The following is a 115,343-nucleotide window of genomic DNA, read 5'->3' as shown; positions in this document are numbered from 1 at the left end:
GATGAAGAGAAGCCCGACCAGCGGCATGCCGCGGGTCGTCTCGATCACCAGCACCGAGAGGAAACGCGGGACCGGCACCTTGGAGCGGCGGCCGAGCGCCAGCGTGACGGCGAACGGGAAACCCAACCCGAGGGACAGGATCGCCAGCAGCAGCGTCACCGGCAGGCCGCCCCAATTGGCGGTGGAGATGAAAGGCAGGCCGGCGAAGCCGCCCCACATCAGCGCCAGCATCGCGCCGACTGCCACGCCCCAGGCCGCCAGCAGGCGGCGTCCCCAGTGCCGCGGTGGCAGCGACACCAGCACCATGGCCAGCACCAGCCCGATCACCGCCAGCGGGCGCCACTGTTCGTCCGCGGGATAGACGCCGAACAGGATGAAGCGGATCTTGGCGGCGACGAAGGCCCAGCAGGCGCCGCCGACGCCGCAGCGGCCGGGATCGGCCGTGCTCCACACGGCGTCCAGCACGCCCCAGCGCAGCGCCGGCAGCAGCGACAGGACGAGAGCACCGGTGAGTACGGTCAGGCCCGCTGCGATCAGGTCGCCGAACAGGATCTGCAGGATGGGGGTGCGGCGGCGTCTAGGCGGGCCGTCCGGTGCCGCGGCGGGGATGGCAGTCGTCGTCATGGTCATGATCTGGGACTCTCCCATCGGCCGGCTCATCGCGTGACCAGGGCGGTTCTGGCGTTACACCAGTTCATCAGCAGCGACACCGCGCTACCGATGGTCAGGTAGACGGCGAGCAGGATGCCGATGCTTTCCAGCGCTTGGCCGGTCTGGTTGATGACGGTGCCGATCACCAGCCCCAGCTCTGGAAAGCCGACGGCGAGCGCCAGGGTGGAGTTCTTCACCGTCGAGAGATACTGCGTGGTCAGCGGTGGGATGATGACCCGCAATGCCTGGGGCATGACGATCCGCATGAGGGTCTGCCGCTCGCTGAGGCCGAGCGCCCGCCCGGCCTCCCACTGACCGCGGCCGACGGCGTCGATGCCGCCGCGGATGATCTCGCCGATGAAGACGGAGGTGTAGAGCACCAACCCGACCATCAGCGCCGCGAATTCCGGCGACAGCCGCATCCCGCCGGTGAAGTTGAAGCCGCGCAACTCCGGCAGGCTCACCGCCGCGCCGAGGCTGGTCGTCCAAGCCAGGAGCAGGATGGCGGCCGCAGCACCGCCGGCGGGCAGGGCGCGCGCCGTTCGGTTTTGTCGACCCTGCCGGCGCTGCCGTCGAGCCGCCAAGGCCGCTATGGCGAGACTGGCCGTCGTTCCCACCGCAAAGGCCCAGCCGTTGCCGCTCCACTCGATGCCCGGCAGATAGAGACCGCGCTGCGACAGATAGATGCCGGGCAGGGGGTGCAAGGCGTTGCGCGGCGCCGGCAGCGCCGTGGTGGCGAGCGCGTACCAGAACAGCAGTTGCACGATCAGTGGCGTGTTACGGACCACGGTGACGAAGACCCCCGCCACCCCCGACAGCATCGGGTGCGCCGCCCGCCGCGCCAGCCCGACGAACAGGCCGAGCAGGGTTGCGAAAAGGATGGCGAGAGCCGAGATCATCAGGGTGTTGCCGATCCCAACCACATAGGCCCAGGCGAAGCTGTCCGTAGGGCTGTAGGGGATCACGCTTTCCGATATCGGAAAGTTGGCCGGCCGGGCGAGGAAATCGAAGCCGACCCGGATGCTGCGGACAGCCAGATTCTCGACCGTGTTGCCGGCGAGCCAGACCAGGGTCCCGATGAAGAGGAAAAGAAGAAGTGCCTGACCGACCCAGGCCCGGAGGCGTGGGCTGTCCCAGAGGGCGGCGAGCATGGGCCGATCTCCTGGATGCTGTGTGGATGCGCAGGGTTTACTGGAAGGCGAGCGGGAACATCAGCCCGCCGTCGCGGAACAGGCGGTTGTAGCCGCGGTCGATCTTCAGCGGGCTGCCGGCACCGAGATTCCGGTCGAAAACCTCACCATAATTCCCGAGCTGCTTGACGATGTTGTAAGCGAACTTGTCGTCCAGCCCGAGCCCCGTTCCGTTGCCGGGCTCCAGCCCAAGGAAGCGGCGGATGCGGGGATCGCTTGAGGTGAGCTTCTGGTCGATGTTGGCCTGGGTGATGCCGAACATCTCCGCCGCGGTCAATGCCTGGAACGACCAGTTGACGATGTCCATCCATTGGTCGTCGCCGTGTCGCACCGCCGGGGTCAGCGCATCCATATAGGGGGTGGCCGGGAAGATGACGTAGTCGGCTGGGTTCTTCGCCTGGGTGGCACGGATAGAGGCGAGTGCCGCCGCGTCGGTGATCAGCGCGTCGCAGCGGCCAGAGAAGAAGGCTTGGCGCAGCGCCGACACGCTGTCGAAGACCACGGTCGTCAGCTCGAGCTGATGCTCGCGGGACACATCGTTCACCACCACTTCGGTGGTCGAGCCCGTCTGCACGCACACCGACGCGCCCTTCATGTCCTGAACCTTGGTGACACCTAGGTTTTTCGGCATCAGGAAGCCGGTGAACTCGTAGTAGTTGGGGGTGGTGAAGTTGATGCCGTTGCCGTCGCGCTGGATCGTCCAGGTCAAGGTGCGGGGCAGAATGTCAATCTCGCCGCTCTGCAGGGCCGGAATGCGCTGCTGGCCGCTGAGCGGCACGAATTCGGCCTTGTCCTTGTCGTTGAACACGGCGACCGCCACGGCGCGGCAAGTCTCGACGTCCAGCCCGCGCCAATAGCCCTTGTCGTCCGGCGCGCTGAAGCCGATGGTGCCGGAACTGGCGGCGCAGATCACCTTGCCACGGGCTTTCACGGCGTCGAGGGTGGGGCCGGCCATTGCCGGAAGCGTGGTCGCCGAGCCAAGCGTCAGGACTGCCACGGTTGTTGCCATGGCGAGGCGGGCGGCGCGGCGCCAGCCGGATGTCTGTTCGGTCATGCGGGAAACCCCTGTTCGTCGTCTTGCTTGTTGTTCGCCCGCCATTGTCGGCAGTGCGTGTCCGCCGCCGTCAGGCGGCCTCGGCCTTGGTCGTCCGTGCAGCGATGTCGTCGAGGAAGGCGGTGAGGTCGTCCTGGAGGTCGGACGGGTCCTCCAGCCCGACGCTGATGCGCAGGATCAGATCCTCTCCGGCCCAGGGGCGGGCGGTGCGGTTGCGCTTGACCGGCATCGGTGCCATCAGGCTGCGGGTTCCGCCCCAGGAGGCGCCGATGGCAAAGGTGCGCAGCACGTCGAGGGCATTCTGGACATGTGGCGTCGCCGCCGGCGTGAACACGACGCTGAAGACGCCGCTGGCTCCGAGGAAGTCGCGCTTCCACACCGCATGGCCGGGCGAGCCGGCAAGTGCCGGATACAGCACCTCTTCCACCAGCGGATGACCCGCCAGACGTTCGACCAGCGCCATCGCCCCGTCGGATGCCTGACGCATCCGCACGCCCAGCGTCTCCATCCCTCGCAGCACCAGAGAGGCGTCGTCAGGCGACACGCCGATCCCGTAGCGGCCGAGGGCGCTGCGGATCGGCGCGATCAGGGACTCGTCCCGCACGGTGAGGGACCCCATCAGCAGATCGGAATGGCCGCCGACGTACTTCGTCAGCGCTTCGGTCACCAGATCGGCGCCATGGTCCAGCGGCTTGAAGTTCAGCGGGGTGGCCCAGGTGTTGTCGCAGCCGACCAGGGCGCCGTGGCGATGCGCCACCGCGGCGATGGCCGGCAGGTCCTGAACCTCCATGGTGGTGGAGCCGGGGGATTCACACCAGACGACCTTGGTGCGTCCGTCGATCCGCCGTTCAAGGTCGGCGACGGAGGTCGGGTCGTAATAGTCAACGTCGATGCCGAATTTGACCAGATCGCGGTTGGCGAAGTCGCGCACCGGCGGATAGGAGGTGTCGGCGATCAGCATCCTGTCACCTGCCTGCAGGAAGGGCAGAACGGCGAAGCTGTTGGCCGCCTGCCCCGACGGCAGAAGGAAGGTCCAGGCGCCATTTTCGAGTGCCGTCAGCTTGGCTTCCAGCGTCCGGGTCGTTGGGGTGCCGTAAAGGCCATAGGTATAGCCGGTGTGCCCGCGGTCGCCGCGTGTCGCGTAGCCTTCGGCATTGGCGAACACGATTGTCGATCCACGATGAACGGGCACGCTGAGGCTGTCGAATCCTTCGGTGGCAACCGAGGGATTCACCACGCATTGGGTGAGATCTTTCATGGAGAGCGTCCTTTGACTGACGCCCCCGATTTGACGCCACCAGCCCTATTTCGTCCAATATCCATTTTCAGGTAGTTTATTCTCCCAGATTATAGGGAGACCACGATGAATTTGCGGCAGGTCGAGGTGTTCCACGCCGTCATGACCAACGGCACCGCGTCGCGCGCTGCCGAGGTGCTGCGCATTTCGCAGCCCGCCATCAGCAAGACGATCCAGGAGTTGGAGCGGGAAATCGGCTTTTCGCTGTTCCACCGCGCCAAGGGGCGCCTGATCGCGACGGAGGAGGCGCGGCTGTTCTTCCAGGAGGTGTCGTCGTCCTTTGCCGGTCTGATCCACCTGCGCGCCGCTGCCGCCCGCATCCGCGACTTCGGATCCGGCGAAATCCGGGTCGCCTGCCAGTCGGCGATCAGCACCACCATTCTTCCGAAAGCATTGCGGGCTTTCCAGCTGCGTCATCCCAATGTGTCGATCACCGTCCAGGCACGCATGTCGTCGGTGGTGAAGGACCTGATTGCCTCCGGCCAGTTCGATGTTGGGCTGGCGGCGGACGAGATCGACGTGACGGGGGTGGATGCGACGCTGTTCATGGAGCAGCGTCTGGTGATCGCGGTTCCCGCCGATCATCCGCTGGCGGAGCGCAAGGTTCTGCATCCTGCCGATCTTCACGGCACGCCCTTTATCGCCCTCGCGCCGGAGGACACTGCGCGTCGCCGGCTGGATGGGGTGCTGGCCGCCCACGGCGTGATGCCGAAGATCGTGCTGGAAACACCCTATTCGACGACGGTCTGCGCCATGGTGCAGGCCGGAATCGGCTGCGGCCTGGTCAGTCCACTGACCACAGAACCCTATCTCGGCCGGGGGTTGGTCGCCTGCGCATTCGAACCGGTGATCCGATCCCGCACCCTGCTCCTGCTACCGCCAAACCGCCGCCCGTCTCGCATTGTCGCCGACTGCATCAAAGAGCTGATGGCATTTTCATCTGCCGGAGCGGGCGCAATCGACTGATCTTCAATAGGCTTAGGCCAACAGCAGCGTTCGGGAGCACTTGCCACGAGAGCGCCGACGTCGCCCGTCCTGCATCCGCGACGCCGGCCTGTGGAAGCGCAACGTCAGCGAACTGGTGTTTGCCCCGACGTCCAAGCCGGACGAACCACCGGCCGCGGCATCCCCCGCACTCAATCGGGACCAAGAGCGTCTTTGCGATTCCTGAGCAACCGGTGTAGAGGGGGATTGGGCCCGGTTTCCGCAGCGTGGCGAAGCGACAAGACGCCAAATTGCAGATTCCGATGAAGCCGGCCGGGTATTCCGATTTGAAGGCGGCCACCGTTCCAAACTGAAGCCGGCCAGCGTTCCGAAGGAAAGCGGCCGGGGTGGCGTATCCCCGCGAGGCGTTTTTCGTGTCGCATGAGCATGGCGTTGGGTCAAGCCGCCATGATCATGTCGAGGTGGAGGGCGTCCCCGGAATCCATAGGAGGGCCCCGGGCAAGCCGGCCGCGAGCGCGCCTCATCACGCTGGAGAGCGGCCGGCTTGCCTGGGAGGTGCCTGTGGAGCTCCGGGGGCGCCCGGCGGTCTCGTCACTCTCCGTCGGCCAGGGCGGGCTGGCGTCGCGGCTTGCGCATTGAATCTCCGGTGAGATCGATGCGGTAGGCGTTGTGAAGAATGCGGTCCAAGATCGCGTCTCCGAGCGTCGGATCCCCGATGAGTTCGTGCCAGCGGTCCGTGGGGATTTGGCTGGTGATCAGCAAGGAGCCGGCGTTGTAGCGGTCCTCTACGATCTCGAGCAGGTCGCGGCGCTGCTCTGCGTTCAGCGGCTCTGGTCCCCAGTCGTCCAAGATGAGAAGTCGCACGCGGGCGAAGCCACGCATCAGGCGGGCGTAACGGCCGTCGCCATGTGCCAGAGCCAGGGTCTCGAACAGCCGGGGCATCCGCTGGTAGAGTACCGATAGGTTCTCGCGGCAGGCACGGTGGCCAAGCGCGCAGGCCAGCCAGGATTTGCCGATGCCGGTCGGCCCGGTGATGATCACGTTCTGGTGGTCGTGGATCCATCGGCAGGTCGCCAGCTTCTGAAACAGCGCGCGGTCCAACCCACGCGGCGCCCGGAAATCAACATCCTCGATCACGGCGGGATGACGTAGACGGGCGCTCTTGGCGCGTGCTTCGAAGCGTTTCTGCCGCCGCAGCGTCACCTCGTGATCGAGCAGCACACCCAGCCATTCCTCATGGCTGAGGGTGCCGGCCTCGCGGTTGGTCTGCATCTCGCGCAACGCCTTGGCCATGCCGTGCAGCCCTAGGTCGCTGAGCTGGTCGAAGGTGGGATGGGAAAGCATGGTGGGCTCCTAATGAAAGTACCGCGAGCCGCGGATGTTGGCGTGGTCCAGCGCCGGCGCCTCAGGGCGGGCGGTGGAGCGAACCCGATCCAGGTTGTTGCGCAGGATCGAGGCGATGCTGTCGGCGGTGGTGGCGCCGATCTTCAGCGCCCGGGCACTCACCGCCTCGGCGCGAGCCCGGTTGGGGCCGCGGAACAGCTTCAGCACGCCACGGCAGGTGCGGAAGCCCTGTTCCGGGTGCGGCCGGCTGGCAAGAATGGCGCGGATCAACGCCACAGTATTGGGGCCAAGGTCGCCGGCGTCCCGCTCGAAACGCTCGGGGCTCCACTCGGCATAGCGGCGGTGTGCCGCCGGCATGTGCTCGGGCACGGTGCTGTGGCGCTCGCCGCCGTGTCGGCGGGCATGGGCGGCGATCCGTTGGCCACGGTGAAAGAACTCCACCGTGGTGGCGGTGAGGCGCGCGTCGATCTGCTGGCGGATCAGCGTCGCCGGTACCGAGTAATAGAAGCCGGCGACCTCGACATGGTAGTCAGGGCCGACGCGCTCGAGCTTCCACTCCGCGTATTCGTAGGGCGTGTCGGGCAGCGGTCGCAGCGCCGGCCGATCAAGCTGTTCGAACAACTCCCTGCGGCTGAGCCCGAGGCGACGCTGGGGTCGTGTGTTGAGATCTTCCAGCACCCGGTCGATCGCGCCATTGGCTTCGGCCAGGGAGAAGAACGGCAGATTGCGCAGCCGGCCGAGGATGAAGTACTGGGCGATGCGCACACCGGCTTCCACCTTGGCCTTGTCACGTGGACGACGCGGACGCGCCGGCAGGATGCCGACGCTGTAGGCGTGCGCCATGTGGGCGTAACTGCGGTTGAGCTCCGGGTCGTAAAAGGAAGCCTTGAGGACGCCGCTTTTCAGGTTGTCCGGCTTATGTGCCTCTCGGCGATATGTGCCGGGACGCCGGTTCGGTGGGAAATTCGGCCGGGTGGCGTTGGCACCCGGCCACATAATATTCAAAGTGCGGCGAGCCATTCGAGCAGGTTTTTATCGTCCCGCCAGACTGGGCTTCGGGGGAGTGCCGCCGAAACGCCATTTGGCGGCGTGCAGACTTGGAGGGCCGCCTCCTTCATGCGGATGTTGATCTCTGCGTAACGGTTGGTGGTATCGAGGCTGACGTGGCCGAGCCAGCCCCGGATGACATTGACCTCGACGCCAGCTTCGAGCAGATGGACTGCCGTGGTGTGGCGCAGCACGTGGGGCGAAATCCGCTGCGGCTGGTTGGCGGCCGGGTCCGGCCTCAGAGCCGCAGTGTGCCGGCGGACGAGCTTGTAGATCCCGAACCGGGTGAGCGGACTGCCGTGCCGAGAAACAAAGACAGGGGCTTCCGGCGCCACCGCGCCGGGCCGCTGCTCGAGCACTGCGCGTAACAACCGGGCGGTCTCTGGCCAGAGCGGGCAGGTCCGCCACTTTCCGCCCTTGCCGTGCAGAGTGGCACGCGGCTGGGGCGCCAGCAGTAGGTTACTTACCTTCAAATCCGCGACCTCCTGCACGCGGGCGCCGGTGTTGTACAGAAACAGCAGCAACGTACGATCCCGCAATGCGGTGCTGCCGCTCTGCGGCAGGCCGGCGAAGAGGGCGTCAATCTCCTCGCGCTCGAGGAACTGTGTGCCGGGCGGGGGGACCCGCTTCCGCGGAATGGCGGCCACGCGCTCCGCCTCGGCGAGCGTTTCCGGGGCTCGCCCGGCGAGGTAACGGAAGAAGGTGTGCAGCCCGGCAAGGCGCTGGTTGCGGGTCCGAATGTGATTGCCACGCTCCGCCTCGAGGTGGCTGAGGAATTCTCGGACCCGCTCCGCGGTGAGGTCACCGGTATCGAGGCGAGTGATGGGGCGACCTTGCTGGTCGGCGACAAAGGCGAGGAACAGCCGGAGCCCATCGCGGTAACTGTGTACCGAGGCTGGGCTCACTCCCTTCTCCGCCTTCAGGTGCCGCTCGAAGAAGGTGTAAACGATCGGGCCGAGAGCGGTCATGGCGCACCTCCCGAAGACAGCGGCGCGGCGAAACGCGCAAACCGTTCGCTGGCAGCGTCCAGCAGTTCGGCCGTGATCGTCAGATAAACGGCCGTGGATGCCGGATTGACGTGCCCGAGGAAGGTCGACAGATGCAGCAGCCGGGCTGCCGGATCAGTCCCTTCGCGATACCAGCGCAGCAGGGTGCCCACCGCGAAGCTGTGGCGCAGATCATGGACGCGCGGCGTCGCGACGCCCGCAGGCAGCGTCAGCCCGAGGCGGGGAAGCAACGCGTGGAACGTCTGGCTGATCGTGCCCGGATGGAGTGCCCGGCCGGCCGTGAAGGAGAAGACCGGACTCTCGGGGGCCATAGGTCCCGAGCCACCCTCCCGGAGCTCGAGATAGCGCCTCAATCGCGCCGCCATGCTCGGACCGAACGGGACGAAGCGGGATTTGGCGAACTTGGTGTCGCGGATGACGAGTACATTGTATTGTAGATCGACATCCGCCCGCGTGAGCCGCGCGACTTCGCCGACCCGCAACCCGAGCCCGTAGAGGAGCGCGAAGATGGTGGCGTAGGTCGGGCCGCGCTGGGGCGCCTTGTTGCGGTCCGGTAGCGCCGCCGCCACCTCGATAAGGCGGCCGGCCTGCGGCAGGTCGAACAGGTACGGAATGCGTTGGGCCGTCGTGCGGCGCGGCCGTTGCCGGACCGGCGAGGTTGCGAGCATCTCCTGCTGCACCATCCAATCGAATAGCCCCCGGACCACGCCGAGAAGGTGATTGTAGCTGCGCGGTTGGTGCCGTGGCCGGCTTATCAGGAAGGCGTCGAGTACGGCCGGGGTCACGCCGGCAAGTTCGCCAATGCCCTGCTCGACAAGATAGCGATCGAGCAGAACGAGGGTCCGCTCCTCGGTCGCGAAGCGTCGGTTCAAGGCCCGTTTGTAGGCAACAAAGCGCCGGATCGGCTCGGCCAGGGGGCTGGACAGGGTAAGGTTGACGGACCTCATGGCAGAGCCTCCCCATCGCCCAGAGCGATGTCGCGGAGTGTTTCGAGCGCCACTTTGGTGTAGATCTCGGTCGACGAGGCCGAACGGTGGCCGACGTAATCGCCGATGGTCTTTAGCGGGAAACCGGCGTCCACGAGGCGCTGCACGCAGGTGTGGCGCAGCGTATGCGATCCGGCGCGGCGCACCGGGATACCCGCCTTGTGCAGGTAATGGCTGGCCACGCTGGAGACCGCAGCGTGGGTCAAGGGCCGCTGTGGCGCGAGATGGCGCAAGAACAGATGGCGGTCGGCGATTGCCGGGCGGGTAACGTCCATGGGCGTGGTGGAAAAACGCCCATGAAGGATCGGGCTGGGGCCGGGCGAAGCTCCCACACAGCGTAGCCCGGCCCCAGCCCGATCCTCCGCCTCGCAGGCGGTGTGTTCGGCGGCAGGAGGTGGTCATCGCGCATCTTCGGTAAGGTCAAGTTGCAACACGCGACCACGACCAAGGACACGACGATGACCGACGACAGAATGGCACTGATCGAGCAAATCCAGAAGAGCACGGACGGCGACTTCCTGCGCTCAGTCGCCGAGTACACGTTGCACCGGCTGATGGACTTCGAGGTCGAGGCGTTGATCGGCGCCGCTCGCCATGAACGCACCGACACGCGCACCACTTACCGCAACGGCTCGCGCCCGCGCCAGCTCGACACCCGACTCGGCACGCTGGACCTGAAGATCCCCAAGCTGCGCCAGGGCTCCTACTTCCCGGCTTTCCTGGAGCCGCGCAAAACCGCCGAGAAGGCGCTCACCGCCGTCATCCAGGAAGCGTGGATTCAGGGCGTCTCGACCCGCAAGGTCGATGATCTCGTCCAGGCGCTCGGCATGACCGGCATCTCCAAGTCCCAGGTCTCAGCGCTGTGCCAGGAAATTGACGAGCGTGTGCAGTCCTTCCTGGAGCGTCCGCTGGAGGGGGACTGGCCGTACCTTTGGCTGGATGCCACCTACCTGAAGGTCCGCCAGGGCGGCCGCATCGTGTCGATCGCCGCGATAATCGCCACCGGCGTCAATCAGGATGGGCGGCGCGAGATCCTCGGCCTCGGGCTCGGGCAATCGGAAGCGGCGATCTTCTGGATTGAGTTCCTGCGCGGCCTCGTGCGCCGCGGCCTGAAAGGCGTCAAGCTGGTGATCTCCGATGCCCATGAGGGGCTGAAGGCGGCGATCAGCCAGGTGCTGAGCGCGACATGGCAACGGTGCCGTGTTCATTTCCTCCGCTCGCTGCTCTGCCACGTGCCCAAGGGCCAGCAAACCGTGGTATCGGCCGCCGTGCGCCAAGTCTTCGTGCAGCCCGACCGCAAGACCGCCGGTGAGGTCTGGCGCCATGTCGCCGATCAGCTGCGGGCGCGCTTTCCCAAGGTCGCAGCACTGCTCGACGACGCCGAGCATGACGTGCTCGCCTACATGGACTATCCCGAGGCACACCGCACCAAATTACACTCGACGAATCCTCTTGAACGTCTCAACAAGGAGGTCAAACGCCGCACTGATGTTGTTGGTATATTCCCGAACGAGGAAAGTGTTCGAAGGCTCGTCGGCGCGATCTTGCTGGAGCAAAATGATGACTGGCAGCTCCAGCATCGTTACCTGACGCTCGAGACCATGGCCGGTATCGCCGCCCCCGACGAGCCCGCCATCACGCCACTTCCCTCAGCAAAGGCGGCCTGACCGACGACGCTCCTGACCACCCTCCAATTTCCACCACCTTGACGGACGTGACCGAGATCTCCGCGACAGCCGATGCGCTCGAGATATCCCTCGAAGCCACGCAGGTAATGGCCGTAATGGTGGATCGATGCATCGCGCAGGCCGCGTTCCTCGCGCAGATAGGGGAAGAAGCCGGGGGCCTGTCGGGTGAACGGATCGGGCGCATGGGGGCGACGGCTTGCCGCGGCGTGGTTCGGCAAAGCGACCCTCAGCATCTGCTCAACGACGTTGCGGACACCGAACGCGGTCTTACGTTGGGCCGCGTCACCCGCGTGTTCGCCGCGCGCCTGCAGCTGGTCGGCTACGAAAGCATCAACATGTGCCGGCAGCTCGTCCCAGCGGGTCGCGCCCCGGCTCGCCGCAAAGGTGCCGAACCGGACCAGGATCGGCACACGCCGAAGCACGTTGCGCGCTGCATACCCCTGCTCGGCGAGCCAGCCGACGTATCGTTCGATGGGCTCGCCGATCCAACACGCCCGAATGCGGTCGACCGTATCGGGACGGATAAAGTACCGCTCCAGCATGACAACCTCCATTCCGTATCGAACCGGCGAAGGTTGCGCTCCTGCAGGAGTGTGACGTTATGTTCCCTTCGACGAACAGGCCATCGTTGCCGTTCAGGCTCTTTCAAAGCCCACGCCACATATCGCCGAGAGGCACATAAGCCGGAATATGTGTCCGGGCACATATTCCGGCACGATCAGGCGCGGGCAACCGCCGAGGTCCTCGAACATGCGGACATGCGCCCCAATCCAGTCGGGCAGTGTCTGGGTCCAGGTCGCCTCAGCGTAGGTGTAGTTGGAGGCGCCCAGCACGGCGATGAAGAGCTGGGCGGGCCGCACGGCGCCGGTGGCGGGGTCGCGGATGGGGAGCGTCTTGCCGGAGTAGTCGACGAAGACCTTGTCGCCGGCCAGGTGGGGCTGGCGCATGCTGGGGGCGAGCCGCGCCTCGAACTCCCGGTACAACTCGCAGAAGCGGCTGTAGCCGTAGCCGTCGGAATGGGTAGCACGGTACTCCTCCCATAGGATCATCAGCGTGACGCCCGGACGTTTGAGTTCGCGGTGCATGGCCGCCCAGTCGGGTTCCGGGCGCCGGCGGACGCCGGGGCGAATGTTCGGACGGGCGAACAGCCGCTCTTCCAACTCGGCATCGCTGAGGTCGGGGGGCAGTGGCCAGGCCAGGACAGGCCAGCGGCATGGGCGCGATCCAGGTACTCCGCCACGGTGCTACGCGCGACACCGAGCTGGGCTGCGATCTGGCGATCGCTGGTCGGCAGCAGGCTGCCGAACTTCAGGCGAAACAATTCACGGATCTGCCGCATGGAAAGCCTCAAGGCTGGCATCCGCTCCTCCTGTCGGTTGGATCAGGAGGCGGTGCTTGATGGAAGCTCTCCTCGCGGGGAAGACGCCATCATCATGCCGACGATGGTGCCGGCCGCCTTCAGCGGAAGGGTGGCCGGTTTCATGTCGGAATGGTGGCCGCCTTCAAATCGGAATGCCGGCCGGCTTGCGATCGGAACACTGGCCGCTTTCGCGTCGGAAACCGTGGCCGCTTTCAGTCGGAATCTGCAGCCAAATGCTTCGTTCATTCTGGCACTGGTGATCAAATCAGCAAATCAGCCCGTTTCTTGATGGGTGCCCTTGTGCTTTCAGCGTTTCCAGTTGATTATTCGCCTCTTTGACCAAGCGGAACCACGCTTGGCGTCGCTGTTGGCTGGTTGACCGTTTGAATTGGGTTCCGGCCTCCGATGACAATGCCGTACGGGCCGCTGACAGGCAGGGGTCACTACACGAAAGTGCGCTTCGACTTTGCGCATTTTGGGACGCTTGTCCTGTTATGTGCGGGCGTCGCAATTCCGTCGGCGAAAGGTTGTTGGCAGGTCAACGTCCGACAATACCCCAGGTGCCTTATGGCACACCTCGCCGTCCCCCTTCCTCCGACTTTCGTCGCTTGGCTGTGGCCCTATCTGGTCGCCTTCTCAGGGCGTACCCGATCTACGGTGGCCGCGCTCGCGGTCGGTGCGGTGCTGGCGGTTGGTCCCCGCACCGTCGCCAACCTGCTGCGCACTCTCGGCTTGGCCGACGACCCCGGCTTCGCCGCTTTTCACCGCGTGCTCAACCGGAACCGCTGGTCGGGGCCGAAGCTCGCGCGCACCCTGCTGAACGCCGTGGTCAGCGCCTTCGTCCCGGACGGCCCGATCGTCATCGGTGTCGACCATACTCTTGAACGGCGCCGGGGAGCCCATGTTCGCCCAGCCAGCCATTGCTTCGACTCCGTCCGGTCCTCGACGGAGCAGACGGTCACCAGCCGTGGATTGCGCTGGATGACCGCCATGCTGCTGGTCGAGGTTCCGTTCGCCGGCCGTATCTGGGGACTGCCGGTGCTGAGCGCGCTGGTGCCGAGCCGCGCCTGGTGTGAGGCACAGGGCCGGCATTACCGGCCGACCACCACCTGGGCCCGAGCCATCCTGCTGCGCCTGCACCGCTGGCTGCCAGACCGGCCACTGGTCGCCGTCATGGATGGCGAATTCGCCGTGCTGACGCTACTCGACGCCGTCAGCCCACACATGGTCGCGATCACCTGGCTGCGCCTGGATGCGCGCCTGTTCGATCCGCCACCAGACCCGCCCTTGACCTTGCGGCAGGTAATGAAGGGCGCCCGCCAGCCCAGCTTGCGGTCCCGTCTGACGGACAAGGCAACGATCTGGCGCCGGGCCGTCCAACCAAGCCGAACCCGGTGGCGCTCCGGCGACTGGATCGACTATGCCTCCGGAACGGCGCTGTGGCACCACCAGGGCAAGCCGATCGTGCCCATCCTCTGGGTGATGGTGCGCTATCCCGATGGCCGGCGCGATCCGGAAGCCTTTCTGTGCACTGACCTGTCGGTGCCACCACGCACCGTCCTGGAATGGTTCAACCGCCGCTGGGCAATGGAGACGACATACGAGGAGAGCCGGGCTCATCTCGGCATTCGAAAGGTCACGTCCGTCAAGGTGGTGGAAATTGGAGGGTGGTCAGGAGCGTCGTCGGTCAGGCCGCCTTTGCTGAGGGAAGTGGCGTGATGGCGGGCTCGTCGGGGGCGGCGATACCGGCCATGGTCTCGAGCGTCAGGTAACGATGCTGGAGCTGCCAGTCATCATTTTGCTCCAGCAAGATCGCGCCGACGAGCCTTCGAACACTTTCCTCGTTCGGGAATATACCAACAACATCAGTGCGGCGTTTGACCTCCTTGTTGAGACGTTCAAGAGGATTCGTCGAGTGTAATTTGGTGCGGTGTGCCTCGGGATAGTCCATGTAGGCGAGCACGTCATGCTCGGCGTCGTCGAGCAGTGCTGCGACCTTGGGAAAGCGCGCCCGCAGCTGATCGGCGACATGGCGCCAGACCTCACCGGCGGTCTTGCGGTCGGGCTGCACGAAGACTTGGCGCACGGCGGCCGATACCACGGTTTGCTGGCCCTTGGGCACGTGGCAGAGCAGCGAGCGGAGGAAATGAACACGGCACCGTTGCCATGTCGCGCTCAGCACCTGGCTGATCGCCGCCTTCAGCCCCTCATGGGCATCGGAGATCACCAGCTTGACGCCTTTCAGGCCGCGGCGCACGAGGCCGCGCAGGAACTCAATCCAGAAGATCGCCGCTTCCGATTGCCCGAGCCCGAGGCCGAGGATCTCGCGCCGCCCATCCTGATTGACGCCGGTGGCGATTATCGCGGCGATCGACACGATGCGGCCGCCCTGGCGGACCTTCAGGTAGGTGGCATCCAGCCAAAGGTACGGCCAGTCCCCCTCCAGCGGACGCTCCAGGAAGGACTGCACACGCTCGTCAATTTCCTGGCACAGCGCTGAGACCTGGGACTTGGAGATGCCGGTCATGCCGAGCGCCTGGACGAGATCATCGACCTTGCGGGTCGAGACGCCCTGAATCCACGCTTCCTGGATGACGGCGGTGAGCGCCTTCTCGGCGGTTTTGCGCGGCTCCAGGAAAGCCGGGAAGTAGGAGCCCTGGCGCAGCTTGGGGATCTTCAGGTCCAGCGTGCCGAGTCGGGTGTCGAGCTGGCGCGGGCGCGAGCCGTTGCGGTAAGTGGTGCGCGTGTCGGTGCGTTCATGGCGAGCGGCGCCGATCAACGCCTCGACCTCGAAGTCCATCAGCCGGTGCAACGTGTACTCGGCGACTGAGCGCAGGAAGTCGCCGTCCGTGCTCTTCTGGATTTGCTCGATCAGTGCCATTCTGTCGTCGGTCATCGTCGTGTCCTTGGTCGTGGTCGCGTGTTGCAACTTGACCTTACCGAAGATGCGCGATGACCACCTCCTGCCGCCGAACACACCGCCTGCGAGGCGGAGGATCGGGCTGGGGCCGGGCTACGCTGTGTGGGAGCTTCGCCCGGCCCCAGCCCGATCCTTCATGGGCGTTTTTCCACCACGCCCATGGACGTTACCCATCGAAACCCATCGAAACCCGGCGGCAGTGGGCGGACCTGGCCGTCTTCCGCACCGCCCCACTGCTGTTCGGGCTTTACTCGTTGATCACGCTGTACGTCCATCAGAATGCCGGCCGCCTCGCTCTGTCGCCCCGGCGCGCCATCTGGTATCCGAAACCAGCGCCCACATTCGCCGATGCCTTGGCCCGTCTGCGCCAGCACCTGTGGTTCGAACAGGCCGCCATGTCGCCCGCTGAAGGCGACATGCTCAGAACACCGCCACCGCTCCTTCGACGGCTCGTCGACGTCGCCTGCTACGCGCCGTAACCCCCATCACCCCGCACCGCTGCTGGACTTGTCAACCGGCTCCCAACAGAGACGGCAGTCCTGAAATGCGCAAAGTCGAAATCACTTTCGTGTAGTGACCCCTTGAACGCGGAGACTAGGTGCCGCAGCACGGCGAGCGGAATCGGGCGCGACCCAACCACCCAATCGGCGATCTTGCAGCGGTCGCAGGTGGTGCCGACGTCGGCTTTCAAGCCGGTCGGTAACGCCGCCATGGCCATGTTGTTGACCTCGCGGACGACGCCAAGAGCAGCGCCATCACACCGGCGCTGCTCCGTGACCTGCTCGGGCGTCAGCCACATCTCTCTGGTGAGCGTGACGATTGACTGTCTGCCTTACGGCTGCGGCCGGATGTCCTCCAGCCGCAGGTTACGGTCCACCGGGTTGCCGTCGCGGTCGAGCAGGGTGCAGCGCAGGTCGCCGGCAACGTCCTCTTCAACAACCAAGCCGGTCTCGCCATCGGCCGTCCAGTAGCGGTCTTCAGCACCGTCGGTGACGTCGAATTCGAAGCCGCGGTCGGCCAAGTACTTGGGGAGGTCGGTGCCGTTCTTGTGGGTCTGGTACAGCATCGCGTGATCTTCCTTCATCCGGTTGGCGGTCGATGGCCGCGTTGTTCATGCGTTGATCATAGATGTCCCCTTGAAGGGGACAAAGGCGTCAGCGGCACTGTTCAACAAACATATTCGGCTGCGCCACATCCGCTTCGTCGACCGCTGGCGCGACAACTCCACGGAGTGCGTCTTCCGCAAGCCGGACGCGGATTGGCCGCGCCCGGCACCAGGGACGTGGCCCCGCTCAGGAGCGAGCGGGGCCTGCCTTGGTGTCACGCCATCTCGTAGGCGCCCACATACAGGTAGCCGCCCTGGGCCCTGGCCATCGCGCGCAGACGCGGGTTGACCGGGTGCTCCAAGGTGTACCGCTGGCCGCCGTTGGGGTTGATCCAGCTCTGGCCGCACAGGGTCTTCAGCCAAGCGGTCACCTCGTTGTCCAGGAACGCCTGGAAGTCGGGGCTGAACGGGGCGTCGGCCGGGAAGAACGACTTGCGGTCGGGAAAGAACTCCAGCGCCTGGCGGCCGTAGCGGCTCTCCAGGATGGCGCGCGCGCCAAAGGCGCTGCGGATCGGCGTGTTGTCTGGCGGGGGCTCGCCGAACCAGTGGTCCTTCGGGGCAAAGTTCATGGCGTCTCCTGTGGTCTGCCGGGGGTTGGGGCCGGCGTCGCGCTGGGATATGAATCGGTTTGGAGCCGGCAAGGGGCTGATCCGAAAATTTTGGGTAAATCGGTTCGGTCTGGTGCGCCGGGCGGGTTGGCGGGCTCAAACCCGGGCATCGAAGGCACTGTTGGCGGTCGCGATGGTATGCCACCGGTCCGCGTCGTCGCTGCCGGTGCCGCCAATCAGAAGGACCTGTCAGCGGGAGCGGTATGCGGCGCCGACACCGAGGACGCCAGGGCGAAGACCGAGACCGCCGACGCGCCTGGGCCCCCCCACGCGGAGGCACGCCTTGGGGTGCGTCGGTCCGCGCACGGGTCGTTCAACGGCGTCGCCATCGGTGGCGCTGAGGCCAAGGCGCCGCTCAAGACGAACTGGGAGCCGACCGAGCACCCGAAGCACCGACCTCGCGTCGGGCGACATCCGCCATACCGACCACTGGAAGGGCGTAAGCGGTGTTCTGGTCCCACCTTTCGGCGGGATCAGGGCGGAGCGAATCTCCCGGATCGCATGATCGGGAGAACGGTTTGTGTCTACGCTCGACCTTACGCTTGACCAGGAGCCCATGCGGGTGCGCCGCATGGAGGTGATCACGGGCGATGTAGGGCGCCGGACCTGGTCGCCAGAGGAGAAGGCGCGGATCCTGGGCGAGGCGGCGGTGCCCGGGGTCGTGGTCTCCAAAGTGGCCCGGCGTCACGGATTGCGGCCCCAGCAGGTGTTCGGCTGGCGCCGGGAAGCACATGCCGCCAACCGTTTCCAGGAAGAGGGGTTGGTGTTCGCGCCGGTGGTGCTGGACACCACGCCGCCCCCAGCCGCACCGAAGGAACTCCCGGCCATCGAGGTGCAGATCGGTGATGCGGTGGTGCGCGTGCCGGCCGGCATGGACAGCGCCACCGTCAAGGCGGTGCTGCGCGCGGTAAGGGCGTCGCGGTGATCGGCATCGAGGGCGCGGTACGGGTCCTGGTCGCTGCCAAGCCGGTCGATTTCCGCAAGGGCATGGATGGGCTGCCATCCGCGACAACACCTCGCGCAGACGAATGCGGACGGTCTCTGGGCTTTCCGGCCCGACGGCAAGCACGATGCGGTCGCGTGCCGCATCGAGAGGACTGTGTGGATCGGTGGCCCCGGCGGCGTGCTGGCGCAGGAACTGCCGCCAGGTCTTGCCCATTTCCGAGGCCGGACGCGCGGAGTGTTCGATCCGTCGCTTGGCTTGGATATAGATGCGCCCGCCCGGGGATGTGATCGCCAGCCAATCGTCGGTGTCCTGGCCGGTTTCGCTGGCCACATGCTCGAGCGAGGTCGAGCTTGGTAGCCCGAAAGGTGTTGCTCCAGCGAGCAGGTGGACGAAAAGATAGGCGCCCACCTCATCCTGGAAGCGACCGCCCCCGGACATGGCGGCGCCACCGGCACTCTGCCGGTCGGCCTTGCCGCCGACGTTGCTCCCGCTGGACTTTGGTGCTTTTGCCATGATCACTGGACTACTGCAGGGTGGTTATGGGTTTCCCCTGCGGTATGCCCTATTGTGCTGGCTGACGGAACCCGTCGCCGATGTTGTTCACAACTCAAGTCGCGCCAGTCCGTCGACCGTCCGCCCCATGTCGCGCAAATGGGCGTGATGGGTGAAGAACAGCACCTGCGTCGAGGCGGCAAGCCCGGCAAGGACGTTCAAGCCGGCTTCGGCGCGGTCGTCGTCGAAATTGACGAACAGGTCGTCGGCGATGAAGGGCACCCGCACCCCCGCGGCAATCGACTGTTCGACCGCCGCCAGTCGCAGGGCGAGGAACAGCTGATCCCGCGTCCCCTCGCTCATGCCTTCGATGGGGACAAGGGTCTCTCCATCCTGCCGCAGTCCCAGCAGGCGCGGTGTCGATGGATCGTGATCGATCCGGAAGTCGATGAAGCGTCCGAGGGTCAATGTGCGGAAAAGCGTGCCGGCGCGTGTCAGCAGCGGCGCCTGCCGGCGCGCGCGGTACTGCTCGACGGCGCGGCTCAACAGAAGCTGCTGCGCCCGTTTGAGCACATAGAGGTCCGCCTCGGCCTTCATGTCCGCCTTTGCCGCCTCCGCGTCGGCTGCGGCATCGGCCGCGCCGTGGGAGGACTGGTCCAGGCTCTGGAACGTTATCCGGGCCTCGCCAAGCGCATTGGCCGCTTCGGCCACCTCCTTGTTCAATGCCTCCAGCGCTTGGCCCAATGTGGCGGACTGGGAGGCCACCATGTCGGGATCGCAGGCTTCCCAGGCGGCGACGAGATCGGCAAGCGGCAGAGCATCGCCATCCGCGACGATCTGCCGTTCGGCCTCGGCCAGCCGGGCAAGGCGGTCCTGATAGGTTTTCGACCGGTCGAGGAACGGAGGCAGCAGCGCGGCCTCGGCAACATCGGCGCGGTTCATGAAGGAGCCCAGGCGATCGAGTGCGATGGTTCGATCGACGGCGGCGCGATCCATGTCCGCTTGGTGTTTCTTCTGTTCCGCCTCCAGCGTCCCGATCTCCTGTGCGACCGAACGTGCCTTGGCCAAGCGCTCCCGAAGAGCGTCGAGCGTCCGCATCGGGTCCGCCTGGACGTCCATTTGCGCGTCGGCTGCCAGCGCCTCCACCTCCGCATCGAAGGACTTGCGGTCTTTGCCGATGATGTCGAGCCGGCGGTCGTGTGCGGTGATGCCGTCAAGGATGCCCCGCAGTTCTTCGACCAGTTCGAGCCAATGGTCGATACCTGCGATGTCCGCGGCGATTCCCAGCCGCGCCGATGCGTCGGTCCATTCGGTGACAGTGGCCTGCAAGGCCCGGCGATCCTGGATGTCCTGCCGTTCGCGGCGGGAGATATCCTCCTCCAGGGCGGCGAGCTTGGCGTTTTTCTCGCGGAACGCCTGCTCCAGGGTCTCGCCTTTCAGCCGCTCACGGTCGGCTGCCGCCAGCAGCGGCGACAGCCGGTCGTTCTCTGGCGAAACCGTCAATGCCCTTGCAAGGATGCCGACCGCTTCGGCCCTGCGCTCCATCAGGCGCGCCGCCTGCCGCCGGGCCTCGGCCGCCTGCTGATGAAGATCCAGCGCGGCGCGGCGCTGGGCAAACCAGGCGCGCAGCCTCAGCGGCGTGAGGGGCGGCAGTCCTTGCGCGCGAAGGCGCTCTTCCCAGGAGATCGTTTGTGCGGATAGGGCGCTCTCCGCCTCCTGTACGGCCTTTTCCGCCTGCTGCCGCGTCAAATTCAGGATGGCCTGCTGGTGCTCCAGGGCCGTCAGGCGCGCGGACTCCTCGGCGGTCGCGTAACGGCGGTCGGCGATGGCGTCGGCGTCCTGAAGCGCTGCCGTGAAATCGTCGCCGAGTGCCTCGGCCGCCGCGGCGCGGCCCTCCCGCAAATGGATGCCGATGGCCTTCCACAGATCATCCCGTGCCTGCCGCGCGCGAAGAACCTCATCCGCCGACACCGCTTGCCCAGTTTGAGCCAGCAAGCCGCGTTGGGTTCCGAGTTGTTCGATCTCGTTCGTCAGTCGGCGGAGTTCGGCCCGCTCGCTTTCCAGTTTGGTGGTGAGCTTGAGTTCCGCATCGGAGGCGGCCTGGAGTTCTCCGTCATCGAATTCGCAGAGCATGGCCAGCCGGTCGGCGTCCCCTTGCCAAGGGGCAAGGGCCGCCAGCGCCAGCCGCGTCTCGGCGTCCGCGCGCTCGATGTCGGCCTGGGCCTCGGTGCAACGTTGGTCGATGTCGTCGCCCAGCCCACGGGCATGACCGATCGCGGTCCGGATATCGTCCAGCCCCTCGGCGACGACCGCGTCGGCCAGGTCCTCGCGCAGTTTCCGGGCATCGGTCCGCAGGTTTTCCAGTTCCCCATCCCGCGTCCCCATCCCGGCAGCCAGGCTGAGGTGACGTTTGGCGATGTCGCGCAGCGTCCTGACCTCAAGACTGGATGGCAGGGCGCCGGGCAATGCCAGTTCCGTGCGCAGGGATGCCGCGCGGTCCAGCAGCCCTTGCCGCTCGACCGTCAGCCGGTCCAGGTCGGCAACGTCCTTGGTGACCCCACCCCGCTTTTCGATCAGACGCTCGATGTGCTCGCCCAGCGCAACGATGGAATCGGGTTGGAGCCGGTTCAACTTTCCCGCGACGTCGTCGCGGTGCCGCTTGGCAGCGTCATGCGCTTCGGCCGCCTTGGCCAGGGCTGCCAGGGAGGTCCGCGCCGCGGTGTCCTCCGCAGGAGAAAAGACGATCACCTCTCGCTCCGCGGCGATCTCGGCCAGCAGGGCGGCCCGCGCCCGCATCGCAGCGCCGATGCGGCGCAGCCGTTCGGCGGCGTCACGCTGGGCGGTCAGGGCGGTCTGCCGGTCCTGCAGGTCGCGAAGGGCTTTTTGGCAGGATTCCACCTCCGCCTGCGCATCGGACCATTCCTTGGGTTTGAGTTGCGCGTCGCGGAGGGCTTTGACGCAGGCGTCGAGTTGCCTTTCCGCGGCCACGAAGGTCCGGCGGGCGGCAGCGCGCTTGCCCCAGATCGCATCCAGTTCGTTTTCGAGCGCCTCGCGAACCTTGTTGATCTCCGTCAGTCCGGATCCGGCGGCGAACAGGGCCTGCCCCAGATCGTCCGAAGCCTGGAGCATCGCTTCGCCGCCGTCGCGCAGTCCGGCTTGGTCCAGGCTGAAACCGGCGCCGAAGGTCTCGCGGTTCAGGCCATGCAGCAGAGCCGACAGCTGACCTTCATCAAGGGGGCGGTCCGTCGCATCGATCAGGCTCTGGTCACGGGACTTGCGGCGCCTGCAGGCCAGATGCCGTCCATCCTCCTCAAGTACCGCGCCGACGCGCAGCAGTGCGTAATCGAAGCGGAAGTTGAAGGGGCTGCGCATCGGAAATCCGAACAGCAGGTCGGAAACGGCCGACAGGGTGGTCGATTTCCCCGCCTCATTGGCGCCGTAGACCATATGGAAATCGGGCGCTCCCGCCTGGAAGGGCAGGCGGCAATCCTCGAAATGGCCATAACGTTCCAGATGGAGTTCGGCGAACCGCATCACTCTGTCTCCTTACCGGTGAGGCGAGCTTCCAGCGCGCTTCCCGCAATCGCCAACAGGGCCGGCCAGTCGTCCCGTGCCGCCATGGCGGCGAGGCTGTCCTCGTCGAAATCCCCGGCTTTGGCTGCCGCGGTCAGGAAGGGGAGGAGATCCGCCTTCAGGTCCTGGGCCAGTTCCGGCGATTGGCGGACCTCGGCCAGCAGAGCCATGATGTCCTCCGCGGCACCGTCGGCAACGGCCGCCGGACCGGGCATGGTGACCTCCAACTGGACCTTTTCGATCCACAGGTCCGGCGCGACCGCGGCGGCCAGGGCGCGCACGGCGTCGCGCTGGGTTGCCCGCCCGTCCTGCAGTTTGCCGGCCAGGGACGTCGAGCCGGTCAGCACCACGCGGGCGACGGTCGGACGCCCGTCGGACAGATCGGCATGCCGGTTGGCGAGGGCGGTGCGGGTTGCGGCGTGGACCTCGTCCATCGTGCCCGCTCCGGTGCAATTCACCTCCACCCGAAGCCAGCGCACGGTGTCCAGCGGCACATGGGTCAAACGAGCGACCGCGCCGTCCTCCACCTCCACATGGACCGCACCTTTCGGTCCGGTCTCGCGGATGTTCCGGCCCTGGAGATTGCCGGGGAACACGATGTAGGGCGATTCGGCGACGACCGTGAAATCATGCACGTGCCCCAGCGCCCAATAATCGTAATGGCTGGCCCGCAGATCGTCGATTGTGCAGGGCGCATAGGTCGTGTGGTCCGGATGGCCGGTCAGCGCGGTGTGAAGAAGGCCGATGTTGAAATGATGCTCCACCCGGTCGGGATAACCGGCGGCGAGATTGTCGGTGACATGGGCGTTCGGAAAGCTCTGCCCATGAATCGCGACGCCCAGATGGTCGATGACATGGGTATGCGAGCGGCGCGGCTTGAACTGCTTGACAGTGTCCGGCCAAGGCAGCGACCGGGTGAGGGCGGAGGCCGCGTCGTGATTTCCGGACAACCAGAAAACAGGGATGTCCGCCGCCGCCAGCTTTCCCATCGCGCGGGCGAAGTAGAGACCGGTGCCCATGTCTTTCCAGTCGCCGTCGAACAGGTCGCCGGCGATCAGCACGAAATCCACCGCCTGATCGCAGGCATAGGCGACGAGGTTGTCGAAGGCCGCGCGGGTGGCCCCACGCACCTCCTCCGCCGGCACCCCGTCGTAACGCGACAAGCCGTGCAAGGGGCTGTCGAGGTGGATGTCGGCCGCGTGGAGGAAGTGGAAACTGCCCATAGCCAACCCCGGATTTTCGAATATAGTGCGAAAGCACTCTACTTCAGGCGGTGAGCATCATCATGGAATCGACTGTAGGCGTCAACGCTCTGGATCCTTCTGCCGAAACAGCGAGTTCCGCGCTGGCGATCGACGCCGTGATCGCTCCCAAAATCAGCTTCGCCACCCATCAGAGCGCCGTTCCCGTCCTTCGTGATCTCCGCCTGATCAACCTCGGTGGAGAGCCGCTGCAAAACATCGTGGCCGAGATCGTGGCCGACCCGCCGGTCTTCGAGCCGATGCAATGGCGCATCGACCGCATCGCTGCCGGTGGCGAGGCGCACATCACCAAGCGCGACCTGCGGCTGAACGCCGGATTGTTGTTGCAGTTGAACGAAGCGATCCGCGCGACGGTGACGCTGCGGGCCACGGCGGAGGGCATGGACGGCGGCGATGCCGCCGAGCGCGTGCTGCCGGTCGAGCTTTTGGCCCGAAACGAATGGGGCGGCGCCGCGGCCATGCCGGAACTGCTGGCCGCCTTCACTTTGCCGAACGACCCGGCCGTCAGCAGGCTGATCAAGGCGTCCAGCGACGTGCTCCGGCGCGGCGGACGCCCCGACGGCATCGAGGGATACCAGTCGAAGAGCCGCACGCGGGTGCACGAGCTGGCCTCCGCCATCTGGTCGGCCGTGGCGTCTCTGCGCCTGACCTATGCCGAACCGCCGACCAGCTTCGAATGGCAAGGGCAAAAGGTGCGTTCGCCCTCCCAGATCCTGGAGACCGGACTGGGGACCTGTCTCGACACGGCGCTGCTGTTCGCCGCGGTGCTGGAGCAGGCCGGCCTCTATCCGGTGATCGTCGTCACGCGCGGCCATGCCTTCGCGGGCGTGTGGCTGCAACCGCAGGAGTTCGCCACCCTCCTGGTCGACGACGCCGCCAGCCTGCGCAAGCGCGTGGCGCTCCAGGAACTGGTGCTGTTCGAAACCACGCTGGCCACCGGCGGGCACCCGTCGCCCTTCTCGCGCGCCATCGCCCAGGCCAACCGCCAGATCGACGAGGAGCGCGAGGGCGAGTTCGTCATGGCGCTCGACATCCGCCGCGCCCGGATGCAGCGCCTGCGCCCGTTGGCTCTCGCGGATGCCGCATCGTCGGGGGCGGCGGCGGGGGCGGGGGCGGGGCTGGCGGGGGTGGAAGCCGACATCGTCCCGGTGGGGGATGTGCTCGAAGCGGCTCCGGCCCTTCCCGATTTCGATCTCACCGATTCCAGCGAGCCGCCGGACGGGGTCGCCACGGCGGAAGGGCGGCTGGACCGTTGGCAGCGCAAGCTTCTGGACCTGACCACGCGCAACCGGCTGCTCAACGTCAAGCCGGGTGCGACCACCATCCGCCTGATCTGTCCCGATCCGGCCACGCTGGAGGACAGGCTTGCCGACGGAGCCAGCTTCCGCATCGTGGCGGCCCCGGCGATGGACGGCGGTGCCGGCCGCGATACGACGTTGCACCTCCAGCGCACGGGAGAGGAACTGGAGGCTGCCTATGCCCGCGACGCCATGGAGCGCGGCGAGATCCTGTCGCCCATGCCGACCGACAAGCTCGATGCGCAACTGGTCGACCTCTACCGCAAGACACAGCTCGATCTGGCGGAGGGCGGCGCCAACACGCTGTTCCTCGCGGTGGGCTTCCTAATCTGGAAGAAATCCGGCAGCGACACGCGCCACTACCGCGCCCCGCTCATCCTGTTGCCGGTGAAGCTGCAAAGGCGCAGCGCACGGTCGGGTGTGCGCCTGTCCAGCCACGAGGACGAACCGCGCTTCAACCTGACCCTGCTGCAGATGCTGCGCCAGGATTTCGAACTCGACATTCCGGAACTGGCCGGGCCGTTGCCGGTCGACGAATCCGGGATCGACGTTCCGCGCATCTGGACCATGGTCCGCCGGGCGGTGCGCGACATGCCGGGCTTCGAAGTGGTCGAGGATGTGGTGCTGGGAGCCTTTTCCTTCGCCAAATACCTGATGTGGAAGGATCTGGTCGACCGCACCGACGCCTTGAAGCACAATCCGGTGGTGCGGCACCTGCTGGAAACGCCGCGGGACGCCTATGCCGGCCAAGGGGAGCCGCCGCACCCTTCGACGCTGGACCAGCTTGTTACCCCGGAGGAGCTGTTCGCGCCGCTCGCCGCCGACTCCTCTCAGCTGGCGGCGGTTGTCGGCTCGGCGCAGGGATGCGACTTCGTGCTGGACGGCCCGCCGGGCACCGGCAAGTCGCAGACCATCGCCAACATGATCGCGCACAATCTGGCGCTCGGCCGGACCGTGCTGTTCGTTGCGGAGAAGCGGGCGGCTCTGGACGTGGTCCATCGCCGGCTGGTCGCCCATGGCCTCGGCCCGTTCTGCCTTGAGCTGCACAGCAACAAGGCATCCAAGCAGGATGTGCTGCGCCAGCTCGACGCCGCATGGACCACGACGGAAGAGCCGCCGACCGAGCTGTGGAGCCGCCGCGCGGCCGAACTCAAGACCAGTCGCGACCGGCTGAACGACTTCGTCCGGGCGCTGCACCGGCGGCATGCCAACGGCCTGACCCTCTACGCCGCCATCGGGCGGGTTGCTCGCGACGGCGACGGCGTCACTTTGCGCCTGACATGGCCAAGAGGGGTGGAGCACGCAGAAACGGACCTGGAAAGCCTGCGCGAGACCGCCCACAAGCTCGACCTGCACCGCGCGACGGCGTCGCCGGAGAACCGAGCCGCCTTCGGGCATGTCGGGCGGACCGAATGGTCGAACGCCTGGCAGGCCGACCTGCTGGCCGCCGCCGCCACGCTGGCCGCTGCCTCCAAGACGTTGGAATCGGCCCGCATCCGGCTCGCCGACGGGCTCGGCACCGCGGTGGGTGGAGACCGGCGCAGTCTGGCCGCCGCCGCTGCCCTGGCCCGGGCTCTGGGAGAGGTCGGCGAGTTGAACCTGGGTTTCGCCTTCACACCCGATGCGGCCAGGATGATCGAGCAGGGCACGCGGGTGCTGCCGTTGCTCGGCGCGTATCGGACGGAGGCCGCGCTGCTTTCCCGCCCGAAGGACCCTGAGCGGGTCAAAGCCTTGCCCCTGGCGGAACTCGATGCCGAATGGGCAGCGGCGGGCGAGGCGATCTGGCCGCTGTCGGCGATGCGGAAGAAGGCGGTGGCGAAGCGACTCGATCCCGGCGGGACTGCGGATCCGGAGACCGACCTGCCCCGGCTGCGCCGGTTGCAGGGAATCCTGGCCGAGATCGACGGTCTGCCCCAGGCGCAGGCGCTTCCCGGCTGGCAGGGAGTCGCCACCGATCCGGACCGGCTGGACCGCAAGCTGAAGGCTGCCGGAACGGTGCGGGCCGCGCTCGGCGGGGCGGCGCAAAGCCCCGATCAGCTGATCGCCCTGCGGACGTCGCTCAAGCGGCTCTGCACCGAGGCCGGTGACCTGCTGGCCCCCGACGGGGCGATCGGGCAGGCGATGCGGCAGTATCTCGACAGCCATGCCACCTTCCTGGACGCCAAGGACGCATTCGAACGCATCGCCGGTGCGCCGGAACCGGTCGACGGCGCCGACCTGCTGGCGGAGTGTCAGACCATCGCCGCGGCGATGGCGGCGCGGCCGACGCAGCTGAATGCCTGGACGGCGTGGCAGCGCGCGCGGCAGGCCGCGATGCACAAGGGATTGGACGGGCTGGCGGCGGCGGTAGAGGATGGAACCATCCCGCCCGGCCGTGCGGCGGAGGCCTTCGACATCGCCTATGCCCGCTGGTGGGCGGACTGGGCGATCGACATCGAACCCCTGGTGCGCGACTTCAACGTCACCGAACACACGGATGCCATCGGTCGCTTCCGCGCCTTGGATCGCGAATTCGGAGAACTGACGCAACGCTATATCCGTGCACGGATCGCCGGCGGCATCCCGACCAAGGACTCCAAGGCGCCGCCCGCCGGATTCGGTACGCTGGCGCATCAGCTGAAACTGCAGAAGCGCCATAAGCCGGTCCGCCAACTGGTGGCAGACATGGGGCCGGCGCTGACCACGCTGCCCCCCTGCCTGCTGATGAGCCCGCTGTCGGTGGCACAGTTCCTGCCGCCGGAGATGCCGCCGTTCGATCTGGTCATCTTCGACGAAGCGTCGCAGATCACGCCGTGGGACGCGGTGGGCGCCATCGCCCGCGGCCGGCAAATGGTGGTCGCCGGCGATCCCAAGCAGATGCCGCCGACCAGCTTCTTCGATCGTGGAGCGGGTGCGGAGGACGATGACAGCGAGATCGAAGCCGATCAGGAAAGCATTCTGGAGGCGTGTCTGGGCGCCCGCCTGCCGCAACGCCGCCTGACCTGGCATTACCGCAGCCGGCATGAGAGCCTGATCGCCTTTTCCAACCACCGTTACTATGACGGCGACCTGATCACCTTCCCCGCCCCGGTGACCCGGGAGACGATGGTCAGCCTGCGCCAGGTTCCCGGCGCCTGGTCGCGCGGCAAGAACCGCAACAACCAGATCGAGGCCGAGGCGGTCGTGACGGAGGTTCTGCGGCGCCTTCTCGACCCCGCCTTCGTCGATGAGCGGGGGAACCGCCTGACGCTTGCGGTCATCACGCTGAATTCGGAACAGCAGAAGCTGATCGAGGATTTGCTGGACCGCGCCCGGCGGTGCTACCCGGAACTGGAACCCTATTTCGCCGAGGACGCGCCTGAACCCGTCGTGGTCAAGAATCTGGAAACGGTCCAGGGCGACGAGCGCGACGTGATCCTGCTCGGCATCGCCTATGGGCCGGAAACGCCCGATGCCCCGACGATGCCGATGAATTTCGGGCCACTGAACCGCGACGGCGGCTGGCGGCGGCTCAATGTCGCCGTCACGCGGGCGCGTCGGGAGATGGTCGTCTTCACCTCCTTCCCGCCCACCCTTATCGATCTCAACCGCACCAGCTCGTCGGCTCTGCGGGATCTGCGGCATTTCCTCGAATATGCGGAGCGGGGAACACGGACCTTGGGGGAGGCGGCAGGCGCGTCCGCCGGTTCGGCGGACTCCCATTTCGAGCAGGCGGTTGCGCAGGGACTGGGCGGGCGCGGCTGGACGGTCGTCCCGCAGGTCGGCGTCTCCCGCTTCCGCATCGACCTCGGCGTGGTGCACCCCGACCGTCCGGAGGATTATCTGATCGGCATCGAATGCGATGGTGGGTCCTACCACGGCGCCGCGACGGCGCGGGACCGCGACAAGGTGCGCGAGGCGGTGCTGAAGGGACTGGGCTGGTCCCTGGCGCGGGTATGGTCAACAGAGTGGTGGATCGATCCGGAGGGGGCATTGGACCGGCTCGACGCTGCGCTGAAGGAGGCGTTGGAACGGTCACGTGCCGAAGCGGTCGCGGCGCCGGTGACGGCGGAGGCGCCGGATGTGGTGCTCGATCTGGGGGCGGACGGGGAGGATGGCACCGACGAGACCGAATCCCAGATGGAAGCCGAGGACGACGAGGACGCCTATGGTGGTGACTATCGGCGGACGGACTTCGCCGCCATCGCCGGCATCGATCCGAACCGCTTCCAGGAAAACGACTATTCCGCCATTCTCAAGGAGATGGTGTTGCAGGTGGTCGCGGCAGAGGCGCCGATCCGCGACAGCCTGCTGGTCGAGCGCATCGCCCGCGCCCATGGGTTCAAGCGCTCCGGCCGCCTGATCCGGGAACGGATCATGGCGGTGGCGCGCGGTGTCGCCCATGTCGAGACCGAGCGTACCGGCGCCAGCTTCGTCTGGCCGGACGCCATGGCGGTCGCGGCGTGGGGAATGGCCCGGTTTCCCAACACCGGTGCCGACGTGCGATCCATCGAGGACATCGCCCTGCCCGAGTTGTCGGCCGCCATTCGCGGCTGCATCGATGTCGACGATCCGCTGACGGGTGCGGCCCGACAGTTCGGCATCAGAAGGCTGAATTCAGCGGCCCGCGACCGGCTCAAGATGGCGAAGCCGGTCGCGGGGCATATCAGGGAGTAGGGGTTTGCGTCACGGCCAGTCAGTTCTGCCGCCTCTCCACCGCCGTTTGAACGGGTGCAGGTCAAGTGCCTCTGTTGCAAAGTTTGCGGGCAGGCGGGAGATGATGGTTACGGGCATCACCGCCGATGCTATGCGTCCTGGAGTTCGACCTGCTGGCTGATGAACTGGACGGCCTCGGCGAGCGCGCCAGGTCCGACGTTGAAGGCGCGTTCGACGAGAAGCCCCGCACCGGGCGGATCAACTGCTTCAGCTTGCCATGGTCGGCTTCCATCACGTTGTTCAGGTACTTGATCTGCCGGTGCTCGGTCTCCTCGGGACATTTGCCCTCGGCCTTCAGCTCCGCCAAGGCCGGCCCATAGGTTGGCGCCTTGTCGGTGTTGATGACCGTCGGTGTCTCCCACTCCTTCAAGCCGTTTAGCGCCTTGGACAGGAAGCGCTTGACGGCGGCGGTGTTGCGCGTGGGAGAGAGGTAGAAGTCGATGGTATTGCCATGCTTGTCGACGGCTCGGTACAGGTAGGCCCACTTGCCACCGACCTTCACATAGGTCTCGTCGACCCGCCAGCTGGTTGACCGTGGGCAGCGGCACTGCCAGCGTAGCCGCTTCTCCATCTCCGGCGCGTACTTCTGCACCCAACGGTAAATGGTCGAGTGATCGACCGAAACGCCGCGTTCGGCCATCATCTGCTCAAGGTCGCGATAGCTGATGCCGTACCGGCAATACCAGCGCACCGCCCAGAGCACGATTTCACCCTCGAAGTGGCGACCTTTGAAGTCCGACACAGCTTGGCTCCGTTCAACCTCCAGCCATTCCGCCGCCTGCCGGCCAACTTTGCAACAGAGCCCCCGCGCGGACCTCGATGCAGCAACGCCCGCCGGCCCCGCTCCAGGGCAGTTCGGTACGGCAGCAGAGCATATCCGCACCGGTGACAATCCGCCATGCCTGTCGTATCGGAACCCAACAGGTTCCGGGCCGGGCAGGGGGCAGTCAGCAGGGGGCCGGTCAGCGGCCAGTGCTCCAGGCTCGCAACTCTGCAAGCAGCGGGGCCAGTGTCGCCGTCTCGCCCTCCGACAGCGGGCGCAGCGGCGGGCAGGTCCGGGTCCAGGCCGGGTCTCCCGTCCGTTGGGCGACGGCCCATTTGACGCTCGCGACCAGCGGGAAGCGGGCGAGCGCCTCGCGGATGGCCAGGGCCCTGGCGATGGCCTGCCGGCCGGTCTCGGTGCCGGGTGCCAGCCAGCCCTCGCGCGTCAGGGTGCCCGTCACGTTGGTGGTGGCCGAGATGCAGCCGGCGAAGCCCGCCGTGGCGGCTTCGGCCAGCGACGCTTCGGAACTTGGGAAGACGTTGAAACCGGGCAGCCGCCGCGCGATCTCGCGGGCATAGGCGAGGTCCCCGGCGGAGTCCTTGAGCCCCGCCACGGTCTCGGGATGCCGGTCGCGCAGGCGCCGGACGGTGTCCACTGGGTAGGGGACGCCGGTGTTCTGGGGAATGTGATAAAGGTAGAGCCGCAGGCCGTCGGCACCGGCACGATCGATCACGGTCGCCACGTAGCTGGCCAGCGCGCCGTCGTCGATGCCCTTGTAGTAGAACGGCGGGGCAAGCAGGGCGCCGGCGTAACCGAGGTCCCGCGCCGCCCGCGTCAGGCGCACGGCATCGTCGAGCGCCGCCGCCCCGGTGCCCACCATCATGCGGTCGAGCGGAACGCCGGACACCGCGACCGCCGTCATGGCGTCGAGGCGCTGGCCGACCGAGAACGACATCGCCTCCCCGGTGGTGCCGAGAAGGTTGACGGCGTCGCATCCGCCGGGACCCAGCAGCCAAAGGCAATGCTCGATCAGGCGGCCGGTGTCGATGCGGCCGTCCTCGCGGAGCGGCGTGGGCGTGGCGGCGATGACGCCGGACAAGCGTGAGGCGCCGGGGTGCGTCCCAGGGTGAGCCATGCTGTGGTGGGGGTGCGTCATGGTGCGCTTACCTTGTTCAGGGGGGATGAAACCGCCGCCGACGTTTTCACGTAATGGCCGTCGGGCACGGCCGTCAGCTCCACGCAGAGCTGCAGCGGCACCGGCGGGCTGGCGAAGGCCGTGCGCAGCCCGTCCAGCGCCAGGGCCGCGATGGCCGTCCGCTGCGCCTCGCTGCGCGGTCGGGTCAGCAGCACGCGGGCGTGCACGACGCTCTCGCCGGCGCGGCCCTCGCCGCTTCGCCAGTGGTCGACGAGGTGGACACGGCTCTTCACGTCGGCCGCCGCCACCGAGGGTTCCCGCGCGATCGCCGCGTGCAGACGGTCGAGCACGGCGTCGAGGTCGACCATTCTCGCCAACGGGCGCGGGCAGTCGAGGATGATGTGGGGCATGGTCCGCCTCCGGGGGTCATGCGGCCTTGAGGCCGAAGCTGTCGGCCACCTGGTCGGCGACGTGCCGGCCGATCGGGATCGACGAGGTCGCGGCAGGCGACGGCGCGTTGCAGACATGGACGGTGCGCGCGGTCTGGCGGACCAGGAAGTCGTGGACCAGCGTGCCGTCCGCCATCACCGCCTGGGCGCGGACGCCGGCCGGGTGGGGCAGCAGTTCCTCCACCGTCAGCGACGGGCAGTAGCGCCGGCACAGCGCCAGATACCGCCGCTTCGACAGTGAGTTCGCCATCTCCGACAGGCCGGAGGCGAGGTGCGCGCGGATCACGCGGCGGAAGCCGGAGTAGGCGACCATCTCCGCCACGTCGCGCGGGCTGACGTCGGCGAAGCGGTAGCCCTCGCGCGCGAAGGCGAGCACTGCGTTCGGCCCGACCGTGACGTATCTGCCGATCATCCGGGTCAGATGCACGCCGAGGAAGGGCAGCGCCGGGTCGGGGATCGGGTAGATCAGGTGGCTGACCACGTCGTTGCGGGCCGGCGGCAGACGGTAGTACTCGCCGCGGAACGGCACGATGCGGAAATCCAGATCGACCCCGCACATGCGGGCGAGACGGTCGGCCATCAGCCCGCCGCAGACCACCGCCCGGCGGGCGCGGACGGTACCGCCGCCGGCCTCGACGGTGACGCCGTTCGCGTCCTCGCGCATGGCGGTGACCGGGGCCGACAGGCGGATGCGGCCGCCGCGCGTCTGGACCACCTCCGCCATCTTGCGGGCGACCTGGGCGTAGTCGACGATGCCGGTGGACGGCACGAACAGCGCGCCGACGCCGGCGATGTTGGGCTCGCGCCGCCGCAACTCCGCCGCGTCGAGCCGTTCCAGGGCCAGACCGTTGTCGCGGCTGCGGGCGAGCAGCGCGTCCATGCGCTCCAACTCCGCCGCGTCGGTGGCGACCAGCAGCTTGCCGCACTGCTCGAACGGCAGGCCGTGCTCGCGGCAGAAGGCGATGGTGGCCGCGACGCCGTCGCGGCAGAACCGGGCCTTCAGGCTGCCGGGCTGGTAATAGACGCCGGCGTGGATCACCCCGCTGTTGTGGCCGGTCTGGTGGGTGGCGAGCGCCGCCTCCTTCTCCAGGACCAGCACCTCCAGGCCGGGGAAGCGTTCGGTCAGTTGCATCGCTGTGGACAGCCCGACGATGCCGCCGCCCACGACGACGATGTCCGCGTCGATCATTTTGAAATCCCGTGTTGGAAAAGGGGGGAGCGGCGGCGCCGCTCCCCGCAGTGGTACCGAGGAGGAGGACGGCGTCAGTCGATCGGGACGATCTTCTGTTCGCCATGGCGGCGTTCCCATGCCGCCCAGCGGTCGTGCTCGTTCTCGTCACGCGGGATCGACGGCTCGGCGTAGGTGAACTCGGCGATCTGGTCCTTGCGCAGGAAGGCCACGCCCTTGTGGCGCGACGCGTAGTCCAGGAAGCGGGCCAGCGAGCGGACGCGGTACGGCCGGCCCTGGACGCGGTCGTGGGTGGAAATCGCCATCATCCGCCGGCGCTGCCCGGCTTCCTCGTAGAGTTGGTCGAACTCGTCCTTCAACTGCTGCTCGAAGGCCATGGTGGAGAACTTGTAGGCCTCGTACTGGATGATGTCGTTGAGGTTCAGCGAGTAGGGCACGATGGCGAAGTCGCGGCCGCGCACCGGGATCACGAAGGGCTCGTCGCGGCTGACATCGTCGATGAAGTATGTGAAGCCCAGATCCTGAAGGATCTTCAGCGTGTTGATGGTGCCGCGCATGGCGGCGCCGTTGTAGCCGACGGGGGTGGCGCCGGTGGCGCGCCGGATGCTGTCGATGTTGCTTTGGATGAAGGCGCGTTCGTCCTCGACCTGCAGGTCGTACTGCTGGACCCAGTCGCGGCCATGCGCCGCGGCCTCGTGCCCGCGCTCGACGATCTCGCGGGCGACCTCCGGGCTGCGGTCGACGGCGGAGCCGACCATGTGGGAGGTCACCTTGATGCCGAACCGGTCCCACAGGTCCAGCATGCGCTGGATGCCCTCGCGGTAGCCGTACTTGTACCAGGACTTGGTCGGGAAATCGGGGTAGGTCGGGTCCATGTCGATGAAGCCCGAGAAGGGACCGCCGATGCCGTAGTGGGCCTCGCCGCCGGCCTCGAACTGCATGGAGATCGAAATCACCAGACGGATGCCGTCGTTCCAGAAGGTCTTGCTCATCGCTCGTCTCGTTTTCCGTTTTGGGTGAAGGGGATCACTGGACGCCCCAGATGCGGCGGTAGGCGTCGCGGTAGCCGTTGTCGGGGTCGTAGGAGTTCTGCGGCCCACCGTCCTGGCCGATGTTGGCCGCGGTGATCAGGTGGACGGGGGTGACGTAGCCGGACGGCGGCTGGCCGGCGAAGGCGCGGTTCATCTCGTCCGCCGCCTGCCAGCCGTGCAGCAGCAGCGGCTCGGCCACCGTGCCGCGCTGGTAGAAGTTCTGGCGGATGCGCTGGAACGCCGCCTCGCTGCCGTCGCCGGCGGAGACGTTCATCGGCCGGCCGTCCTGGCCGATGCCGGCCTGGATCAGCGAACCCGACATGAAGTCGAAATACAGGTCGTTGATCGCCAAGCTGTGCGTCCAGCGGCCCCCGTGCCGCTGCAGCAGCGCGGTGGTCAGCGGCGGCATGCGGTTGGAGGTGTCGCTGACCGGCGTGTCCTCGACCTGCAGCACCGTGCAGCCGGTGCATTTGCGCACCACCGCCGCCATCGCGTCGGACTTGGCGATGGCGATCTCATAGGTTGAGTCGGTGAAGATGACGACGCCGGCCTTGCCGTCGGATTCCGCCACGGTGTAGGAGGCGGCGGCGCGCGCCACGTCGCGGGCGTCGGTAGCGATGTTGGTGAAAATGGGGAATTTGCGGCTTGGCCCCGGCTCGGCCAGCGTGTGCCAGCCGACCACGGTGATGCCCTCCTTGGCCGCCCGGTCGAGCAGCGCCGCCTGTTCGTTCGCGTCGACCGACCCCAGCACGATACCCTGGGGCTTCAGCGCTATGGCCTGGGTCAGTGCAGCGGAGCGGCCGGCGACCGAGCCCTGGCCGTCGATCAAGCGGAATTTCCAGCCCAGCGCCTTCGCCGCCTCCTCGACGCCGCGCCCGACGCCGCGCACCCCGCCGTTGCGCTGGTCGGCGGCGACGTAGACGACGGACTTGCCGGGCTGCGCCGCCGGGCCGGTGGTCGGGCCGTCCCACGGCGGGCGCGGCGCGGTGATGCGGGCGACATAGGCTTTTGCCTCCTCGACGCCGGGGTCCTGCTGGGCCCGGGCGGGAGCGGACGGGGCAAGCAGCGGCAGGGCGAAGGCGGCGCCGAGCAGGGCGGCGCGCAGGCGGTTCGAAGCGGTCATGGCGGTTTCCTCCTTTGTCTTGTCGTTGTCGGAATGTCGGATGCCGGGGTCAGGCGCCGGGCGCCGGCCGATGGCTGTGGCGGACGGTGGCGCGGCGGCGCTGGGCATAGGCGGCTAGCCCGATGGCGACCAGCAGGGTGGCGCCGTTGAACAGGGGCTCGACATAGAAGGCGCCGCCGAACTGCTGGATGCCGGAGATGCCGACCGCCAGGATCAGCACGCCGACCAGCGTGCCCCAGACGTTGACGCGGCCTGGCTTGATGGTGGTGGAGCCGAGGAAGGCGCCGACCAGCGCTGGCAACAGGAACTCCAGCCCGACGCTCGCCTGCCCGATGCGCAGTTTGGCGGCGAGCAGCACGCCGGCCAGGGCGCCCAGCACGCCCGAGGCGACGAAGGCGCCGATGACGCAGCGGCGGGTGCGGATGCCGTTCAGCGCCGCCGCCCGCGGGTTCGCCCCGATGGCGTAGAGATGGCGACCGACCGGCAGATAGTCGGCGACGATCCACAACCCCAGGCTGATCGCCAGCACGTAGAAGACCGGCACCGGCAGCCCGAACAGGTCGGTGGCGTAGAGCGCGGTGAAGGCCGGCGGCAGCGGGCCGATGACCTGCCGCCCCTCGGTGTGCCACAGCGCGGCGGCGTAGATCACCGTGCCGGTGCCGAGGGTGGCGATGAAGGAGTCGATCTGCGCGACCTCCACCAAGGCCCCGTTGACGGCGCCCAGCAGCGCGCCGAGCGCCAGCACGATCAGCACCGTGCTCACCCAGTCGAGGCCGTAGACCGTCTGCAGGCTGATGGCCAGGACGTGCCAGATGACGATACCGTAGCCGACCGTCAGGTCGATCCGCCCGGCCATCATCGGGATCATCGCCGCCAGCGACAGCAGCGCGATGACCGACTTCTCGCCCAGGACGGAGCGGAGGTTCAGCAGCGTCGGGAAGGTTTCCGGCAGGGCGAGGGAGAACAGGGCGATCAGCGCCACCGTCAGGATCGGCAGCCCGTAGACGGGCAGCAGGCGAAGCGCGCGGCGGGCGGGAGGCAGCGCGGCCAGCTCGTGGCGCGTCGGCTCCAGCGCGTTGGATTTCAACGATTGCATGGGTGGATCCTCGGGAAGGGGGCCGCGCGCCGCCGGCCGCCCCGCGGGCGCGGGGACGCATCGGCCGGCGGGGTGCCGACCAGGGTTCGGTCAGGAAGGGGGGCCAGCGTCAGTGCCGGGGCGGTGGGCCGCAGCCCTCGCCGAGCGACGCGGCGTTCAGCAGCGACGCGATCGACAGCCGGTCGGCTGGCAACTCGTCGACCACGCAGCCGTCGCGGAACACGTAGGCGCGGTGGCAGAGCGCCGCGACCTCCTCGAAGTCGGTGGACACCACCAGGATGCCGCAGCCGTCCGCCGCCATGGCGGCGAGCAGGCGGTAGATCTCCGCCTTGGCGCCGACGTCGACGCCGGCGGTCGGATCCTCCAGCACCAGGACGGAGCCGCCGACCCGCATCCAGCGCGCCATGACCACCTTCTGCTGGTTGCCCCCCGACAGCGATTCGATGGCCGCAGCCGGGTCGTTGGGCCGCAGCCCGACGCGGGCCCCGAGCCGGGCCGCTTCCGCCGCCTCGTCGGCCAGCGGGCGCGGGGTGAGCGGGCCGCGGCCGCTCAGGCACGGGTTGATGAACATGTTCTCGCGAACCGACAACCCGGCCAGCACGGACTCCGCGGCGCGGTCTCCCGCCACCAGACAGACGCCGCGCCGGATCGCCGACGGCGGGTCGGCGGGGGCGAAGTCCAGCCCGTCGAGCCGCATGGCGCCGGCCGACGGCGGGAGCAGCCCGAACAGCGCCTTTCCGACCGCGTCCTGCCCGGCGCCGCGCAAGCCCACCACCCCGACGATCTCGCCGGCCGCCAGCCGCAGGTCGATGGGCCCGACGTCGCCGACGACCACGCCGCACAGGTCCAGGCGGTCGGCCGTGCCCTTCGGCGGCGGCGGGCGGTGGAACAGGGCGTCCGGCGCCCGGCCGATGATCAGGCGGATCAGCTCCTGCGGGTCGGTGTCGGCGGTTGCCTGGTCCGCCACCAGCCGCCCGTCCCGCAGCACCACGACGCGGTCGGACACCGCGAACACCTCGTCCAGCCGGTGGGAGACGTAGATCATCGCCACGCCGCGCTCGCGCAGGCCGCGCAGCACGCCGTACAGGCGCTCGACCTCGGACTGCGGCAGGCTGGCGGTGGGCTCGTCGAGCACCAGCAGGTCGGCCCGCGTCGCCAGGGCGCGGGCGATGGCGACCAGCGACTTCTCGGTGCGGGTCAGCGTGCCGACGCGGGCCTGCACGTCGATGGCGCCGCCGACCACCGCCAGCGCCTCCGCCGCCCGCCGCTCGCCGGCGCGCCAGTCGATCAGCCCGCCGCGACGCTCGAAGCGGGAGCCGAGCATCATGTTCTCGCCCACCGTCATCCAGTCGATCAGGCCGAGATCCTGGTGGATGAAGGCGATGCGGCCGCGGCCGTTGCGCGGGTCGTAGGGCGCGCCGTCGAACAGGAAGCGCCCGGTGTCGGGACGATGGACGCCGGCCAGCGCCTTGATGAGCGTCGATTTGCCGGCGCCGTTCTCACCGAGCAGCGCGACGATCTCGCCGCGGCGGATGGCGAAGCGGATGTCCTTGAGCGCGTGGGTCCCGCCGAACCGCTTGTCGATCCCGTCGCAGGTCAGCAGCGGGTGTGCGTCGAGCGGCGGCACACGAAGGTCCGTCGGCGCACGGCGTGTGGCCGGCGTCTGTGGCAGCAGCGTCATCGGGTCCTCCCCGGATGTCTTGGTTTGCGAATCCGCTTGTTACGCAAGCTGTTCGTGATTCAAACGTTGCACGGTTCGGCGTGGCTGTCATGCGAAAGCGGTGGCGGAATCATCGTTGAACGGCCAAAATCACTTTTCACGTTTCCTAAAGAATGGTGCGGCTTTGCGCTGACATTTGCATTCCACCCTTGCCACTCAGACGCAGAAACCCTTACTTTTGGTGATGCGGTGCGGCTCACCCGCCGCCCGCTCAGGACACTGTTCTGTCAATCGGAAGAATGTGGCCCCATGACCTTCCACGCGGCCGACGAAACGGCCACCGCGTGCGCCTGCGGTGCGGGCGGGCCGGTTTCCCCGGATTTCGCCCTCCGCGATGCTGATCCGCGTTTTCGGATTCCCGCCGGGGTGCCGAGCCACGCGGTGCGGCTGACCGATGCCCGGTTCGACGCCAGCTCGGCCGCGGAGCCCGGCGGAACGCTGTTCGCCGTGCTGCGCGGCGTGGTTACGCTGGAGGGGCCGCGCGGGCGCTGGGGGCTGTTGTGCGGGCAGATGGTCTACATACCGCCGGAACGCCCTTACCGGCTGCGCGCCGAACGTCCGGCGGACGTGGTGCTGGTCAAGCTGACGCGGGGCGAGGTGGACTGGCGACGCGACGGCTGCTGGGCGGTACCGATGACCGCGCTGGCGCGCGAGCTGATCCTCAAGGCGACCGATTGGGGGCCAGCGCGCCAGCCGACGCATGGGGGCGTCGACGCCGTCTTTCGGACGCTGGGCTTCCTGTGCGGCGAGTGGTTCGACCGCCGCCGGGTGATGTGGACGCCGCATGGCGATTCCCCGGCGATCGGCGCCGCCATCCGCTACGCGCGCGAGAACCTGCGCGCGCCGTCGATCGGCGGGGCGGCCGCAGCGGCGGGGCTGTCGGAGCGCACCCTGCGCCGCCGCGTGCAGGAGGAGCTGGGCGTCGGCTGGCGCGACTTCGTCCAGGAGCTGCGCATGAACCGCGCCATGGAGCTGCTGAGCCGGGAGCGCCTCAGCGTCGGCGACACCGCCCGCGCCGTCGGCTTCAACAGCGCGGCGGCCTTCACCGTGGCCTTCACCGGCCACGCCGGCCTGTCCCCCAGCGCCTTCGCCCGTGGACGGGAGGGGCCGTGATCGACCGGCTGTCCGACCTCGCCCTGTTCAAGCGCATCGTCGAGCTGGGCTCGCTGTCCGCCGCCGGCCGGGAGCTGGGCGTTTCGCCGGCCACCGTGTCGGTCCGCCTTCAGACGCTTGAGGCGGCGGTGGGCCGGCAGCTCATCCAGCGCACCACCCGCCAGATGCTGCTGACCGAGGCCGGCGAGCAGGTCTTCCACACCGTCCGGCGCATCCTGGCCGACGTCGATGACCTGCAGGACGCGATGTCGAAGGGCGGCGACGCGCTGAGCGGGCCGATCCACGTGTCGGCTCCGGTCGATCTTGGCCGCCACCGGATCGCGCCGGCGATCGACCTCTTCCAGGAGCGCCATCCGGGCATCTCCATCCGGCTGTCGCTGACCGATTCGGTGGTCGACCTGACGCAGGGCGGGGTGGACATCGCGGTGCGCTACGGCAAGCTGCCCGACAGCTCTCTGCGGCTGCGGCGCATCTCGTCGAACCGGCGCCTGCCGGTCGCCTCCCCCGACTACCTCGCCCTCCACCCGGCGCCCGAGACGCCGGACGACCTGCTGGACCACGACTGCATCGTGCTGGTCCGCGACGGCACGCGGTTCGACCAGTGGACCTTCAACGTCGACGGGCGGCTGCACATCGTCAGGGCCGTCGGCAGCCGCGAAACCAACGACGGCGGCCTGATCCGCCACTGGGCGCGGACCGGCCGGGGGATCGCGTTCAAGGCGGCCTGGGACGTCGTCGACGACATCCGCTCCGGCGCGCTGGTGCCGCTGCTGACGCGCTTCTGCCCGCCGACCGTGGACATCCAGGTGGTCATGCCGGCGATGCGTTACCGGCCGGCGAGGACCCGCGCCCTGGCCGACCATCTGGTCGACACCGTCCGCCAGCTCGACAGCGGCCTCGCCGCCATCGACCTGGCGTCTCCGATGGCGCTGGACGGCGGACCACCGGACCCCAGTCCGGCGGCATAGCCGGCGGGCGCCGGGTCATCGGGGAGCTATGGACCCGTCATCGCTGGCTTTGCCCTGGCGTCTTCGCACAGGCCGACGTGTTGCAGCGAGGTGAGCGAGGCAATGGACCGCATCAGCCCCGTGGCTGATCAGGCGACGCGGACGGGAGCCCGTCGCAAACCTGGGGGAGGGATGATACGGCGCTCCTATGGCAGCGATCCGGGGGCGCGATGAAGTGGCGGGTGTTGGTGGAGGTGACGGGCGAGGACGGCGTCGTCACGCAGCACATGATCTCTGAGGGCGAGCGCACCGAAGCCGGTCAGGCGGAAACCCTCGGGCTGACCTTGGCCGAAGGCAAGGCAACCCTGGCCAGCCTGCAGCGCGTCCTGGTGACGGCCCAAGCTGACGCGCACTGCCATCTTCGCCGTCGCTGCGGCCACTGCTGATCGCTAGGACCACCGCACCCGCAGGCTGGTGTCGCTGTTCGGCGTGGTAGATGTGCGTGCGCCCCGCTTCGGCGCCTGCCGCTGCGGCATAGCCTGCCGGCGCAGCCTGACCCCGGTTGCGGAGATCATGCCCGACCGCTGCACCCCCGAGTACGAACGCGTCCTGGCCGGGATGGGCAGCGCGCTGCCGTACCGGCGGGCGCAGGCATTGCTGGCCGAGCTGCTGCCGTTGGACACCGCCCCGGACGTGGAAACGGTCCGCCGGCGCACACTCCAGGTTGGGGCTCGGCTCGAACGGGCGGCGCTGGTCCCGCCGGACGAGGGTTCGCCGGCTCCGGCGCAGGCGATCACGCTGGCCATCGACGCGGGGCACGTGAAGTCGGTGCGGACCTACCAGATGCGCTCGTTCGAGGTGATGATCGCGCGGGTGGGCAACGATGAGGGTCAGGAAGTGGTCTTCAGCAGCATGCCAGCCGAGGCCGACCGCCAAGTGCGGCAACTTCATCACGTCCTGCGCCGTCTGGGGGCGACCACGAGCACGTCGGTCACCATCCTCAGCGACGGCGCGGACGGCCCCCGCTCCCTGGCCGGGGCGGCCAGTGTCGGTCCGGCGCGCCATGTCCTCGACTGGTTTTATCTGGTCATGCGGGTCCAGCACGTGGCGCAAGCGGTCAAGGGCTGGGCCACGGCGGTGTCGGCCGCCACGGAGCGGGCGACGGCGCTAGCCGACGCGGTGTCCCGCATCCGCTGGCGGCTCTGGCATGGGCAGACGGAGTGGGCGCTGGTCCCGATTGGCGACACCCTGACCGACCTCGATGCCCTCGTGGAAGCCGCCGACAACCGGCAGGCCCGGAAGGTGGTGACGCTGTTGCGCGCCCTGGAGACCTACGTCGTCGGCCGGGGCGAGCTGATCATCGACTACGCCGCGGCCCGTCGCCGGGGCGAGCCCATCTCTACGGCGACGACCGAAGGCACAGTGCAGCGCCTGCTGCACCGGCGCATGGGCGCCAATCAACAGATGCGCTGGTCGCCGCGTGGTGCTCACCAAATGCTGAAGGTCCGCTCCGCGGTGATGAACGGCACACTTGCCGCCGATCACGCCGTCGCCGAGCCATACGCCCGCCGACCATTTCGCCGCGCGGCATGAAGGCCCCCAGGTTTGCGACGGTCTCTAGGAGCCGAGGTGAAGGTGGTGTTGGCCATGGCGTGATCTCCCCTGGGGCGTCCGCCTGGTCGAATGCCAGTGCGATGTCTATCGGTCGGTGGCAGTTGCGATTTCAATGGCCACCTCGGCGGTCAGCAGCCAGTCGCAGGGCTTGCCCATGGCGTTCACCGGCAGGGCCGGGCCGATGCGCAAGGCGCGCGGGCGTTGCGGGGCCGGAAGCGTCGCCTCGATCCACTTGGTCAGCCGCCGGCACAGTTCGTCCCGGACCGGTGCGCCGGCGGCCGGGACGATGAAGGCCTTGAGGCGCGTTCCCTCCTCCGGCCGCATCGGGCGGACCGCGGCGGCCTCGACGTCGGGATGGCTGGACAGATGCGCCTGCACCGCGGCCAGCGACACGTTGACGCCGCCAACCTGCACGACGGTGTCGAGGCGCCCGGCCGGGCGGAAGCCCTCCGTACTGTGAACCAGTCGGTCCTGAAGCGTGGCAGTCTGCAGGGTTCCGTCGGCCAGACGCCTGGATACCTGGCCATCCTCGCCGAAGCGCCACCAGGCGAAGGGCCGGAAGGGAGCGTCGGGGGACTCGCGCCAGCCCAGCCCGGCGGTTTCCGAGGAGCCGAACACCTCCACCAGGCGCGCCAGCCCGATGCCGCGCACGCCCCGTGCGGTGGCGGGCGGGCAGGGCGCGGTGGAACTGGTGCCCGACACCCCCGCCGGCAGGGCGGCGCCGGACCGCAGGAGAGCGCCCCACCAGTCGGGATGCGCGACCACGAGATCGCCGGGGAGGAGCCGGGCGGCGAGGCCGCCGGGCGAGGCGCCGCGCCCGGACACCACCGGGACGCCGAGACGGCCCGGCAGCAGCACCGTGAACAGAAAGCCGTAGATGTGATGGGCGGGGACCAGACTGACGATGCGCCGCAATGCCTCGGGTCCGTCCGACAGAATGGCGGCCAGCGCCCCAGCCTCCTCCTCCAGCGCAGCCAGCGCATGCTCGCAGCGTTTGGCCTCGCCGGTACTTCCCGAGGTGCGGAAGCTCAGCGCTCCATCGAAGCGGGCGAGTGCCGCCTGACAGATGTCGAGCCAGTCGCCGATCGTCTTCCGCACCAGCAGATAGTCCTCGATGCCGCTGCGGTGGAGGTGCAGCGCCTCATTGAGGGCGGCCGCGAGCTGCAGCAGGTCGAGGGAGTCGGCGCCCAGCCCGTCCTGGCCCAGCGGGAACGTCTCCAGCCAGGGATCGGACCCGTCCGGCGGCGAACCGCCCGGCCGAAGCCGGGCGAACTCACCCGCCAGAAGGTCGCACACAACGCGGCCGAGGGCGCCGCGGTCCTGCCACCATTGTTGGGTCTTCATGGGGGCCGCTCACAGGCGCTTGACGAAGACCCAGTAGCTGTCGCCGACCAGCGCCTTCTTCATGTGCACCTTCACCTTCGTCGGCTTCATCTGATAGTTGAAGGTGTACTCGATCATCGTGTTCAGGTCGCCTGACTGGACGCCCTTGTCAAACACGCCCTTGAACGCCGGGGTGTTGGTGCAGGGAGCGACTTCCGTGAAGAAGTTCTTGCCGACGACCGCCTTCGGGTCGCGGCCGGTGATGGCACCTTCGGCGGCATTGTACTGGAGGATGCGGCCGGCGGAGTCGAGCTGCACGGCGCCGAAGGCGAGGCGGTCGATCTCCGACGCGCTCATCTTGCCGAGCGTGTTCTCAATGTCGGAGGTGCCGAACGCAACAAGCTGCATGGTCGCGGTCATGATGGGAGTCTCCCTGCTCCAAAGTTGGTGCCCGCCGGCGCCCCCGGGAGGGGCGCGTGTCGGATCGGCGACGAGCCCTTTGGCGACCGTCGCGCGTGAGGTGGCTGATGTGGCGGAAGCACGTGTGTGGGGGGTGGGGTTCGGGTCCCCGCCAGCGCCGTCAACATCGATAGAGGTATTTTTCTCGCCTCATCTTGTCCAGGACAAAATGTAGGCCTAACCATACTGGAGGATCGTCGCGACGCCGCAGGTCTGAGCCTATTACCTTTCGGCAAGGCCAAGTTTCTGTTAATTTCATTTTCACACATCGCAATCGGCATGGCATTGGCAATGCAGGAAACGTCCTGGACAGAGCAGAAGCAAGCTGATGGACCCGCGACCCCGGTCACGGAGATAGAACAGGCGACCGGGCTGACGCGCGAGGTGATCCGCAAGTGGGAGGTCCGCTACGGCTTCCCGCAGCCGGCACGCGGCGAGCATGGCGAACGCCTGTACCCGGCCGACCAGGTGGCGATGCTGCGCCTGATCCGGCGCCTGCTGGACGCTGGCATGCGACCGGCAAAGGTGGTCGGCCTGGACTGCGGCGCGCTGGAGGAACTGGTCTGGTCGATCTCGGAGCCTCCCGCCGGCGCGCCGCCCGAGCCCATCGTCGCCGTGCTCGACGCGCTGCGCAGCCACGACCATGCGGAACTGGTGCGGCAGTTGACATTGCAGGTGCATCGCCAAGGCCTGTCCCGCTTCGTCTGCGAAACCATGACCCGGCTGAACGTCGCGGTGGGCGAGGCGTGGCTACGCGGCGAGCTTCGCATCTTCCAGGAGCACCTTTACACCAAGGTGGTGGGCGATGTGGTCCAGGCGGCGGTCGGTGCGATCGGTCGACCCGCCGGCTGGCCGCGCGTGCTGCTGACCACAATGCCGGGAGAGCGTCACACGCTGGGCCTGCTGATGGCCGAGGCGGTGCTGACTGTCGAAGGCGCCTGCTGCATCGGTCTTGGCGCGCAGACGCCAGTAGCGGAGTTGGTCGCCACCGTCGACGCCTACGCCATCGATGTGGTCGCCCTGTCGTTCAGCCTGGCCCATCCCGCCCGCACGACGGCTCCGCTGCTGCGGTCCTTGCGCGACAGCCTTCCGCCCGAAGTCGATCTCTGGGCGGGCGGGGCCGGCATGGGCCGGGTGCCGCCGTTGCCCGGGGTGCGCGCCCTCCACGATCTCGATTCGATCGTTGCCGCCCTGGCCGAGAAGCGGAGTAGGCGGCGTTACTCGTGACGGCGACCGGCGGGCGTCGTCATGCCGAATCTTCCCCCGCTTTCGCCGGCTCCAGCAATCCGATCAACGGCAACTTGGCGTTGCACCTTCGTACCGGTACCAGAAGATGCTGAGAATGTCGGCATAGCTGTTCTGGCCAGCCAACCGTCACAATATCCAGAAGCCCGCCGAAATCAGCCAACTAGCCATTTGATGATAATGCCCAGGTTACCCAAAGTCGGTGTAAAATGAAGCAGGGTCGGGGCAGATACTGCCCCCAGGAGGTAAGGAGAGGCAATGTTTGTCGTGAGTGAGGACGAGCGGTTTGCCATCCGTCAGGCGTTCGAAGCCGGGGGGGAATGGGCTGCTATAGCCGAGCTGCGTCGGTACTTTCCGCTCCAGCGCAATGAGGATGCGCTGTCAGCCGTGCGGGCGATCGTGCGCTGGCCCTCGGAGGCATCATTGTCCAACCGCGACAGCCGCCATAAGTCAACTCCGCCGGGTTCTCGGCCGGCCGCACGCACCGAGCAGACCTCCCCTGGAAGCACGATGAACGAGGCTCCAGAGACACTTGGGCGCAACGCTGAACTTGTTGGAAATAACCAGTGGACGCCGGCGACTTACGAGGCTGTTGCCGCTGATCCCACCGGCGGCGAGGGTGTGATAACCATCATGCTGTCCGGTGAGGTGTGCGGCGCTTTCGGGATCGACCAACGTGTGGCCGATGATAAAGTCGCAGTTTGGGTGGTCACGCATCTGGCGACCGGGCAGCGTCTCCCCCGCGAGTTCCTGACGCATGAGGCAGCAATGGCCTGTGTGCAGAAGCTCCAGGGGCTCCACTGCTGGAGCAGCGGCGATGCAGCGGCAATGCTGAGCCACCCCGATACGCAACTTGCCCAACGTATTCTGCTGGCTGCACCAGACAGCCGCGAGACGTGAAAGGATGCCGTGAGCAATTCTGCCGTCCGGAGACGACCGCACTTTGCCTGCCTGCAGTAGGCATTAAGAGCACCACGCTTCAGAGTGGGAAGGGGAGGGGCTGTATTGCCCCTCCGCGCTCTGGGGGGAGCTTCAAGATTGCCGCCACAGTGAGAAGGGCAAGATCACACCTTCGACACCATCGAGGATCTGCACCACGCTCCGGTGGGCTTCGCCCACCACCGCAACAACAAAGGGCCGCCTCCCGGTATGGACACCGCGCTCCAAGCCTGCGGCGCAACAACCAGCTCCGGGTTGATCGGGCGCCGGTGGCTGAGCTACCCTTGGCCACCAGTACAGGCCAAGCCGGGTGTCTCCATCACAGGCTGCGGTTCCCCCACAGGCAGGAGCGGACATGGCTGGCGGCCACAAGTGGGCGTTCAAGACGAAGCTCCGAGCACGCGCTTTTGGATGGCGCGGGTCTCAAACTGCTGCTGCGCGCTTGAAGGAGGCTGTGATCGAGATCAAGACGGTCGGCAAGTCCAATCCGTTGGTGGCGGGGGAGGGCGCCCTCGCGCTTATGGAGCGGCTGTGGCCCGCATTCGAGCAGATCGATACCTCCTCGGGTGCCTTGGGTAGCGCTGTCAACAAGGCACTCGGTGTGCTGATTCCGGTCCTAATTATGGCACCGGCCGATCCCAAGACCCGCGCCAAATGGCTGGAGCGCCTGTACCAAGCTGTGCTTGATGACGGAGTGCAGTATCTGTTCCCGGTTGAGCAGCGTTGGGGGGAGATCGCCGTCTATCCCGAACTTATGAACAAGTACGCCGACCTTCTCACGCCGTCCCTGCAGCGGGTCTGGTCCGATAGCATGCCCGGCGGCTATCTTGTCGGCGGGACGATCGGCTTGTCTTGTTTGCTCGAGGTCGGGCGGTATGGTGACCTGTTGGATCTGCTCGCGACGTCCCGTCATCGCTTCTGGTCGGATCATCGGTTCGGCGCCGAAGCGTTGGCACGCCAGGGGCTGGTTGACGCCGCCATCGCCTACGCGGATAGCTGTCGTGATCCAAAGTTCCGCAGCTATGATGAGAGGGCCATCGACCGCTTCTGCGAGGCGCTTCTGCTCCAATCCGGGCGGGCAGACGAGGCTTACCAGCGCTATGGACTTCGCACCGGCGTGGGATCTACCTACCTGGCGATCTTCCGCGACACCGTGCGCAGCTATCCCGGTCGGGACAAGCGCCAGCTCCTCCTCGACCTCATTCAGACCCGCGGGGACGCGGGCAAGTGGTTCGCGGCGGCCAAGGACGCCGGTTTCCTCGACATCGCGCTGGAGTGTGCCAGGTCGATGAGCGCCGAACCGGCGACCTTGATCCGCGCCGTGCGAGACAATGTCGAACGGGAACCTGAGTTCGCCGTTCAGGTCGCGATGATTGCGCTGCACAGCCTTCTCGCTGGTGGTGGGTATGATCCGGTCGTTACAGACCTGCATGCTGCGGTTGGTCATCTGATAGCGGCAGCAAGGCGCATCGGCCGTGAGGTTTGGGCTTGGGAACAGCTACAGGCAATGGCGGCCGACCCATGCTCCACAGGACGGGAACACATGCGAACCGCATTGAAGGATGTGCTCCAGCGCGGAATGCTAGCACCGGCAGCCGCGAACTGAGCCAATTCGAAAAGGGTTGGGACGTGGCACCAGGGGAAGTGCAGGAAATCTCGGTCGCGGCTGTCGAGGCTCTGGGCGCCCGACGTCTGGCAGAGATCCTGGTTGGGCACGCTTGCTGGGATGTGGGGCTGCATCAAGCGTTACGGCTCGCGCTCGCTTCACGCAGCAGCGGCGATCAACTGGTTCACACCTTGTGCGATGAACTCCAGCGGATTGAAGCTGATCGCCGGTTCTACGGCTACCGCGAAAGTTCATCTCTGGCCGCCGACCTCGACCGCATCCGTGATGCCATTGTCCGGGACCTGCTGCCACGGCAGCCGAAGGCAGCTATTCAACTGCTCGACCGCTTCATCCGGCTCGACGACAATGTATTTGATCGGTCCGACGATTCCGACGGCATGATCGGTGACGTCATCAAGCAGGCGGTCGACGATCTGGGAGCAGCCTGGGCAGTGCTGCCTGGCCGTGACCAAGTTCACTTGGCGCATGAGGTCTTCGACATTCTCACTGGGGACGGCTATGGCGTTCATGGTGGTGTTGTCAGCGCCTTTACGGAGGCATTGGGGCAGGAAGGTCTGAGCGAACTGGAGCGCATGATCCGCGAAGATCTAGACCGCTGCCGGGCTGAAGAGCGGGAGGCACGGACGTGGCCTTTGATCCGCGGGCTCCAGCAGATCGCCGATGCCCGCGGAGACGTCGACAGCTTCGTTGCCGCCCATCGGCTCGCCGGAACCGAAGATCAGGCCCTGAAGGACATCTGCGAGCGCTTGATTGAGGCAGGGCGCGTCGCCGAGGCCTTGACCCGAGTGGAAGCGGCGGCGGTTCCAGGTCACCGGCGGTGGGAAGTCGATGACCTCCACATTCGGTTGCTGGAACTCCTCGGACGCCAAGGTGATGCCCAAGCGGTTCGCTGGCGGATGTTCTCCAATAGCCTTTCCGAGCATACCCTGCGCGCGTACCTCGCTCATCTGCCAAGTGATGAGCATGAACGGGTGCGAGCGGCGGCGGTGGGAATGGCCCGCCAGCATCGCGAGCCTCATGCCGCGCTCAACCTGCTGATCACTCTCGATCTGGATGCGGCGGCGAACCTCGTGCTTACCCGCATCAGCGAATTGAACGGAGATCACTATTCCAGTTTACGGCCGGCCGCCCAGGCATTGGAAGCCAATCACCCCCTTGCCGCCACCCTGCTTTACCGGTGCATGGGCGACGCTGTTCTGGCGCGGGCACAATCCACGCAGTACGAGCACGCTGTCCGTGATCTCGTCGCGGCCGAGCGATTGGTTTCGGCTGTTGATGATTGGATCAATCATCCATCTCAGGAGGCTTACCAGCAGCAGATCGTCGCCCACCACCGGCAGAAACGGGCCTTCTGGAACCTGATGAAGGCTGCTGGCCTGAACTGGAAAGGGTAGGGGGCCAAACTCGATCCCGTGTGTGGCGATTATTCTCTACGGTGGATTGCGAAATGTTCGGCCCGCGCGATCAGCGCGTCCACCATCGACGGCGGCGGCATTAACCGTGTTCCAGGCGGTAGCTGGTCGACCGGTGACGGTCCAAAGCCTCGGCGATCACCGGCACCGGCATCTTGGCGTCGCGCATGTCCTGGATGCGGCGGCGCTCTGCGAAATCGATCTGCGAATAATGTTCACCCATCAGCGCTCATGACCCGTAAAGCCCTGTGATTACAAGAAAGTTGCACTTCAGAATAGAACCTGCCCCGCTTACAAATAAAAAGCACATAATCAATGTTATGGAAATGTTAGGACAGTCATGCGACATCGCATAGTTCTACAAACGCAAAGATTTCACGTCCTGGATCATTGGCAATCAGGCCAAGGGAAGCGTCCGTCAAAGCTGATGATCATCAAGTGACCTCAACATCATGCGGCCATGTTGCACGGAAATGATAAAGGCTGGAGATCACTCCAGCCCCACCGTCGGCCATGGGAATCGGACGGAGGTCGAGTGTCCAAGATCGATCATGCGGTCAAGTACCGTGATGCCGACGGCAACCTCCGTTGTCTGCGCTGCATCGGAGCACAAGTACTGCTCCATCTTAATTCCGCTATTTGTTTATTTTTTCTTGAAGCGCCTTGATTTTCGCAAGTATGTCATCAAAAGCTGGAGGCTTTTCATCGAACATCATGGGTGCCATTGCTCTGTAGTCGGTGCGAAGGTCCTTGATCCTCGTCTCGTGCGGCAAGAGTTGTAGCGTTCCTGGGCGAGCGGTATCGTAATTGGCCCAGCCGGAGCGGAAGAACGTGGCTTTGTGCTTGGCGACCTGCGCGAGAAGCTCGAAGTCCTCAGCGGCGATTTTGCCGTCGCTGGTATCGAGGAGCATGGCGAGATCGTAATAGTGCCGTGAAAAATATTGTGGTGTCGGCGATCCAGCGGGCCTGTGAGCCTCGGCATGCAACGCCGTCGCTTTCTCCCAAAAGGTGCGTCGAGCGGATAGGACGACGACAGTGCTGTCAGAGTCTTCGAAGAAGTCAGGAAAATCGTCCGCCGCATAGGGCCGGATGATCCGCTCTTCAGTTGGCCAGGGGTCGCCGCGAGCGCCGAATTCGAGCTTCACGCGGGGAGTGATGTACCCCATGCTCCTGTATTCAGTCGCAGTGAGCGCGGTAGGATAGTGGAAGTTCAATGTTTGGGCGTCGGCGGCATCGATCTCCAATGCCCATTCGTTATTGGTCGGTTCGCCAAGCTGTTTGATGATCGCAATACGAAGCGCAGGAAGAAGCTTCTCAGCGATGTGCAACTCGACGTCGTGAGTTAGCTTGTCGATGAGCTGCCCCACCTTCTTTCTACTTAGGCCTTCTTTCTCCGGATCTCGGTCCCCGGTGTAGCCGAGATCGGCCCGATCGAAAGACAGGTCGATATCTTCCGAGAAGCGACGGATGGCGTTGAAGGCCTTGGAGAGAGAGGTGCCGCCCTTGAACACGAGCGCCGCGGTATCGGCCGGCTGCTCAAAGAGACGGCGCAGTGTCCAGCAGACCCAGAAATCTTTCTCAATGATGGTATCCGCGACGCCGCGAGACGCGCCGGTCTCCCCGAATAGGGCGGCACGATCTTGGGCGGGAAGCAGAGCGACCTTATCCATCAGCCTCACCTGACGACACGGTGTTTGCGATAGACACGAGCGTCGGCCGCATCCATGCAGGCGCCTGAACGGCTGTAGACGCAAGCGTCTTCTTATCCTTGGCCGAAAGGTGACGAGCCGCAACCTGCTCAACGTCGGCGGCACGGAAGACCCCGACATGACGCAAGGCTTGGACCACGGTGCCGGCCGCACTTCCCGGCGCGATGAGGTGCTTGGGCGAAGCGTGCCGAAGATCGACGACGCGCTTGCCCAGCACGACCCGACGGGAGGGGCCATTAGTGAGGTAGGTACTCTTTGCCGGAACCTGCGTCGACAGACCGAGCTCATTGGCTGCACGAGCGCCGGCGACCTGCACGTGCGAACCCGTCTCCCGCGCCAATGCGTGGGCCACATCATCCGGTGCCGGTGAAAGAGGGCCGAGCTTCGGATGAATCTTGGGAAAGTCGTATAGCCCCCGCGCCAGACGACGAAGCTGACCGCTCTTGGCCAGCCGCGAAAGCGCCTGATCGATCGCCGACCGTCCTGCCACGTCCAAGAAGTCGCTCGGCGTGAAAACGCCACCACGCCCGCGGGCACGGGCGCGTTTCATGATCCGATCAGGAACCGATGTGGCTGTAGCTTTCATATGTCAGAAAATAAGCTGTTTTTTTCTGACATTCAAGAGGTGGTCGGTTATGTGGAGCGTGCCCCGCTATCCCGCCCATGCGCAGGGTAGAGGCCGGAATGGTGTGAACCAACATCCAAGTCTGGGGCATTGCCGTGCGCCCTATTAAGTTGATGTTGCTGGGAAATCTACTTTGTTCGCGTTGGCAGGAGATCGAACGGATCCGCATTGCACCATCCAGCCGAGCAATCAAATCCAGCGTTTCGGCATCATCTCCTGCTGCCCCGTACTTTACGGCGTTGGGCGTCATACTCAACCTGGGTTAGCCGCCTGCCGTCTCCTTGGCGCAAACCTCGTTCATCGACCTGCGCATGGGTGCCGCGCGCCTGCGCCAGGTCGGCTGCCATGCGCTGCCGCTCGCCCCGCGCCAGCCCGGCCGACACCTGCTCGACCAGCTCTCCCCTACCCTGCGAGCGTGCCAGATCGTTCCAGTCGGTGCCGCGGTCATTCGGCCGGAAGGTCGGCAGCAACACCGTCCCTCCAACCCTGGCGGCCGCGTCCTCGGCCTTCTCCCGCCCGACGTTCGGCTTGCCCTGGCGTTCCTTGACGTGATCGTTGTCGCCGGCAATCACCAGCGGCTTGTCCGAATACCGCTGGCGCAACACTTCGGCCACCGGCCCGAGGTTGCCGGCGTTGAAGGCCACTGCTACGGCCAATCCGGTTTCCCGGTGCAGCGTCGCCGCGGTGGCATAGCCCTCCGCCACCAGCACCGACTTTGAGGCCGCGGCATCCCCGATCAGGAAGTACCCGCCTTGGGTACGGGCCTCCTTCTGGAAGTTCTTGCGCCCCTCCGCGGTGATCGCCTGCACCGACATCACCTTGCCGTTCATGTCCTGGATCGGCACCAGGAGGTTCCCCTCGGGGTCCTGGCGCAACCCGTAGGACGGCACATTCTTGGACAGCAGATAGGGATGATCGTCAGCCGCCGGCTCAGCCTGAGTTAGCCGCGCCTCGGCGGCGTCCGCCGCCCGCTCCTGCACCAATTCGCGCTCCTGCGCGCGGGTCTGCCGACGTTGAGCCGCCTCGGCGGTCAAGCGGGCACGGTCCACCGTGGTGGCGGCCTGTGTGCGGCCCGGTGCCTTCCAATTCCGCTCCACCCCCGTCTTATGGTTCTTGATATAGCCGGCCGGGTGCCCATCCATGTGGCCAACATAGGCACCGCTGCGTTCACCCGGTTTGTCGCCCTCCACCCGCACCCGCCGCATCTGGCCGTCCATTTCCGGCGGCCCGTCCAGGTGCAGCCCGGCCTCGCGCAAGGCGGCGGCGAACTCGGCGCGTGGATCGCGGCCGGCGTCCACATGCAGATTGGTATGCCCCGGCCGCCATTTCTCCAGCGGCGCCAGATCGACACCGGGCGGCGCATACCACGCTTTCTGCTCACGGTCCCAGCGCGCTCCCAGCCCCTTCGCCTCGTCCTTCTCGGCATAGGGCACCACCAGATAAACCCGCTCGTCGGCCGTCTGCATGGCCACGGCCTGCGTCTCGGAAATGAGCACCGGCATTTTGACCTGCACCCCCTCGTCCTGGCCCTGCGCCGGTACCGACGTGTGGTCGCGGCCTTGCTGCTGACCCTGATCCTGGCTGAGCTGCTGCCCCAATCCGTTGAGGTGCTTGACGATCTTTTCGGCGTCGGCCGCCGCGCGGAAAATCTCTCGCGGGTCCTCCTGCAAGGCTTCGATCCAAGTGCCGATGTAGGCGACGTGCTGGCCGGGGTCGTGGCCGATTTCGAGTTGCTGCCCCAGCACCATCGAGGCGATTTCCGCCCGCAGTTCTTCCCTGGCGTATCCCGATGATCCGAACGGGTGCGAGAGGTCGCGGTCCAGGCGGGAGCTGTGCCCGGTCCAATGCCCCTTCTCGTGGAGTGCCGTCGCATAGAAGCCGTCGGCGTTCGGAAACTGCGAGCGCTCCGGCAGCACGATGTGATCCCACACCGGGCTGTAGAAGGCACGGTTGCCGGCTTGGTGAAGGATCTTCGGATCGCCGGCCGACAGCAGCCGCTCCGCCTGCTCGTGCCGCTGCCACTCTGGCAACGCAGGCTTTGCCTCGGCCGCCGGCAGCCCGTCGATCTGCGCCGCGTTGAACACCACGGCGGACAGGACACGGGGCCGCTCATAGCGCACCATCTGCTTGAGCGGCTGGCCGTCCTCGCCGGTCACCGGCTTGCCGTCCTGCCCCAGCAGCGGCTCCAGGCCCTGCCATTTCCAATACTGGACGCGTGTGCCCTTCTCGCCCTTGCGCACCTGGGCACCCGTGTCCTGGGCTTGGTTGTAGGTCATCCAGCGCGGATCGCCGTAGCCCCTGGCCTGCCCCATCGCCATCAGCCACAGGGTGTTGGCGCCACGGTACTCGTTGCCGGTGGTCGGGTTATAGGGCAGGTGCCGCTCGCCCGGCTTCCACGGCTTGATCCAGGGCGCCGTTCCCTCCTTGAGCTGGTCGATGATGGTGGCTGCGACGGTCTGGACGAACTCATTCGACGCCATGGCCGTGGCCCTCCAGCGCGTCGCCTAAGTCGGCGTTCGACTCCCAAGCGTCGGCCTCGGTCAGCGCGGTTTCCTCAAACGCGCCCAGCGCCTCGGCCTCGTCGGGATCGACCTCAACCACCACCCCTAGCGTGCCGAAGTCCGACAGGCTGGTGGAGAGGATCGCGTCCTGCTGGATGCGGGTCGGCGCCTGTTCGGCGTCATTGGCCGCCAGGGGCAGAGCCCCGGTCGGAAGGCTGTTGTTGGACATTGGTCGTCCTCCGGTAAGCCGTGGTTTCAGCATGATAGGGATCGGCCGGCGCCGCCTCGGGCGCCGACTGGGGGAGGGGTTGGCGGGAAGGAGCCGCGTCACCCGAAGCAGCGCCGGCTACAAAGGTCACGCCCGCGCCGTAGTAGCGGGCGACATAGCCGTTGCGGAACCCGCGCTCGAAACTGCCGGTGTTGTAGGCGCTGAGCGCTGCCTTTAGCGCCTCCTGACCGGGGCCGTGGCGCTCGACCGCCCGTCCATAGTTGGTGGTCAGGATCGCCGCCCCGGCTTTCAGGTTGGTGCAGGGGTCGAACATCTGCTCGACCGTGTAGCCGAGCCTCGACAGGTTGGCCGAGTTCACTTGCATCAAACCGAGATCCACCGTGTAGCCGGCGGCCATTGCGGAGCTGGAAAGCTTCACCGCGTCGGCTATGTCGATGGCCGGCCGCGCCAGCGACGCGCCGTTGATGTTGATCGCCAGGGGATTCCCCCCGCTCTCCACCCGGATGATCTCCTGCACGGTCTGCGGCGCCACGTCCGGTGCGCAGGCAAGAATGAGGTCGATCATGACGCCCCCTGCACCAGGATGGGACGCGCGGTGCCCTGGATGCTCTCCAGCGGCAGCGCCCCGAAATAGCGGCTGTCGAAGGACGCCGGGTGATGGGAGGACACCACCCACACGGTGCCGGCCTCCACCCGGTACCGGCCGGGCGGCAGCACCGGCATCGGCCGGCCGGCGCCGTCCACGGCGAGCGGCCGGCTGTTCACCAGCAGCACGCCATTCACCCGCACCCCCTCGGCCGTCAGCTCCACCTCGTCACCGGCCTGGGCGACGATGGGCTTGAACAGCGGTTGATAGCCGCCGGGGCAGGATCCCGCCGGCACATAGCCGCGCTCACGCGCCAGCCGGAACGGTTCGCCGTCGGGCGGGCACAGCTCGACCACAACGCCCGGCGTCACGGCGCCGGCCGCATCGACCCGCCACAGCCCGACCGGCAGGGAGGGGGTGGAGTTGATCCGCCAGCCGGCAGTGCCGGCAGCGGTGGTCGCCACAGTCGCCAGGATGGCGGCACACCACACCCCCACGGCAAAGCGTCGGCTCACAGCACGAACGCCTTGCCCGGTGTCTTGCCCGGCCTCAAACCGCGCAGACGATCGGTTGGTGGAGCTGGGATCTTGGCCCGGTCGGTGAAGACCGGATCGCGGAAGTAGAGGCTCTGCGTGCCATAGACCGGGGCATGGCCGGCGGCGAACACCAGCACGTCGCCCGGCTCGCTGATCCGGCCGGCCTCGTCCTTCACCGGGGCTTTCAGCCGCATCACCTCATCGGGCGTCAGCAGCGGCCGGCTCACCTCGTGATAGGAGCGTGTTACGTTCTGCAAGACGGCGCCAAAGCGCGATCCGCTGGTGGAGATGTCCTCTTTGACGATCGTCGTGGTCCCGGTCATCTTCGACAGCCACTCGGCCGTCTCGACCTTGTTCGGCGCGTAGGCCACCCGGACATGGCAACTGGACAAGATGCTCTCGTCCTTGCCGTAGAGGCTCCAGAGCTGGGCCACGTCCTGAACGATCACATAGGCCTTGATGCCGTAGCCGGTGATGAAGGACAGCGCCTCTTGGAAGACCTCCAGCTTGCCGAAGCTGGCGAACTCGTCCAGCAGCAGCAGCAGGCGGTGCTTGTGAAGCGCCTGCTCCTGGCCATCGACAAAGATCATCTCGTCGCGCACCAGCACCCTGACGATCTGGTTGATGACCAGCCGCATCAACGGCTTCAGCCGATCCTTGTCGGCGGGACGAACAACCAGGTAGAGCGACACTGGCCGCTCATGGTCCATCAGGTCGCCGACCATGAAATCACTGCGCCCGGTGTTCTGCTCCACCAGCGGATCCCGGTAGAGACTGAGGAAGCGCCGGGCGGTGGAGAGGATCGAGGCGCGTTCCTCGTCCTCGGTGTTCAGCATGTCGCGGGCCGCCGCCGCCACCACCGGATGGGCGACGGCCTCGCCTGTGTCCGCTTTCCACAGATGCCGGTTCTCCAGCATCTCCTCGTACAGCTCGATCACCGGCCGCTCCGGGTCTGACAGGGCCTGCGCCACTGCCGGCAAGGTGACAGCCCGTCCGTCCTTGGCTTCCTTGTAGCTGAGATGGAGGATGACCCCGGTCAGCAGCGCATGCGCCGATGCCGCCCAGTGGTCCAACTGCCCGGTGCCCTGGGGATCAACCATGATGGTGACGACGTTCTGCACGTCGCCCACCTCGTAGAGCGTGCCGAAGCGGATTTCTGCCAGCGGGTTGAAGGCAACGCTGCCCTCGGCCGCCGCCGGATCGAACTTCATCACCACTTGGCCCTGCGCCTTGCGCCAGCCCGCCGACATCGCCCACAGCTCGCCCTTCATGTCGTGGGCCACGACGCTGTGCGGCCAGGACAGCAGGGTGGGGACCACCAGCCCGACGCCCTTGCCGGATCGCGGCGGCGCGATGGCGGCGATGTGCTCCGGCCCGTTGTGCCGGAGGTAATGCAGCCGGCCGGTTGCCGGATCGGTCCAGCCGCCGACATAGACGCCGGCACCCGGCTTGTCCGCCGCCGGCAGCAGCCCGCTGCGCTCCACCTCGCTCCGGCCCGCCCAATGGGCGGTGCCATGCACCCCCTCGTGCCGGGTGGCGCTGCGGGTTGCAAGCCCAACGGCCAGCACAGTGGTCAGGATGCTGGCGCCAAGTCCGCCGAGAAAGCCGAGATTTGCTGTGTCGAACACCGCCTTGGCCGACCAGTACCAGTCCATCTGCCACCGGAACCAAGCCCACGGCGGATAGACCACACCGATCAATGGCTCCCCTAGTGCCGGATGGTAGCCGAGACTCTGCGCCACATACTGGGTGCAGACGCTCGACAACCCGACCGCCGTCCCGGCCAGCAACAGCGGCCCGAACAGCCGCGCCCGTGATCGCTTGCGCTTGGGCTGGAGGGTCGGACTTAAGGGACCGGCCGTCGTCATCGCTTGCGCCCTTTCGATGGGGAAAGGAGGCGGCCCCGGCTGTCCAGCTCGACCGTCTGCCCCACCCGCCAGGTGCTCGCCTTGGCGGCCTGGGCGGGGGTGACCGGCTTGACCAGCGTCTCGCCGCCTCGATGCAGCAGCACCACCTCGGCACCGTCTTGCAACCTGCGGCGGCCTTGGTAGACCACCGGGCCGGCGTCACTCACCGTCCAGAGGCGTGTATAGTCTATCGACTTTACTGTCTCCCTCCTATTGTTCCGGCGGGAGATGAAGTCGGTGACGGATGTAGATCCTTCGGCCTGGGTCATAGGCTCGGCCATTCGAGCGCGCTCCCGCTCGAGCTCGGGATCGGCAAAGCGCACCTCCAGCCCCTTCACCGCCGCGAGCTGCGCCACCTGCGCTTTGAAGGCACCGGTGCCCTCGACCACCAGGGCTTGGCCGCGGAAGCGGTCATCGGCGAGCGACAGGGCAAGGAAGGCCGCCCCGATCGTGACCTCGGTCACCCGCACTTGGGTTGCCTCGTCGCTCACCACCCCGCCATCCTCGACCCGGTAGACCAGCGCACCGTTCTTGCCGGCCTTCGGCCGCAGCCGCTCATAGACGATGTGCCGGGCCGCATCGGCGTCGGCTGCGGTCAGCAGGGTCTCCGCCATGCGGCGTTGCCGGCGAGAGCGGCTGCGCAACACCGCCACCGCCATCTCGTTGCCCCCGCTGGCTTCTGCCGTCAGGAAATCTTGCCAGCGCGGCAAGCCCTGCCCTGCCACCTGCTGGCGCTGTCGGGCTTGCTCCTGGCGCCGCGCTGTGGCGTCGGCCCGGCGCTGGTGGGCCAGCATCGTGTAGGCATGCCGGCGCTCGGCCGCTGTCAGTCCTGGGCTGCGCTTGATCTCCGCCCGCCGTGCGGCATACCACGCCGCCAGTTCCCTGGCATGCTCCGCCTGGGCCTGACGCATCGCTGCCCGCTGGGCGGCCCGTGCCTTGAGCAGCGCCTCCCGCTGTGCCTGGTACTCTTGGTACAGCCCCTCACTGTTGCTGTGCCGGTGCAGAGGCACTCTCTGGTAGCCGTGCCCTGGCTGTGTGGCAGTGTCGCCCTGGGGATCGTTACTGGCCGCCACGTTCGGCCGGCGCTGGTTCTGCGCCTGGGATGGCTCATAGGCTCCCAGTCTCTTCGTCAGCGATTTGGCGGACAGGCTGCGGTCGACACTGCTTGCCTTCACACCGAGCCCTGTCGCCTCCTGCACGATCGCCAGACCGGCGCCCCTGGGCCGGATCGCCAGCCCATGGCGCTCCAGCACCGCGTGCAGCTCGCCCCAGTTCGCCGCCCTACCCGCCCGCTCCACCAGCTGGGCGCCTGCCGTCTCCTTCACCCACCGCAAAAACGACATCTCGCCGTCGTGCGCCTCCAGATCGGCCGGTCTGCCGGGCAGCGTCAGACCGTCCATCGGGTGGCGCTGAAGCCCGTGCTTCTGCTCCAGCGCCCGGCACAGCTTGAACAGGTCCTTGTAATCGTAAAACGGCTCAATGCAGTGCAGGGTACGGGGATGCACCCGATTGATCGCGAGGTGGAGGTGGAAGTGCTTGGTGTTGGTGTGGGCGGCACTGATCCGCTGATGCTCGGCATAGCCAATGCCGGCGCACAGCGTGTCCTCGATGTCCTCCAGCTGAGCCCTGGTCGGCACCTCCCCCTCGGGGAAGCTCACGATCAGGTGATAGGTCTTGTCGCCCTTCGCCCGCTTGTTGCGCTCCTGTGTCACCAGGATCTCGCGGATCGCCCACCCCGGTTCATCACTGGTGCAGTTGGTGATGCGCGACCACGCCAGCTTTTCCCCTCCGCCTTTGGCGTCCAGAATGTAGTCCGCCGTCCGCGTCCATAACTGCGCCGCCGCCTCGGTCTTCGCGACCAGAATATAACGACCCAGTCTTGCGAAATCGGAGGTCGCCGCCGTCCGCTTGACCCGCTTGGCGATCATAATCGCGTCACCGCATGGCGAAGCTCGTCCTGGGTGTCCTTGATGTGTCCCAGCAGTTCGCGCACGTCGGCAACCGCTGCCCCCCGACCCGGTGTGTCGGTCAGCCACAACTTTAGGAGGCCGCCGAGCCGTCCCAGATCGGCGTTCACATTTATCAGCCGCTCCACTGCATCGAGGTCCACCACGCTGCGCGGCTGATACCCCAGCCCGACACTGCGCAGATAGGCCGACACCGACAGGCCAGTCACCTTCGCCTGGGTCTCGATCTGTGCTCGTTCCCGAGGCGACACCACCACCCGCAACGGGCGGTTCCGCTCCCTCGTCTCTCCAGACTTCAATTTTGGCATGGTGGTTTCCTCCCTGGCGTTCAAAGTGGCGGCAGCCGCCGTATGCCTCGCAGAGCAAGAGCAGCGTCGAGCCCACTGGGCGAGTAAGCGCGGGTGGTGGGGGACGACACGGCTTCGCCGTGTTGGCCAACAACACACATCTTGTCAGCCAAAACTCTGCGAAACTCTGCAATAGTCTGCAAGACTCTGCGAAGGCTTATCCCACCTGAGTCACAATCGCAAAGATTTGCAGAGCCTCTAAAACCTTCGCAATGGTTCGCAGAGTTTCGCAGTCTATACCGTCGGAGAGTTTGCGAAACTCTTCGAAACTTTGCGAGACTCGGGGTCCGGTAGCCGCTGAGAGAGCCGATGATGGACAAGCCGGACAGTGCCGGCCCTGTGCGCCACTGGGGCGCCGGCCGGATCGCCTTCCTGACCATCCTTGAAACCGTTCGCAAGGACGTGACCCAGGGTTACCCGCTGACGGTGATCCACCAGCGTTACGCCGCCAGTCTGGGCGTCAGCTACTCAAGCTTCGCCCGCTATGTGCAACGCTACATCACTGAGGTGGACACTGCAGAAAGCCGGCGACGAAAGAGCGACAGGGACGTGACCGCTCCTCCCAATAAGGCCGACTTACCCGCGTCCCCTACGCCGCGGCCGCCCTCCGCCAAACCCTCCGATCCGAACGCCGCTCCCATGATCCGTCAGTTTAAATACGACCCTCGCGCGAAAAACCCCGAGGACCTGATTTAAGGAGTTATTAATGACGACGAAGGTCAAACAGGCCACTGATGAGGCCGCAGCGTTACCCGAATCGCCTTCCCAAATTCACATGACACTCCAGGGAAAAGGGGGTGTCGGAAAGTCCATGATCTCGTCCTTCCTGGCACAATACCTCATCACCCATAACCGGCCCGTCACCTGCATCGACACCGATCCCGTCAACGACACCCTCTCGGGTTACGGAGCCCTCAATGCCCGCCGCCTCGACCTCTTGCAGGGCAATCAGATCAACACCCGCAACTTCGACACCATGATCGAGTTGCTGGTGTCAGAGGACGCCAGCGTCGTGGTCGACAATGGTGCCGCCTCCTTTTTGCCCCTCACCAGCTATATGCTCGAGAACGGCGTTGCCGACCTCCTGGCCGCTTCAAGAAGACAGCTCGTCGTCCATACCGTCGTCACCGGCGGTCAGGCCATCATGGACACCCTTACCGGCTTTGATCAGCTCGCCCGCCAGCTTCCCGAAAGCGCCCAGATGGTGGTGTGGCTCAACGAGTATTTCGGCGACATTGTCGCAGACGGAAAGAGCTTTGAAGAAATGAAAGCCTACCACCTCAACCGGCATCGGCTGAAAGGGCTGGTGAAGATCAAGCGCTATACCAGCGAAACCTTTGGAAAAGACATGGAGATGATGCTGGACCGCAAACTCACATTTGATGAGGCGGTCAGCAGCCCCGATTTTGGCCTGATGGCGAAGCAACGTCTGACGATGATGAAACGTGATATTTTCAATCAGATCGCTCTTGTCGTCTGACCGCCATGGACGTCCAACGCCTGATCGGTGAAGTTGCCAAGCGGCACAACGTGCTGCTCGGCCCCTCTGACCCGATCCTCGTCACGCTCACCCTCAATGAGCTGGTGCTCGCCCACTATGTCGAGCGACTGACTGCCACGCTGGAACAGGCAGAGGACCGGACGGCTGCAGGGTCGGCCCAGCAGATCGCCGCGGCCCGCGAGCTGGCCGGCAAGCTGGTCACCGAGACTGGAGGCTACGTGGCCGGGCAGGTTGAGGAAGCCGGAAAGGCCGTTCAGGCGCAGCTTCTCGCCTCGCTCGACCGGCAGGTGCAGGCAGCACGGGAAGCTGCCGAGCAGGCGGTCCTGGCCCGCCAGACGGCTCTCTACGCCGCCCTGGTCGCTGTGGGGGCCGTGTGTTGTCTCTTCGGCCTGCTGGTGGGAGCCATCGCCTTGTAGCGCCGTCTGTCTCCGAATGTTTCACCCGACGCTCACCGATCGGTCTAACGCCAGGGCATGATGAATTATGGTTCTAGCAGCTCGTGCAATGGCTTTCCAACGACCCGTGCCAGCAAAGACATATAGCTCAGACTTGGCGAGTGCAGTGATCTTTCGAGAAAGCTGAGGTAGGTCTGGCTTATGCCTGTCAACCTCATGATATCGTACTGAGAAAGACCTGCCTCCAGCCGGGCTTTCTTGAAGTTTCTAGCGAATGTTAGGAGCTCTGGCGGCGCAGTCTCTTCAGTGACGCGCTGCTTATGAGTTTTGCGCGGGGTGCGGGACTTTTTGCCTTCTTCCGTCACAGCTTGACGACCATCACTTCGTTGGTGAAGGCTTGAGAAGCTCATGCAGAGGTCTGCCCACCACACGTGCCAGCAAAGCCATGTGGGTCAAGCTGGGATCAACAACCGCACGCTCCACTTCCGAAACATAAGCCTGGGAAATGCCGATTCTTTTGGTGATGTCGGTTTGTGTCAGTCCGGCAGCGAGGCGGGCCTGTTTAAAATTATGAGCAAAAATCAACAGCTCCACCGGTTTGTCTTTGTGAGACGTCCGGCGTTTGGGAGGAGCTGGCTCTGGCTTTTCTTCTGGTCCGGTCAAGTCTTTTGCCCGCGCCTACTATTCTGTCACGGTGAGCATCACAATAAGCTGGCTGAGCAGGTAGTTCTGTACCACAACCGGCTTGAGCAGCTCGCTCATTCAAACTTTCGATGGACGTTCTAGGACGCGTAACTGCAAAAAATTCCAGTATTGCGGCCTGTTTGTTAGGAACGCCACGTCCCACTCCCTGTCCAATTAGCGACACTGCCGTATTCTCGCCTCCACAGTACTGGGGCAATTTTGGAATTCAAGCGACTTGCGCTTAAACCCGCATGCTCAAACGACATACCCGAATATGCGCGCTTTTCGTTAAACAATGCGTTTTCGGACTCCTCTGTGGTGGTCCTGTCCTTTTGACGGTACAACCTTACCACGACCATTGACGGGCCTTTCTATGCCCTTTTAGCCGTTCTTAGATGATTATGTCGGGGCTATAGTGAGCCCCGCAGGAGAGAACGAAACAGCGACACCATGAGGTGCCAATGAGCGTGACCACTGCCGCCTCGTTCCAACAGGAACACGACCGGCGCGTGCAGGAGAAGCTACGCCGTGAGCTTGGCCCTCTGGTGTGCGGCTTTCTGGCCGAACCCGATGTCGTGGAAATCGCGCTGAACCCGGACGGCCGCTTGTGGGTCGAGCGGCTGGGGCAGGAGATGATGCCGGCCGGCACCATGTCGGCCAGTCAGGCAGAATCCCTGATGACCACGGTGGCGGCGGCTCTGCGCACCACAATCACCCGCGACACCCCAATCCTCGAATGCGAGCTGCCTTTTGACGGCTCCCGCTTCGAGGCCCTCATTCCACCGGTCGCCGCCGCTCCCACCTTCGCCATTCGCCGCAAAGCGTCGCGCGTCTTCACGCTCGATGAGTATGTCGAGCGCGGCATCATGACCGAGCGCCAGCGGGCGGTGCTGGTGGAGGCCGTCGCTGCCCGGCGCAACATCCTGGTGGTCGGTGGCACCGGCACCGGCAAGACGACGCTGACCAATGCCCTCATCAAGGAAATCGAACGTGCCACCCCGCACCACCGGCTGATCATCATCGAGGACACGGTGGAGCTTCAATGCAGCGCGCCCAATGCGGTGCCGTTGCGCGCCACCGAGCATGTCAGCATGCTGCGCCTTCTCAAGGCGACCATGCGCTTGCGTCCCGATCGCATTCTGGTGGGTGAGACCCGCGGCCCGGAGGCCCTGGCGCTGCTGAAAGCCTGGAACACCGGTCACCCTGGCGGCGTCGCCACCGTCCACTCCAACACCAGCGACAGCGCCGGCACCGCCGGCTTGGTTCGCCTGGAAAGCCTGATTGCCGAAGCCACTCCAACGCCGATGCACACGCTGATCGCCGAGGCGGTCAACCTGGTGGTCAACATCGAAAAGACCTCGTCCGGTCCGGGCCGGCGCATCGCCGCCGTTCTCGCCGTCGAGGGGTTCGACGGCAGCAATTACGTCCTGTCACAACTCGGATAAAGCTTCCATGCGCACTCCTCTCTTACGCGGCGTCTCAGCCGCCACCCTGACGGCTGCCCTCACGGTTCTGCTGACCGATCCCCAACCGGCGCTCGCTGCCGGCGGTGGCGGCGGTGGGCTTCCCTGGGAAGCGCCGCTCCAGACCTTCGTCAACTCGCTGACCGGGCCGGTCGCCTTCGCCATTTCGCTGCTCGGCATCGTCGTCTGCGGCGCCATGCTGATCTGGGGCGGCGAGATCAACGAGTTCGCCCGCCGCTTCGTCATGCTGGTGCTGGTCGTCGCCCTGCTGGTGTTCGCCACCAACATCCTGACCCAGCTTTTCGGTGTCGGCGCGGTGATCGCCGCTGCCGGCGCCGGGGTGGTGCTGGGGTGACCGGCTCCGCCACCAGCGGACTGCGCAGGACGGAGTTCCGCCGGGCGATGCACCGCGCCAACCTGCTGATGGGCGGGGAGCGCGAGCTGGTGATGTTCACCGCTCTGGTTGCCGGCGGTCTGATCCTGACGGCGCAGAACTGGATCGCCACGACGGTCGGTCTCAGCGTCTGGTTCGGCCTGATCGGCTTCCTGCGGAGCATGGCGAAGGCCGATCCCCGGCTGAGCCACGTCTACACCCGCCACCTGCAATACCAAGCCTACTACCCGGCCCGGTCGCGGCCGTCCCGCGACCGATAAGGAGGGGCCATGCTGGCTCTCAAAACCTATCGCGACAAGGCCAGGGGCGTGCCCGATCTGCTCGACTGGGCCGCCCTGGTCGATGACGGGATCGTTCTCGGCAAGAGCGGCGCCCTGCTCGCCGGCTTCTACTATCGCGGGCCGGACACCGCGTCTTCGACCGCCGACGAGCGCAACTATGTGACAGAGCGGGTCAACGCCGCGCTCGCCCGGCTGGGAAGCGGCTGGGTCAGCTGGTTCGAGGCCGCCCGCCTGCCCTCGGCCGGCTATCCGTCGGCCGAGGCGTCGGCGTTCCCCGATGCGGTCAGCCGCCTGATCGAGGCGGAGCGCCGCCGCCAGTTCACCACCCGTGGCGCGCACTACGAGTCCGACTATGCCCTGGTGGTGCAATACACCCCGCCGCTGCGGCGCAACACCAAGATCCAGGATTACCTGTGGGATGAGGATCCGACCGCCGCGCCGCAGTCGCCGGCCGACCAGACGCTCGCCGCTTTCAGGAAGGCGCTCGACGATCTGGAAGACGCGCTCGGCACCGTGCTGACGGTGCGCCGCATGACCGGCTACAGCCATGTCTGCGCCCAGGGCCGTGAGCATCTGCGCGACGAGCTGGTCGACTATCTGCATTTCTGCCTGACCGGCGACGACAGCCCGCTCAACATTCCGCCGGACGGGATGTATCTCGACGCGGTGATTGGCGGGCGCGAGCTGTGGACCGGCGACACCCCGCGCGTCGGCGAGCACTACATCGCCTCCGTCTCGCTGGAAGGCTTCCCCGGCGCCTCACACCCCAACATCCTCGACGTGCTGGAACATCTGCCGGTGGCCTACCGCTGGTCCTCACGCTTCATCCATCTCGACCAGCACGAGGCGGTGACTCACCTTCACCGCTACCGCCGCAAATGGAAGCAGAAGGTGCGGGGCTTCTGGTCCCAGGTCTTTCGCACCCAGGGCGGCGTCGTCAATGAAGATGCCCTGCTGATGGCCGGCGAGGCCGAAGCGGCGATCACCGATGCCAGCTCGGCACTGGTGACCTTCGGCTACTACACCCCGGTCATCGTGCTGATGGGTGAGGACCGCAGCCAGCTCCTCGACAGTGCCCGGCTGGTGTCACGTGAGGTGCAGCGCCTCGGCTTCGCCTGCCGGCTGGAGACGATCAACGCCGTGGAAGCATGGCTGGGCACCCTGCCCGGCCATCCCGCCCCCAACGTTCGCCGGCCGCTGATCCACACCCTCAACCTCGCCGATCTGCTGCCGCTCGCCAGCGTGTGGGCCGGGCTGGATACCGCCCCCTGCCCCTTCTATCCGGAAGCGTCACCGCCGCTTTTGTATGGGTCTGCCCCCGGATCGACCCCTTTTCGGCTCAATTTGCACGTTGGTGACGTTGGGCATACTCTGGTATTTGGCCCGACCGGCGCCGGCAAGTCCACTCTGCTGGGCACGGTGGCGGCCCAGTTCCGCCGCTATCCCGGCGCCACGGTGGTGGCCTTCGACAAGGGCCGCTCCATGCTCGCCCTGGCGCTCGCCTGCGGCGGCGCCCACCACGACATCGCCGGCGAGGCCAGCCGGCTCTCCTTCGCTCCGCTCGCCGCGCTCGACACTGCCGGGGATCTCGCCTGGGCGGAAGACTGGATCGAGTCCTGCTACCAGCTCCAGACCGGCCTGCGGCCAACCCCGGCGCAGCGCGAGGAAATTCACCGTGCCATGCGGCTGCTGAGCCAGGAAAAGGGGTCGGAGGAACGCTCCCTCACCGACTTTCTGCTGACGGTGCAGGACGAAAAGCTGCGCTCGGCCCTGACGCCCTACACCATCAGCGGTCCGCTCGGCCATCTGCTCGACAGCACCCGCGACGGGCTGGGAGAGGACGCCTTCACCGTCTTTGAGATCGAGGAGCTGATGGGGATGGGCGAGAAAAGCCTGATCCCGGTGCTGCTCTACCTGTTCCGTCGGTTTGAGAAGTCCCTGCGGGGTCAGCCGGCGCTTCTGCTGTTGGACGAGGCCTGGGTCATGCTCGGGCATCCGGTCTTTCGCGAGAAGATCCGGGAATGGCTGAAGGTGCTGCGCAAAGCCAACTGCGCCGTCGTGCTCGCCACCCAAAGCCTGTCGGATGCGGTGCGCTCGGGCCTGCTCGACGTGCTGTTGGAGTCTTGTCCCACCAAGCTGCTGCTGCCCAATGAGGAAGCCGACAAGGGCGGCACGCCACAGGTTCCGGGACCGCGCGACCTCTACACCGCCATCGGGCTGAACGATGTGCAGATCGACATCCTCAAGAGCGCGGCCAAGAAGCGCGATTACTACTACCTGTCGCCGGACGGCCGGCGGCTGTTCTCGCTCGCCCTTGGGCCGGTGGCCCTCGCCTTCGTTGGCGTCTCCGACAAGGAGAGCGTGGTGCAGGTGCGCGAGCTGGCCACCAGCCATGGCGCCGACTGGCCTTTCCAGTGGCTCCAGAAGAAAGGGGTGCGCTATGACCACCTGCTGTAAAGCGGCCGGCACGCTGCTGGCCAGCCTCGCCCTGCTGCCGGCGCCGGCCAAAGCGGACGATTGGGGCTGTCAGGTCCTGCTCTGCATGAGCAACCCCGGCGGGCCGACGCAGTTTTCGGAATGCGTTCCGCCGATCGAGCGGCTGTGGCGCCATCTGCGCCGCGGCGGCAGCTTTCCCACCTGTGACATGGCCGGTTCGCCGGCAAGCGGCGGCTCCTACGTCCAGCAGGTGTTCGACCCCTACGACCTCTGCCCGGCCGGTCTCCAGCCGGCGCCGGCCGGCCAGTGGGTCGGCAGCCGCTCGCAGCTTGGACTCTTACCGCTTGGGGGCCTGCCGGCCGATGGGAACACCGCGCGGCCGGCTCAGTCGGAGGCGTCGATCACCAGCGACCACGGCGGCAGCCTGGGGCCACGTGCCTGTGTCGGCTCGCTGCTGGGCACCACCGTCCAAAGCGGGTCGGACGATGAACGGATCACCGTCCACGTCTACGACGCCGTGCAATGGCTGCAACCGAAGTCGCCGCAAGCCTTCGACGTTTACATCGACTCCCGCCTCTTCCACCGCGTTCGCATGCAGTAGGTGACCCGATGCGCAAGCCCCTCTCCGCCCTTCTGCTGTCCGCCCTGGTGTTCCACACCCTGCCGGCGCACGCCCAAGGCATCCCGGTGATCGACGTCTCGGCCATCGCGCAGATGATCACCCAGGTCGCCAACCAGATGGAGCAGATCAGCAATCAGGTTCAGATGATCGAGAACCAAGCCCGCACGCTCCAGACGCTGGGCGGCGGCAGCTTCGGCGAGCTGAACGGCAACCTCACCCAGCAGGTGGGCCAGCTCAACGCGGTGATGAACCGGGTCCAGGGGATCGGCTACCAGCTCGGCGGCATTGAGCAGGAATTCAACCAGCTTTTCCCGCCGGGAACGAACTGGCAGTCGGTGCCGACGCAAGACGTGGCGCCCTATTACCAGCGCTGGTCCAGTCAATTGCAGGACGCCTCGCGCACGGCGATGGACAGTCAGGGCGTGGTGCGCAACGTCCAGCGCAACGTCTCGGCCGCGCAAGGCATCCTGGCCGATGCACAAGCCTCGGACGGCGAGGTGCGCCAGCTCCAGGCCACGAACGAAATGCTGGCCCTGCTGGCGACCCAGCTCGGCGACATGACCATGACTATGGCGACCACCGGCCGGGTCACCGCGAGTGCGGCGGTGGCGGCGCAAACACGCTCTGACGCTCAGACTGAGCTTCTGCGTCGCTTCACCGCTCCCGCCACCGTGCCAACTGGTGATGGCAAAGCCTTCTAAAAGGAAAGTGGAATGATCCAAGTAAAGACGTACGTCGCCATTCTCATTCTTGTGGGTTCAATCGCTGGTTCTGCGGTCATCACACATATTGTAACTCGCTACAGTGTGAGCGTTACCTGCGCAACCGCTGAGCCGGCTCCTACGCGGCGATTGCCGATTGGTCCAGGCCCAACGGTAAACACCAGGGATGGCAAAGCATTCTAAAGGGAGGGTAAGATGCGGCTGAAGACAGTCCTTCAATGTCTTGCTATTGCAGCCTCCTGTGCCGTCATCCTGACTGTGGGTGATGCTCTTGCGCAAGTGAGCAACAACTCTCTTGATGAAATTACAACGCTGTATCAGGAAAGGTCGGCGGCGTGGCAAGCAACCTTGCGGAATGCGGCTCTCAATCTCTTTTGGCTTTTGGCAGCGATCGAGTTCGCCTGGGCCGCTATCCGTCTTGTGCTGCGGGGTGCCGACTTTGGCGAATGGGTAACAGAGGTTGTCAACCAAGTCCTTTTCATCGGCTTTTTCCTGACCCTGTTGCTCAACTCGGCCGACTATGCCCAAGCGATTGTCGATAGCTTCCGGCAAGCCGCCAATCAGGCGAGTGCGGCCAGTGGTGGTATGCAGCAGATTACACCATCGAACATTTTTGACGTTGGCCTGAGACTGGCTACCCGTATTGTTGACCAAGTCTCGCTTTTCTCCCCTGGTGATAGCGCTGGATATGTTTTGGCGGCGCTGATCGTCCTCATTTGCTTCGCCCTGATCGCTGCCTTCATGATCCTGGCCCTGGTGGAGAGCTACATCGTCATCTCTGCCGGCGTTCTGCTGATGGGTTTTGGCGGCTCGCGCTGGACCAAGGATTATGCCGTCAAAGTCATGGTCTACGCTATGGCGGTGGGCGCCAAACTATTCGTCCTCCAACTGCTCGTTGGGCTTGGACAAGCAATGATTCAGAGCTGGGAAGACCGGCTCGTCAACACCACCTCCGATATCTTTGTCATTGTCGGTTCCGGCGTTGTCATGCTGGCAATCACCAAGGTGGTGCCGGACATGGTCCAGAGCCTCGTGAACGGCACGGCCCCCAGCGGCGGTGGTGCCCTGGTCGGTGCTACCGCAGCAGTCGGCGGGGCTGCAGTTGGGGCCCTGGCCGGTGCGGCCGGCGCCGGCATGGCGGTCGGCGGCGCCTCCAAGCTTGCGAGCGCCCAGCTCGCCAGCTCCGGCCTATCATCGTCCCCTCCGCCCGCTTTTGCCGCCCGCATGGCCGCTCGTACTGCCGGCAACCTCGGCCAGGCGGCGGTACAGGATGTTGGCCGCCGCCTGTCCGGCCGTCACCACGGAACCATGGGTGGGCGTATGGGCGAAAGCATGATCCACAAGGCCCGTGAACTGCGAGCCGCTGCCGAAAAGCCGCAGGCACCCCAGGCTCGGCAAGCCCCCCAGCAGGGGCAACCGACGGGCCAACCTGACAACGTGATCCGCCCCGAATAGGCGTTCGGTTTTGAACGCCAGGGGGATGGAGTCCTTCGATCTATAGGCAATCGACTATGAAGACCCACGCCTTTCGCAAGCCGAGATCACCACAGAAACTGTCTGCCGAGACTCCCTACCTCTCGGCCCGGCGCGAGTGGAACGAGCGCTACGGCTCCTACATCGCCCGCGCCAATGCATGGCGCCTCACGGCGCTGTCCAGCCTCGCCATTGCCGCGCTGGCGGTCGGGGGCGTGGTGTGGATCGGCAGTCAGAACCGCCTCGTTCCCTATGTCGTAGAAACCAACAAGCTCGGCGATACGGTCGGGGTCCGGCGGGCCGATCAGATCTATGTGCCCAACGAGCGGGTGATCCGCGCCCAGCTCGCCCGCTGGGTCAGCAACATCCGCTCCGTCTATGTCGATGCCGCGGCGGAGCGCGCGCTGATCGACGAGGCCTTCGCCATGCTCAACAAGCGCGGCGCCGCCTATCCGCAAATCCTCGAACACTTCCGGTCCAACGACCCGTTCAAGCGGGCAGAAAGCGAAACGGTGACCGTCGAGGTGCAGTCGGTGCTGCCGATCAGTCAGGACACCTGGCGGATCGAATGGCGGGAAAGCGTGATGAACCGGGACGGCTCGGTCAAGCAACCACCGCTGTTCTGGCAGGCCACGGTGACGATCAGCATCGCCCCGCCGGCCACCGAGCAGGCGATCCTCATGAACCCGATGGGGGTCTACGTGAACAGCTACTCCTGGTCCCAGCGGCTTATCTGACAGGTGCCCCCATGCTCAAGGAAACCTTCATCCTGACCGCCCTGGCGGTGACCGTCGCGGGACCGGCGCTTGCCCAGCAGGTTCCGGCCATCCAGACGGCGCAGACGGAAGCGCCCGGCGCCACACCGCCGGCCGGCGATCCCCCGGCCGTCCTGACCCGCCGCATCGGCAACCCGCCGCCGGTCAACCTGATGTCGGGCAAGGAGGCGGAGCTGAACGCCAAGGAAAAGCGCGGCGTCGCTCTCTCCGGAGAATGGCGCGGCGGCAAGGACCGCCCGGCGCGCGGGCAGGCAGGCCGCGTCACCTTCACCTACGGCTCCACCCTGCCCTCCGTCGTCTGCGCGCCTCTGCGGGTCTGCAACCTCGAACTCCAGCCCGGCGAAGTGGTGCAGCAGATCGACCTCGGCGACATCGCCCGCTGGAAGGCCACGTCCACCGCCTACGGAACCGGCGCCAACCAGACCAGCGTCATCGTCATCAAGGCGAGCGACAGCGGCCTGACCACCACCATGACCATCGCCACCGACCGGCGGATTTACGTGGTTCAGCTCGTCAGCCGAACCAAGGACTGGATGCCGCTGGTGTCCTTCGTCTATCCGGAAGATGTGCAACAGGAATGGGACGCCTACCGGGCGGCGGTGAACCGGCGCCAGCAGGCCACCACCCTCTCCGATGGCCTGAATGCTGCCAATCTCGATTTCAATTTCGCCATCCGTGGCGATAGCCCGTCCTGGCGGCCGGTGCGGGTCTACACCGACGGACGCAAGACCTACATCCAGTTTCCCAGCGAAATGCGCTACGACGAGTCCCCCGCCCTGGTGGCGATCGGCTCCGACGACAAGGAACAGCTCGTCAACTACCGTGCCAGCGGCGACCGCTATGTGGTCGACAAGGTGCTGCGCCATGCAGCGCTGATTTCCGGTGTCGGCAGTGACCAGACCAAGGTCGAGATCCTGCGCGAAAGGAACTGAGCCATGCGGCACTCCCTGCATGCCGCGCTGATCGGCACGATGCTGCTGCTCGGCGGCTGTGCCGGCGTCGGCACACGGTCCTCCTACGTCGAGGCGGTGACGCCGGCGGATGCCCCTGTGCTGGCGGCCGACATCGCCGGATTCGTGGCGGAGCGCCTACCGGCGGCGGCCGCCACCTTGGCGCTCGATGCGCCGACCGGCGAGCTGGCCAGCGACAGCCTGACGCCGGTCCTGCGCGATGAGCTGCGGCGGATCGGCTTCGGGGTGGCGGACGCCGGGCAGAACGCACCAGGCGCCCACCCCCTGCGCTATCTGGTGACGCCGCTCGATGCGGGGGTGCTTGTCCGTCTCCATATCGACCGCACCACGGCCTCGCGCCTGTGGCTGCGCAACAGTGCCGGCACCCTCCAAGCCGGCTCCCCCTTCACCGTGCGGGAGGACGCCGCAGAATGACCGACCAGACGCAGCAACCGGCCGATGGCCCCGACCGCTCGCCCGATTTCCTCGCTGGCCCGACTCTGCGGCAGACCGGCGGCCGGCGCCTGACCCGTGTGCCGATCTACATCCTGATCGGCATTTCCGCTCTCGTGGCTATCGCCATCGCCTACACGATGAACGAACGGGCCAAGCGCCGGGCGGCCGGCGCCGGCAGCACCGAGGTGGTGGCGGCACCGGAGCCGGTGGACGCCAAGCCGCTGTTCGGCGTGGCGCAGAACGCCGGCATCATCGAGGCGCGGCGGGCAGCCCCGCCCCCAACCACCCCGGCGGCGCCGCCTGCGATCACCCCCGCGACCATGCCAGGGGCACCACCGGACCCGATGGGGCGCGGCCCTGCCGCCAATGGCGGCCGGACGCCGGAGGACGACGCCCGGATGCGGGCTTGGCAGCAGTATGATGCCGAGATCCGGCGGATCGAGGAACAGCGCCGGGCGGCGCTCAAGGCTGCTCTGGAAGCGCCGACCACCGTCCCCAGCAACCGCACCCAACCCGGGCAGATGCAGCAGCCGGCCGCGGCCGGTCCTGGCGCCGCCGGCACCAGCTCACAAGCGCTCGCCCAGCTTGCCAACGGCTTTGGCAGCTCGGGGTCGAGCGGCGGCCTGGGCGCGGCCGGTGGGACTGGTGGCGGTGATGGCGGCTATGGCAGCGGCCAAAGGCGTGGGGGACAGGGCACCGGCCCAGATTCCAAACGCAACGTCCTCAATCAGCAGCCGGCGCGCGGCTCGCACTACCTCGCCGGCACCCGCGAGGCGGCACTGTCGCCCTATGAGGTGAAGGCCGGCACCATCATCCCTGGTGTCATGGAAAGCGGCATCAACTCGGACCTGCCGGGCATCATCAAGGCGCGGGTGCGCGAGAATGTCTACGACACCGCCACCGGGCAATATCTGCTGATCCCCAAGGATTCCATGCTGATCGGCAGCTACGACAACGGGGTGGAGATGGGCCAGGAACGGGTGCTAATCGCCTGGAACCGGATCATCTATCCCGACGCCTCGTCGCTGGATCTCGGCAGCATGCCCGGCGCCGATCAGGGCGGCTATGCCGGCGTGTCTGATCAGGTGAACAACCACTATTTTCGGACCTTCGGCAACGCCCTGTTGCTGTCGATCTTCTCGGCCGGCGTCCAGCTCTCCCAGCCGCAGCAGCGCGGCGACACGCGCGGCGGCTATGATGCGCAGCAGATCATCGCCGGCAGCCTCGGCCAGCAGATGGGCCAGCTCGGCGCGGAGTACGCCCGGAAGGGCTTAAACGTCGCTCCGACCCTGGAAATCCGCCCCGGCTACCGCTTCACCATCATGGTGACCAAGGACATGATCATCCCGCCTTGGCAGGGGTGAGTGCATCAGGATCACAGCAAGAGGACCGGGGTGTCTCAGGTCCTTTTGCTTTTTGGCTCATCGCCACAGTCTTCCCATCAGGCTCTTGCCGTTCACCCCGCTTGTGGACCTTCTGCCTGAACCACGCCGGGCTTTCTGAAGGTTCCCTCTTCGCAGGAAGCGAGGCTTCCGGAAAATTCGATGCCGTTCAGTGGTACAGATCCCGAAAGCCAGGGGACGCTGGGCGCGAAAACCGCGAGGGTGCATAGGGCGTTCGACATGCTCGCGGCTGACATCATGGCGCCCGCAACTGCCAACTCGGCCTGACCATTCAGGCGTTCTGCATGGTCTCCGCGCTATGAAGGGATGCTGGTTGAAACCCAGCCCTTTCCAGGGAGCCAACGAGCGTTCAGCGCCTCTGCTGTGCGTGCCGCCGCGATGGGAGGTTGCAGGAACGTGAGCAACGCCTCCTGCAGTGCCTCGAACGACGCGAACTTGACGGCGAGTGTGTTGCGGCGAATGAATGCGTCCCAGTTACGCTTCGTCGTGTCCAGATTGGCGAAGGCCGGCATCAGACTTGGTGGGTCCGCCTCCGGGAGGTCGGTTTTGCGCCGGGCAAAGGTAGCGGCAATCGCTTTGGCCATGATGTTCCCGTTGATCTTGAACGTGCGGCTGATAACCCCAAGATCGTAGAAGTCTTTGAGTCGCCCGTTGATGTCGCCCAAGGAAATGGTGGCTTCAAGTTTTTCTGCGATGACCGTCTCAGGCGGATAGGAGAGCACGTGCGGCGCGGGCTGGTCCAGCAGCGTAGGGAAGTGGATTTCCTGAGTGCCGGGCGTGATGGCATCACCGAAGCCGATATCGACCTGGATCGGAAAGCGTGCTCCGAAGATTGTTGCGTTTGTTGTAACGCGCACGCCATCGTATTCGTTTTCGGGGCGTATTCGCGTTGCCTCAATGGCCGTCAGGTCAAACTGGACGCCGTCCTCCGCGGGGAGAGACAGGATGCTCTGGAAGGCTTTCTTTATCTCATCGGTGTCACTGCTACCGAAGGAAAGGAAATCGGCGTCCCGGGTGGAACGAGCCGTATCCGCCTGCCACGCCAGGAAAAGCAGGCCACCTTTCAGGATAAAGCGATCCCTGTGCTCGGAAATGCTGATGCGGTAAAGCAAGCGTTCCAGACTGTACTGCGTGCCGATCTGTTGAAAATCGGCAGCGCGGACTTTAGCCACGTTGAGCAGCTTCTGCCGTACTGAGGCAGCGATGTTTCTGGGGGCCTTAATCGTCACTGATGCAGGCCTCGAGATACGGGCGAACAATCTTCGCAACCCTCAATTCAGAGGCGTGGTCGAGAATCTCTTGGGGTTTGGCTTTGCGCTTTCTCAAAGCCAAACGCATTCCCTCGATTGCCACATCGACACCCACCAGCGAACGAAACTTGAAGCAATCGGCGACGGTCTTGGCTGGTGAGAAGATCGGCACCAGTACCCCTTCGATCTTATAGTGTTCCACTCCGGCGCTGATCGCCGCCCTTGCCATGTGGACGGTTTTGACGGGGGGATAGGCGAACTGGGGTCGCCAAGTCCCTTGCGGCAGAGCAAGCCAAACGCGCGATGGCATCTGCAAGGTCAAGCCATGATACACGAGGGCGGAAATGAGACAGATAACGCCTTTGGGAACCAGTCTTGCCACTTCAGCGAGGCTGTGCGCGGCGTCGAAGTCGGTGTCCGGCAACTGGTAGAGACCTCGAGCGAGTTGGACCACATCGCCCGTTTCGACCATCCGCATCAGTGTTGAAGGGGGCACTCCAAGCGCCCTGATGTCACGGGATCGTGCAATTCCATGCTCCCGCAGAAAGGCAACAACCTGCTCCCGCCTGGTGGAGCCCATGGTACGAACCCTCAATATTTTCCAACAAGTATATAGGATTTGTACCAGATGGGAAGACCTCAAAACGGTGACCCGTTCCCCAGCTTGGTTCTTGTCAACCGATGTAAGCCGCAGGATGGGAGGCGCGTAACTAAGGTTCAAATCAGGCCGGATTGATGGGAGCAATCAGCTCCGGCCGATCGTTCCGGACGTTTCCGACATCGCGGTGGACGGGCCACAGGCGCGTCTGGTCCGCCGGGTAGGGGCGCATCAGTGCCACCAGATCATCGGCGCCAACCTCCTCCTCGCCGAGCCACGCGGGCCAAGCCGACGGCGGCAGGATCACCGGCATGCGGTCATGGACAGCCGCCGTGACCTCGTTGGCCGTTGTGGTGATGATCGTGAAGGTATGCAGCCATTCGTCGGAGGCCGGGTCCTTCCAGCCTTCCCACAGGCCGGCGAAAGCGTCCGGCTTCTCGTTGCTGGTGGTGCCGATCGCGTAAGGGTGTTTCGTCTTCCCCTCGACCCTCCATTCATAGAAGTTGTCGAACGGGATTAGACACCGGCGCTTGCGGAACGCCGACCGGAAAGACGGCTTGTCGGGGACCGACTCCGCGCGGGCGTTGATCATCCGTGCCGCACCGGCTGCGTCCTTGGACCACACCGGCACCAAGCCCCAGCGCAGCAGGCTGAGCGTACGCTCCTTCGTCTCTGGATGGCTCCGGATCACTGGCAGCATCTGCAACGGCGCGGCATTATAGCGGGTTCCGTTGCAAAGTTTGACGTCAGGCGCGAAGAGCCGCGTCGTCCGCGTCGTCAGGCGGCAACACCGAACAGGCTGGCGATGAAGGTCGCCTGGGCCGGCATGTCGCAGGCGGGCATGGCGGCGACCTGCCCTTTGCGCACCATCGCCAGGATCTCGTAGCCGGCGATCGTCCGGCGTGCGGTGTGGAAGCTTTTGAACCCGAGCCCTGGCCGCACCAGCCGTTTGATCCGCCGGTGGTCCTGTTCAACGATATTATTCAGGTATTTCTCTTGGCGCAGCTTGGCGAATCGCCACAGCTCGCCGGCCATCTTCATCGTCTTGGTCGCACTCGGGTAGGCAGCGTTCTTGTCCACCGTGAGGGTGCGCGGGTTCACCGTGTGCGCCTGCTTCAAAGCTCTGCGGAAGAAGCGCCGGGCGGCTGCGGTGTCCCGCTTGGCGCTGAGCAGGAAGTCGATGGTCTGCCCGCGTGCATCGACGGCGCGTTACAGGTACATCCAGCGCCCCTTCACCTTCACGTAGGTCTCGTCCACTCGCCAGGAGCCGGTGGTCATCCGCAGGTGCGGGCGGATGCGCTTGTCCAGTTCCGGCGCGTAGGCCTGGATCCAGCGGTAAAGCGTCGTGTGATCGACCGCCACGCCGCGGTCGGCCAGCATCCGTTCCAGGTCGCGGTAGCTGATCGGGAACTGCAGGTACCAGCGTACCGCCCACAAGATCACCTCAGCCGTGAACTGCCGACCCTTGAATGGTTTCTTCTTGGACCGCATCACCTTGCCACCCCAGCCGTCGAAAGGGGCCGGGTTTTACCCGATCTTCGCCCGCTGACCAACTTTGCAACGGAACCTCATCGACACCACGGTCGGTCAGCGTGGCGGCGACAATCCGGCCGCTGCCGGCGTCCATTCCAATGTGCAGAGCGTGCCAGGAGCGCCGCTGCTTGGTGCCGTGTTTCTCGATCAGCCATTCGCCCGGTCCACACAGCTTTAGCCCGGTGCTGTCCACCAGCAGATGAAGGGGCGCGCCGCTCGAGCGCGGTGCCGATAGCAGCGTCACCGTCCGGGCGCGACGGAATGATCGGGCACCGGCAGGTCCAGCCCGAGCAGGTGGAGGACGGAGCCGATCAGCCCCTCGGTCTGCCGCAACGCCAGACGGAACACCGCCCTCAACATCAGCGCCGTGGCGATCGCCAGGTCCGAGTAGTGGGGCTGCCCACCCGGTGTGGTGCGTGGCGCCGCTTTCCACTGCTCGATCGCCTCGTCCGTGACCCAGACAGTGAGGCTGCCGCGCTGGCGTAGGGCAGCGTCGTACTCGGCCCAGTTCGTCACTTTGCGTTGCGGCCGGGAAATGTGATGGCGACGAGCGGCATTGGCCTTGTGCGACATAGTGGGCGACCGGAACGGAAAAGGGGGCTCGACCTACGACACCGCCCCCATCCATGCAACACGCCAGGGAGAGTGGACGCGGCTGAACGACTCCGATTCGGCTTTGGCATCTGGCGACCGGGTCGTCGGGTGAGCCTTATCCCCTGGCATCTGGCGACCTCCGCCTTTATCCCTTGGCATCTGGCGACCGGTTCTTGGCATCTGGCGACCGCCGACTCGGCTGAATCCCGATTCCTCCACTGGCATCTGGCGACCATACTAATAGAAGATCTCTAGTAACTACCAATAGACCGGTCGCCAGATGCCAATCCGCATGGTCGCCAGATGCCAAATTGACCAAGCGCGGTTCGGTGTGCACCATCGGGGCGAGAGGTGAGCCATGGCTGAAATCCACGACCTGATAATTCATCACGGCGCTGAGCGTGCCCGCGAGATGGTGCCGACCGAGCAGCGGCGCTATGTTGACATCGCTGCCGCCCTGATGGAAGAGGAGCGGCTGGCCATCGGCATCACCTACGCCGGATTCTGCCTGACCAGCTTGCCGCACAAGCCCCGACCGCCGGACGAGGTGTGGACACGCCCCGGCGCCCGTGTGACGCTGATGATCGCCCCCGGCCATGTGCGCGACCAGGGAAAAACTGTGCCAATCGGTGTGCCGTATGGCGCCCGCGCGCGGATGATCCTGTTCTACCTGCAATCCGAGGCCCTGAAGCGCAGCACGCGCGAGGTGGTGCTGGGCAGGTCGATGAATGAGTGGTTCGGCCGCATGGGAGTGTCGGTGGGCGGCACCAGCTTCGCCGCGATCCGTGACCAGGCGCGCCGGATCAGCCGCTGCATCCTGACATTCGACTGGAACGACAGCGCCGACCATGTCCAATTCGGCATCGTCGACGGCGCATTCAACCTGGGCGGCGAGGCGATCGACGGCCGGCAGGGGAAGCTGTTCGAGGAGGTCGTCCACCTGTCGGAGGGGTTCTATGCCGCTCTGCGTGACCACCCCGTTCCGGTGCGCGACACCGCGCTGAAGGAACTGTGCTCGCAGTCGATGGCGCTCGATGCCTATGTGTGGCTGGCCTATCGCCTGCACAGCCTCAGCAAGCCAATGCCGATCTCGTGGCCGGCCTTGTACCAGCAGTTCGGCGGCGGGTTCGCCCAGATGAAGCACTTCAAGCCACGGTTCGTGGAAAGCCTGCGGGCCGCGCTCGCCGCCTATCCTGAAGCGCGCGTCGATCTTGACACCAATGGCCTCGTTCTGATCCCGTCTCCGCCGCCGGTGCCGAAGCTGACCGCAGCCTGACGGTCGCCAGATGCCAAGGGCGCGTCGGTCGCCAGATGCCAAACGAGACCCAACCGCGAGGACACTATGGCCGTATTCGTATTTGCGTCAACCAAGGGAGGGCCGGGCAAGACCACGACCGCAGCCTGCATTGCCCACCACTTCCTGCGCGAGGGCCACACCGTCAAAGCAATCGATAGCGACCCCAACCAGAATCTGGTGAAGCGGCTCAGCAAGTCGGATGTGCCGGTGGAGGTGGTCGAGGAGGAGGGGTTGCTGGCGGCCATCAAGGCGGCGCAGGCGGAGGCGGAGATTGTCGTGGTAGACGTGGCCGGCGTGCTGACCCGCGGCATGCTCTACGCCGTGGCGGCCGCCAGCGTGGTCATCATCCCGTGCAGCCCTGATCGCAACGACGTGATAGAGGCGGTCAAGACGCAGATGATCATCCAGCAGGCTCAGGAGATCAAAGGCCGCTCTATCCCGCACGCCGCGCTGTTGACGAAGGTCAATCGCCGGGCCCAGGTGACGGCGGAGACGGTCGACCAGCTGACGGTCTTCAAGGTGCCCATGCTGACGGTGGACATTCCCATGCGCACCGCATACCAGCAGGCGTCCTATACCGGCGTGCCGATCGCCGACAAGGCGGTCCAGGAAGACATCTCCGCCCTGGCTGACCAGATCGCCGACTTGATGGAGGCCGGCCATGCCGCCGCGTAAGAACGCCATGGCCGGCGTGGAGGTGGTCCACAAGCCTAAGCGCCGCACCTTCAAGGCCGAGGAGTTCGACCCAGAGCAGATCCGCAGCGAGATCAACCCGTTCGCCGCTAAGCTGCCGAGCGTCGCGAAGCAGGCCGACCAGCCGCCGACGATCGACAACGGCACCGGCGATCTGGTGCTGGATATCGAGCGCGACCTGGAAACGGTGGACGACTTCTCCAGCGAGGTGGGTCGGCTGTGGGGCGCCGCCGGCCGGGCATTCATCGAGACGGGCCGGGCGCTGAACCGCGCCAAAGAGAAGCTGGCCCATGGCGACTTCATGGTGCTGACGTCGCAGCGCCTGCCCTTCTCGCACAACATCGCCGACCGCCTGATGGCCATTGCCCGCGCCGTCGATGATGGCGTCTATCCGGCTGATGCGCTGCCGCCGAATTACACGGTCGCCTACCAGTTGGTGTCGCTCTACGAGCATGAGCGGCCGGTGGCGTTGAAGGAAGGGCTTGTCACGCCCGCCGTCACCCGCCGGGCCATCGAGGAGTTCAAGAAGCGGATGCGTCCGCAGGACGATGAGGCAGACGCCCGCGTGCGGGACCGGAAGCGGCTGGCCTCGCTGATCGGGCAGCGGGCCAGGATCGACGCCGAGATCGCCGAGCTGAAAGAGCGATTGGGTAACGACGCGGCATGACGGCAAATTCTGTCCCGGGACAGAATTTGAGGGCGGCGCCTGCGAGCATCAAGGCGCTGCCCACGCCTCCCAGGCCGACACTCTTTGCCGAAGCGCATCGACGTAGGTCACCAAGCGATCTCGTCCGGCTTGATCGACGCACGCCGGCTTGTTGCACGGAGGCGGCGAGGACAAGAGATCGCCCAAGCCGTGTTGGTGATCAGGGGATGCGGACGGAGTTCGGGCGTCCGAGGTCGAGCCTGCGGTTGAGGACCGCGACGCCAATGGCGACCTCGGTGGCCTGCGCCGCGTCACCGTGGAAGCGCAGCGCTTCGCCGAGGAGGCCCTTCCAGCGCGCCATTTGACTTTCCACGCCGGCGCGCTTGTTGTAGCCGCTCGCCCGCTGCCACGCCATCCGGCCTTTCTCAGCAATGGTCTGGATGTGGCGGTTTCGCTGGGTGGGGGCGGTCCCGGCGGTGTCGCTCAGCACGGCGTCGCTGCGCGGCGGCGCCACGACCACAGCCTCGGGATGACGCTGTTGGACCGCCGCGTAAACCCGGGTCCGGTCATACGCGCCGTCTCCGGTCAGCGTGGCCAGGGGCTCGTTGATCTGATCGAGCAAGGGGGCGACCTGCGAGGCGTCATCGACACCACGGTCGGTCAGCGTGGCGGCGACAATCCGGCCGCTGCCGGCGTCCATTCCAATGTGCAGAGCGTGCCAGGAGCGCCGCTGCTTGGTGCCGTGTTTCTCGATCAGCCATTCGCCCGGTCCACACAGCTTTAGCCCGGTGCTGTCCACCAGCAGATGAAGGGGCGCGCCGCTCGAGCGCGGTGCCGATAGCAGCGTCACCGTCCGGGCGCGACGGAATGATCGGGCACCGGCAGGTCCAGCCCGAGCAGGTGGAGGACGGAGCCGATCAGCCCCTCGGTCTGCCGCAACGCCAGACGGAACACCGCCCTCAACATCAGCGCCGTGGCGATCGCCAGGTCCGAGTAGTGGGGCTGCCCACCCGGTGTGGTGCGTGGCGCCGCTTTCCACTGCTCGATCGCCTCGTCCGTGACCCAGACAGTGAGGCTGCCGCGCTGGCGTAGGGCAGCGTCGTACTCGGCCCAGTTCGTCACTTTGCGTTGCGGCCGGGAAATGTGATGGCGACGAGCGGCATTGGCCTTGTGCGACATAGTGGGCGACCGGAACGGAAAAGGGGGCTCGACCTACGACACCGCCCCCATCCATGCAACACGCCAGCCCGTGTTCCGGCGAGCCATCCTCTACGACCTATCCGGGCCATCGTTGATGAAGCGCTGGAGGTGATGTCGCCGGCATTCGAGGGGCTGTACTCGACGATCGGTCGACCGTCGATCCCGCCGGAGAAGCTGCTGCGGGCGCTACTGCTCCAGGCCTTCTACTCGGTTCGCTCGGAACGCCAGCTAATGGAACAGCTCGGCTATAACCTGCTGTTCCGCTGGTTCGTCGGCTTGTCGATGGACGCCCCGGTGTGGGACGTTACGGTGTTCACCAAGAACCGTGAGCGCCTGCTGGCCGGCGATGTGGCGGCCAAGTTCCTGGCCACCGTGTTGGGTCAACCCCGGGTCAAGGCGCTGCTGTCAGACGAGCATTTCTCGGTGGACGGGACGCTGATCGAAGCCTGGGCCAGCGTGAAGAGCTTCCGGCCCAAGGACGGCAGCGGCGAGCCGCCGGGGCCAGGGCGCAACGGCGAACGCGACTTTCATGGCGAGAAGCGCTCCAACGAGACCCATGCCTCGACCAGCGATCCCGAGGCCCGGCTGTACCGCAAGGGCAACGGGCAGCCGGCGAAGCTGGCCTTCATGGGCCATGCGTTGATGGAGAACCGTCACGCCCTGGTGGTGAATGTCCGGCTCACCGCGGCCACCGGCCTGGCTGAACGCGAAGCGGCGGTTTCCATGGTCGAGGCCATTCCTGGCCGCCACCGCATCACGGTGGGCGCCGACAAAGTTTACGATACCAAGGATTTCGTGGCGAACATGCGCGAGTTGGGCGCCGCTCCGCATATCGCGCAGAACACAAGCAACCGCCGCTCGGCGATCGACGGCCGGACCACCCGCCACCCCGGCTACGCCGTCAGCCTAAAAATCCGCAAACGGATCGAGGAGGTGTTCGGCTGGATCAAGAGAACCGGCTTGCGCAAAACGCGTCATCGCGGCACGGCCCGCGTCGGTTGGATGTTCACCTTGACCGCCACCGCCTACAACCTGATCCGCCTACCCAAGCTGCTGGCGGCGGCATAATCACGCTCGGAGTCCGCCTGAACGGCGGCTCCGGATGCCCCGGGGCGCGAAAAGGCGCTCCATTCTGACAAAAGCGGCCGTCGGAAACCCCATTTTCAAGCCTCAGCGGAGAAAAGGGCCCTACACAGCCCCGTTTTTCCGCGTCCTGCTAGCCCGTTCGACAGCCGGAACGGCGGAGATTTCCGTGAGCGGTTCCGGAATCTGTCCTCCGCCGGTCGAACCGCCCAAGGATATGTTGCCGCTTCTGGAGCCGGTGTCACTGCAGTATCCGCACAGACCGCAGCTTTCGCTCCGCGTTCGTGTCTTCATCGACGAGATGACCAGCCGGTTCGTCGCTCGGCGTCGCGCCGCTCGTGGAAACGGCGAGCCGGAATTCCGATGAACTCTAGAGGCTTCGAACGATCCCGTCGCAATAGTCGATGAATGCCCGGACCTTGGCCGGCAGATGCTGGCGCGAGGGATGGTAAACGAAAAGCGGGAATCGCTCGCCATGCCAATCGGGGAACAGATCGATCAGCGCACCCGACGTCAGCCGCGCACCGACACCCCATCCGATCACCCGCGCGATGCCGGTGCCTGCCAGACATTCCTCCAACAGCGATTTGGGATCGGTGAAGGTCAGCGGTCCTGTCGTCGGCACCTCGATCGCTTCGGCGCCGCGGATGAACTCCCAATCGAAGGGGCGTCCCGAGGAGGGGTCGATGAACTGCAGGCAGCGATGCCCGGTGAGTTCCGATGGATGCGCGGGCTTGCCGTACCGGCTGAGATATCCGGGTGACGCCACGGTGAGGATCGGCGCCTCGACCAGGAGGCGCGAAATCAAGCTCGTCCCGCGCGGCTGGCCGAACCGGATGGCGAGATCAATACCATCCGCCACCAGATCACCGAAATGGTCGCGCGTCACAAACTCAACGCTCAGCTCAGGGTGGCGCTCGCAGAACGGACCGAGCCGGCCGGCAAGCACCAGCGGCAGGAAGAAGGGGTCGATATCGACCCGCAGACGCCCCCGCACCGCCGAGGTGGCACCGGAGGCCGACACCGCGGCGTCCTCGATGGCATCGAGATGAGGTTTCGCCTCCTCGTAAAAGCGACGGCCCTCGTCGGTCAGCGTAACTGACCGTGTCGTGCGATCGAGCAGGCGAACGCCCAGCCGTGCTTCGAGCCGGCTGATCGACCGGCTGACCCCGGAGTCGGTGAGCCCGATCAGTTCAGCGGCTTTGACGAAGCTGCCCGCTTCGATCACGGCTGTCAGCACGCTGACCCCGGACAGGATCCGTCCATCGAAGGGCATGCGACGCCTCCTCCTATCTGTAGCTGATTTTCTGTCAGGAATGATCTGACACAATCTCACTTAATTCAAGAGTGGTTCCGGGCGATATCGCTTGCGAGGCATCAGGGCCTCAAGCCACGAAAGGACCGGATCATGACGCAGAGCAATTCCCGCACGCTTTTCAAAGGCTGCACGATCATCACCATGGACAGGGCGACGGCCGCGCCGCCGGTCGGCGACGTGTTGGTCGAGGGCGACCGGATCGCCGCCATCGGGACGGACCTGTCCGCCGTGGACGCCCAGGTGATCGACGCCAGCGGCAGCATCGTCATGCCCGGCCTGATCGACGCCCACCACCACATGTGGCTCGGCGCGATGCGGCGGATGATGCCGGATGTCGATGATCTCTTCGCCTATATCGGCGTCGTCTTCGAGACTCTGGGCGCGCATTACCGGCCGCTCGACATGCATCTGAGCACCAAGCTGACGGCGCTCGCCTGCCTCGATGCCGGCATCACCACGGTCATCGATGCCTGCCACAGCGCGCGCAGTCCGGAACACACCGACGCCGCCCTCGACGCGCTGGACAGCAGCGGCCTTCGCGCCCTCCACATGGTCGGCGCCGCGATGGACAAGGGTGCGTCGGCCGCGCACATCCCGGCCGATCTTGAGCGTCTGGCCGCCAAATGGAACCAGGGCGACGGGCTGGTGCGGGTGGGGCTGTTCGGCCAGTTCAACATCGACTGGTGGCGGGCCGCCCGCGCGCTCGACATGCGCATCCTCACCGAATTCATCGGCGATCTGGCGACGCTGGGACCGGCGTTCGACGAGCCGGGCCTGCTGGGCAGCCACAACATCTTCAATCACTGCACGCGCCTGCCCGAAGAAACCTGGAAGCGCCTTGCCGCGGCCGGCGTCAACGTGACGGTCAATCCACGCTCCGACGCTCTCTTCGGGTTCGACGACGAAGGCTTCGCTTGGCAGCAGGCGGTCGACCACGGACTGGCGCCCGCGCTCGGCATCGATCTCGACACCGCCTTCGGCAGCGACCTGTTCGGCGAGATGCATGCGCTGTTCGGCCAGCAGCGCTCGGCCATGCGCTATCGCCGGTTCCGTGGCGAGGAGAGCGTGCCCGCACCGATCTCCGTCGAGGCCGTGCTGCAGTCCGCCACCGTCAACGGCGCGCGTGCCGCCGGCCTCAAGGACCGGATCGGCAGGCTGGCGGTCGGCTGTCAGGCCGACATCGTCATGGTGCGCACCGACGACGTCGCCGTCTTTCCCATCACCGACGCGGTCGGGACCATCGTCCAGGCGGTGGAACGCTCCAACGTCGACACCGTCATGGTGGCGGGCGGCATCCGCAAGCGCGGCGGCACGCTCGTCGGCGTCGATCTGCCGAAGCTGCAGGCGGAAGTGAACGGCTCGCTCGGCCACCTGCTCCAGGCCAGCGGCTATCGACCGGGGCGCTCCGGCACGGGCGCAAAGGCAGCCTGATCGAGCGGGGGCGCCGCCTCCCTTGTGGGCGGCATCTCCTTCCACATCTGCGAACCCTCACGGAGGATGGCATGTCGGCAACTGCCGTCAAGGATGCGGGCTGGCCCGATGCCGTACCGCAATTCCTTTCCCGCCCCGCGCCGGGCATCATCGCGGCGCTGTTCTGCGGCTATCTCGCCGTCGGGCTGCCGCTGCCGGTGCTCCCGCTCTTCATCCACGACAAGCTGGGTTTCAGCACCTTGACCGTCGGACTGGTGATCGGCATCCAATTCCTGGCGACCGTGCTGACGCGCGGCTACGCCGGCCGTGTCACCGACCAGCATGGCGGCAAGCGCTCGGCGTTGCAGGGAGCCGCGATCAGCGCACTCGCCGGCCTGCTCTATCTCGTCGCATCCCTGCCGGGGCTTTCACCTGGGCTAAGCCTAGCGCTCCTTGTGGGGGGCCGACTGGCGGCCGGTCTTGGCGAAAGCCAGTTCGTCACCGGCTGCGTCTCCTGGTCGATTGCCTCAGTCGGACCGCAGCGGGCCGGCATGTCGATGTCCTGGACCGGCATCGCCATGTTCGCCGCGCTCGCTATCGGTGCACCGGTCGGCATGCTGCTTTACCAGGGCTATGGTCTCGAGGTGGCGATGGTCGCCTGCATCGTCGCGCCGCTCACCGCCGTCGCCATAGCAATGCGCGAGACCTCCTATGCCACGCCCGCCGGTCCCCGGCTGCCCTTCCACGAGGTGGTCGGCCAGATCTGGCGCGAAGGGGTTGGCCTGATGCTGCAGGGTGTCGGCCTGTCCGGACTGACGGCCTTCGCCTCGCTCTATTTCATGGCACGTCACTGGAACAGCGCCGGTCTGGTCATGACCGCCTTCGGCATCGGTTTCATCGCGGTGCGCGTCGTTTTCGGCAGCCTGCCCGACCGGACGGGCGGCTATCGGGTCGCGCTGTGGTCGCTTGTGATCGAGGCCGTCGGACAGGTGATGATCTGGTCGGCGCCGACCGAGATCATGGCACTCGCCGGCGCTCTGGTGACCGGCCTCGGCTGCGCCCTGGTCTTTCCGGCGCTCGGTGTGGAAGCCTTGAAACGGGTGCCGCCCGCCAATCGTGGCAGCGCCATGGGCGCCTTCGTCGCCTTCCTCGACATCGCCTATGGTGTTTCGGGCCCGGTGGCGGGCCTGATCGCCGGGCAGGTCGGCTATGCCGCCGTGTATTTGTTCGGTGCAGCCTGCGCATTGGCCGGCGCGGTCCTGGCCGCTGCCTCGCGTGGCTCACAATCCTGATTATCCCCATCTGAAGGAGGAACTCTCATGTCCCGCATCTTCATTTCCGGCTCATCGACCGGGCTTGGCCTCATGGCAGCCGGGTTGCTCACCGAAAAAGGCCATCAGGTCGTCCTGCATGCCCGCAATGTCGAGCGGGCCGGGCAAGCCCGCAAAACCTTGCCACAGGCCGAGGCGGTCGTGATCGGTGACGTTTCAACCATCGCCGGCACCAAGGAGGTCGCCGCTCAGGTCAATGCGCTCGGCAGGTTCGATGCCGTCATCCACAACGCCGCCGTCGGCTATCGCGAGGCGCATCAATTGACGGCCGACGGTCTGCCGCACGTCTTCGCGATCAACACGCTGTCGGCCTACATCCTGACGGCGCTGATCGACCGTCCGAAGCGGCTCGTCTATCTATCGTCGGGCATGCACCATCGTGTCGACGCCAATCTCGACGACATCCTGTGGAAGAAGCGCCGCTGGAACGGCTCGGAAGCTTACGCCGAGAGCAAGCTGCACGACGCGATGCTGGCCTTCGCCATCGCCCGCCGCTGGCCGGAGGTTTTCAGCAATTCTCTGGAGCCAGGCTGGGTACCGACCAGGATGGGCGGCCCCGGCGCGCCTGACGACATGGATCAGGCGCATCTGACCCAAGCATGGCTTGCCGCAAGTGACGATCCCAGGGCGGATGTCACGGGCGAATACTTCTATCACATGAAACGCATTTCCCCCAACGCGCAGGCGCTGGATCCCGATCTTCAGGATCGGCTGACCACCCTCTGCGCCGAAACCTCCGGCATCACGTTGCCGTCCTAGCACGACGGCCGGGCAGACAGCCGCTACTCCGCTGGTAGTGGCCATTCCGTAGCCCACTCCAATGGATGGACCTGTTCGGAGAATACGAACCCCGCGTTATCATCTCAATCGACGCTCGGATCGTTCAGCTGGCCCTGTTCGTCGACGCCATCCTCACCGTTCTGGTGGTAGAAGCCGCGTTAGAAGATCAGCTCCCCACCTTTCTGCGGGCGCGCCGACAGGCGGTCCATCGACGGTGTCTTCTGGCGGGCGCCCAAGCCATGGACGCCGGGATTTCGCCGAACCGGGTGGTCCTGTTCAAAGCCGCCGGCTGGCGGCGTCATGGAGAGGCGCCTTACCGGTTTGCCTGCGATGTTCTCATGGCACCGCGTCACGGTCCGCCGGTCCACATGCACCACGGCCTGTTGGATGAGGCCCAGCCGCTCAGCGGCCGGGCGGCAGGAAGCTGAGATCGCAGGCCCAGACCCGCTCGCCGCCGCGGTCGGCGATGTCGCGCACCACGCCGGCCTTGGCGAGCTGCTCCACCAGCAGATGCACCCCGCGCAGCGACAGGCCGCAGCGCCCCTTCAGCTCACCCGCCACCCGGCTGATGGTGAAGGCCGGGCGGTCGTGCAACCAGTCCAGCACGTCGGGCAGCCGCGAGCTGCTGCGCCGCGGCGTGGCGGCCAGCCGCGCCTCCCAGTGCTCCTGAAGCAGATCGAGCTGGCGCAGCCGCTCCAGCTCATGCGCCACCAACTCGGGAATGCTGTCGAGAATCCAGCGCGTCCAGGCGCCCTCCGTCCCGGCCAGGGCGAGCCGGTAGCCGGTGACGTCGCGGGCGAAGGCTGCCGTCAATGGTGGCCACGTATGATGGAGCCGGCAGGCACCCCGGACCAGATCGGGGGCGGCGAGCCACACCACCACGCTCCACCACGAGGTCGGCGGCCGCTCCGCCGCGACCGCGGCCCGCAAGGCGGCGCTCTCGGCATCGTCGTCAGGACCGCGGCGCTGCGGCACGCCTGGGTCGGGCCGCAGCGCCAGGGCGCGGATCGCCGCCGCAGCCCCGAGCAGGCCGGGGGCTGCCTCCATGGCCGCCGCCACCGCCTCCAGCGCCGGGCCGGCATCGGCGGTGCGGGCTTCACCCAGGCCGACCGCTCGCCCACCTTGGGCAACACTCCAGCGCCGGTGCAGTTCGTCCAGCCAAGGCCGGGTCCAGGGCGTCAGCGGCGGCGAGACGGCACCGGTCGCGTCGCCTTCCACGTCCTCCAGGTCTTCGCCATCCCCGAGGTCGACCGCCTCCAGGGCGGCGATCGAGGCGCGCACCGCGGCCACGACATTCCCTGGATCCTTCTCCCCGGCCGGGACCGCCACGGGCCGGACGGGCGCGCGCTCCGGCGGCAGGGCGGCGGTCAGGCCGGCCGGCAGCTGGGCAAAGAGCGGCACCAGCAGGGCGGCGCGGGCGGCCTCGCCCTGGGCGTGCTCCGGGGCGGCCAGGGCGCGCTGGAAGTCGTGGGCGTCGAGGCGGTGGCCGTCGAGGCGGATCACCGCGGCGGCCGAGCGGCGGGCGGCATCGGCGGCAAGGCGTCGGCGCCGCGCCGGATCGGCGAGCGCCTGGTCGAGGCGGCCGAGGGCGCGTTCGGCGGTGAGCAGGGCGGGGAGACAGGAGAGGAGGATCATCGCGGCTCCGGAAAAGCCATGCCAGGATAGCCGACTGCAGTGATTTTGGCTAACTGCACCGACATCGACATCAGGGAAAACCGGCTCTTGATAACGGTCTGATAATGACAGTTATCAAGACGTTATTAATATCCGATGGACCCTGACGGTCGGTGAGGCTAGTGTCGGCTGTCGGCTGGCGAAATAACCTTTACTGAAGCGGCTTCAGCCGGAATCCTGGTCGCAATAACGTGAACTGGCGCGGGTCGCCGGTGCCCGTTCAACCTCAATAACCTTGACTGGAACCCGGCCGCAGGGCCGCCTTCGGGACGCACGCGCCGCCGCTTGCCATGCCGCCGCCCGCCTGAGCGTCGGCTTGACCGCTGTCGGACCTATTCTCTCCGACAAGCGATGTGGTCCCCAGAGCGGTCAGCCGACATCGGGGCGATCCGGTTAACCTTATTGAGGTCAGGCTCGTGCTTCAGTTTGCGTTATTGGTATCCAGTTAACAATATTGCTGCCAAGCTAAGCATTTGGATACCAACGTTTCACGAGTTAAGCTTATTGAGAAGACCGACAATGGTGTCGGCTGGCGAAATAACCTTTACTGAAGCCGCATCACCTTGCCACCCCAGCCGCTGAAAGGGGCCAGGGTTTTACCCGATCTCCGCACGTCCGCAAACTTTGCAACGGAACCTCTCGGAGCAGAGTTTGTCGCAGGCAGTTCGGTATGCGCAGCCGAGTGTTGCGGATGCGGTGAAATTAGTTCTGAACTTTGTCGATAGGGAATTAAAAGTCGATCAACCATATTATCACAATATCTGCCACGAGCCGACAGTTTTCCCGCGCCAACGTCGCTGAGGCCATCGACCTTTTATGAGGTCGGATTTATGAGACAGCAGTGAGATCAGGGCCGACCTGAAGCAGGAACGGCCCTGAAAAAGAGTGTCAAGCTGCCGGTGGAATGCGCAGAACCTGTCCTGGATAGATCTCGTCTGGGTCTTTCAGCATGGGGCGGTTGGCCTCAAAGATGGCGGAATACCTCTTTGCATCGTGGTAGAATTGTTTGAAAATTTTGGAGAGTGTATCACCGCTCTGGACAGTGTAGAACTGGCTCGGACGATCACCCGGACCTGTAGGCTCCACTGGAGCTCCGCTGCCGCCCCCAGCAGGCGCGGTGGCTTCGCCGCCACCGCCATTCGAAGCCACTGCCAATTGGTCGTCTACCTTTCCAATGCCGTGGACATTCCCCAAGGCTACCGCGATTTTCTCGCGCTGCTCCTGGCTGGCGACAGCTCCGCGGACTATTACCATGTCGTCGTTGACAGTGATGTCGAGACCGTTGGTGTCAAAGCCCAGTTTCTTCAGATGCTGCCGCAGGGTATCCTGGGTCGGGTGCTCCCCACCTAGTTTCGGTCCGGCATCGCGGCGGAAGAAATCGAACAAGCCCATCGCGTTCCCCTGTTTGCTGGTTTGATCAGACAACACGCATGGTCCAGGAACCGTTCCGGCATCAACTGGTCGGCTGCGGCTCTCGTCTGATCTGAGATCCCCTGGTGCGGAACTCCCGACTTCGAAGCGCGCCGATGAATCGACGTGATGTGCTGACGCCGGTCGGCACGGAAATTCGTTGATAATAATGGAAGTTGTGGAGCTCAGAATGCGCGCGGTTTCCCAGCCATCTCGTAAATGTTTACAGCGCGAACAATCTGATCTATATTTTCATCTTCAGCGCCCGAATACCGTGCTCTCTATAGATAACGGCAGTTGCCTTCCTGGATACGGAGCGTGGTTATGTGCCACACCCATCCCAGCACCCGCAGAGATCCGGTAGCCGCCTTGGCCACCGCTGGCGTAACTCGGGTGACGGCGCTCAGAGATGATGGCTCCTCCTTACGAATGCTTGCTCTGTGATCTCCCCCGAGCCGCCATGGCCTCTGAATGAGCCGGCCCGCCTCGACCGGCTGAAGGGATATTGCATCCTCGACACACCGCCCGAGCCCGTGTTCGACCGGCTGACCAGGCTTGCCGCCCGTGCCTTTGGCATGCCCATCGCGCTTGTCAGCCTGGTCGATGAAGGTCGCCAATGGTTCAAGGCGCGTCATGGTCTTCAGGTCCAGCAGACGGCTCGCCGTCTTTCCTTCTGCGCCTATACCATCCTGGAAGACCGTCCCATGGTGGTGCCGGACGCGATGGCGGATGAGCGCTTCGCCGACAACGACCTCGTTACCGGGGAGCCTTTTATTCGCTTCTATGCCGGGGCGCCATTGAGGACGCCCGAGGGATTGCTGCTGGGGACCTTTTGCGTCATCGACCATCAACCACGGCATGATTTCGGTGAGCAGGAGCAAGGCGATCTGGCGGAGTTCGCTCGCATCGTCATGCAGGAGTTCGAAATGCGCGCGGCGCAACGCGCAGCGGCGACGGCGGAGCAGGCGGAGCGGCAGGCCCGCGCCGCCACGGAAAGGGCCGAAACTCGGTATCGTGCCGTGGTCGAGACCGCCGTCGACGCGATGGTGGTGATCGACGAAGCGGGTGTGATGCAGTCCTTCAATGCCGCCGCCGAGCACATCTTCGGCTACGCCGCCGAGGACATGGTCGGGCGTAACGTGTCGGAACTGATGCCTGAGCCAGACCGGTCCCAGCACAAGGAGTATATTGGCCGCTACCTGCGGACCGGCGTTCCCCAGATCATCGGATCCGGACGCGAGGTGGAGGGTCGGCGACGCGACGGAACTGTCTTTCCGCTCGAACTTGCCATCGCGGAATGGTGGGATGGCAGGCAGCGCTTCTTCACCGGTATCATGCGCGACCTCACCCAGCGCCAGAGGATCGAGCAGAAGCTACAGCAGAGCAACATGCTGCTTAGAACTTTGATCGAGGGTATCACAGACCCGGTGTTCGTGAAGGATGCGGACGGGCGGTTCCTGGTGGTCAACGACGCCACCTGCCGCCTGTTTGCCTCCAATCGTGATCAAGTTCTGGGCGCGCGTGATCGGGATTTCTATCCGCCCAAACTCGCCGCCCATATCGAGGAATTCGACCGGCAGGTGATCGAGACCGGCGAAACAGTGGTGCTGGAGGAGGAAGTTCTCGACTGCACGAGCGGCCAAATGCGCATCTGCCTGACCACCAAGGCTCCCCTGCACGCAGCCGAGGGCCATATCATCGGGGTGGTCGGCATCGCCCGCGACATCACGGAACGAAAACGCTTCGAGGACAGCCTGCGCGCGGCGAAGTCCGAAGCCGAACGGGCGAATGTGGCGAAGTCCAAGTTCCTTGCCTCGGCCAGCCACGACCTGCGTCAGCCAGTCCAATCGCTGGTCCTGTTCATGGGCGCTTTGCAGGGGCATGTTGACGGGACCCCGGCGATGCGCATCCTACATTCCATGGAGCAGTCGCTGGATGGCCTGCGGATGCTGCTGGACGGACTGCTCGACGTCTCCAAGCTGGATGCGGGGCTGGTGACAGCCAGCCCGGTGGCGATGCCTCTCGCCCCCATCATCCAGCGTCTGGCTGACGAATACACCCTGCGCGCGGCGGAACTGGGATTACGGTTCCGGATAAGCGGCTGTGGCGCGGTGGTGCAGAGTGACCCGGTGCTGCTGGAGCGCATTCTGCGAAATCTGGTGGAGAACGCGCTCCGCTACACCGAACGCGGCGGGGTGCTCGTCGGGTGTCGTCGACGTGGCGGCCAATTGCGCATCGAGGTGGCTGACACTGGCATCGGTATCGCGCTGGACCGTCAACAGGAGGTGTTCGAGGAATTCTTCCAGGTCGGCAACCCCGAGCGCGACCGCGGCAAGGGACTGGGTCTGGGGCTTGCGGTGGTACGTCGGCTTGCGCGCCTGCTAGGGCATGAGGTGGAGGTCCGATCAATCCCCGGACGCGGATCGACCTTCGCTCTCACGGTGCCGCTGCTCGATGTCGACGGAAAATCCCCCGAACAGAGCGGAGCCATTGCGCCGGAGGAAAGCAGCGGCGTCGTGTTGGTGATCGATGACGAGGAGTTGGTTCGGGCCGGAATGCAGGCGATGATCGAGACCTGGGGATACCGGGTGCTGACCGGGGCCTCCTGCTACGACGCAATTCGGCTGCTCGAGGATGATCCTCCCGACATTTTATTGGCCGATTACCGGTTGCGCGACGCGGAGACTGGGTTGGACGTGATCGGGGCTGTGCATGCTCGCCTCGGCAAGCGCATCCCGGCGGCAATCGTGACGGGAGACACTGCGCCGGAACGACTGGCCGAAGCCCAGACAGGTGGATACCGCCTGCTCCACAAGCCGGTGGCGGCTGCAGACCTCCGTATGGCGGTCATGGACCTGATGGGCCAAGCCGCGCGTCGCGGTTCCGACCCACAGGACGCCGGCGCTACCACGCCTAAGAGTTGCTAAGGCTCGCTTATTCGGACGCGCTGGGTGCGCGTGAGGGAGGAGCCTCGGGATTAGAGCATCGCGCGTGAAATCTGAATCGAGGGTTGCGCTTGGGCGTCTGGCGTGATTCACCGTCGTTGGAGGTGGATCATGGATCGCAGCTATTCGCCGGACCTTCGGGTTCGGATTTACGGAGAGATCGAGCAAGGCGGTTCGCGTCGGGCGGCGGCGCGTCGGTTCGATGTGAGCGCGAGCACGAGCGTGCGGCTTGCCCAGCGGATGGCGGCGACGGGCACGCTGGAACCGGCCCGGCAGGGGCGCCCGCCGGGCGGCGGCAAGTGACAATGCTCGCTGACATGGTAGATTCCAACGATCTGCAGCGCCAACCACCGCTCGAACTCCGACTGGGTAATGCGCGCCCGGCCTTCGGCGTCATACTCACCGCGCTGCCGGGGATCGGAGAAGGTGGTGCCAGGCAGCAGATGCACCTCGCCCATCAGGCAACCGTCGTTGCCATGACCCCTTTCAGACCGGCCCGTCGCAGACGACCGTTGATCTCCCGCACCAGCTTGGAGACCGGCGGCTTCTCGCGCGTCAGATAGGTGTCGTCGATGGCCGCTGAGATGATGTCCGTTGTCGCGGTGTTCAGCCGGGACCGGCCCTTGGTCCAGCCTCGGCGCAATTCCAGGACGGATTCTGGCTTTGGATTGTCCAGGTACCGACCCAGCGGCTTGTACAGGGTCACCGCGCTGACGCCGAGTGCCGCAGCCTCCCGTTCGACATCCTGGCGGGTTCGCTGTGTCAGTCCCGCCAACCGGGTCACAGCATCAAGCCGCGCGCGCTGCTGAGCCGCTTCCGCATCCGACTGGTCCAGAAACCGCAGTCGTCCTCCGTAGCGGTCGGTCGACATTGGCGTGCGCTCCGGTTAACCTTATTGAGGTCAGGCTCGTGCTTCAGTTTGCGTTATTGGTATCCAGTTAACAATATTGCTGCCGGGCTAAGCATTTGGATATCAACGTTTCGCGAGTTAAGCTTATTGAGAAGACCGACAGCGCCATGCTCCCAGACCACCCGCTGAGCTGGTCCCCATTTCCCGGACAGTTGGATAAGCTTGGTTCGCCACGAGGAAGGACGGACCCGATGACGGGGAAACGGAAGCGGTATTCTGCGGAGTTCAAGGCGAAGGTGGCGCTGGAGGCGATCCGGGGCGAGTTGACGGTGTCGCAACTCGTGGCCAAGCACGGCGTGCATCAGACGCTGATCAACGCTTGGAAGAAGCAGGCGACGGATGGGATGGCTGGTGTGTTCTCCGGCAAGGCGGAAGCCGCCGAAACCAGCCATCAGGGGGAGGTGGAAAAGCTCCACGCGATGATCGGCCAGTTGGTGGTGGAGCGCGATTTTTTGCGCAAGGCCTCCGGTCGATGAGTGTCGGCCGGAGGCGGGAGCTGATCGAGCCGGAACATCCGCAGTTGTCGATCACTCGACAGTGCGAGCTGGTTTCCATCAGCCGGTCCAGCTACTACGGGCCGGCCAAGGGCGAACCGGCCGCGAACCTGGAGTTGATGCGGCTGATCGACGAGCAGTTCCTGGAAACGCCCTGGTACGGCAGCCGGCAGATGACCCGGCATTTGCGCCGGCACGGCCATGAGGTCAACCGCAAGCGGGTCCGGCGCTTGATGGCGCGGATGGGGCTGCGGGCGGTTTACCAGCGTCCGAAGACGACGGTGCGGCACCCCGAGCACAAGATTTGGCCGTACCTGCTGCGCGACGTGACCATCGACCGACCCAACCAGGTCTGGTGCGCTGACATCACCTAGATACCGTCGGCGAATTGTTGATCCTTCATCCAGTAAGGGGGAGGGCTCACCATGTGCCTGCATCCGGCTCCGATCGGCGAAGTCCCTATCGAGACCGTTCGTATTGCCCGTGGCGCTTTTCCCAAAGGCACAGTGGTCATGCGGCTGCGCGACGAGTTCAGCGCCCTGTATCGCGATGAGGATTTCCAATCCTTCTATCCGAGCCGGGGCCAGCCGGGTCTCGCGCCCTGGCGGTTGGCCCTGATTACGATCTTCCAATTCCTGGAGAACCTAAGCGATCGCCAAGCCGCCGACGCCGTACGCGCTCGCATCGATTGGAAGTATGCATTGGGACTCGAACTGACCGACCCTGGCTTTCACTTCAGTGTCCTCACCGAGTTCCGTGCACGCCTAGTCACCGGCGGAGCGGAACACCGGCTGCTCGACATGATGCTGGAGCGTTTCAAGGTGCGCGGTTTGATCAAAGCCCGCGGGAAGCAGCGTACCGACAGCACGCACGTGCTGGGCGCCGTTCATGACCTGCATCTTCTGGAGTTGGTCGGTGAGACCCTTCGCGCCACGTTGGACGATCTCGCAGCGGTGGTGCCGGAGTGGGTGCGCCAAGTCGCACAGCCGGTCTGGTACGAGCGCTATGCACATCGCATCGAGGACTGCCGCCTTCCCAAGAGCCAAGCCAAGCGCGAGGCCCTCGCCCTGGAAATCGGCGCGGATGGGTTCGCCCTGCTCGATGCCTTAGATGAGCCCACCGCGCCACCGGCCGGCCGTGAACTCCCGATGGTGCAAAGACTGCGGCATGTATGGCGGGTGCATTACGCCCATGAGGACGGCGGCCCCCGTTGGCGGGCCGGGGCGGAGTTGCCGCCGGTCGGCGAGCGGCTGCAGTCACCCTACGATCCGGAGATGCACTTCAGCATGAAGCGGCAAACCCAGTGGTCAGGTTACAAGGTGCATGTCACCGAAACCTGCGACGACGACACAGCGCATCTGATCACGCACGTGAAGACCTGCCCCGCGATGGAGCAGGACATGACGAGCACGGCGGCAATCCACGAGTGCTTGGCTGCCAAAGGGCTGCTTCCGGCTGAGCACTTTGTGGACAGCGCTTACATCGATACCGAATTGCTGGTGCACAGCCGACGCGATTACGCCGTCTCGCTGGAGGGACCGGTGCGCAGCGTGTCGAGTTGGCAAGCCCGCACCGGGCAAGGGTATGACCTGCCCCACTTCCGGATTGACTGGGAGCATGAGCAGGTCACCTGTCCGCAGGGCAAAGCGTCGGTGACCTGGCGCCTTGGCCGTGACGAAGTGGGCAAGCCGCGCATCAATGCCGTGTTCAGTCGTTCCGATTGCGGTGCCTGTTCTGCTCGTCCCTTCTGCACGCCGGCGAAAGCGGCGCGCCGCAGTGTGTTCTTCCACCCCCGTGAAGAGTATGAAGCGCTCAACGTCGCACGGGCACGGATGGACGATCCAGTTTGGAAGGAACGCTATCATGTCCGGGCTGGCGTAGAGGGTACGCTCTCGCAAGGCGTGCGGGCCTTTGGAATGCGCCGATGCCGCTACATCGGACTGGCAAAAACGGCCTTCCAGCATGTCTGTATCGCAGCGGCGATGAACGTCGCGCGGATGGTGCATTGGCTGGATGGCCAACCGCGGGCCAAGACACGGGTAACCCGCTTCGCCGCCTTGGCGCCGGTAGCGTGAATTCGCCGACGGTATCTAGGTGATGTCGGCAAGCCAGACCCGGTTGGGCTCGGCCACCTGGAAGGCTTGGCCCAGCAGATCGGGAGCGACCGGCAGGCCATGGCGGCTGTCGGTCGTGACGGGCCGGAACCGGCGTGCGGCTGCGCCCCGGATGCCGTGCCGGCGCATCAGACGCGCCACCCGGCCCCGGCTGGCGGCGACGCCCTCCGCGCGGAGGGCGGCATGCACGCGCGGGCTGCCATAGCGGCCATGGTGGCGACCATGAACGCGTCGGACCTCGACCAGAAGCTGTCGGTTGGCGGCGGCCCGCTGGCTTTCCGGCCGCCTACGCCACGCGTAGTAACCGCTGGCCGACACCCCGAGCACCGAGCACATAAGCCGGGTCGGGAACTCGTCCCGGTGGTCCTCAACGAAGCGGAACCTCATCTCGGTGCTTCCGAGAAGATGCTGATGGCCTTTTTTAAAATGTCGCGTTCCTGCCGGGCGCGCTCCAGCTCGCGTCGCAGCCGCGCGATCTCCGCCGTCTGCTCGTCCGGATTGGCCGGCATGGCCGTGCCGGATACGGCAGGGGAACCAGACCGTGACCGCGGCGGGTGGCCTTGGGCTACCCGGCGCCAGTTCCGCAGCACCGAGGCCTGCAGGCCTAACTCCCGCGCAACATGCTCCAGCGGCCGGCCACTCCCTTCCAGCAGGGCAACGGCCTCACGCTTGAACTCGTCCGTGAAGGATCGCCTTGTCTTCGTCATCAGACACCTTCCCGCTCCACTCGGAGCTTAGCTGTGGTGTCCACCGAACCGGGGCAAGATCACCTCGCCTTCCTGACCCCATGATGCGGCGGCCTGCGCGCCGACCGCGAAGAGAGGCGCGTGGCCCAGGGGAACGGTCATTCGTACAACCCGACCGACGGCCAGTTCAGCGCCGCGCACAAGGACCGTCAAGGACGCGGTGCCCGCATCGCTGACGCGGTAGCCTGCGGCCATCCTTGACCGTTCCTGTGCGCGGCGCTCCGATGATCCCAGGTCGGGACGAAGGGATGGCCTGAACCAGTCGAACAAAGGGATGAGCGCACACCCATACTCGCCGACAATAGCAAGGAGCAGAATAGGCCCATCTGGCCTTGACCCGACAAACCCAATCAGAGAAGCGTCAGTCCATCAACTGAATGCGAAGTTGACAGCACCCTGCCTATCACCATCACGCGGCCCGCACTGTTTTGATGAACGTGCCCACCTCGCTCTTCAGCCGCTCCGCTTCCTGAGCCAAACTGGCGGCAGCGCCCAGCACTTGCCCGGCCGCCGCACCCGTTTCCACCGCCGCCTGGGTAACACCAGCGATGTTGGTGTTGACCTGTTCGGTGCCGCGGGCGGCCTGGGCGACATTGATGGAAATCTCGCCGGTCGCGGCATTCTGCTCCTCGATGGCTGCAGCGATGGCCGTGGCGATCTCGTTCAGGCGGGCGATCGTGCCGCCGATGCCGGCCATTGCGCTTTGCGCGCCCCCCGTCGCCGCCTGGATGTCCCGCACCTTGGCCTGGATTTCGTCGGTGGCGCGCGCGGTCTGGTTGGCCAGCGCCTTCACCTCGCTAGCGACCACAGCGAAGCCTTTGCCGGCCTCGCCGGCGCGGGCGGCCTCGATGGTGGCGTTCAGGGCCAGCAGGTTGGTCTGGCCGGCGATCGAGGTGATCAGCTCGACCACTGCGCCGATCTGGCTGGCGGTGTCGACCAGGCTCTGCATTAGAACCTGGGTCCGCTCGGCCTCCAGCACCGCGGCACCGGAGATTTGCGACTGGTTTGACACCTGCCGGCCGATCTCGAGGATGGAGGCCGCAAGCTCTTCGGTCGCGGCGGCGACGGTCTGGACGTTGGCCGAGGATTGTTCGGCGGCGGCGGCAACGGCCGTCGCCTGCGCCGATGCCTGGGTGGCGTTGGTGGACAAGGCACTCGCAGCACCTTGCATCTGGACCGCCGATGCCGCCACCGTTTCGACGATTCCGTGAACGCTCTCTTCGAAGTGGCTGGCAAGCTGGTTGAGCTGAGCTTTGTGCTCGGCCTCGGCGCGTGCCTTCTGCTCCTCCTGCGCCGCCTGCAGCCGGCGCACCTCCAGGGCGTTGGTCTTGAAGACGCTCAAGGCACGCGCCAGCGTCCCGACTTCGTCGCGCCGTGCGCTACCGGCAATGGCGGTGTCGAGATCGCCCTGCGCCAGCTGCTCTATGGCACCGGTGATGCTGCGCAAGGGGCGCACGATCAGCCCTACGACCACCAGCAGCGTCAGACCAAGGCCAAGGACAACGCCAACGATGGAGGTGAGCAGGATGGCCGTCCGGGTGTCTATAGCAACCGCCTGGGTCTGGGCGACTGCCTTGTCCATCTCCGTGCGGTTGGTCTCGACGCGCTCGTCGATAAAGGCTACCGCCTTGCGGCGGGCCGGGGCGGCCTCGCCGGCGCTGATCGTAAAGGCCGCCTCCTGCTGACCGCGTAGACCGAACTCGATCGCCTTGACCGCCGCCTGGCGGTAGGCGGCCAGGAGTTCCGACATCACGCGCGTGGTCTCGCGCCTCCGCTCTGTCGTCGCGGTGCTGCCCAGCTGGACCAGGATGGCCTCCGTCGCCGCCATCTCCGTCTGGAAGAGGTCGGCATAGGCGCGTTTCTCGGCGTCCTTGGCCTCCAGCATCAGGTTCTTTTCGGCAATGGTCGCGGCATTGAGATGGCGGCTGATGTCCAGCAGCTGCGCGCGTCGTTCCGCAACGATGCCCAGCGCATCCTGGGTCAAGTCCTTCAAGGCGTCGACACGGATAATGGAGGTTGTGCCGGTCACCATCATTATGACCAGCAGTAGCGTGACAGGAAAAAGAATCTTCACCAGAAGCTTCTGATTGGCGAACCAGTTTCTCATCATGCTCTCCACAGCACTCACTGGCGCTTATGCTACCCAGCCAAAGGGCGTGATGGTAAGGCGCATCTCCCTGTAAAAATAGTTGATTTTATCCGTGATATGTCACGAAAAGCACCATAGGTTTCCTCGTTTTATTTCATTACGGAAACGTAATTTCATTACTGAATCATCATCTGCTCTCTGTCAGGATGAGCTTGCATGTTCGACACAAGGAGGCAGACCCCCGACCTTACACCGGCCTTGTCAGCCTTAGCGCCACCTTGTCCGGTGGCGCCGGGCCGGAGTAGAGGATCACCTCTCCTTGACTTTGGCGCACGAATTGGCGCGAGTGCGGGGTCCGTTCGCGTTGGGTGGTGATCAGGCGAGCTTGCGGGTGGCTGGCATGCCCAAGCTGCTCATGATGTTCATGACTTTGCAGCCGGCGGCGGCTTCGACCTGCTGGGCAGGCAAACTCCGGGCGCGCAGGCTGCGTCCGATCAAAACCTTGTACTGGAGCATCGCCACCTCGGCCAACGCTCTTCTGCCGTATTGGACGGCTCGCTGACAGCCCAGCCAACCACGCTCCTTGATCGTCTGAATGTGGCGGTCGCGCCGGGTGGGCGCGCTCTCGGCGGTGTCGCTCACCACCGCGGTCGCGCGCGGCGGGATGATTACCTCGGCGTCCGGCGCACGCTCGGCGACAGCACGACAGACGGGCTCGTGACCTGGTCGGGCAACGGACCGACCAGCGAGGCGTCTCCCTCCTCGTTGCCCGTCAACGCCGAGGCGAGGATCTCGCCAGTGGCGGGATCGACGGCCAAGTGCAGCTTGCGCCAGCATCGCCGCGCCGTTCCGCCGTGCTGTTCCAGGTGCCACTCGCCTTTCCCGAACACCTTCAGCCTGGTGGAAGCGATCACCACCGTCACTGGCCCGTCCGTCCTGGAAAGCGCTGACGCGACTTCCAGATTGGCGCTGCGCCCGGAGAAGGTCGTGTGATCGGGAACTGGGAGGTCCAGGCCGAGGAGGCGTATGAGCGAGCCGAGCAAACCCTCAGTCTGCCGCCATGGCCGACCGAATGCCGGCGCAGCATCAACCCGGTCTCGATGGCGATGTCGGAGTAGCGCGCTGGCCGACCAGCCCGTCCTGTGACGGGCGGCGTCCACGCGGCGATCGCCTCCGGCGTCACCCAGATCGTCAGGTTTCCCCGCCGGCGCAGCGCCGCAACGTAGGCAGCCCAGTTCTCCACATGGTACCGGGCCTTCGGGAGCTTGTGTCGGCGCGGCTCCTTGGCCTTGTAGGGCATCGGGGTCTCGGATTCAGCGGGCCGCTTCTATACCCGCTCGCCCTACCGACCGCCACCAGGCCGAACTTGTTGCACCAACGTCTCATGTTCCGGTTGATCTGTGGAGAGGAGCTCCAGGTAATGCTGCCGAATGTCAGAAGGAGTCATGATCAAACCAGCGCTGTCGGACACGACAACTGCATATTGGAGTTGCTCTGGAACGCTCTCCACCACATAGCGAATAGCCAGATCGGATCTTGGGAATGTCCTCGTCCAGAGAGAGCCGAAATCCGTTTCCATTGGTCCCCATACCACGAAGCTCATGCGTACCTCCAGAACGCCGCGAGGAAACACTGCTAGATACTCTGAGGATTTCCCAGAATCTATTTGCGACTATTGTGTGTCCGCTTTGAAATTTTGCCGAAGGATTGAAAATGACCCAGGAGGAATTAGGCACTGCCCCCTCCCACTCCTGCGTCGAAAATCCGCCAGCGAGCCGCTGATGGTGGAGCGATCAAGAACCGAAATCCCTTGTTGTCTTAAATCAATTGTTGACGTTGGCGCTCGCAGTATGAGGGTGGTGGCCAGCGGGGCGGCAGCTGGCCGCGATACGATCGGAGTTCGGTGGGCTGGCAACACACCCGCCGGCCATATTGATGGTATATGACAGTGGCAGGGGCGATGATCAGTCGAAGTTGGGCACCTGTCCGAAAAATGTGGCGCAAGGTGGGTTTGCGCGCTCGCCTTGAGGCGTTCATTCTTTTGGCCATCCTGCCGCTGGCGGGGCTGGTGTTCTTTCTGGTCCTGCAGGAGCGCAGCCAGGAGATCGAACGTGCCCGGCAGAACATGGTTGTTCTTGCGGAGCGCGGGGCCTCCCAGCATGCCGAAACCCTTCGGCAGGCGCACAGTGTCCTACAGATGCTCACGTTGGTGCCCGAGGTGCGGATGGCGCTTCCTCAGGAGTGTGGCAAGCTTCTGCAACAGACAACCGCCGTCACCCCCTGGTCGACCGGCTTTTCAGTCGTTCACCCCAATGGTCAACTGCTCTGCGACAGCGACGGCAGGCAGTTGAGCATCGCCGATCGCGACTATTTTCGACGCGCCTTGGCCAGCCGAGAGTTCACAGTCAGCAACTATATCGTCGGACGGGCCAGCGGAAAGCCAGTTCTGATCGCCCTGCTGCCGATGCTCGACGATGTCGGTGAGATCGACCGCATCCTGCTGGCCGGAATTGATCTACGCTGGTTCTCCAACCTTGCCGCGGAGGCTGCCCAGGCATCCGGCGCGATTGTCATGCTGCTGGACAGTCAAGGGACAATCCTGGCCCGCCAGCCGGACCACGCTGGCGTGATTGGTGCCTCGATCGCGGACCACCCGACCATCAGGGCTATCTTATCCAGCACTGCCGGGGTGATTGACGGTGCCGGGCTGGACGGAACCGCGCGCCTCATCGGATACGCCTCGCTTGAGGCGAGCGGAGCCCGGCTAATCGTTGGGATCGCCCAAGAGGGTGTCGTCGCTGCGGTTGATCGCCGGGTGATGCTCAGCACCGGCGTGGTGGTGCTTGTGGTGCTTCTGGTGGTTGGCGGTGTGTGGATCGTCATGGAGGTCTCCGTCCTACGTGGGCTGCGGGACCTCCACGCCTCGGCAACCCGGATGTCGTCGGAGCATTTCGACCCCCGTCACCCCTGTGCCCCCTCCGCTGTACAGATGGGCGAAATCGGAGAGGTTGCCAAAGCCGTGCGGTCCATGGGTCGCAAGCTTCACACCGCCGCCCACCAGGATCGGCTAACCGGCCTCGCCAACCGTCGCGCGTTTGAAGGTTACTTGGCACATCTGAAGGCAGAGCCCGAGCTGCCGGAAGGGGCGGTGCTTTATATTGATCTTGACGGGTTCAAGCCGGTGAACGACCAGCATGGGCACCATGTCGGCGACGCGGTTCTTGAGGAGGTTGGTGCCCGGTTGGCTGATTGCGTGGACGATGGCGGCATGGCAGCCCGCGTCGGCGGTGACGAATTCGTGGTTGTGCTCACCGTGCCAAATGGTCGGGGATACCTGGTCGCCAAGGAGGTTGCGCTCCGCATCATCGAGGCCGTTGCAAAGCCGTTCACCGTTAAAGACAAGCCGATCTGTATCGGATGCAGCATCGGCATCGCAGTGTGGGCTGCCGGCGAGGCGGACTTGGACCGCACGCTTCAGCAAGCCGACCAGGCGCTCTATGGTGCCAAGCGGTGTGGGCGCGGTCGTGCGGTGATGTACGGTGACGCCGCCGCCGCCCAACCGCCTAGGAGGAGTGCAGGCATGCGTTGACGCCCGATATCTCGGCTTCTGGCGACGCTGGAAGGCTGTTCAGGGACGGGCTCACCCCGGCGGAGGCTCGATGGACTGAACCGCCGCAATGACCAAGCTGACGGAACCAGGCTTCTTGCGTCTATGGTCGTGTGATGCTGTTCATAAAGAGAGTCAAAGCTCGTTTTGATCTTGCCCCGGTTGGGTGGACACGGGTTCACGCAGACTTTAGCTCGGCCTGTTCGGGGTTGATATCTCCGATGGCCGAGTGGGCGCGTTGGCGATTGTAGTAGGTTTCGATGTAGGCGAACACCTCCCGGCGGGCTTGGTCGCGGGTTTCGAACCGAGTGCGGTGGACCAATTCGACCCTCAACCGTCGTAAGCGGGCGGGTTTTACCTGATCTCCTCCCGCCGGCAAACTTTGCAACGGAACCCCCCATGCGACACGCCGGCGGTCGGTGAGCCGGTGCAACCAGCACGTCCCGGCCGCCCAGCGACGGGCGATCCATGCTCGAAGGGTTGCCGCCTTGCGCGACATGCTCGCCATCGCCTAACAAACCATGCCGGAAGGCGGCCGCGCCGCGCCCACTCGCTCGGCTTGGCGCGAGAGCTGACGGAACCCATCAGAGAGGCACCTATCGCTCCAACCGGAAGAGCGTGCCCTTTTCACTGGGACCGATCGATGTGTTCGCATCCAACTGCTCGGCCAGCGCCTGGACCAAGCCCAACCCAGCGATGCCGCTGGAAGGTGCCGCCACTGTCATGCCGACACCATCATCGCGGATTTCCAACCGCAGTCCCTGGCAGCTTCCCTCGAACGCGATATCGATACGTCCCTGATGTCCGTTCGGAAAGGCGTGCTTCAAGGCGTTCGAGATTATCTCTGTGGCGATCAATCCGAGCGGAATGGCCGTGTTCAGGTCGAGGCAGCCACCGCTTGACCCGACGTGTACGGCGACCTGACCGCTCATGCCGAAGGACTGAAGCAGCCCGGTGCTGAGAACTCCGAGGTAGTCGCTGAAGTCGACACAATTTCCATTATCAGTTTGATAAAGCGCTTCGTGAACTAGGCCTATCGCGCGGACGCGCTGGGCGGTCTCCTCAAAATGCTGCCGCGCCGAAACATCCTGCAATCGGTGCCCGCGGAGTTCCAGCAGTGTGCAGATGACCTGAAGGTTGTTTTTGACGCGATGATGCACCTCACGCAGGAGGACATCCTTATGTGCAACAGATTCCCGTAAGGCGGCGGTTTGCTCAAGCACGCGGGATTCGAGCTCTGCATTCAGCTTGGCAAGCTCCGCCTTGGCCTGCCTCATGTCGCCGCTCTCGAGCAGTTCCCAGGTGCCTTGACGCCGGACGACGGCAAACTGATGGCTGCGCACCACGTCCACCACCCCGGCCGGATGACAACGGTCGAAGCAGTAGCTGCACATCGCCACAATCGGATGTCCTTGGAAGCGGGCGCTGACCTCGGTTTCGTACGCCGTGAAGCTCTCCCAGTCGTGGCGCTCCACCCAAAAGGCATTCCCCGTGATGCGCAGCCCTACATAACCCTGTGACACCGCTTGGTGCGTCCGATCGAGCCAGCCCTTCAGGACAGTATCGGTGTTTAGCCCGCTGCCGCGTGCGTACCAGTCCTGGTAATCAACGATTTCGATCTGCCCCGCATGTTCCCGATGTCCCAGGTCGGGCACGACGGCACCCAGGGCAATACGGGCCTCTGCCGCCGTAAACGGCTCCGAGGTGATCCACAGGCACCGCTCGCCACCGTCCAATCCGGCTTTGAAGTAGGGCACCAGAGTGTCGGCAAGGTCACCCGCGGTGTCGTAGAACTGGCAGAAGTGCGTGCCCCAAGGTATGGCCCCGACACCTGGAATCCCGCTGTTCGTGACGACGCTCATGTCCTCTCCTTGCAACTGAAATCCGGACCGAGACCCTGAGGTGCAGTGAGCCGTCTGGAAGCGGCGTAGACGCTACTCCGAAATGGTTGTCGCATTCAACGGTGGGCCACTCCACTTATCCCTTTTCGATGCAGGATCGCGGACATGCCCGGATGGCTGCGTTGGTGATGATCCGAATGATAGGCGGACATGGGCAAAATTCTGGTGGTCGAGGATGAGGCGCTGGTGGCCCTTGGCATCGAGACCGTTCTCCTCAGCCAAGGGCACGAGGTTGTCGGCATCGCTGCAACCGCGGAGCGCGCCTTGCACCTCGCCGGGCAGCACACCACCGACATGGCGCTTATGGACATCAACATCCGCGGCCCGATGAACGGAATAGAGACGGCCGTCCGATTGAAGGAGCTTTACGGCATTCCGATCGTTTTCATTACGGCGCAGACCGATACCGCAACGCGGACACAAGCCATGTCCGTCCAGCCGGTCGGCTATCTCACCAAACCCTACACTGCAGCCGAGCTGACCCGGGTTGTCGCTGACGTGTTGTCATCCCTTCACTCCTGAATGCTTGCAGATTTTTGGCGAATCGTAATCTGTGTTGTGGATATTGCGCGCACCCGCTTGACAGTCAAAAAGAAGGGTTAGGCATGCGTGAGGAATAGGATGGCCAGCATTTTTCGTGTTTACTGCCCTATCGGATAAACTCCATAGAGCGAGTGATGCCCAGCCGCTTCTTCCATTTTCTTCCCTTGGCGGTGCTTCCGCTGCTCGTGTTCGAGATCGTCACGCAGTTGAATCTGCGTGACACCCGGGAAGTGGAGATCCGCCAAGAGGCGGCGCGCCTGCTCGATCTTGTCGTGACCGAGCAGCATCGCTTGGTCGAGGATGTTCGGCATGTTCTCGGCACCGTCGCGTCGATCGGCGACGCCGAACTTGGCGCCCCAGACTGCCAAGCGAGCTTCGAGCGCATGAAGCCACACCTGCCCGATGCCCTAATAATCCAGTTTGCCGACCGGCAGGGCATCGTGCGATGCAGCACCAACAGGCAGACCCTAGGCGCGTTCATCGGCGATCGGCCCAATGTGCAGCGGGCGCTCGCCACCAGTGCCTTCGCAATTGGCGGCTATAGCGTTGCGCAGGGTGTTGGCGACACCATCTTCACCTTCGGGCTCCCTTACGTGGGTCCAGACGGACAATCTGCCGGAGTGCTCACCGCACTGCTCGACCTGCGCTGGCTGAAAGACTACCTGTCCCGCAAGCCGTTGCCGCCGGACACTGTGATCGTGCTAGCCGATCGGGATGGCACAATCCTCGCCCGCGCACCTGAGATGCCTGGGTTGGTCGGTCAGACACTGCCCCAGCAATACCGCTTCATGTTGGAAGGCCCACAGCGAAGTATCGCTGAGGTGGTGGGGGACGACGGCATCAAGCGCGTGGTGGCGTACTCGCCGGTTCGCGCAGATGTGACTGACCTGATGGTCTGGGTCGGCTTAGGCAAGGACCACGCCATGCGGCCGGTAGAGGAGGCCATGTGGCGCACGCTGGCGGTGTTCGTCGGTCTGCTCGGCTTGGCGGTGCTGGTGACCGCTTGGGCTGTGAGGCATGTGGCCCAGTTGCGTGATCAGTCGGTTCGGACCGCCCTGAGGACGGCCACGGTGCTGGAGAGCACGACCGACGCCGTACTCGAGGTGGACCGTAACTGGCGGGTAACCTTCGTGAACGAGCGCGCCAGATCCATCTTGGCACGTGACGGCGACCTGATTGGCCAGGTGTTCTGGGAAGCGTATCCCGAGTTGGTCGGCACCGAGGCCTGGTCCCGCGCCCAGCAGGCTATGAATGCCCAGAGCGCCTGTGAGTTCGAGATCGTAGGGCCGTTGTCCCGACGCTGGTACAGCGCACGCGCTTTTCCCTCCAAGGACGGCTTGGCCATCTTCTTCCAGGACGTCTCGGCGCGAAAAGCGGCCGAACAGGAACGCGAGGAACTGGCCAAGGAACTGACCAACGAGCAAACACTGCTCAAAGGCGTGCTCGAGCACCTGCCCTCGGGGGTGTTCGCGGTCGCCGCCCCCGATGGCCGCCTTCTTCTGCACAACTCGGCCGCCGAGCGCCTCATCGGTCACTCTGTTCACCTCGCGCAAAGCGTTGAGGATTATGCAGCATACGGCGCTGTCCACCCGGACGGCTCCCCGTACCGACCTGACGAGTACCCGTTGGCCCGCGCGCTGCTGTTCGGCGAGAGGGAGGCACATGGCGAGATGCGCTACCGCCGCGGCGACGGTACCATCACAACCTTCGCTGTAAGCGCCGCGCCTGTCAGGGATCCGGATGGGAAGATCGTGATGGCCGTCAGCATCTTCCATGACATTTCCGAACTTAAGCGTGCGGAAGAAGCACTGCGCCGGAGCGAGGAGCGCCTGGCCTTCGCTCTTGCCTCGGCCCGAGCTGGCACCTTTGATACCGATTTGCAGACCGGCACAATCCACTGGTCGGCGGAGAGCTACCAACTGTTCGGTGTAGAACCGAACGGAGAAGGCATCCGGCTGGAAACTTGGTTTGCTCTGATCCATCCTGAAGACCGCAACCGTGTTCTGGCCGAACGGGAGCGGATCGTACGCGAGGCGGATCCCCACTACGACGTTGAGCATCGCGTGCTTCGGCCAGACGGTCGTAGCGTCTGGGTAGCTGTGTTGGGCCGCTTCGTTTTTGGTGACGATGGAACGCCGATCCGGGCAAGTGGTCTGTACCTCGACATCACCGCCCGCAAGACGGCCGAAGAGGCTCTGCGGCGCAGTGAGGAGCGGCTAAATTTTGCGTTGGCGTCGGCCGCCGCGGGCACGTGGGACTGGGACATCCCGAGCGGTGATCTGACATGGTGCGGAGGGATGTACAGGCTGCACGGCCTGTCGCCGGAGCATTTCACGCCGAGCTATGAGGCGTGGCTGCCCTTCGTCCACCCCGATGACCGCAGCCACGTACAGAATACCGTGCTCACGGTGCTGGCCTCGACCAGCGACGAGTACAGGATTGAGCACCGAATCATTCACCCTGTGCACGGCGAGCGGTGGCTGATGGGCGTCGGCCGGATCGTTCGCGACGACAGGGGTGCACCACTGCGGTTGACCGGGGTCAGCCTCGACATCACGGTGCGCAAGCGCATGGAAGAGGATCTGCGCTCTGCCAAGCAGGAAGCCGAGCGGGCGAGCTTGGCAAAGTCGAAGTTCCTGGCTGCCGCCAGCCACGACCTGCGCCAGCCGCTCCAGTCGATGGCGCTGTTCGGCGGCGCGCTGCACGCACATGTGAAGGATGGCCGTGGCAGGGACATGTTGCTCATGCTGGAGCGCGGAACCGAGACGATGAAGTCTCTTCTGGACAGTCTGCTCGATGTCTCCCGGCTGGATGCCGAGGTCGCCAAGCCGCAGCTGTCCAGCTTCGATCTGGACACGCTCATTCAGGAGATCACCGACTCCTATCGACCGCTCGCCGCCACCAAGGGGCTGTCCGTCTTGTCTGACGGGTCGTGCTGTGGCGTGGCCGTCCGCAGCGACCGCACCATGCTTGGGCGGATCATCCGCAATCTCGTCGAGAATGCGGTCCGTTACACCGAACATGGGGGGATCACGGTTTCGTGGCGGATTGAGAAGAACAGCGCGTGGATCGACGTCGCTGACACCGGCATCGGCATTCCTGTAGACCAGATCGCCATGATCTTCGACGAGTTCCACCAAATCGGCAATCCCGAGCGGGACCGCAGCCGTGGTCTTGGGCTGGGACTTTCGATCGTGCAGCGCCTGGCCCGCATCCTTGCCCATGAGGTCAGGGTCCGATCGACGCTCGGAGAGGGATCCGTTTTTTCTGTCCAGGCACCGGTCAGCGCCGGCACGGAGGTGCCGGAGGACGTGACCGAAGACAACCAGACACGCAGCCCGATCGGCCGTGGCCGCCTTGCGCTCGTGATCGATGACGATACCATCGTCCTGATGTCGCTGCGGACCCTGCTGGAGGAATGGGGGTACGATACCCTGATTTCCGGCTCGTCGGAACAGGCCCTGGCCATCATCGCCGACGACGGGCGCTGCCCCGACGTAATCGTCGCAGACTATCGCCTACGGGCCGGACGGAATGGCTGCGAGGCAACCAGGGACGTGCGCAATCATCTGGGGCTGATGATCCCGGGCATCATCCTGACCGGCGAGACGGGAGCGGAATGCGCGCAGGACATCGCGCGATACGGGTTGGAGGTGATCCACAAACCGGTTATGCCCGGCCAGTTGTCGGTGGCTTTGGAAAAGCTGCTCGGCGGTACGAGAAAAGACGGCATGCTGTAAGAAGCTGTTTATGGATGTCATGCGGGGGTGCCCAGAAACCTGCCAAAATCAACCAAGTGGCCAGTTGATGACAGTGCCCAGAACGCCCTAAATCTCTGTAGAAGGGAGGGGCTTCGCGACAGACAATGCTCCCGGGAGGTAAGGAGAGGCAATGTTTGTTGTGAGTGAGGAGGAGCGGTCTGCCATCCGTCAGACGTTCGAAGGCAGCGGTGAATGGGCTGCTGTAGCCGAGCTGCGTCGGTACTTACCTGGACTTTGCGCATTTATGCCCGGATTGGCATGTTGCATGGATGGGAGCGGTGTCGTAGGTCGAGCCCCCTTCTCCGTTCCGGTCGCCCACTATGCCGTACAAGGCCAATGCCGCTCGTCGCCATCACATTCCCCGGCTGCAACGCAAAGTGACGAACTGGGCCGAGTATGACGCTGCCCTGCGCCAGCGCGGCAACCTCACTGTCTAGGTAACGGACGAGGCGAACGAGCAGTGGAAAGCGGCGCCGCACGCCCGGGGGACAAGCGAGCTATTCGGATCTGGTGATCGCCACGGCGCTGATGCTGAGGGCAGTGTTCCGTCTGGCGTTGCGGCAGACCGAGGGGCTGATCAGCTCCGTCCTCCACCTGCTCGGGCTGGACCTGCCGGTGCCTGATCATTCCACCATCGCCCGTCGCGCCCGGACGGTGTCGCTGCTATCGCCACCGCGCTCGAGCAGCGCGCCCCTTCATCTGCTGGTGGACAGCACCGGGCTAAAGCTGTGTGGACCGGGCGAATGGCTGATCGAGAAACACGGTACCAAGCGGCGGCGCTCCTGGCACGCTCTGCACATTGGAATGGACGCCGGCAGCGGCCGGATTGTCGCCGCCACGCTGACCGACCGTGGTGTCGATGACGCCTCCCAGGTCGCCCCCTTGCTCGATCAGATCACCGAGCCCTTGGCCACGCTGACCGGAGACGGCGCGTATGACCGGACCCAGGTTTACGAGGCGGTCCAGCAGCGTCATCCCGAAGCTGTGGTCGTGGCGCCGCCGCGCAGCGACGCCGTGCTGAGCGACACCGCCGAGACCGCCCCTTCCCAGCGAGACCGCCACATCCAGACCATTGCTGAGAAAGGCCGGATGGCGTGGCAGCGGGCGAGCGGCTACAACAAGCGCGCCGGCGTGGAAAGTCAAATGGCGCGCTGGAAGGGCGTCCTCGGCGAAGCGCTGCGCTTCCACGGTGACGCGGCGCAGGCCACCGAGGTCGCCATTGGCGTCGCGGTCCTCAACCGCAGGCTCGACCTCGGACGCCCGAACTCCGTCCGCATCCCCTGATCACCAACACGGCTTGGGTGATCTCTTGTCCTCGCCGCCTCCGTGCAACAAGCCGGCCGCGGCTGCAGATTTGTGAGGCTGGTTCGAAGTCGCATCAGCGCCGTATCTCCAGTTGCGGGAGAAGCAACGATCTCAAACGCCTTGGACTGCGCGCGAGCACAGTAAGGCCTGAACTTGTCCGACCAACGTGATCATAGAGAATGGCTTGTGCAGCACAACCAGTCGGTCTGGCTCCTCCTTAGGAAGGTATTCGCTGTATCCGGTCAGTACAATAACTGGAAGGCTGGGACGTCTGTCCCTCAGTGCCCGGATGACATCGTGGCCACCCAGGATGGGCATGCGCATATCAGTTACCAACAGGTCCGCTGGGTCTGCCACATCAGTGGCAATGGCTTCTTGCCCGTTATGAGTGATGGTGACCCGAAAGCCTTCGGCTTCTAGGACTTCTGCCAAAGCCAATGCAACAAGGTCCTCATCCTCTGCGACAAGGATATGCGTCCCGTACGTCATCACTCGTACCCATTTGACACAAATGTAATTTAGTTCGATATTGTATTAATGTGTTCCCGTCTAGCAGCAATCCCCTCTATGCTGAGAACAGTGCTGTAGCCGACCTTATCCCGAGCCGTCGGCTCATTCGGTTCGGACCAACATACGATCTCATTGGCGGCGGAAGACTGTGGAGTTCGCCAGCCCCACACAAACATCATGCGCTTGCTGTCCGCTGTGCAGCGTTGCTCAAGCAAAATCATACCGGGCTTTGGTGGAGTGTATCGGTCCAGCCAATCGACTTCACAATGCTGGCTTCCATAAAGCAAAGTGCTCCGCGTCATAAACATCTCCGTCGGAGAAGATATACAAACACTGATATTTTGATCATAACTGCCGCTTGTCCAGAAAAATGGCGATATGCTAAAACTATCATAACGTGAAAGTGTATTTCTTCATGAAATCAGGGTCCATAATCGGGAAAAAGGCTGCTTACACTCCTGCCCATTACTCCTCTGGTCACATGCCAGTCGCATACTGGAAAGTCCGCATGGAAAAGGCTATTCGACCGGGGTAAACCTCATACGGCCTATCGACTTTAGGGCTCGGGTGATGGAAGTGGGGAGGGACCGGTGTCGTCGTTGATCAGCCAGCCTGCTGAGCTTTCTCCAGCCGTCCTCCTTGAAATCATCAAAGCACAGACGGAGATCGCCAGGCTTGGACCGGACCTCGGCGGCGTCATCACCTGTGTGGCGGCACAGGTCCAGCACCTGACCAACGCCGGCGGCGCGATTGTCGAGCTGGCGGAAGGTGATGATATGGTCTATCGCGCAGCGTCCGGTATGGCGGCAGCGCAGCTGGGCTTGCGCTTGCAACGCCGGGGCAGCTTGTCAGGCTTGTGTGTCGCCAGCAATCAGATCCTGTGCTGTGACGACTCCGAAACGGATCCTCGTGTTGATCGCGAGGCCTGCCGCAGGGTCGGACTTCGATCCATGGTGGTTGCGCCCCTTCGCCACAACGAGGTTGTTGTCGGCGTCCTCAAGGTCGCCTCCGCAGTCCCAAATGGCTTCACAGCGTCTGATGTTCGGGTGCTGGAACTGATGTCGGATATGGTCGGCAGCGCCATGTATCAAGCGGTCAAGCATGAGACGGATGAGCTCTATCACCGCGCGACCCATGATCCTTTGACGGGGCTGGCCAACCGGGCTCTGTTCTGTGACCGTCTGCGCCAGTGCCTAGGCGCGCCGGAGTACCGGCCGAACCAAGCCGGTCTGATCATCCTGGACATGGACGGCTTGAAGTGGATCAACGATACCTATGGCCATCGAGTGGGCGACGCCGCGCTTTGTGAGACGGCGGAACGCATTTGCAGGGCTGTGCGTCCAACCGACACGGTTGCCCGCCTGGGTGGGGATGAGTTTGGGATCGTGGTGCCTGAGGCTGGCGACCGCACACGCATATCGCTCGTCGCTGAGAGGATCGCTGGTGAGGTGGGTTTGCCCTTCTGCTTTGAAACGGCTGCATTGTCGCTGAGTGTCAGCGCCGGGACTGCCATGTTCCCGGAAGACGGCACTGAGATTGATGTGCTGATCAACGCTGCAGATCAGATGATGTACAGCATCAAAAGAAATCGCGCGATCGTACGGGTCCGTTGATCAGGGCCATCAACGAGGTCTCTTATGTCCTGGAAACGTGATATATCAGGATATCTGGGATATGGATTGACGCAGGTGAGCCTCACCGCGCCCGGACGATAATCCTGTTGACGGTAACCGCCTGAGATGCGGAGTGCTTGGCGCTGTCATCCCCGAAAGGGAATGGGCGAATGGCCATTGCGCGCGGTTCTGTTGCCCGCGCCAGCGGTCTGCATACCGCTATACTCACCTATGGTTGTGACATTTCACTCGGACATATAATAACTACTCGCGGCCACGATGTCGTTGCACATACTCTGCCTTCGAACTTTGAATGGAAGCGAGCATGCTGAAGCCGTTTACCGCCGTTGCAGCCGTCTGTGCCGTGCAGACCGTCCGCCGCCACAGCCGGGAATGTCACGACTTGGCGGCTCGAGAATATCTGATCCGGGTGGAGCGTCGGCTCATGGCTATGGTGCTGGAGGAGGGGCCTGAAGCGCATTCCCTTCCTCATACATCCCCCGTACCGTGCTTGTCGCTGCAGGACAGTAACAGTCCAACATGGCTGTAAACTCTCGGTGCAGAGGGTGGTCGCGGAGATTTTTGACACTGTGTGCTATGATCAACTGGGGCTGGAGCGGACTTTGTTGCAGAACTCGGCCTGAAGGCGGGTTTTGTTCGGAAGCGATGGAGATCAGGCGGCCTTGCGGGAGGTCGGCATACCGAGGCTGGTCAGCCAATTGATGACGGCGCAGGCGGCATTGGCCTCACGTCTTGAGGCACGATCGGTGCGGCGGGGAAAGGACAAGCAAGAATAGCGGTCGGCTGAAATGGGCAGGCAGACTGGATGACCCTGTGGCGCTGACCAATTTGCAATTCAAGTTTTCCCTGGCTGGCAGCCCGTTGATTCCATTGGACGTGGCAGACGTCCCAAAGGCTTTGGGTCACGCGATCAAGGGCATTTGACGCTGTAAATCTTAGTGAAGATCCTCAGGAGAAAGCGACTGCGGCCCTTCCTCGCCAACGGTAACGGGCGCCCCACCCGCTGAAGCCGAGAACCAGATGCCCTGCAAAGTGAAGGAGAGCAACAGCATTCCGCCGCACGCAGCCACAGGCCGCGCGGCTCCATGACACAGTTGGTCAGGTTTAGCGTGAGGGCATCTCCCAAATCTCGTCCACCTGCCCTACACTGAATTCAGCGTTCTGGCGGAGGAGCGGGGGCGATCGTAGGGGCAACATGCAGCTGATGCTAAGACCGGTGCCCTGTCCGCTGGCGCTGTCCACCCACACCGTCGTCAGTGTTGCGGAGCATCGCGAGGTCCGGGGCTCCCATACTTCGTCATCGCGATAACGAGAATACCGCAGTCAACACAAGGACCTTATCCCAGCCATGCCACGTCTCGGTCTGCGCCTGACGCCTCACGGGCACCTGCTGCTCGAAGCGGCGGAGGATGCACCCCTTTTGGAGGAAGCCATGGCCCACCGGCTTGCCGACGCCTTCGGCCGGGGGACGGGGTATGGCCTCATGCAACTCGGGGCGGGCGAAGTCGGCCATCCATTGCCCCCAGTTTTCGTCTGGTGGCGCGACTTCGCGGCACGCTATGTGGGGGCGCTGTGTCTGCACTCCTCCAGCGTGGCCGAGGCATCATCTTGCGTCTTACCGGCGTTGCCGCCACCCGTAGACCACGAGATCGCGACGCTCGTCCTGACCGCGCCTATGATGCCCGGCGCGGAGTATCTCGATGCGGATCTGCTGCGGGCGCTCTGGGACGAGACGGCAGCGGCATTTGCGGCCTCGGTGGTCGGCTCCGGGGCTGATCTCCAGACGTTCCTCAAGGAGATGAACCCCGTCTGGAACCTAGTCGGGCGGGTGCATTTCAATCTGGCGGAGAACCGGCGCGACCCTGAGCGGCCCTTCGCCTTTCTAGCCACTTACACCACACGCCTGTCGGCTCATGGCAAGACCCAGCATGTGCCGCTCGGCCAAGCCTTGCGCGACTACGCCGGCCCAGCAAACCGGGACAAGTTGCTCTCGCTGCTTCTGCCCGTGCAGCGCGCCGCCGAGCGCTGCCGCTGGCTGAAAGCAATGGTCGATGCGGGAGAGATCTTCCACCCGCTGCGCTGGAGCCCGGCGGATGCCGCACGGTTCCTGTCCAGCGTGCCGGATCTGGAAGTCGCCGGCGTGGTGGTGCGCATGCCGGCCTCCTGGCGGGCCAATCGTCCGGCACGCCCGCAGGTCTCGGCGGCCGTAGGCACCCGCCCGCCCTCTGCAGTCGGGCTCGACGGACTGCTCGATTTCCGCATGGAGGTGACGCTGGATGGGGAGCCTCTGACCGACGAGGAAATCACCGGGCTTCTGGCCGGAACCGACACGCTGGTGCTGCTACGCGGCCAATGGGTGGAGATCGATCGCCACCGCCTCCAGCGTGCGATGCAGCAGTTCCGTGACGCACAGGCGCTAGCCGATCGCGACGGGCTGACCTTCGCCGAGGCCATGCGTCTCCTCGCCGGGGCGACGCTCAGCAGCGCAGAACCGGATGCCGCGGCGTCCGATTGGGCGCGCGTGGTCGCCGGTCCTTGGTTGGCCGAGACGCTGCGGGCATTGCGCACACCGGACGGTGCGGGCATCAACCCTGGGCCGGCTTTGCAGGGGAAGCTGCGCCCGTATCAGAGAGCCGGCGTGCAGTGGCTACACCTGCTCTCCGGGCTTGGGCTGGGCGCCTGTCTTGCCGATGACATGGGGCTCGGAAAGACAATCCAGGTTCTCTCCCTACTGCTGGTCCAGCGCCAACAGCACGCCGAGGACCAGCCAAGTCTCCTGGTGGCGCCGGCGTCCCTGCTCGCCAACTGGGCCGCGGAGATCGAGCGTTTCGCGCCCAGCCTGAGGGCGAAGATTGTCCACCCGTCCGCAATGCCGGCGGATCAGGTCAGGCAGATAACGCCAGATGAGTTCGCAGGGATTGACTTGGTAATCACCAGCTATGGCACTCTGCTGCGCGTGCCGGCACTGGCCGGGACGAACTGGCGTCTCGTCGTACTGGACGAGGCGCAGGCGATTAAGAACCCGACCGCCAAGCAGACCAAGGCGGCCAAGGCTCTCAAAGCGGGGGCGCGCATCGCGCTGACCGGCACGCCGGTCGAGAACCATCTCGGCGATCTGTGGTCGATCTTCGACGTCATCAATCCGGGCCTGCTGGGAACGGCCAAGCAGTTCAAGAGCTACACAAAAACCCTGGCCGAACGGGCGCGCAATCCCTATGGCCCCCTGCGGGAGCTGGTGCGCCCCTACATTCTGCGGCGCATGAAGACGGACCGCTCCGTCATCGCTGACCTGCCCGACAAGACGGAGGTTTCCGCCTACTGCGCGCTCAGCCGTAAGCAGGCTGCTCTTTACGCTCAGACAGTCTCCGACTT

The 115,343-nt window shown here is 65.3% G+C and carries 90 protein-coding genes and 12 pseudogenes (2 of these 102 only partly in view); 46 read left to right on the top strand and 56 right to left on the bottom strand.

The annotated features are described in order from the left end of the window. From ACCD06_RS19710 to ACCD06_RS19695, 4 genes are all read right to left on the bottom strand, one after another. Window positions 1-630 carry the 5' portion of an amino acid ABC transporter permease gene (locus ACCD06_RS19710; RefSeq protein WP_413342845.1) on the bottom strand. It extends 462 nt beyond the left edge of the window, so 630 of the gene's 1,092 nt are visible here — the first part of the coding sequence; it begins with the start codon at window positions 628-630; the stop codon falls past the left edge of the window. 26 nt (window positions 631-656) lie between these two features. After that, complete coding sequence (locus ACCD06_RS19705; RefSeq protein WP_413342843.1) at window positions 657-1,802, bottom strand: amino acid ABC transporter permease; 1,146 nt, start codon at window positions 1,800-1,802, stop codon at window positions 657-659. A 37-nt stretch (window positions 1,803-1,839) separates the two neighbouring features. Next, window positions 1,840-2,895, bottom strand: coding sequence for an amino acid ABC transporter substrate-binding protein (locus ACCD06_RS19700; RefSeq protein WP_413342840.1), 1,056 nt, complete (start codon window positions 2,893-2,895; stop codon window positions 1,840-1,842). A 70-nt stretch (window positions 2,896-2,965) separates the two neighbouring features. Further along, entirely contained in the window at window positions 2,966-4,153 is a 1,188-nt protein-coding gene (locus ACCD06_RS19695; RefSeq protein WP_413342838.1) for a trans-sulfuration enzyme family protein, read from the bottom strand. Between the two features lie 105 nt (window positions 4,154-4,258). Between ACCD06_RS19695 and ACCD06_RS19690 the strand changes: the two genes are divergently transcribed. Next, entirely contained in the window at window positions 4,259-5,158 is a 900-nt protein-coding gene (locus ACCD06_RS19690; protein ID WP_413342836.1) for a LysR substrate-binding domain-containing protein, read from the top strand. Window positions 5,159-5,728: 570 nt separating this feature from the next. Here ACCD06_RS19690 and istB read toward each other — a convergent pair. The 5 genes from istB to ACCD06_RS19665 are packed head-to-tail and all read right to left on the bottom strand — an operon-like array spanning window position 5,729 to window position 9,796. Then, window positions 5,729-6,481 (bottom strand): IS21-like element helper ATPase IstB, encoded by a 753-nt coding sequence (gene istB / locus ACCD06_RS19685; protein ID WP_413342834.1) that lies wholly within the window; start codon window positions 6,479-6,481, stop codon window positions 5,729-5,731. A 9-nt stretch (window positions 6,482-6,490) separates the two neighbouring features. After that, the gene (locus ACCD06_RS19680) at window positions 6,491-7,501 is read right to left on the bottom strand and encodes a Mu transposase domain-containing protein (protein WP_413342832.1); all 1,011 of its coding nucleotides are present in this window, start codon (window positions 7,499-7,501) and stop codon (window positions 6,491-6,493) included. After that, a complete protein-coding gene (locus tag ACCD06_RS19675; protein ID WP_413342830.1) occupies window positions 7,483-8,496 on the bottom strand; it encodes a tyrosine-type recombinase/integrase in 1,014 nt (337 codons plus the stop codon). The genes ACCD06_RS19680 and ACCD06_RS19675 overlap by 19 nt, the downstream gene beginning before the upstream one ends. Beyond that, window positions 8,493-9,482: a tyrosine-type recombinase/integrase gene (locus ACCD06_RS19670; RefSeq protein WP_413342828.1), complete on the bottom strand. Its 990-nt coding sequence runs from the start codon at window positions 9,480-9,482 to the stop codon at window positions 8,493-8,495. The genes ACCD06_RS19675 and ACCD06_RS19670 overlap by 4 nt, the downstream gene beginning before the upstream one ends. Next, on the bottom strand, window positions 9,479-9,796 hold the full coding sequence (locus tag ACCD06_RS19665) for a tyrosine-type recombinase/integrase (protein ID WP_413342826.1): 318 nt from the start codon (window positions 9,794-9,796) through the stop codon (window positions 9,479-9,481). Before ACCD06_RS19665 ends, ACCD06_RS19670 begins: the two co-directional genes overlap by 4 nt. A 183-nt stretch (window positions 9,797-9,979) precedes the next feature. On the opposite strand from ACCD06_RS19665, the gene ACCD06_RS19660 reads away from it, so the two are divergent. Continuing rightward, the gene (locus ACCD06_RS19660) at window positions 9,980-11,188 is read left to right on the top strand and encodes an IS256 family transposase (protein WP_413342816.1); all 1,209 of its coding nucleotides are present in this window, start codon (window positions 9,980-9,982) and stop codon (window positions 11,186-11,188) included. Here the strand turns inward: ACCD06_RS19660 and ACCD06_RS19655 are convergent. Both ACCD06_RS19655 and ACCD06_RS19650 read right to left on the bottom strand, forming a co-directional pair. After that, window positions 11,104-11,751: a hypothetical protein gene (locus ACCD06_RS19655; protein WP_413342824.1), complete on the bottom strand. Its 648-nt coding sequence runs from the start codon at window positions 11,749-11,751 to the stop codon at window positions 11,104-11,106. The two genes, ACCD06_RS19660 and ACCD06_RS19655, sit on opposite strands and share 85 nt — an antisense overlap. 93 nt (window positions 11,752-11,844) lie before the next feature. After that, window positions 11,845-12,369 (bottom strand): hypothetical protein, encoded by a 525-nt coding sequence (locus ACCD06_RS19650; RefSeq protein ID WP_413342822.1) that lies wholly within the window; start codon window positions 12,367-12,369, stop codon window positions 11,845-11,847. Window positions 12,370-12,546: 177 nt separating this feature from the next. Between ACCD06_RS19650 and ACCD06_RS19645 the strand changes: the two genes are divergently transcribed. Together ACCD06_RS19645 and ACCD06_RS19640 are read left to right on the top strand one after the other, a co-directional pair. Beyond that, window positions 12,547-12,858, top strand: a complete 312-nt coding sequence (locus ACCD06_RS19645) for a hypothetical protein (RefSeq protein ID WP_413342820.1) — start codon at window positions 12,547-12,549, stop codon at window positions 12,856-12,858. Between the two features lie 368 nt (window positions 12,859-13,226). Then, window positions 13,227-14,288 (top strand): transposase, encoded by a 1,062-nt coding sequence (locus tag ACCD06_RS19640; protein ID WP_413342818.1) that lies wholly within the window; start codon window positions 13,227-13,229, stop codon window positions 14,286-14,288. Here ACCD06_RS19640 and ACCD06_RS19635 read toward each other — a convergent pair. After that, window positions 14,257-15,465, bottom strand: a complete 1,209-nt coding sequence (locus ACCD06_RS19635; RefSeq protein ID WP_413342816.1) for an IS256 family transposase — start codon at window positions 15,463-15,465, stop codon at window positions 14,257-14,259. The genes ACCD06_RS19640 and ACCD06_RS19635 overlap by 32 nt on opposite strands. A gap of 56 nt (window positions 15,466-15,521) precedes the next feature. Between ACCD06_RS19635 and ACCD06_RS19630 the strand changes: the two genes are divergently transcribed. Further along, on the top strand, window positions 15,522-15,968 hold the full coding sequence (locus tag ACCD06_RS19630) for a hypothetical protein (RefSeq protein ID WP_413342814.1): 447 nt from the start codon (window positions 15,522-15,524) through the stop codon (window positions 15,966-15,968). Between the two features lie 353 nt (window positions 15,969-16,321). On the opposite strand, the gene ACCD06_RS19625 is transcribed toward ACCD06_RS19630, so the two are convergent. Together ACCD06_RS19625 and ACCD06_RS19620 are read right to left on the bottom strand one after the other, a co-directional pair. Next, window positions 16,322-16,555, bottom strand: a complete 234-nt coding sequence (locus ACCD06_RS19625) for a hypothetical protein (protein WP_413342812.1) — start codon at window positions 16,553-16,555, stop codon at window positions 16,322-16,324. A 254-nt stretch (window positions 16,556-16,809) separates the two neighbouring features. Next, window positions 16,810-17,163 carry a hypothetical protein gene (locus ACCD06_RS19620; protein ID WP_413342810.1) on the bottom strand — a complete coding sequence of 118 codons (354 nt, stop codon included), beginning with the start codon at window positions 17,161-17,163 and terminating at the stop codon, window positions 16,810-16,812. A 559-nt stretch (window positions 17,164-17,722) separates the two neighbouring features. On the opposite strand from ACCD06_RS19620, the gene tnpA reads away from it, so the two are divergent. Beyond that, a complete protein-coding gene (gene tnpA / locus ACCD06_RS19615; RefSeq protein WP_413342808.1) occupies window positions 17,723-18,127 on the top strand; it encodes an IS66-like element accessory protein TnpA in 405 nt (134 codons plus the stop codon). Window positions 18,128-18,748: 621 nt separating this feature from the next. On the opposite strand, the gene ACCD06_RS19610 is transcribed toward tnpA, so the two are convergent. Both ACCD06_RS19610 and ACCD06_RS19605 read right to left on the bottom strand, forming a co-directional pair. Then, window positions 18,749-22,174: an AAA family ATPase gene (locus ACCD06_RS19610; RefSeq protein WP_413342806.1), complete on the bottom strand. Its 3,426-nt coding sequence runs from the start codon at window positions 22,172-22,174 to the stop codon at window positions 18,749-18,751. Further along, entirely contained in the window at window positions 22,174-23,436 is a 1,263-nt protein-coding gene (locus tag ACCD06_RS19605; RefSeq protein WP_413342804.1) for a metallophosphoesterase family protein, read from the bottom strand. The genes ACCD06_RS19610 and ACCD06_RS19605 overlap by 1 nt, the downstream gene beginning before the upstream one ends. A 62-nt stretch (window positions 23,437-23,498) precedes the next feature. Here ACCD06_RS19605 and ACCD06_RS19600 point away from each other — a divergent pair, with 62 nt between their 5' ends. Beyond that, window positions 23,499-29,408 (top strand): DUF3320 domain-containing protein, encoded by a 5,910-nt coding sequence (locus tag ACCD06_RS19600; RefSeq protein ID WP_413342802.1) that lies wholly within the window; start codon window positions 23,499-23,501, stop codon window positions 29,406-29,408. Between the two features lie 61 nt (window positions 29,409-29,469). Here ACCD06_RS19600 and ACCD06_RS19595 read toward each other — a convergent pair whose 3' ends face one another. The 8 genes from ACCD06_RS19595 to ACCD06_RS19560 form a co-directional block, all read right to left on the bottom strand. After that, entirely contained in the window at window positions 29,470-30,189 is a 720-nt protein-coding gene (locus ACCD06_RS19595) for an IS6 family transposase (protein ID WP_413342800.1), read from the bottom strand. A gap of 220 nt (window positions 30,190-30,409) precedes the next feature. After that, window positions 30,410-31,366, bottom strand: a complete 957-nt coding sequence (locus ACCD06_RS19590; protein WP_413342798.1) for a dihydrodipicolinate synthase family protein — start codon at window positions 31,364-31,366, stop codon at window positions 30,410-30,412. Continuing rightward, the gene (locus tag ACCD06_RS19585) at window positions 31,363-31,755 is read right to left on the bottom strand and encodes a 5-carboxymethyl-2-hydroxymuconate Delta-isomerase (RefSeq protein ID WP_413342796.1); all 393 of its coding nucleotides are present in this window, start codon (window positions 31,753-31,755) and stop codon (window positions 31,363-31,365) included. The genes ACCD06_RS19590 and ACCD06_RS19585 overlap by 4 nt, the downstream gene beginning before the upstream one ends. 16 nt (window positions 31,756-31,771) lie before the next feature. Then, window positions 31,772-32,983, bottom strand: coding sequence for an L-2-hydroxyglutarate oxidase (gene lhgO, locus ACCD06_RS19580; protein WP_413342794.1), 1,212 nt, complete (start codon window positions 32,981-32,983; stop codon window positions 31,772-31,774). 74 nt (window positions 32,984-33,057) lie between these two features. Continuing rightward, window positions 33,058-33,975, bottom strand: a complete 918-nt coding sequence (locus ACCD06_RS19575; protein ID WP_413342792.1) for a polysaccharide deacetylase family protein — start codon at window positions 33,973-33,975, stop codon at window positions 33,058-33,060. A gap of 34 nt (window positions 33,976-34,009) precedes the next feature. After that, window positions 34,010-35,137 carry a substrate-binding domain-containing protein gene (locus ACCD06_RS19570; protein ID WP_413342790.1) on the bottom strand — a complete coding sequence of 376 codons (1,128 nt, stop codon included), beginning with the start codon at window positions 35,135-35,137 and terminating at the stop codon, window positions 34,010-34,012. A 49-nt stretch (window positions 35,138-35,186) separates the two neighbouring features. Next, the gene (locus ACCD06_RS19565) at window positions 35,187-36,233 is read right to left on the bottom strand and encodes an ABC transporter permease (RefSeq protein WP_413342788.1); all 1,047 of its coding nucleotides are present in this window, start codon (window positions 36,231-36,233) and stop codon (window positions 35,187-35,189) included. Between the two features lie 109 nt (window positions 36,234-36,342). Further along, a complete protein-coding gene (locus tag ACCD06_RS19560; protein WP_413342786.1) occupies window positions 36,343-37,914 on the bottom strand; it encodes a sugar ABC transporter ATP-binding protein in 1,572 nt (523 codons plus the stop codon). Between the two features lie 288 nt (window positions 37,915-38,202). Between ACCD06_RS19560 and ACCD06_RS19555 the strand changes: the two genes are divergently transcribed. The 3 genes and pseudogenes from ACCD06_RS19555 (at window position 38,203) to ACCD06_RS19545 (ending at window position 41,606) form a co-directional block, all read left to right on the top strand. Continuing rightward, the gene (locus ACCD06_RS19555) at window positions 38,203-39,066 is read left to right on the top strand and encodes a helix-turn-helix transcriptional regulator (RefSeq protein ID WP_413342784.1); all 864 of its coding nucleotides are present in this window, start codon (window positions 38,203-38,205) and stop codon (window positions 39,064-39,066) included. Next, window positions 39,063-40,034, top strand: a complete 972-nt coding sequence (locus tag ACCD06_RS19550) for a LysR family transcriptional regulator (protein WP_413342782.1) — start codon at window positions 39,063-39,065, stop codon at window positions 40,032-40,034. The genes ACCD06_RS19555 and ACCD06_RS19550 overlap by 4 nt, the downstream gene beginning before the upstream one ends. A 209-nt stretch (window positions 40,035-40,243) precedes the next feature. Then, window positions 40,244-41,606: pseudogene (locus ACCD06_RS19545) on the top strand (ISKra4 family transposase). A 105-nt stretch (window positions 41,607-41,711) separates the two neighbouring features. Here ACCD06_RS19545 and pcl read toward each other — a convergent pair. Then, window positions 41,712-42,971: a 4-coumarate--CoA ligase gene (gene pcl, locus ACCD06_RS19540; RefSeq protein ID WP_413342780.1), complete on the bottom strand. Its 1,260-nt coding sequence runs from the start codon at window positions 42,969-42,971 to the stop codon at window positions 41,712-41,714. 9 nt (window positions 42,972-42,980) lie between these two features. Next, window positions 42,981-43,370, bottom strand: a complete 390-nt coding sequence (pyp, locus tag ACCD06_RS19535; RefSeq protein ID WP_413342778.1) for a photoactive yellow protein — start codon at window positions 43,368-43,370, stop codon at window positions 42,981-42,983. Between the two features lie 318 nt (window positions 43,371-43,688). Here pyp and ACCD06_RS19530 point away from each other — a divergent pair, with 318 nt between their 5' ends. From ACCD06_RS19530 to ACCD06_RS19515, 4 genes are all read left to right on the top strand, one after another. Continuing rightward, complete coding sequence (locus tag ACCD06_RS19530; protein WP_413342777.1) at window positions 43,689-44,636, top strand: MerR family transcriptional regulator; 948 nt, start codon at window positions 43,689-43,691, stop codon at window positions 44,634-44,636. A gap of 276 nt (window positions 44,637-44,912) precedes the next feature. Beyond that, a complete protein-coding gene (locus ACCD06_RS19525; protein ID WP_413342775.1) occupies window positions 44,913-45,554 on the top strand; it encodes a hypothetical protein in 642 nt (213 codons plus the stop codon). Window positions 45,555-46,047: 493 nt separating this feature from the next. After that, on the top strand, window positions 46,048-47,199 hold the full coding sequence (locus tag ACCD06_RS19520) for a hypothetical protein (protein WP_413342773.1): 1,152 nt from the start codon (window positions 46,048-46,050) through the stop codon (window positions 47,197-47,199). A 38-nt stretch (window positions 47,200-47,237) separates the two neighbouring features. Further along, window positions 47,238-48,614: a DUF6880 family protein gene (locus tag ACCD06_RS19515; RefSeq protein WP_413342771.1), complete on the top strand. Its 1,377-nt coding sequence runs from the start codon at window positions 47,238-47,240 to the stop codon at window positions 48,612-48,614. Between the two features lie 115 nt (window positions 48,615-48,729). On the opposite strand, the pseudogene ACCD06_RS19510 reads toward ACCD06_RS19515, so the two are convergent. The 10 genes and pseudogenes from ACCD06_RS19510 to ACCD06_RS19465 form a co-directional block, all read right to left on the bottom strand. Next, window positions 48,730-48,855, bottom strand: a pseudogene (locus tag ACCD06_RS19510) (helix-turn-helix domain-containing protein); the annotation flags it as partial. A 412-nt stretch (window positions 48,856-49,267) separates the two neighbouring features. After that, complete coding sequence (locus ACCD06_RS19505) at window positions 49,268-50,302, bottom strand: nucleotidyl transferase AbiEii/AbiGii toxin family protein (protein WP_413342769.1); 1,035 nt, start codon at window positions 50,300-50,302, stop codon at window positions 49,268-49,270. Then, window positions 50,295-50,891: a DUF6088 family protein gene (locus tag ACCD06_RS19500; RefSeq protein WP_413342767.1), complete on the bottom strand. Its 597-nt coding sequence runs from the start codon at window positions 50,889-50,891 to the stop codon at window positions 50,295-50,297. Before ACCD06_RS19500 ends, ACCD06_RS19505 begins: the two co-directional genes overlap by 8 nt. 284 nt (window positions 50,892-51,175) lie before the next feature. Further along, on the bottom strand, window positions 51,176-53,446 hold the full coding sequence (locus ACCD06_RS19495) for a zincin-like metallopeptidase domain-containing protein (RefSeq protein ID WP_413342765.1): 2,271 nt from the start codon (window positions 53,444-53,446) through the stop codon (window positions 51,176-51,178). Continuing rightward, complete coding sequence (locus ACCD06_RS19490; protein ID WP_413342763.1) at window positions 53,433-53,696, bottom strand: hypothetical protein; 264 nt, start codon at window positions 53,694-53,696, stop codon at window positions 53,433-53,435. Before ACCD06_RS19490 ends, ACCD06_RS19495 begins: the two co-directional genes overlap by 14 nt. Then, complete coding sequence (locus ACCD06_RS19485) at window positions 53,647-54,261, bottom strand: lytic transglycosylase domain-containing protein (RefSeq protein ID WP_413342761.1); 615 nt, start codon at window positions 54,259-54,261, stop codon at window positions 53,647-53,649. Before ACCD06_RS19485 ends, ACCD06_RS19490 begins: the two co-directional genes overlap by 50 nt. Continuing rightward, a complete protein-coding gene (gene traF / locus ACCD06_RS19480; RefSeq protein WP_413342758.1) occupies window positions 54,258-54,797 on the bottom strand; it encodes a conjugative transfer signal peptidase TraF in 540 nt (179 codons plus the stop codon). The genes ACCD06_RS19485 and traF overlap by 4 nt, the downstream gene beginning before the upstream one ends. Beyond that, entirely contained in the window at window positions 54,794-56,686 is a 1,893-nt protein-coding gene (locus tag ACCD06_RS19475) for a type IV secretory system conjugative DNA transfer family protein (protein ID WP_413342754.1), read from the bottom strand. The genes traF and ACCD06_RS19475 overlap by 4 nt, the downstream gene beginning before the upstream one ends. Beyond that, a complete protein-coding gene (traI, locus tag ACCD06_RS19470) occupies window positions 56,683-58,653 on the bottom strand; it encodes a TraI/MobA(P) family conjugative relaxase (RefSeq protein ID WP_413342752.1) in 1,971 nt (656 codons plus the stop codon). Before traI ends, ACCD06_RS19475 begins: the two co-directional genes overlap by 4 nt. Beyond that, window positions 58,650-59,000: a plasmid mobilization protein gene (locus ACCD06_RS19465; RefSeq protein ID WP_413342750.1), complete on the bottom strand. Its 351-nt coding sequence runs from the start codon at window positions 58,998-59,000 to the stop codon at window positions 58,650-58,652. Before ACCD06_RS19465 ends, traI begins: the two co-directional genes overlap by 4 nt. A 348-nt stretch (window positions 59,001-59,348) precedes the next feature. Here ACCD06_RS19465 and ACCD06_RS19460 point away from each other — a divergent pair, with 348 nt between their 5' ends. From ACCD06_RS19460 to ACCD06_RS19450, 3 genes are read left to right on the top strand one after another with little or no spacing between them, the layout of a single operon-like run. After that, window positions 59,349-59,735: a hypothetical protein gene (locus ACCD06_RS19460; RefSeq protein WP_413342748.1), complete on the top strand. Its 387-nt coding sequence runs from the start codon at window positions 59,349-59,351 to the stop codon at window positions 59,733-59,735. Window positions 59,736-59,745: 10 nt separating this feature from the next. After that, complete coding sequence (locus ACCD06_RS19455; RefSeq protein WP_413342746.1) at window positions 59,746-60,519, top strand: conjugal transfer protein TraL; 774 nt, start codon at window positions 59,746-59,748, stop codon at window positions 60,517-60,519. A gap of 5 nt (window positions 60,520-60,524) precedes the next feature. Next, window positions 60,525-60,956 (top strand): hypothetical protein, encoded by a 432-nt coding sequence (locus ACCD06_RS19450; protein ID WP_413342744.1) that lies wholly within the window; start codon window positions 60,525-60,527, stop codon window positions 60,954-60,956. Between the two features lie 65 nt (window positions 60,957-61,021). Here the strand turns inward: ACCD06_RS19450 and ACCD06_RS19445 are convergent, their stop codons facing one another. Both ACCD06_RS19445 and ACCD06_RS19440 read right to left on the bottom strand, forming a co-directional pair. Then, window positions 61,022-61,345, bottom strand: a complete 324-nt coding sequence (locus ACCD06_RS19445) for a helix-turn-helix transcriptional regulator (RefSeq protein WP_413342741.1) — start codon at window positions 61,343-61,345, stop codon at window positions 61,022-61,024. Further along, a complete protein-coding gene (locus ACCD06_RS19440) occupies window positions 61,314-61,529 on the bottom strand; it encodes a helix-turn-helix domain-containing protein (protein ID WP_158282422.1) in 216 nt (71 codons plus the stop codon). The genes ACCD06_RS19445 and ACCD06_RS19440 overlap by 32 nt, the downstream gene beginning before the upstream one ends. Before the next feature lie 551 nt (window positions 61,530-62,080). Between ACCD06_RS19440 and trbB the strand changes: the two genes are divergently transcribed. The 11 genes from trbB (at window position 62,081) to ACCD06_RS19385 (ending at window position 72,556) form a co-directional block, all read left to right on the top strand. Continuing rightward, a complete protein-coding gene (trbB, locus tag ACCD06_RS19435; protein WP_413342738.1) occupies window positions 62,081-63,064 on the top strand; it encodes a P-type conjugative transfer ATPase TrbB in 984 nt (327 codons plus the stop codon). 7 nt (window positions 63,065-63,071) lie between these two features. Continuing rightward, window positions 63,072-63,437, top strand: a complete 366-nt coding sequence (locus tag ACCD06_RS19430) for a TrbC/VirB2 family protein (RefSeq protein WP_413342735.1) — start codon at window positions 63,072-63,074, stop codon at window positions 63,435-63,437. Then, a complete protein-coding gene (locus ACCD06_RS19425) occupies window positions 63,434-63,736 on the top strand; it encodes a conjugal transfer protein TrbD (RefSeq protein WP_413342732.1) in 303 nt (100 codons plus the stop codon). Before ACCD06_RS19430 ends, ACCD06_RS19425 begins: the two co-directional genes overlap by 4 nt. A gap of 9 nt (window positions 63,737-63,745) precedes the next feature. Next, on the top strand, window positions 63,746-66,214 hold the full coding sequence (locus ACCD06_RS19420; protein ID WP_413342729.1) for a transporter: 2,469 nt from the start codon (window positions 63,746-63,748) through the stop codon (window positions 66,212-66,214). After that, a complete protein-coding gene (locus ACCD06_RS19415) occupies window positions 66,198-66,794 on the top strand; it encodes a hypothetical protein (RefSeq protein WP_413342727.1) in 597 nt (198 codons plus the stop codon). Before ACCD06_RS19420 ends, ACCD06_RS19415 begins: the two co-directional genes overlap by 17 nt. Window positions 66,795-66,802: 8 nt before the next feature. Further along, window positions 66,803-67,516 carry a type IV secretion system protein gene (locus tag ACCD06_RS19410; protein ID WP_413342724.1) on the top strand — a complete coding sequence of 238 codons (714 nt, stop codon included), beginning with the start codon at window positions 66,803-66,805 and terminating at the stop codon, window positions 67,514-67,516. A gap of 216 nt (window positions 67,517-67,732) precedes the next feature. Beyond that, on the top strand, window positions 67,733-68,992 hold the full coding sequence (trbL, locus tag ACCD06_RS19405) for a P-type conjugative transfer protein TrbL (protein WP_252138862.1): 1,260 nt from the start codon (window positions 67,733-67,735) through the stop codon (window positions 68,990-68,992). 56 nt (window positions 68,993-69,048) lie between these two features. Then, entirely contained in the window at window positions 69,049-69,747 is a 699-nt protein-coding gene (trbF, locus tag ACCD06_RS19400; protein WP_252138861.1) for a conjugal transfer protein TrbF, read from the top strand. An 11-nt stretch (window positions 69,748-69,758) separates the two neighbouring features. Beyond that, window positions 69,759-70,718, top strand: coding sequence for a P-type conjugative transfer protein TrbG (trbG, locus tag ACCD06_RS19395; RefSeq protein WP_413342720.1), 960 nt, complete (start codon window positions 69,759-69,761; stop codon window positions 70,716-70,718). Between the two features lie 3 nt (window positions 70,719-70,721). Next, the gene (locus ACCD06_RS19390) at window positions 70,722-71,171 is read left to right on the top strand and encodes a conjugal transfer protein TrbH (protein ID WP_413342717.1); all 450 of its coding nucleotides are present in this window, start codon (window positions 70,722-70,724) and stop codon (window positions 71,169-71,171) included. Beyond that, the gene (locus tag ACCD06_RS19385) at window positions 71,168-72,556 is read left to right on the top strand and encodes a TrbI/VirB10 family protein (RefSeq protein ID WP_413342714.1); all 1,389 of its coding nucleotides are present in this window, start codon (window positions 71,168-71,170) and stop codon (window positions 72,554-72,556) included. Before ACCD06_RS19390 ends, ACCD06_RS19385 begins: the two co-directional genes overlap by 4 nt. A 335-nt stretch (window positions 72,557-72,891) precedes the next feature. Here ACCD06_RS19385 and ACCD06_RS19380 read toward each other — a convergent pair whose 3' ends face one another. From ACCD06_RS19380 to ACCD06_RS19355, 6 genes and pseudogenes are all read right to left on the bottom strand, one after another. After that, on the bottom strand, window positions 72,892-73,767 hold the full coding sequence (locus ACCD06_RS19380; protein ID WP_413342711.1) for a nucleotidyl transferase AbiEii/AbiGii toxin family protein: 876 nt from the start codon (window positions 73,765-73,767) through the stop codon (window positions 72,892-72,894). Window positions 73,768-73,813: 46 nt separating this feature from the next. Then, window positions 73,814-74,425 (bottom strand): type IV toxin-antitoxin system AbiEi family antitoxin domain-containing protein, encoded by a 612-nt coding sequence (locus ACCD06_RS19375; RefSeq protein ID WP_252138856.1) that lies wholly within the window; start codon window positions 74,423-74,425, stop codon window positions 73,814-73,816. A gap of 142 nt (window positions 74,426-74,567) precedes the next feature. Next, entirely contained in the window at window positions 74,568-75,224 is a 657-nt protein-coding gene (locus tag ACCD06_RS19370) for an SOS response-associated peptidase (RefSeq protein ID WP_413342905.1), read from the bottom strand. Next, a pseudogene (locus ACCD06_RS19365) lies at window positions 75,221-75,934 on the bottom strand (IS6 family transposase). Before ACCD06_RS19365 ends, ACCD06_RS19370 begins: the two are co-directional and overlap by 4 nt. Beyond that, a complete protein-coding gene (locus ACCD06_RS19360; protein ID WP_413342708.1) occupies window positions 75,888-76,220 on the bottom strand; it encodes a transposase in 333 nt (110 codons plus the stop codon). The pseudogene ACCD06_RS19365 and the gene ACCD06_RS19360 overlap by 47 nt, the downstream one beginning before the upstream one ends. An 11-nt stretch (window positions 76,221-76,231) precedes the next feature. Next, window positions 76,232-76,549: pseudogene (locus tag ACCD06_RS19355) on the bottom strand (transposase); the annotation flags it as partial. A 379-nt stretch (window positions 76,550-76,928) separates the two neighbouring features. Here ACCD06_RS19355 and ACCD06_RS19350 point away from each other — a divergent pair. From ACCD06_RS19350 to ACCD06_RS19340, 3 genes are all read left to right on the top strand, one after another. Next, window positions 76,929-77,846 (top strand): replication protein RepA, encoded by a 918-nt coding sequence (locus tag ACCD06_RS19350; protein ID WP_413342705.1) that lies wholly within the window; start codon window positions 76,929-76,931, stop codon window positions 77,844-77,846. Window positions 77,847-77,912: 66 nt separating this feature from the next. Continuing rightward, window positions 77,913-78,542 (top strand): ParA family protein, encoded by a 630-nt coding sequence (locus tag ACCD06_RS19345; protein ID WP_413342702.1) that lies wholly within the window; start codon window positions 77,913-77,915, stop codon window positions 78,540-78,542. Further along, complete coding sequence (locus ACCD06_RS19340; protein WP_413342698.1) at window positions 78,529-79,227, top strand: DUF3102 domain-containing protein; 699 nt, start codon at window positions 78,529-78,531, stop codon at window positions 79,225-79,227. The genes ACCD06_RS19345 and ACCD06_RS19340 overlap by 14 nt, the downstream gene beginning before the upstream one ends. Window positions 79,228-79,426: 199 nt before the next feature. Here ACCD06_RS19340 and ACCD06_RS19335 read toward each other — a convergent pair. Then, a pseudogene (locus ACCD06_RS19335) lies at window positions 79,427-80,385 on the bottom strand (IS5 family transposase). Window positions 80,386-80,451: 66 nt separating this feature from the next. Between ACCD06_RS19335 and ACCD06_RS19330 the strand changes: the two are divergent. Further along, window positions 80,452-81,474 (top strand): annotated as a pseudogene (locus tag ACCD06_RS19330) (IS5 family transposase); the annotation flags it as partial. Window positions 81,475-81,859: 385 nt separating this feature from the next. Here the strand turns inward: ACCD06_RS19330 and ACCD06_RS19325 are convergent. Beyond that, a complete protein-coding gene (locus ACCD06_RS19325; protein ID WP_413342695.1) occupies window positions 81,860-82,765 on the bottom strand; it encodes a LysR family transcriptional regulator in 906 nt (301 codons plus the stop codon). A 132-nt stretch (window positions 82,766-82,897) separates the two neighbouring features. On the opposite strand from ACCD06_RS19325, the gene ACCD06_RS19320 reads away from it, so the two are divergent. The 4 genes from ACCD06_RS19320 (at window position 82,898) to ACCD06_RS19305 (ending at window position 86,756) form a co-directional block, all read left to right on the top strand. Continuing rightward, window positions 82,898-84,238, top strand: a complete 1,341-nt coding sequence (locus ACCD06_RS19320; protein ID WP_413342692.1) for an amidohydrolase family protein — start codon at window positions 82,898-82,900, stop codon at window positions 84,236-84,238. A 71-nt stretch (window positions 84,239-84,309) separates the two neighbouring features. After that, a complete protein-coding gene (locus ACCD06_RS19315; RefSeq protein WP_413342689.1) occupies window positions 84,310-85,509 on the top strand; it encodes an arabinose transporter in 1,200 nt (399 codons plus the stop codon). A gap of 27 nt (window positions 85,510-85,536) precedes the next feature. After that, complete coding sequence (locus ACCD06_RS19310; protein WP_413342686.1) at window positions 85,537-86,307, top strand: SDR family NAD(P)-dependent oxidoreductase; 771 nt, start codon at window positions 85,537-85,539, stop codon at window positions 86,305-86,307. Between the two features lie 65 nt (window positions 86,308-86,372). Beyond that, complete coding sequence (locus ACCD06_RS19305) at window positions 86,373-86,756, top strand: hypothetical protein (RefSeq protein ID WP_413342683.1); 384 nt, start codon at window positions 86,373-86,375, stop codon at window positions 86,754-86,756. Here ACCD06_RS19305 and ACCD06_RS19300 read toward each other — a convergent pair. Further along, window positions 86,731-87,963, bottom strand: a complete 1,233-nt coding sequence (locus ACCD06_RS19300; protein ID WP_413342680.1) for a hypothetical protein — start codon at window positions 87,961-87,963, stop codon at window positions 86,731-86,733. The two genes, ACCD06_RS19305 and ACCD06_RS19300, sit on opposite strands and share 26 nt — an antisense overlap. Window positions 87,964-88,890: 927 nt before the next feature. Further along, the gene (locus ACCD06_RS19295; RefSeq protein WP_413342678.1) at window positions 88,891-89,394 is read right to left on the bottom strand and encodes a LysM and BON domain-containing protein; all 504 of its coding nucleotides are present in this window, start codon (window positions 89,392-89,394) and stop codon (window positions 88,891-88,893) included. A 458-nt stretch (window positions 89,395-89,852) separates the two neighbouring features. Here ACCD06_RS19295 and ACCD06_RS19290 point away from each other — a divergent pair, with 458 nt between their 5' ends. Together ACCD06_RS19290 and ACCD06_RS19285 are read left to right on the top strand one after the other, a co-directional pair. Further along, complete coding sequence (locus ACCD06_RS19290) at window positions 89,853-92,339, top strand: PAS domain S-box protein (protein ID WP_413342676.1); 2,487 nt, start codon at window positions 89,853-89,855, stop codon at window positions 92,337-92,339. 129 nt (window positions 92,340-92,468) lie between these two features. Next, window positions 92,469-92,660, top strand: a complete 192-nt coding sequence (locus ACCD06_RS19285; RefSeq protein WP_413342674.1) for a hypothetical protein — start codon at window positions 92,469-92,471, stop codon at window positions 92,658-92,660. A gap of 154 nt (window positions 92,661-92,814) precedes the next feature. On the opposite strand, the gene ACCD06_RS19280 is transcribed toward ACCD06_RS19285, so the two are convergent. After that, on the bottom strand, window positions 92,815-93,228 hold the full coding sequence (locus ACCD06_RS19280) for a hypothetical protein (protein ID WP_413342672.1): 414 nt from the start codon (window positions 93,226-93,228) through the stop codon (window positions 92,815-92,817). 230 nt (window positions 93,229-93,458) lie between these two features. Here ACCD06_RS19280 and ACCD06_RS19275 point away from each other — a divergent pair. After that, window positions 93,459-94,132 (top strand): annotated as a pseudogene (locus ACCD06_RS19275) (IS3 family transposase); the annotation flags it as partial. 54 nt (window positions 94,133-94,186) lie between these two features. Beyond that, window positions 94,187-95,836, top strand: coding sequence for an IS1182 family transposase (locus ACCD06_RS19270; RefSeq protein WP_413342670.1), 1,650 nt, complete (start codon window positions 94,187-94,189; stop codon window positions 95,834-95,836). Between the two features lie 18 nt (window positions 95,837-95,854). Here ACCD06_RS19270 and ACCD06_RS19265 read toward each other — a convergent pair. The 3 genes and pseudogenes from ACCD06_RS19265 to ACCD06_RS19255 form a co-directional block, all read right to left on the bottom strand. Further along, window positions 95,855-96,582 (bottom strand): annotated as a pseudogene (locus tag ACCD06_RS19265) (IS3 family transposase); the annotation flags it as partial. Between the two features lie 448 nt (window positions 96,583-97,030). Then, complete coding sequence (locus tag ACCD06_RS19260) at window positions 97,031-98,728, bottom strand: methyl-accepting chemotaxis protein (protein WP_413342668.1); 1,698 nt, start codon at window positions 98,726-98,728, stop codon at window positions 97,031-97,033. Between the two features lie 357 nt (window positions 98,729-99,085). After that, window positions 99,086-100,010 (bottom strand): annotated as a pseudogene (locus ACCD06_RS19255) (IS5 family transposase). Window positions 100,011-100,703: 693 nt separating this feature from the next. On the opposite strand from ACCD06_RS19255, the gene ACCD06_RS19250 reads away from it, so the two are divergent. Next, entirely contained in the window at window positions 100,704-102,299 is a 1,596-nt protein-coding gene (locus ACCD06_RS19250; RefSeq protein WP_413342666.1) for a diguanylate cyclase domain-containing protein, read from the top strand. Between the two features lie 196 nt (window positions 102,300-102,495). Here ACCD06_RS19250 and ACCD06_RS19245 read toward each other — a convergent pair. Further along, a pseudogene (locus ACCD06_RS19245) lies at window positions 102,496-102,651 on the bottom strand (IS3 family transposase); the annotation flags it as partial. A 262-nt stretch (window positions 102,652-102,913) separates the two neighbouring features. Next, window positions 102,914-104,179 (bottom strand): MEDS domain-containing protein, encoded by a 1,266-nt coding sequence (locus ACCD06_RS19240; RefSeq protein ID WP_413342664.1) that lies wholly within the window; start codon window positions 104,177-104,179, stop codon window positions 102,914-102,916. A 189-nt stretch (window positions 104,180-104,368) separates the two neighbouring features. Between ACCD06_RS19240 and ACCD06_RS19235 the strand changes: the two genes are divergently transcribed. The 3 genes and pseudogenes from ACCD06_RS19235 (at window position 104,369) to ACCD06_RS19225 (ending at window position 109,806) form a co-directional block, all read left to right on the top strand. Beyond that, window positions 104,369-104,740, top strand: a complete 372-nt coding sequence (locus tag ACCD06_RS19235) for a response regulator (protein WP_413342662.1) — start codon at window positions 104,369-104,371, stop codon at window positions 104,738-104,740. Window positions 104,741-104,895: 155 nt separating this feature from the next. Further along, the gene (locus tag ACCD06_RS19230) at window positions 104,896-108,501 is read left to right on the top strand and encodes a PAS domain-containing protein (RefSeq protein ID WP_413342660.1); all 3,606 of its coding nucleotides are present in this window, start codon (window positions 104,896-104,898) and stop codon (window positions 108,499-108,501) included. Between the two features lie 341 nt (window positions 108,502-108,842). Continuing rightward, a pseudogene (locus tag ACCD06_RS19225) lies at window positions 108,843-109,806 on the top strand (IS5 family transposase). A 132-nt stretch (window positions 109,807-109,938) separates the two neighbouring features. On the opposite strand, the gene ACCD06_RS19220 reads toward ACCD06_RS19225, so the two are convergent. Beyond that, on the bottom strand, window positions 109,939-110,316 hold the full coding sequence (locus tag ACCD06_RS19220; RefSeq protein WP_413342658.1) for a response regulator: 378 nt from the start codon (window positions 110,314-110,316) through the stop codon (window positions 109,939-109,941). Between the two features lie 611 nt (window positions 110,317-110,927). Between ACCD06_RS19220 and ACCD06_RS19215 the strand changes: the two genes are divergently transcribed. Next, window positions 110,928-111,950 carry a diguanylate cyclase domain-containing protein gene (locus ACCD06_RS19215; protein ID WP_413342656.1) on the top strand — a complete coding sequence of 341 codons (1,023 nt, stop codon included), beginning with the start codon at window positions 110,928-110,930 and terminating at the stop codon, window positions 111,948-111,950. A 673-nt stretch (window positions 111,951-112,623) separates the two neighbouring features. Here ACCD06_RS19215 and ACCD06_RS19210 read toward each other — a convergent pair. Beyond that, window positions 112,624-112,734 (bottom strand): annotated as a pseudogene (locus ACCD06_RS19210) (IS5/IS1182 family transposase); the annotation flags it as partial. 585 nt (window positions 112,735-113,319) lie between these two features. On the opposite strand from ACCD06_RS19210, the gene ACCD06_RS19205 reads away from it, so the two are divergent. Beyond that, window positions 113,320-115,343, top strand: partial view of a DEAD/DEAH box helicase gene (locus ACCD06_RS19205; protein ID WP_413342654.1) — the 5' portion only. The gene runs 676 nt beyond the window's last position; only the first 2,024 of its 2,700 coding nucleotides appear in the window; its start codon is at window positions 113,320-113,322; its stop codon lies beyond the right edge, outside the window.

Origin of the sequence: Azospirillum sp. CT11-132 (assembly GCF_047302835.1) — a bacterium.
GTDB lineage: Bacteria > Pseudomonadota > Alphaproteobacteria > Azospirillales > Azospirillaceae > Azospirillum.
Note: the sequence above shows the minus strand (reverse complement) of the source record. Positions and strands in the feature narration are given on the sequence as shown.

Excerpts from the sequence above, each read along its gene's own strand:
- ACCD06_RS19705 (WP_413342843.1), bottom strand. The coding sequence starts at position 1,802 with ATGCTCGCCGCCCTCTGGGACAGCCCACGCCTCCGGGCCTGGGTCGGT.
- ACCD06_RS19700 (WP_413342840.1), bottom strand. The coding sequence starts at position 2,895 with ATGACCGAACAGACATCCGGCTGGCGCCGCGCCGCCCGCCTCGCCATG.
- ACCD06_RS19695 (WP_413342838.1), bottom strand. The coding sequence starts at position 4,153 with ATGAAAGATCTCACCCAATGCGTGGTGAATCCCTCGGTTGCCACCGAA.
- ACCD06_RS19690 (WP_413342836.1), top strand. The coding sequence starts at position 4,259 with ATGAATTTGCGGCAGGTCGAGGTGTTCCACGCCGTCATGACCAACGGC.
- istB (WP_413342834.1), bottom strand. The coding sequence starts at position 6,481 with ATGCTTTCCCATCCCACCTTCGACCAGCTCAGCGACCTAGGGCTGCAC.
- ACCD06_RS19680 (WP_413342832.1), bottom strand. The coding sequence starts at position 7,501 with ATGGCTCGCCGCACTTTGAATATTATGTGGCCGGGTGCCAACGCCACC.
- ACCD06_RS19675 (WP_413342830.1), bottom strand. The coding sequence starts at position 8,496 with ATGACCGCTCTCGGCCCGATCGTTTACACCTTCTTCGAGCGGCACCTG.
- ACCD06_RS19670 (WP_413342828.1), bottom strand. The coding sequence starts at position 9,482 with ATGAGGTCCGTCAACCTTACCCTGTCCAGCCCCCTGGCCGAGCCGATC.
- ACCD06_RS19665 (WP_413342826.1), bottom strand. The coding sequence starts at position 9,796 with ATGGACGTTACCCGCCCGGCAATCGCCGACCGCCATCTGTTCTTGCGC.
- ACCD06_RS19660 (WP_413342816.1), top strand. The coding sequence starts at position 9,980 with ATGACCGACGACAGAATGGCACTGATCGAGCAAATCCAGAAGAGCACG.
- ACCD06_RS19655 (WP_413342824.1), bottom strand. The coding sequence starts at position 11,751 with ATGCTGGAGCGGTACTTTATCCGTCCCGATACGGTCGACCGCATTCGG.
- ACCD06_RS19645 (WP_413342820.1), top strand. The coding sequence starts at position 12,547 with ATGGAAAGCCTCAAGGCTGGCATCCGCTCCTCCTGTCGGTTGGATCAG.
- ACCD06_RS19635 (WP_413342816.1), bottom strand. The coding sequence starts at position 15,465 with ATGACCGACGACAGAATGGCACTGATCGAGCAAATCCAGAAGAGCACG.
- ACCD06_RS19630 (WP_413342814.1), top strand. The coding sequence starts at position 15,522 with ATGACCACCTCCTGCCGCCGAACACACCGCCTGCGAGGCGGAGGATCG.
- ACCD06_RS19625 (WP_413342812.1), bottom strand. The coding sequence starts at position 16,555 with ATGCTGTACCAGACCCACAAGAACGGCACCGACCTCCCCAAGTACTTG.
- ACCD06_RS19620 (WP_413342810.1), bottom strand. The coding sequence starts at position 17,163 with ATGAACTTTGCCCCGAAGGACCACTGGTTCGGCGAGCCCCCGCCAGAC.
- ACCD06_RS19610 (WP_413342806.1), bottom strand. The coding sequence starts at position 22,174 with ATGCGGTTCGCCGAACTCCATCTGGAACGTTATGGCCATTTCGAGGAT.
- ACCD06_RS19605 (WP_413342804.1), bottom strand. The coding sequence starts at position 23,436 with ATGGGCAGTTTCCACTTCCTCCACGCGGCCGACATCCACCTCGACAGC.
- ACCD06_RS19600 (WP_413342802.1), top strand. The coding sequence starts at position 23,499 with ATGGAATCGACTGTAGGCGTCAACGCTCTGGATCCTTCTGCCGAAACA.
- ACCD06_RS19590 (WP_413342798.1), bottom strand. The coding sequence starts at position 31,366 with ATGACGCACCCCCACCACAGCATGGCTCACCCTGGGACGCACCCCGGC.
- ACCD06_RS19585 (WP_413342796.1), bottom strand. The coding sequence starts at position 31,755 with ATGCCCCACATCATCCTCGACTGCCCGCGCCCGTTGGCGAGAATGGTC.
- lhgO (WP_413342794.1), bottom strand. The coding sequence starts at position 32,983 with ATGATCGACGCGGACATCGTCGTCGTGGGCGGCGGCATCGTCGGGCTG.
- ACCD06_RS19575 (WP_413342792.1), bottom strand. The coding sequence starts at position 33,975 with ATGAGCAAGACCTTCTGGAACGACGGCATCCGTCTGGTGATTTCGATC.
- ACCD06_RS19570 (WP_413342790.1), bottom strand. The coding sequence starts at position 35,137 with ATGACCGCTTCGAACCGCCTGCGCGCCGCCCTGCTCGGCGCCGCCTTC.
- ACCD06_RS19565 (WP_413342788.1), bottom strand. The coding sequence starts at position 36,233 with ATGCAATCGTTGAAATCCAACGCGCTGGAGCCGACGCGCCACGAGCTG.
- ACCD06_RS19560 (WP_413342786.1), bottom strand. The coding sequence starts at position 37,914 with ATGACGCTGCTGCCACAGACGCCGGCCACACGCCGTGCGCCGACGGAC.
- ACCD06_RS19555 (WP_413342784.1), top strand. The coding sequence starts at position 38,203 with ATGACCTTCCACGCGGCCGACGAAACGGCCACCGCGTGCGCCTGCGGT.
- pcl (WP_413342780.1), bottom strand. The coding sequence starts at position 42,971 with ATGAAGACCCAACAATGGTGGCAGGACCGCGGCGCCCTCGGCCGCGTT.
- pyp (WP_413342778.1), bottom strand. The coding sequence starts at position 43,370 with ATGACCGCGACCATGCAGCTTGTTGCGTTCGGCACCTCCGACATTGAG.
- ACCD06_RS19530 (WP_413342777.1), top strand. The coding sequence starts at position 43,689 with ATGGCATTGGCAATGCAGGAAACGTCCTGGACAGAGCAGAAGCAAGCT.
- ACCD06_RS19525 (WP_413342775.1), top strand. The coding sequence starts at position 44,913 with ATGTTTGTCGTGAGTGAGGACGAGCGGTTTGCCATCCGTCAGGCGTTC.
- ACCD06_RS19505 (WP_413342769.1), bottom strand. The coding sequence starts at position 50,302 with ATGGATAAGGTCGCTCTGCTTCCCGCCCAAGATCGTGCCGCCCTATTC.
- ACCD06_RS19500 (WP_413342767.1), bottom strand. The coding sequence starts at position 50,891 with ATGAAACGCGCCCGTGCCCGCGGGCGTGGTGGCGTTTTCACGCCGAGC.
- ACCD06_RS19495 (WP_413342765.1), bottom strand. The coding sequence starts at position 53,446 with ATGGCGTCGAATGAGTTCGTCCAGACCGTCGCAGCCACCATCATCGAC.
- ACCD06_RS19490 (WP_413342763.1), bottom strand. The coding sequence starts at position 53,696 with ATGTCCAACAACAGCCTTCCGACCGGGGCTCTGCCCCTGGCGGCCAAT.
- ACCD06_RS19485 (WP_413342761.1), bottom strand. The coding sequence starts at position 54,261 with ATGATCGACCTCATTCTTGCCTGCGCACCGGACGTGGCGCCGCAGACC.
- ACCD06_RS19475 (WP_413342754.1), bottom strand. The coding sequence starts at position 56,686 with ATGACGACGGCCGGTCCCTTAAGTCCGACCCTCCAGCCCAAGCGCAAG.
- traI (WP_413342752.1), bottom strand. The coding sequence starts at position 58,653 with ATGATCGCCAAGCGGGTCAAGCGGACGGCGGCGACCTCCGATTTCGCA.
- ACCD06_RS19465 (WP_413342750.1), bottom strand. The coding sequence starts at position 59,000 with ATGCCAAAATTGAAGTCTGGAGAGACGAGGGAGCGGAACCGCCCGTTG.
- ACCD06_RS19460 (WP_413342748.1), top strand. The coding sequence starts at position 59,349 with ATGATGGACAAGCCGGACAGTGCCGGCCCTGTGCGCCACTGGGGCGCC.
- ACCD06_RS19455 (WP_413342746.1), top strand. The coding sequence starts at position 59,746 with ATGACGACGAAGGTCAAACAGGCCACTGATGAGGCCGCAGCGTTACCC.
- ACCD06_RS19450 (WP_413342744.1), top strand. The coding sequence starts at position 60,525 with ATGGACGTCCAACGCCTGATCGGTGAAGTTGCCAAGCGGCACAACGTG.
- ACCD06_RS19445 (WP_413342741.1), bottom strand. The coding sequence starts at position 61,345 with ATGAGCTTCTCAAGCCTTCACCAACGAAGTGATGGTCGTCAAGCTGTG.
- trbB (WP_413342738.1), top strand. The coding sequence starts at position 62,081 with ATGAGCGTGACCACTGCCGCCTCGTTCCAACAGGAACACGACCGGCGC.
- ACCD06_RS19430 (WP_413342735.1), top strand. The coding sequence starts at position 63,072 with ATGCGCACTCCTCTCTTACGCGGCGTCTCAGCCGCCACCCTGACGGCT.
- ACCD06_RS19420 (WP_413342729.1), top strand. The coding sequence starts at position 63,746 with ATGCTGGCTCTCAAAACCTATCGCGACAAGGCCAGGGGCGTGCCCGAT.
- ACCD06_RS19415 (WP_413342727.1), top strand. The coding sequence starts at position 66,198 with ATGACCACCTGCTGTAAAGCGGCCGGCACGCTGCTGGCCAGCCTCGCC.
- ACCD06_RS19410 (WP_413342724.1), top strand. The coding sequence starts at position 66,803 with ATGCGCAAGCCCCTCTCCGCCCTTCTGCTGTCCGCCCTGGTGTTCCAC.
- trbL (WP_252138862.1), top strand. The coding sequence starts at position 67,733 with ATGCGGCTGAAGACAGTCCTTCAATGTCTTGCTATTGCAGCCTCCTGT.
- trbF (WP_252138861.1), top strand. The coding sequence starts at position 69,049 with ATGAAGACCCACGCCTTTCGCAAGCCGAGATCACCACAGAAACTGTCT.
- trbG (WP_413342720.1), top strand. The coding sequence starts at position 69,759 with ATGCTCAAGGAAACCTTCATCCTGACCGCCCTGGCGGTGACCGTCGCG.
- ACCD06_RS19390 (WP_413342717.1), top strand. The coding sequence starts at position 70,722 with ATGCGGCACTCCCTGCATGCCGCGCTGATCGGCACGATGCTGCTGCTC.
- ACCD06_RS19385 (WP_413342714.1), top strand. The coding sequence starts at position 71,168 with ATGACCGACCAGACGCAGCAACCGGCCGATGGCCCCGACCGCTCGCCC.
- ACCD06_RS19375 (WP_252138856.1), bottom strand. The coding sequence starts at position 74,425 with ATGGGCTCCACCAGGCGGGAGCAGGTTGTTGCCTTTCTGCGGGAGCAT.
- ACCD06_RS19350 (WP_413342705.1), top strand. The coding sequence starts at position 76,929 with ATGGCTGAAATCCACGACCTGATAATTCATCACGGCGCTGAGCGTGCC.
- ACCD06_RS19345 (WP_413342702.1), top strand. The coding sequence starts at position 77,913 with ATGGCCGTATTCGTATTTGCGTCAACCAAGGGAGGGCCGGGCAAGACC.
- ACCD06_RS19340 (WP_413342698.1), top strand. The coding sequence starts at position 78,529 with ATGCCGCCGCGTAAGAACGCCATGGCCGGCGTGGAGGTGGTCCACAAG.
- ACCD06_RS19325 (WP_413342695.1), bottom strand. The coding sequence starts at position 82,765 with ATGCCCTTCGATGGACGGATCCTGTCCGGGGTCAGCGTGCTGACAGCC.
- ACCD06_RS19320 (WP_413342692.1), top strand. The coding sequence starts at position 82,898 with ATGACGCAGAGCAATTCCCGCACGCTTTTCAAAGGCTGCACGATCATC.
- ACCD06_RS19315 (WP_413342689.1), top strand. The coding sequence starts at position 84,310 with ATGTCGGCAACTGCCGTCAAGGATGCGGGCTGGCCCGATGCCGTACCG.
- ACCD06_RS19310 (WP_413342686.1), top strand. The coding sequence starts at position 85,537 with ATGTCCCGCATCTTCATTTCCGGCTCATCGACCGGGCTTGGCCTCATG.
- ACCD06_RS19305 (WP_413342683.1), top strand. The coding sequence starts at position 86,373 with ATGGACCTGTTCGGAGAATACGAACCCCGCGTTATCATCTCAATCGAC.
- ACCD06_RS19300 (WP_413342680.1), bottom strand. The coding sequence starts at position 87,963 with ATGATCCTCCTCTCCTGTCTCCCCGCCCTGCTCACCGCCGAACGCGCC.
- ACCD06_RS19295 (WP_413342678.1), bottom strand. The coding sequence starts at position 89,394 with ATGGGCTTGTTCGATTTCTTCCGCCGCGATGCCGGACCGAAACTAGGT.
- ACCD06_RS19285 (WP_413342674.1), top strand. The coding sequence starts at position 92,469 with ATGGATCGCAGCTATTCGCCGGACCTTCGGGTTCGGATTTACGGAGAG.
- ACCD06_RS19280 (WP_413342672.1), bottom strand. The coding sequence starts at position 93,228 with ATGTCGACCGACCGCTACGGAGGACGACTGCGGTTTCTGGACCAGTCG.
- ACCD06_RS19270 (WP_413342670.1), top strand. The coding sequence starts at position 94,187 with ATGTGCCTGCATCCGGCTCCGATCGGCGAAGTCCCTATCGAGACCGTT.
- ACCD06_RS19260 (WP_413342668.1), bottom strand. The coding sequence starts at position 98,728 with ATGAGAAACTGGTTCGCCAATCAGAAGCTTCTGGTGAAGATTCTTTTT.
- ACCD06_RS19250 (WP_413342666.1), top strand. The coding sequence starts at position 100,704 with ATGTGGCGCAAGGTGGGTTTGCGCGCTCGCCTTGAGGCGTTCATTCTT.
- ACCD06_RS19240 (WP_413342664.1), bottom strand. The coding sequence starts at position 104,179 with ATGAGCGTCGTCACGAACAGCGGGATTCCAGGTGTCGGGGCCATACCT.
- ACCD06_RS19235 (WP_413342662.1), top strand. The coding sequence starts at position 104,369 with ATGGGCAAAATTCTGGTGGTCGAGGATGAGGCGCTGGTGGCCCTTGGC.
- ACCD06_RS19230 (WP_413342660.1), top strand. The coding sequence starts at position 104,896 with ATGCCCAGCCGCTTCTTCCATTTTCTTCCCTTGGCGGTGCTTCCGCTG.
- ACCD06_RS19220 (WP_413342658.1), bottom strand. The coding sequence starts at position 110,316 with ATGACGTACGGGACGCATATCCTTGTCGCAGAGGATGAGGACCTTGTT.